General features: G+C 54.9%; 115 protein-coding genes and 1 pseudogene (2 of these 116 only partly in view). 65 read left to right on the forward strand and 51 right to left on the reverse strand.

The features are described 5' to 3' along the window. The 6 genes in view from BD01_RS00340 to BD01_RS00365 are tightly spaced (at most 45 nt apart) and all read right to left on the reverse strand, a layout consistent with a single transcriptional unit that may run on beyond the window. A protein-coding gene (locus BD01_RS00340; RefSeq protein ID WP_014122534.1) for an antitoxin family protein crosses the window boundary here: on the reverse strand, positions 1-50 show its start. Its footprint begins 154 nt before the window's first position; only the first 50 of its 204 coding nucleotides appear in the window; it begins with the start codon at positions 48-50; its stop codon lies off the left edge, out of view. 45 nt (positions 51-95) lie between these two features. Continuing rightward, the gene (gene glpK, locus BD01_RS00345; RefSeq protein ID WP_042688765.1) at positions 96-1577 is read right to left on the reverse strand and encodes a glycerol kinase GlpK; all 1482 of its coding nucleotides are present in this window, start codon (positions 1575-1577) and stop codon (positions 96-98) included. Positions 1578-1612: 35 nt separating this feature from the next. Continuing rightward, the gene (locus BD01_RS00350) at positions 1613-2953 is read right to left on the reverse strand and encodes a hypothetical protein (protein WP_042688767.1); all 1341 of its coding nucleotides are present in this window, start codon (positions 2951-2953) and stop codon (positions 1613-1615) included. Further along, the gene (locus BD01_RS00355; RefSeq protein WP_042688769.1) at positions 2940-4193 is read right to left on the reverse strand and encodes a hypothetical protein; all 1254 of its coding nucleotides are present in this window, start codon (positions 4191-4193) and stop codon (positions 2940-2942) included. Before BD01_RS00355 ends, BD01_RS00350 begins: the two co-directional genes overlap by 14 nt. 41 nt (positions 4194-4234) lie before the next feature. Then, complete coding sequence (locus tag BD01_RS00360; protein ID WP_042688772.1) at positions 4235-4981, reverse strand: glycerophosphodiester phosphodiesterase family protein; 747 nt, start codon at positions 4979-4981, stop codon at positions 4235-4237. A gap of 1 nt (position 4982) precedes the next feature. Beyond that, a complete protein-coding gene (locus tag BD01_RS00365; protein ID WP_042688774.1) occupies positions 4983-5723 on the reverse strand; it encodes a glycerophosphodiester phosphodiesterase family protein in 741 nt (246 codons plus the stop codon). A 93-nt stretch (positions 5724-5816) separates the two neighbouring features. On the opposite strand from BD01_RS00365, the gene BD01_RS00370 reads away from it, so the two are divergent. From BD01_RS00370 to BD01_RS00400, 7 genes are all read left to right on the forward strand, one after another. Next, entirely contained in the window at positions 5817-7178 is a 1362-nt protein-coding gene (locus tag BD01_RS00370; protein ID WP_042688777.1) for an SLC45 family MFS transporter, read from the forward strand. Between the two features lie 14 nt (positions 7179-7192). Further along, entirely contained in the window at positions 7193-8491 is a 1299-nt protein-coding gene (locus tag BD01_RS00375; protein WP_042688779.1) for an MFS transporter, read from the forward strand. Positions 8492-8527: 36 nt separating this feature from the next. Then, a complete protein-coding gene (locus BD01_RS00380) occupies positions 8528-8821 on the forward strand; it encodes a nucleotidyltransferase family protein (RefSeq protein ID WP_042688781.1) in 294 nt (97 codons plus the stop codon). Then, positions 8818-9165 carry a HepT-like ribonuclease domain-containing protein gene (locus BD01_RS00385; RefSeq protein ID WP_042688784.1) on the forward strand — a complete coding sequence of 116 codons (348 nt, stop codon included), beginning with the start codon at positions 8818-8820 and terminating at the stop codon, positions 9163-9165. The genes BD01_RS00380 and BD01_RS00385 overlap by 4 nt, the downstream gene beginning before the upstream one ends. Then, positions 9162-10022, forward strand: a complete 861-nt coding sequence (locus BD01_RS00390) for an alpha/beta hydrolase (RefSeq protein WP_042688786.1) — start codon at positions 9162-9164, stop codon at positions 10020-10022. Before BD01_RS00385 ends, BD01_RS00390 begins: the two co-directional genes overlap by 4 nt. Before the next feature lie 34 nt (positions 10023-10056). Then, positions 10057-10782 carry a DUF2334 domain-containing protein gene (locus tag BD01_RS00395; protein ID WP_042688788.1) on the forward strand — a complete coding sequence of 242 codons (726 nt, stop codon included), beginning with the start codon at positions 10057-10059 and terminating at the stop codon, positions 10780-10782. A gap of 206 nt (positions 10783-10988) precedes the next feature. Further along, positions 10989-11312: a hypothetical protein gene (locus BD01_RS00400; protein WP_042688791.1), complete on the forward strand. Its 324-nt coding sequence runs from the start codon at positions 10989-10991 to the stop codon at positions 11310-11312. Here the strand turns inward: BD01_RS00400 and upp are convergent. The 10 genes from upp to BD01_RS00450 form a co-directional block, all read right to left on the reverse strand. Continuing rightward, positions 11306-11974, reverse strand: coding sequence for a uracil phosphoribosyltransferase (gene upp / locus BD01_RS00405; protein WP_042688793.1), 669 nt, complete (start codon positions 11972-11974; stop codon positions 11306-11308). The two genes, BD01_RS00400 and upp, sit on opposite strands and share 7 nt — an antisense overlap. A gap of 34 nt (positions 11975-12008) precedes the next feature. Beyond that, on the reverse strand, positions 12009-13469 hold the full coding sequence (locus BD01_RS00410) for an MATE family efflux transporter (protein ID WP_051482136.1): 1461 nt from the start codon (positions 13467-13469) through the stop codon (positions 12009-12011). A gap of 38 nt (positions 13470-13507) precedes the next feature. Next, on the reverse strand, positions 13508-14911 hold the full coding sequence (locus tag BD01_RS00415; RefSeq protein ID WP_245599250.1) for an MATE family efflux transporter: 1404 nt from the start codon (positions 14909-14911) through the stop codon (positions 13508-13510). 267 nt (positions 14912-15178) lie between these two features. Beyond that, the gene (locus tag BD01_RS00420) at positions 15179-16585 is read right to left on the reverse strand and encodes a restriction endonuclease subunit S (RefSeq protein ID WP_042688797.1); all 1407 of its coding nucleotides are present in this window, start codon (positions 16583-16585) and stop codon (positions 15179-15181) included. Continuing rightward, complete coding sequence (locus BD01_RS00425) at positions 16582-18519, reverse strand: N-6 DNA methylase (protein ID WP_051482137.1); 1938 nt, start codon at positions 18517-18519, stop codon at positions 16582-16584. The genes BD01_RS00420 and BD01_RS00425 overlap by 4 nt, the downstream gene beginning before the upstream one ends. Positions 18520-18604: 85 nt before the next feature. Next, on the reverse strand, positions 18605-20980 hold the full coding sequence (gene ppsA / locus BD01_RS00430; RefSeq protein ID WP_042688800.1) for a phosphoenolpyruvate synthase: 2376 nt from the start codon (positions 20978-20980) through the stop codon (positions 18605-18607). Between the two features lie 132 nt (positions 20981-21112). Continuing rightward, complete coding sequence (locus BD01_RS00435) at positions 21113-22540, reverse strand: ArnT family glycosyltransferase (protein WP_051482138.1); 1428 nt, start codon at positions 22538-22540, stop codon at positions 21113-21115. Next, on the reverse strand, positions 22533-23585 hold the full coding sequence (locus BD01_RS11035) for a hypothetical protein (RefSeq protein WP_051482139.1): 1053 nt from the start codon (positions 23583-23585) through the stop codon (positions 22533-22535). Before BD01_RS11035 ends, BD01_RS00435 begins: the two co-directional genes overlap by 8 nt. Next, positions 23572-24564 (reverse strand): hypothetical protein, encoded by a 993-nt coding sequence (locus BD01_RS00445; protein WP_042688801.1) that lies wholly within the window; start codon positions 24562-24564, stop codon positions 23572-23574. The genes BD01_RS11035 and BD01_RS00445 overlap by 14 nt, the downstream gene beginning before the upstream one ends. Beyond that, the gene (locus BD01_RS00450) at positions 24561-25235 is read right to left on the reverse strand and encodes a phospholipase D-like domain-containing protein (protein WP_042688803.1); all 675 of its coding nucleotides are present in this window, start codon (positions 25233-25235) and stop codon (positions 24561-24563) included. Before BD01_RS00450 ends, BD01_RS00445 begins: the two co-directional genes overlap by 4 nt. Before the next feature lie 212 nt (positions 25236-25447). On the opposite strand from BD01_RS00450, the gene BD01_RS11425 reads away from it, so the two are divergent. The 4 genes and pseudogenes from BD01_RS11425 (at position 25448) to cdr (ending at position 32854) form a co-directional block, all read left to right on the forward strand. Continuing rightward, positions 25448-29935 (forward strand): S8 family serine peptidase, encoded by a 4488-nt coding sequence (locus BD01_RS11425; RefSeq protein ID WP_042688806.1) that lies wholly within the window; start codon positions 25448-25450, stop codon positions 29933-29935. A gap of 41 nt (positions 29936-29976) precedes the next feature. Continuing rightward, positions 29977-30277: pseudogene (locus BD01_RS00460) on the forward strand (DUF424 domain-containing protein). Between the two features lie 42 nt (positions 30278-30319). Further along, a complete protein-coding gene (locus BD01_RS00465; RefSeq protein ID WP_042688808.1) occupies positions 30320-31477 on the forward strand; it encodes a 60S ribosomal export protein NMD3 in 1158 nt (385 codons plus the stop codon). A gap of 48 nt (positions 31478-31525) precedes the next feature. Beyond that, on the forward strand, positions 31526-32854 hold the full coding sequence (gene cdr, locus BD01_RS00470) for a CoA-disulfide reductase (protein WP_042688810.1): 1329 nt from the start codon (positions 31526-31528) through the stop codon (positions 32852-32854). A 2-nt stretch (positions 32855-32856) separates the two neighbouring features. Here the strand turns inward: cdr and BD01_RS00475 are convergent, their stop codons facing one another. Then, the gene (locus tag BD01_RS00475; RefSeq protein WP_042688812.1) at positions 32857-34101 is read right to left on the reverse strand and encodes an MFS transporter; all 1245 of its coding nucleotides are present in this window, start codon (positions 34099-34101) and stop codon (positions 32857-32859) included. Between the two features lie 130 nt (positions 34102-34231). On the opposite strand from BD01_RS00475, the gene BD01_RS00480 reads away from it, so the two are divergent. Genes BD01_RS00480 through BD01_RS00510 form a run of 7 tightly spaced genes read left to right on the forward strand, consistent with a single transcriptional unit; the run spans position 34232 to position 40480 of the window. Then, the gene (locus tag BD01_RS00480) at positions 34232-35023 is read left to right on the forward strand and encodes a hypothetical protein (protein WP_042688816.1); all 792 of its coding nucleotides are present in this window, start codon (positions 34232-34234) and stop codon (positions 35021-35023) included. Positions 35024-35026: 3 nt separating this feature from the next. Continuing rightward, positions 35027-35269, forward strand: a complete 243-nt coding sequence (locus tag BD01_RS00485) for a DUF4405 domain-containing protein (protein ID WP_042688818.1) — start codon at positions 35027-35029, stop codon at positions 35267-35269. Between the two features lie 39 nt (positions 35270-35308). Then, complete coding sequence (locus BD01_RS00490; RefSeq protein WP_042688820.1) at positions 35309-36253, forward strand: radical SAM protein; 945 nt, start codon at positions 35309-35311, stop codon at positions 36251-36253. Between the two features lie 24 nt (positions 36254-36277). Continuing rightward, complete coding sequence (locus BD01_RS00495) at positions 36278-37714, forward strand: potassium channel family protein (RefSeq protein ID WP_042688821.1); 1437 nt, start codon at positions 36278-36280, stop codon at positions 37712-37714. A 4-nt stretch (positions 37715-37718) separates the two neighbouring features. Next, positions 37719-38846 (forward strand): ATP-NAD kinase family protein, encoded by a 1128-nt coding sequence (locus BD01_RS00500; RefSeq protein WP_042688824.1) that lies wholly within the window; start codon positions 37719-37721, stop codon positions 38844-38846. A gap of 56 nt (positions 38847-38902) precedes the next feature. Then, a complete protein-coding gene (locus BD01_RS00505) occupies positions 38903-39808 on the forward strand; it encodes a hypothetical protein (protein ID WP_042688825.1) in 906 nt (301 codons plus the stop codon). Between the two features lie 60 nt (positions 39809-39868). Next, on the forward strand, positions 39869-40480 hold the full coding sequence (locus BD01_RS00510) for a hypothetical protein (RefSeq protein ID WP_042688828.1): 612 nt from the start codon (positions 39869-39871) through the stop codon (positions 40478-40480). On the opposite strand, the gene BD01_RS00515 is transcribed toward BD01_RS00510, so the two are convergent. Together BD01_RS00515 and BD01_RS00520 are read right to left on the reverse strand one after the other, a co-directional pair. Further along, complete coding sequence (locus BD01_RS00515; protein ID WP_042688830.1) at positions 40477-41676, reverse strand: cysteine desulfurase; 1200 nt, start codon at positions 41674-41676, stop codon at positions 40477-40479. The genes BD01_RS00510 and BD01_RS00515 overlap by 4 nt on opposite strands. Then, complete coding sequence (locus BD01_RS00520) at positions 41673-41966, reverse strand: hypothetical protein (RefSeq protein ID WP_042688831.1); 294 nt, start codon at positions 41964-41966, stop codon at positions 41673-41675. The genes BD01_RS00515 and BD01_RS00520 overlap by 4 nt, the downstream gene beginning before the upstream one ends. 123 nt (positions 41967-42089) lie before the next feature. Here BD01_RS00520 and BD01_RS00525 point away from each other — a divergent pair, with 123 nt between their 5' ends. Continuing rightward, positions 42090-42818 carry an ATP-binding protein gene (locus BD01_RS00525; RefSeq protein WP_042688833.1) on the forward strand — a complete coding sequence of 243 codons (729 nt, stop codon included), beginning with the start codon at positions 42090-42092 and terminating at the stop codon, positions 42816-42818. Between the two features lie 275 nt (positions 42819-43093). Beyond that, the gene (acs, locus tag BD01_RS00530) at positions 43094-45034 is read left to right on the forward strand and encodes an acetate--CoA ligase (protein WP_042688834.1); all 1941 of its coding nucleotides are present in this window, start codon (positions 43094-43096) and stop codon (positions 45032-45034) included. On the opposite strand, the gene hypE is transcribed toward acs, so the two are convergent. The 7 genes from hypE to BD01_RS00565 all read right to left on the reverse strand — a co-directional run bounded on the left by hypE (position 45031) and on the right by BD01_RS00565 (position 50699). Next, a complete protein-coding gene (hypE, locus tag BD01_RS00535; RefSeq protein WP_042688835.1) occupies positions 45031-46047 on the reverse strand; it encodes a hydrogenase expression/formation protein HypE in 1017 nt (338 codons plus the stop codon). The genes acs and hypE overlap by 4 nt on opposite strands. A 2-nt stretch (positions 46048-46049) precedes the next feature. Continuing rightward, the gene (locus BD01_RS00540) at positions 46050-46250 is read right to left on the reverse strand and encodes a hypothetical protein (protein ID WP_042688838.1); all 201 of its coding nucleotides are present in this window, start codon (positions 46248-46250) and stop codon (positions 46050-46052) included. Continuing rightward, complete coding sequence (locus BD01_RS00545) at positions 46247-46573, reverse strand: nucleotidyltransferase family protein (protein ID WP_042693068.1); 327 nt, start codon at positions 46571-46573, stop codon at positions 46247-46249. The genes BD01_RS00540 and BD01_RS00545 overlap by 4 nt, the downstream gene beginning before the upstream one ends. Positions 46574-46617: 44 nt before the next feature. Further along, on the reverse strand, positions 46618-48936 hold the full coding sequence (hypF, locus tag BD01_RS00550) for a carbamoyltransferase HypF (RefSeq protein ID WP_042688841.1): 2319 nt from the start codon (positions 48934-48936) through the stop codon (positions 46618-46620). Positions 48937-49028: 92 nt separating this feature from the next. Next, a complete protein-coding gene (hypD, locus tag BD01_RS00555; protein WP_042688843.1) occupies positions 49029-50138 on the reverse strand; it encodes a hydrogenase formation protein HypD in 1110 nt (369 codons plus the stop codon). A 1-nt stretch (position 50139) separates the two neighbouring features. Next, positions 50140-50400, reverse strand: coding sequence for a HypC/HybG/HupF family hydrogenase formation chaperone (locus BD01_RS00560; RefSeq protein ID WP_014122950.1), 261 nt, complete (start codon positions 50398-50400; stop codon positions 50140-50142). 44 nt (positions 50401-50444) lie between these two features. Beyond that, positions 50445-50699 (reverse strand): HypC/HybG/HupF family hydrogenase formation chaperone, encoded by a 255-nt coding sequence (locus tag BD01_RS00565; RefSeq protein WP_042688846.1) that lies wholly within the window; start codon positions 50697-50699, stop codon positions 50445-50447. A 69-nt stretch (positions 50700-50768) separates the two neighbouring features. Here BD01_RS00565 and BD01_RS00570 point away from each other — a divergent pair, with 69 nt between their 5' ends. The 14 genes from BD01_RS00570 (at position 50769) to BD01_RS11205 (ending at position 63831) form a co-directional block, all read left to right on the forward strand. After that, positions 50769-51146, forward strand: coding sequence for a DUF302 domain-containing protein (locus BD01_RS00570; RefSeq protein ID WP_042688848.1), 378 nt, complete (start codon positions 50769-50771; stop codon positions 51144-51146). Positions 51147-51250: 104 nt separating this feature from the next. Beyond that, on the forward strand, positions 51251-51844 hold the full coding sequence (locus BD01_RS00575; protein ID WP_042688849.1) for a TetR/AcrR family transcriptional regulator: 594 nt from the start codon (positions 51251-51253) through the stop codon (positions 51842-51844). 128 nt (positions 51845-51972) lie between these two features. Then, complete coding sequence (gene fdhF, locus BD01_RS00580; RefSeq protein WP_042688851.1) at positions 51973-54030, forward strand: formate dehydrogenase subunit alpha; 2058 nt, start codon at positions 51973-51975, stop codon at positions 54028-54030. Between the two features lie 10 nt (positions 54031-54040). Continuing rightward, positions 54041-54538 carry a 4Fe-4S dicluster domain-containing protein gene (locus tag BD01_RS00585; protein ID WP_042688855.1) on the forward strand — a complete coding sequence of 166 codons (498 nt, stop codon included), beginning with the start codon at positions 54041-54043 and terminating at the stop codon, positions 54536-54538. 50 nt (positions 54539-54588) lie between these two features. Continuing rightward, entirely contained in the window at positions 54589-55968 is a 1380-nt protein-coding gene (locus tag BD01_RS00590; protein WP_042688858.1) for a proton-conducting transporter transmembrane domain-containing protein, read from the forward strand. 6 nt (positions 55969-55974) lie between these two features. Continuing rightward, positions 55975-57966 carry a proton-conducting transporter transmembrane domain-containing protein gene (locus BD01_RS00595; RefSeq protein WP_042688860.1) on the forward strand — a complete coding sequence of 664 codons (1992 nt, stop codon included), beginning with the start codon at positions 55975-55977 and terminating at the stop codon, positions 57964-57966. A 4-nt stretch (positions 57967-57970) separates the two neighbouring features. Further along, on the forward strand, positions 57971-58894 hold the full coding sequence (locus BD01_RS00600; protein ID WP_245599252.1) for a respiratory chain complex I subunit 1 family protein: 924 nt from the start codon (positions 57971-57973) through the stop codon (positions 58892-58894). Positions 58895-58896: 2 nt separating this feature from the next. After that, the gene (locus BD01_RS00605) at positions 58897-60696 is read left to right on the forward strand and encodes a hydrogenase large subunit (protein WP_042688865.1); all 1800 of its coding nucleotides are present in this window, start codon (positions 58897-58899) and stop codon (positions 60694-60696) included. Beyond that, positions 60696-61301, forward strand: a complete 606-nt coding sequence (locus BD01_RS00610; protein WP_042688867.1) for a 4Fe-4S dicluster domain-containing protein — start codon at positions 60696-60698, stop codon at positions 61299-61301. The genes BD01_RS00605 and BD01_RS00610 overlap by 1 nt, the downstream gene beginning before the upstream one ends. Next, the gene (locus BD01_RS00615; protein ID WP_042688869.1) at positions 61301-62131 is read left to right on the forward strand and encodes an NADH-quinone oxidoreductase subunit B family protein; all 831 of its coding nucleotides are present in this window, start codon (positions 61301-61303) and stop codon (positions 62129-62131) included. Before BD01_RS00610 ends, BD01_RS00615 begins: the two co-directional genes overlap by 1 nt. Position 62132: 1 nt before the next feature. Continuing rightward, positions 62133-62450, forward strand: coding sequence for a hypothetical protein (locus BD01_RS00620; protein ID WP_245599254.1), 318 nt, complete (start codon positions 62133-62135; stop codon positions 62448-62450). Between the two features lie 39 nt (positions 62451-62489). Beyond that, entirely contained in the window at positions 62490-62936 is a 447-nt protein-coding gene (locus BD01_RS00625; protein WP_042688873.1) for a hypothetical protein, read from the forward strand. Continuing rightward, on the forward strand, positions 62933-63508 hold the full coding sequence (gene mobA, locus BD01_RS00630) for a molybdenum cofactor guanylyltransferase MobA (RefSeq protein WP_042688875.1): 576 nt from the start codon (positions 62933-62935) through the stop codon (positions 63506-63508). The genes BD01_RS00625 and mobA overlap by 4 nt, the downstream gene beginning before the upstream one ends. Positions 63509-63609: 101 nt before the next feature. Then, on the forward strand, positions 63610-63831 hold the full coding sequence (locus tag BD01_RS11205; protein ID WP_042688878.1) for a hypothetical protein: 222 nt from the start codon (positions 63610-63612) through the stop codon (positions 63829-63831). Between the two features lie 60 nt (positions 63832-63891). On the opposite strand, the gene BD01_RS00640 is transcribed toward BD01_RS11205, so the two are convergent. The 5 genes from BD01_RS00640 to hypA all read right to left on the reverse strand — a co-directional run bounded on the left by BD01_RS00640 (position 63892) and on the right by hypA (position 66434). Continuing rightward, a complete protein-coding gene (locus BD01_RS00640) occupies positions 63892-64380 on the reverse strand; it encodes a hydrogenase 3 maturation endopeptidase HyCI (RefSeq protein ID WP_042688880.1) in 489 nt (162 codons plus the stop codon). Beyond that, positions 64377-64910 (reverse strand): putative toxin-antitoxin system toxin component, PIN family, encoded by a 534-nt coding sequence (locus BD01_RS00645; RefSeq protein ID WP_084606306.1) that lies wholly within the window; start codon positions 64908-64910, stop codon positions 64377-64379. The genes BD01_RS00640 and BD01_RS00645 overlap by 4 nt, the downstream gene beginning before the upstream one ends. Continuing rightward, on the reverse strand, positions 64862-65191 hold the full coding sequence (locus BD01_RS00650; protein ID WP_042688884.1) for a hypothetical protein: 330 nt from the start codon (positions 65189-65191) through the stop codon (positions 64862-64864). Before BD01_RS00650 ends, BD01_RS00645 begins: the two co-directional genes overlap by 49 nt. A gap of 101 nt (positions 65192-65292) precedes the next feature. Further along, positions 65293-66018 (reverse strand): Mrp/NBP35 family ATP-binding protein, encoded by a 726-nt coding sequence (locus BD01_RS00655; protein ID WP_042688888.1) that lies wholly within the window; start codon positions 66016-66018, stop codon positions 65293-65295. Beyond that, a complete protein-coding gene (gene hypA, locus BD01_RS00660) occupies positions 66015-66434 on the reverse strand; it encodes a hydrogenase nickel incorporation protein HypA (protein ID WP_042688889.1) in 420 nt (139 codons plus the stop codon). The genes BD01_RS00655 and hypA overlap by 4 nt, the downstream gene beginning before the upstream one ends. Before the next feature lie 109 nt (positions 66435-66543). On the opposite strand from hypA, the gene BD01_RS00665 reads away from it, so the two are divergent. Then, positions 66544-67425 carry a cation diffusion facilitator family transporter gene (locus tag BD01_RS00665; RefSeq protein WP_042688892.1) on the forward strand — a complete coding sequence of 294 codons (882 nt, stop codon included), beginning with the start codon at positions 66544-66546 and terminating at the stop codon, positions 67423-67425. Here the strand turns inward: BD01_RS00665 and BD01_RS00670 are convergent. Beyond that, complete coding sequence (locus BD01_RS00670; RefSeq protein ID WP_042688896.1) at positions 67385-68287, reverse strand: hypothetical protein; 903 nt, start codon at positions 68285-68287, stop codon at positions 67385-67387. The genes BD01_RS00665 and BD01_RS00670 overlap by 41 nt on opposite strands. Before the next feature lie 136 nt (positions 68288-68423). On the opposite strand from BD01_RS00670, the gene BD01_RS00675 reads away from it, so the two are divergent. Further along, positions 68424-69140 carry a sulfite exporter TauE/SafE family protein gene (locus BD01_RS00675; RefSeq protein WP_042688898.1) on the forward strand — a complete coding sequence of 239 codons (717 nt, stop codon included), beginning with the start codon at positions 68424-68426 and terminating at the stop codon, positions 69138-69140. On the opposite strand, the gene tdt is transcribed toward BD01_RS00675, so the two are convergent. Together tdt and BD01_RS00685 are read right to left on the reverse strand one after the other, a co-directional pair. Further along, a complete protein-coding gene (tdt, locus tag BD01_RS00680) occupies positions 69109-70131 on the reverse strand; it encodes a TDT family transporter (protein WP_042688900.1) in 1023 nt (340 codons plus the stop codon). The two genes, BD01_RS00675 and tdt, sit on opposite strands and share 32 nt — an antisense overlap. A 43-nt stretch (positions 70132-70174) precedes the next feature. Then, positions 70175-70555, reverse strand: a complete 381-nt coding sequence (locus BD01_RS00685; protein ID WP_342665195.1) for a NifB/NifX family molybdenum-iron cluster-binding protein — start codon at positions 70553-70555, stop codon at positions 70175-70177. A 120-nt stretch (positions 70556-70675) separates the two neighbouring features. Here BD01_RS00685 and BD01_RS00690 point away from each other — a divergent pair, with 120 nt between their 5' ends. The 3 genes from BD01_RS00690 to BD01_RS00700 are packed head-to-tail and all read left to right on the forward strand — an operon-like array spanning position 70676 to position 73620. Next, complete coding sequence (locus BD01_RS00690) at positions 70676-71842, forward strand: iron ABC transporter substrate-binding protein (RefSeq protein WP_042688904.1); 1167 nt, start codon at positions 70676-70678, stop codon at positions 71840-71842. A gap of 6 nt (positions 71843-71848) precedes the next feature. Then, complete coding sequence (locus tag BD01_RS00695) at positions 71849-72883, forward strand: FecCD family ABC transporter permease (RefSeq protein WP_042688906.1); 1035 nt, start codon at positions 71849-71851, stop codon at positions 72881-72883. Further along, on the forward strand, positions 72880-73620 hold the full coding sequence (locus BD01_RS00700; protein ID WP_042688908.1) for an ABC transporter ATP-binding protein: 741 nt from the start codon (positions 72880-72882) through the stop codon (positions 73618-73620). The genes BD01_RS00695 and BD01_RS00700 overlap by 4 nt, the downstream gene beginning before the upstream one ends. On the opposite strand, the gene BD01_RS00705 is transcribed toward BD01_RS00700, so the two are convergent. Beyond that, on the reverse strand, positions 73617-74576 hold the full coding sequence (locus BD01_RS00705) for a tetratricopeptide repeat protein (RefSeq protein WP_042688909.1): 960 nt from the start codon (positions 74574-74576) through the stop codon (positions 73617-73619). The genes BD01_RS00700 and BD01_RS00705 overlap by 4 nt on opposite strands. A gap of 80 nt (positions 74577-74656) precedes the next feature. On the opposite strand from BD01_RS00705, the gene BD01_RS00710 reads away from it, so the two are divergent. From BD01_RS00710 to BD01_RS00795, 18 genes are all read left to right on the forward strand, one after another. After that, positions 74657-75601: a ribonuclease Z gene (locus tag BD01_RS00710; protein ID WP_042693071.1), complete on the forward strand. Its 945-nt coding sequence runs from the start codon at positions 74657-74659 to the stop codon at positions 75599-75601. Next, positions 75598-76272, forward strand: coding sequence for a TraB domain-containing protein (locus BD01_RS00715; protein WP_042688910.1), 675 nt, complete (start codon positions 75598-75600; stop codon positions 76270-76272). Before BD01_RS00710 ends, BD01_RS00715 begins: the two co-directional genes overlap by 4 nt. Before the next feature lie 22 nt (positions 76273-76294). Beyond that, positions 76295-76477, forward strand: coding sequence for a KH domain-containing protein (locus BD01_RS00720; protein WP_042688913.1), 183 nt, complete (start codon positions 76295-76297; stop codon positions 76475-76477). A 69-nt stretch (positions 76478-76546) separates the two neighbouring features. After that, the gene (gene pgiA, locus BD01_RS00725; RefSeq protein ID WP_042688915.1) at positions 76547-77110 is read left to right on the forward strand and encodes a glucose-6-phosphate isomerase; all 564 of its coding nucleotides are present in this window, start codon (positions 76547-76549) and stop codon (positions 77108-77110) included. Between the two features lie 49 nt (positions 77111-77159). Next, positions 77160-78515 carry an ADP-specific glucokinase gene (locus tag BD01_RS00730; protein WP_042688918.1) on the forward strand — a complete coding sequence of 452 codons (1356 nt, stop codon included), beginning with the start codon at positions 77160-77162 and terminating at the stop codon, positions 78513-78515. Between the two features lie 63 nt (positions 78516-78578). Continuing rightward, complete coding sequence (gene mpgS, locus BD01_RS00735) at positions 78579-79754, forward strand: mannosyl-3-phosphoglycerate synthase (protein ID WP_042688920.1); 1176 nt, start codon at positions 78579-78581, stop codon at positions 79752-79754. A 3-nt stretch (positions 79755-79757) separates the two neighbouring features. After that, entirely contained in the window at positions 79758-80501 is a 744-nt protein-coding gene (gene mpgP, locus BD01_RS00740; protein ID WP_042688922.1) for a mannosyl-3-phosphoglycerate phosphatase, read from the forward strand. Further along, complete coding sequence (locus BD01_RS00745; protein ID WP_042688924.1) at positions 80498-81895, forward strand: mannose-1-phosphate guanylyltransferase/mannose-6-phosphate isomerase; 1398 nt, start codon at positions 80498-80500, stop codon at positions 81893-81895. Before mpgP ends, BD01_RS00745 begins: the two co-directional genes overlap by 4 nt. Position 81896: 1 nt before the next feature. Continuing rightward, positions 81897-83261 (forward strand): phosphoglucosamine mutase, encoded by a 1365-nt coding sequence (gene glmM, locus BD01_RS00750; protein ID WP_042688925.1) that lies wholly within the window; start codon positions 81897-81899, stop codon positions 83259-83261. A gap of 214 nt (positions 83262-83475) precedes the next feature. After that, positions 83476-84483, forward strand: coding sequence for a hypothetical protein (locus tag BD01_RS00755; RefSeq protein WP_042688928.1), 1008 nt, complete (start codon positions 83476-83478; stop codon positions 84481-84483). Position 84484: 1 nt separating this feature from the next. Further along, positions 84485-85255, forward strand: coding sequence for a hypothetical protein (locus BD01_RS00760; protein ID WP_042688932.1), 771 nt, complete (start codon positions 84485-84487; stop codon positions 85253-85255). Then, complete coding sequence (locus tag BD01_RS00765; protein WP_042688934.1) at positions 85252-85695, forward strand: hypothetical protein; 444 nt, start codon at positions 85252-85254, stop codon at positions 85693-85695. Before BD01_RS00760 ends, BD01_RS00765 begins: the two co-directional genes overlap by 4 nt. A gap of 214 nt (positions 85696-85909) precedes the next feature. Beyond that, positions 85910-86929, forward strand: a complete 1020-nt coding sequence (locus tag BD01_RS00770) for a hypothetical protein (RefSeq protein WP_042688935.1) — start codon at positions 85910-85912, stop codon at positions 86927-86929. 4 nt (positions 86930-86933) lie between these two features. Continuing rightward, on the forward strand, positions 86934-87707 hold the full coding sequence (locus BD01_RS00775; RefSeq protein WP_042688937.1) for an ABC transporter permease: 774 nt from the start codon (positions 86934-86936) through the stop codon (positions 87705-87707). A gap of 170 nt (positions 87708-87877) precedes the next feature. Further along, positions 87878-88147: a hypothetical protein gene (locus BD01_RS00780; protein WP_042688939.1), complete on the forward strand. Its 270-nt coding sequence runs from the start codon at positions 87878-87880 to the stop codon at positions 88145-88147. Further along, a complete protein-coding gene (locus tag BD01_RS00785; RefSeq protein WP_042688940.1) occupies positions 88144-88821 on the forward strand; it encodes an ABC transporter ATP-binding protein in 678 nt (225 codons plus the stop codon). Before BD01_RS00780 ends, BD01_RS00785 begins: the two co-directional genes overlap by 4 nt. A 49-nt stretch (positions 88822-88870) precedes the next feature. Further along, positions 88871-89353 (forward strand): permease, encoded by a 483-nt coding sequence (locus tag BD01_RS00790; protein ID WP_042688941.1) that lies wholly within the window; start codon positions 88871-88873, stop codon positions 89351-89353. A 32-nt stretch (positions 89354-89385) separates the two neighbouring features. Continuing rightward, positions 89386-89949: a permease gene (locus tag BD01_RS00795; protein WP_051482217.1), complete on the forward strand. Its 564-nt coding sequence runs from the start codon at positions 89386-89388 to the stop codon at positions 89947-89949. On the opposite strand, the gene BD01_RS00800 is transcribed toward BD01_RS00795, so the two are convergent. The 9 genes from BD01_RS00800 to BD01_RS00840 form a co-directional block, all read right to left on the reverse strand. After that, the gene (locus BD01_RS00800) at positions 89908-90741 is read right to left on the reverse strand and encodes an energy-coupling factor ABC transporter ATP-binding protein (RefSeq protein WP_042688943.1); all 834 of its coding nucleotides are present in this window, start codon (positions 90739-90741) and stop codon (positions 89908-89910) included. The two genes, BD01_RS00795 and BD01_RS00800, sit on opposite strands and share 42 nt — an antisense overlap. Next, positions 90738-91406, reverse strand: a complete 669-nt coding sequence (locus BD01_RS00805; protein ID WP_342665196.1) for an energy-coupling factor transporter transmembrane component T family protein — start codon at positions 91404-91406, stop codon at positions 90738-90740. The genes BD01_RS00800 and BD01_RS00805 overlap by 4 nt, the downstream gene beginning before the upstream one ends. Next, entirely contained in the window at positions 91399-91647 is a 249-nt protein-coding gene (locus BD01_RS00810; protein ID WP_042688947.1) for a PDGLE domain-containing protein, read from the reverse strand. Before BD01_RS00810 ends, BD01_RS00805 begins: the two co-directional genes overlap by 8 nt. After that, positions 91644-92258: an energy-coupling factor ABC transporter permease gene (locus BD01_RS00815; RefSeq protein ID WP_042688949.1), complete on the reverse strand. Its 615-nt coding sequence runs from the start codon at positions 92256-92258 to the stop codon at positions 91644-91646. The genes BD01_RS00810 and BD01_RS00815 overlap by 4 nt, the downstream gene beginning before the upstream one ends. A 173-nt stretch (positions 92259-92431) precedes the next feature. After that, positions 92432-93232 carry a proteasome assembly chaperone family protein gene (locus BD01_RS00820; protein ID WP_042688952.1) on the reverse strand — a complete coding sequence of 267 codons (801 nt, stop codon included), beginning with the start codon at positions 93230-93232 and terminating at the stop codon, positions 92432-92434. After that, positions 93229-93408, reverse strand: a complete 180-nt coding sequence (locus BD01_RS00825) for an RNA-protein complex protein Nop10 (protein WP_042688954.1) — start codon at positions 93406-93408, stop codon at positions 93229-93231. Before BD01_RS00825 ends, BD01_RS00820 begins: the two co-directional genes overlap by 4 nt. A gap of 2 nt (positions 93409-93410) precedes the next feature. Further along, positions 93411-94232, reverse strand: a complete 822-nt coding sequence (locus BD01_RS00830; RefSeq protein ID WP_042688955.1) for a translation initiation factor IF-2 subunit alpha — start codon at positions 94230-94232, stop codon at positions 93411-93413. Between the two features lie 84 nt (positions 94233-94316). Continuing rightward, positions 94317-94514 (reverse strand): 30S ribosomal protein S27e, encoded by a 198-nt coding sequence (locus BD01_RS00835; protein WP_015859102.1) that lies wholly within the window; start codon positions 94512-94514, stop codon positions 94317-94319. A gap of 2 nt (positions 94515-94516) precedes the next feature. Then, positions 94517-94801 (reverse strand): 50S ribosomal protein L44e, encoded by a 285-nt coding sequence (locus tag BD01_RS00840; protein ID WP_042688957.1) that lies wholly within the window; start codon positions 94799-94801, stop codon positions 94517-94519. 166 nt (positions 94802-94967) lie between these two features. Here BD01_RS00840 and BD01_RS00845 point away from each other — a divergent pair, with 166 nt between their 5' ends. Further along, entirely contained in the window at positions 94968-95531 is a 564-nt protein-coding gene (locus tag BD01_RS00845) for a hypothetical protein (protein WP_042688959.1), read from the forward strand. Here BD01_RS00845 and BD01_RS00850 read toward each other — a convergent pair. Beyond that, the gene (locus BD01_RS00850; protein WP_042688960.1) at positions 95521-96102 is read right to left on the reverse strand and encodes a lysine exporter LysO family protein; all 582 of its coding nucleotides are present in this window, start codon (positions 96100-96102) and stop codon (positions 95521-95523) included. The two genes, BD01_RS00845 and BD01_RS00850, sit on opposite strands and share 11 nt — an antisense overlap. Next, on the reverse strand, positions 96099-96335 hold the full coding sequence (locus tag BD01_RS00855) for a hypothetical protein (protein WP_042688964.1): 237 nt from the start codon (positions 96333-96335) through the stop codon (positions 96099-96101). The genes BD01_RS00850 and BD01_RS00855 overlap by 4 nt, the downstream gene beginning before the upstream one ends. Before the next feature lie 221 nt (positions 96336-96556). On the opposite strand from BD01_RS00855, the gene BD01_RS00860 reads away from it, so the two are divergent. Further along, on the forward strand, positions 96557-97753 hold the full coding sequence (locus tag BD01_RS00860; RefSeq protein WP_042688965.1) for a pyridoxal phosphate-dependent aminotransferase: 1197 nt from the start codon (positions 96557-96559) through the stop codon (positions 97751-97753). 11 nt (positions 97754-97764) lie between these two features. On the opposite strand, the gene BD01_RS00865 is transcribed toward BD01_RS00860, so the two are convergent. Next, positions 97765-97968, reverse strand: a complete 204-nt coding sequence (locus tag BD01_RS00865) for a MoaD/ThiS family protein (protein ID WP_042688968.1) — start codon at positions 97966-97968, stop codon at positions 97765-97767. Positions 97969-97978: 10 nt separating this feature from the next. Then, entirely contained in the window at positions 97979-98890 is a 912-nt protein-coding gene (locus BD01_RS00870; protein ID WP_042688970.1) for a hypothetical protein, read from the reverse strand. Positions 98891-98975: 85 nt separating this feature from the next. Between BD01_RS00870 and topA the strand changes: the two genes are divergently transcribed. Together topA and BD01_RS00880 are read left to right on the forward strand one after the other, a co-directional pair. Further along, positions 98976-101135 carry a DNA topoisomerase I gene (gene topA, locus BD01_RS00875; RefSeq protein WP_042688973.1) on the forward strand — a complete coding sequence of 720 codons (2160 nt, stop codon included), beginning with the start codon at positions 98976-98978 and terminating at the stop codon, positions 101133-101135. A 30-nt stretch (positions 101136-101165) separates the two neighbouring features. Further along, the gene (locus tag BD01_RS00880; RefSeq protein WP_042688975.1) at positions 101166-101966 is read left to right on the forward strand and encodes a hypothetical protein; all 801 of its coding nucleotides are present in this window, start codon (positions 101166-101168) and stop codon (positions 101964-101966) included. Here the strand turns inward: BD01_RS00880 and BD01_RS00885 are convergent. From BD01_RS00885 to surR, 3 genes are read right to left on the reverse strand one after another with little or no spacing between them, the layout of a single operon-like run. Continuing rightward, a complete protein-coding gene (locus BD01_RS00885) occupies positions 101950-103137 on the reverse strand; it encodes a geranylgeranyl reductase family protein (protein WP_042688977.1) in 1188 nt (395 codons plus the stop codon). The two genes, BD01_RS00880 and BD01_RS00885, sit on opposite strands and share 17 nt — an antisense overlap. After that, the gene (locus BD01_RS00890; protein WP_042688979.1) at positions 103134-103337 is read right to left on the reverse strand and encodes a DUF362 domain-containing protein; all 204 of its coding nucleotides are present in this window, start codon (positions 103335-103337) and stop codon (positions 103134-103136) included. The genes BD01_RS00885 and BD01_RS00890 overlap by 4 nt, the downstream gene beginning before the upstream one ends. Beyond that, positions 103321-104016 (reverse strand): sulfur metabolism transcriptional regulator SurR, encoded by a 696-nt coding sequence (gene surR, locus BD01_RS00895; RefSeq protein WP_042688980.1) that lies wholly within the window; start codon positions 104014-104016, stop codon positions 103321-103323. The genes BD01_RS00890 and surR overlap by 17 nt, the downstream gene beginning before the upstream one ends. 133 nt (positions 104017-104149) lie before the next feature. Here surR and pdo point away from each other — a divergent pair, with 133 nt between their 5' ends. From pdo to BD01_RS00915, 4 genes are all read left to right on the forward strand, one after another. Further along, positions 104150-104830 (forward strand): protein disulfide oxidoreductase, encoded by a 681-nt coding sequence (gene pdo, locus BD01_RS00900; RefSeq protein WP_042688982.1) that lies wholly within the window; start codon positions 104150-104152, stop codon positions 104828-104830. A gap of 243 nt (positions 104831-105073) precedes the next feature. Further along, positions 105074-105322, forward strand: a complete 249-nt coding sequence (locus BD01_RS00905; protein WP_042688985.1) for a DNA-directed RNA polymerase subunit H — start codon at positions 105074-105076, stop codon at positions 105320-105322. Positions 105323-105340: 18 nt separating this feature from the next. Continuing rightward, positions 105341-108712 carry a DNA-directed RNA polymerase subunit B gene (locus BD01_RS00910; protein WP_042688986.1) on the forward strand — a complete coding sequence of 1124 codons (3372 nt, stop codon included), beginning with the start codon at positions 105341-105343 and terminating at the stop codon, positions 108710-108712. Between the two features lie 5 nt (positions 108713-108717). After that, positions 108718-110688 carry the 5' portion of a DNA-directed RNA polymerase subunit A' gene (locus BD01_RS00915; RefSeq protein WP_042693076.1) on the forward strand. 750 nt of this gene lie beyond the right edge of the window, so only the first 1971 of its 2721 coding nucleotides appear in the window; the start codon lies at positions 108718-108720; its stop codon lies beyond the right edge, outside the window.

The raw sequence follows: 110688 nt of genomic DNA on the forward strand, positions 1-110688 counted from the left end.
TTTAGGGGTTTTAGAACACCGTTCTCGTAGACGGCCTCGACTGTCTCCATGTTCCCACCTGAAAATAATTGGAGGAAACAGTAATAACCCTTTCGTCAGACCCCAACGACCTTCGCCCAGCCCATAGCCCTCTTTACCGCCTCCTTCCAGCCGTGGTAGAGCTTTCTCCTTGTTTCCTCGTCCATCCCAGGCTCGAACACCTTCTCCGCCTTCCAGAGGCTCTCTATCTCCTCGAGGCTCTCCCAGTAATCGACGGCCAGTCCAGCCAGATACGCCGCGCCGAGCGCGGTGGTTTCCTTGACTACGGGCCTGACGACGCGCCTGTTCAGTATGTCCGCCTGGAACTGCATCAGGAAGTCGTTCGCCGTTGCCCCGCCGTCAACGCGGAGCTCCTTTATCCCGACAAGCTTCTCCATCTCCTCTATGACGTCGCGCGTCAGGTAGGCTATCGCCTCCAGAGTTGCCCTCGCGAGGTGCTCTCTGCCGGTTCCGCGCGTTATGCCGATTATCAGCCCCCTCGCAAACTGGTCCCAGTACGGGGCACCAAGGCCGACGAAAGCCGGGACGAAATACACCCCTTCGTTGCTCTCGAGCTTCCTTGCAAGTTCTTCCGTTTCAGAGGCGTGCTTGATAATCTTTATTCCGTCGCGGAGCCACTGGACGGCGGCACCGGTTATGAAGACGCTCCCCTCGAGGGCGTAGCTGACTTTTCCGTTGAGTCCCCATGCTATTGTCGTGAGCAGGTTGTTTGAGTAGCGGACAGTCTTTCCCGTGTTGGCGAGGATAAAGCTTCCCGTTCCGTAGGTGGCCTTCACCATTCCGGTCTCAAAGCCGGCCTGCCCGAACAGAGCCGCCTGCTGGTCACCGGCGTCGCCGCTCACCGGAATCTCTGCCCCAAGGAGTTCCCTCTTGGTATAGCCGTAGACCTCGCTCGACTCCCGCACCTCGGGCAGGACCTCCTCCGGAATCCCGAAGATTTCGAGCAGCTCGTCGTCCCAGTCGAGCCTCTTTATGTTGAAGAGCATCGTCCTTGAGGCGTTGGAGTAATCGGTTACGTGCTCGCCAGTGAGGCGGTAGATTAGGAACGTGTCAACGGTTCCGAAGAGGACTTCGCCCTTCTCCGCCCTCTCCCTTAGACCTGGAACGTTGTCGAGGAGCCACTTGAGCTTGCTCGCGGAGAAGTAAGCATCGGGGACGAGGCCGGTCTTCTCCTTTATCACGTCCCCGTATTCGCGCTTTATCTCCTCGACCATCTCGGCCGTTCTCCTGCACTGCCAGACTATCGCGTTGTAGAGCGGTTTTCCGTCGCGGTCAAAGACTATCGTAGTTTCTCTCTGATTTGTAACACCGATTGCCGCTATCTGGCCCGGCTCCACCTTCGCCCTCTCAAGAGCGGTTTTGATGGCCCTGAACTGCGCGTCCCAGATTTCCTCCGGATTGTGCTCTACCCAGCCGGGCTTGGGATAGTGCTGGGGGAACTCGTACTGTCCGATTCCTATTACGTTGCTCTCCCTGTCGAAGATTATCGCCCTGGCTGAGGTAGTTCCCTCATCCAGTGATAGGACGTAGCGCTCCATACGACCACCGAGGTTGAACCTCTGCACTGGAGGTATTAACGGTTTCGTTTATCTTCCGATGCAACAAGGTATGAAACCCCCACGAGAGCACCGAGCGACGAGAGTACTTTGGAAATATGATGGTAATCACTCGGGCTTGGGGAGTGGGAGGAGTCCACCAGTATTTGAATGAACACAAGATTCTTTCCTGCCCTTAGCATTTGGACGGCCTTTCTGTTCTCTTCAATAATTTCGGACAGTACCTCTCTGCTTTCCGGGGATATATCCGCTAAATGGGCCATGATTATCCGGTTAATCCTTTCGAGCTTCCGTATTTGCTCGTCATAATTCTCCGTGTCATTGAGCCAGGTTCCAACGTAGAATCCTACAGTACGGGTAGTTTCCTTAAACGCTTCAAGGTCATTTAGGGGGAGCGTTCCCTCCGCGAGTATAGATTCTCCGACAATCTCAACCCGAACGCTTAAGTTGAACCTCTTTACAAGGGTTTCAAATTTCTTCGCATCGCTTTCCCATTCAAGAGCTCCATAAACGGCTAGGAAATACGGGGAAGGACTTATCGTTGCGTTGGTTTTGTTCAGTGCCGTTAGTTCTTTGATTCCCCTTTCTTCGCTCCTTTCCTTGAAGGTGTAGTGGGTGTATACTCCTAAAAAGAACAGGGAGAGGGTTAAGAAAACCACGAACGGTATGTAATCAACCCTTCTCAGCCGTCCTCTTCTCACTAAGACGATGCCGATGAGTCCTGCGAGACCCGCACCCATCCAGAGGGCGACCATCAATGGTACGTTGCTCTTCTTGGGAGGATACAGGATGTTTACGTCCACGGAGGTAATATTGCACACGTTCTCTCTTCCCCTTATGCCGAGTGCGTATTCGAGCTCAATTATTCTTTCTTGAACAATCGCCTTTTCTGCCGGATTCTTTATAACAGTCTCCAGCTCCCCAAGCGCCCGGAGCTTCTCCATTAGCTTTTTCCTTTCGGTTTGGCTTACCGTTATTGCCGTGGCCTTTTGGTTAATAGGCTTGCATGTTTTTGGAAGTTTTTCTTTGAACCCTTTTTCCTCCGTCAGAATGACGTTAAATGAACCCCCTTCTCCCGCATATAGAACGATGCTGTCGTGGGGGAGGCTCTTGAAGAATGATAACGTCCCGTTGAGCTCACCCTCGGTATAAACCCTGCACTCGACGACCATTGACGCCTTGGGGGTGCAGTTCCAGAGGCTTGTAGCGTTGAGTGAGTGAAGGATTTTGTTGAACTTCCCATTGGTGGGAATGAAACGGTCGCCCGGGCCGGAGTACCTCTCCGGTGGAATGGCTGTCGCGAGCACCATAAACAGAAGGGCAACGATGCAAATGAAGATGGTCTTATTGTGTTTCATCGCCCCGGCGCCTCCCCAGCGCGAGCCCCACAAACACGGCAACGAGGGCAAATTTGGCCAGGAAATCGGAGTGGCCCCCGTAGTCTGGGATTATCGCCTCGGGGTTAGTGGCAAAAACTGCTATGCATAAGTTCTTCTGGTCTCTATCTTGGTGAAGTGTCTCGTTTAGGTTGGCCATATAATCCTCGACGGCTTTCCTCTCGTCAGGGGTTAGATACGGCAGATATTTTTCAAGCGTCGTTAATGTCTCGTTTATCTCCCGTGTCCCGTGTCTCTCTTCAAGGAGGGCATTGAGGTATTCGGAGTCAATCACCGAGGTCTCCCAGCCCCTCTCTTTAAACGCCTCAATGATTCTCTTGTAGTTGTTCATATTCACCTTAACGTGGATTCTCAGAACCGTGTCCTCCCATCTGACCGAACTTACAGTTGCGTTGTTCTTCTCTACTGTTTTGAGAAACCAGTTGACATCATCGCGGGAGCTGAAATCCCCCTGAGCACCTCCTATCTCGGTGCACCATCCGCTGGTGGAGTTCAGGGTCAGTAGCTCGTTAAACGCCTCCGCCGTTCCGGAGATTTTTCTTTCCATTTGAATGTACTCCTCGAAGAAGATGGCGCTCAGAATAACCGTGATAAGGAAGACCGCGAGAAGGGATTTGCTCCGCCTATAGCTCACGAGGGCTCCTGCGATACCAACAATTAGAATCCCCAGCCAGGTTATCACGAACGGTAGCTTCACTGGCTTCATCGGGCCTGTGGAAAAGACTGTAATCTTAACCCCCGTCACGTTGACGGGCGTTTCCGGAGAACTCGCAAAGCCAAAGAACGGTTTGAGCTTTTCGTAGTCTGGCGTGCCGGCGGTTAGGTTCTTGAGCCTCTCCGACGCCCTATAAAGCTTGTCATCGTAATTGAGCGAGTTCCGTCCGAGGACGTGGCACCCCGAGGGCATCTCCTCAAAAAATCTGCTCCAGTTCCTCACAAGAATCGTTGTTCTGAACACCCCGGGTTCGGAGACGCCGTAGTCGTGCGGATATCTTAGCGTCCAGTTCACTACGTAGCTGTAGTAGGAACTCGTGTCCGCGGTGCACTCAACGTAGCCGACCCATCTTGGTGGTTTCTCATAGGTATTGATGGTGCTCCCGAAGAAGCCCGCGTAAGGTGGGGAGTACGTGTGGGATGGGACTGTAAGGGAAACCGAGAGAAGTGCAACGATTATGATGAGCAGGTAAACGGCCCTCTCCACTTACCCCACCGGGGAAAGTAAAATGAAAAACCTTAAAAAGTTTACCTGAGTCCAGCGTTCTTGAGGTAGGAGAGCATCCTCTCGACGTCGTTCGCTATCACGACCTCGAAGAGCCCCTTGAGCTTCAGCAGGTTGTCGTCCTTGTAGAACAGCTCGTCGTTTTCGGTCCAGAGGACGACCTTGAGCCCGAGGGAGCGGGCCCAGCCAAGGGCTTGAACCGTCTTTTCAAAACCGAGAACCGGTATTGCCTCGATGGGGACGTTAACCGACCAGAGGTTGAGCTCTTCCTTGAGCTTTGGAACCATTGGCAGGACGTCCTCACTCTCAATCAAAAGTCCCATTCTGGTTTCTTTGTCGAACCTGCGGTATCCTCTAAGGGCTTCAACGTCGAAGGACGAAATCAAAACTCTCTCCGGGTTGTTTTCTTTCACAATCCTGGCGACCTCTTCAACTGCGTCCCTGTCCTTGAGCTCAACGTTGATGAGGGCATCATCGGGAAGGGCTTCAAAAACCTCCTCCAGCGTTGGAATCCTCTCGCCAAGCCCTATGTCGGCCTTCTTGAGCTCCTCAAGCGTCATGTCCTTCTGCCTTCCGCTCATGTCGCTCGTCCTGTCTATGGTCTCGTCGTGCATGACCACTACCTTTCCATCCTTGGTCAGCCAAACGTCGAGCTCAACGCCGTCTGCTCCGGCTTCAACGGCCTTCTTAAAGGCCAGCAGGCTGTTCTCGGGCAGTTTCCCCATGCAGCCCCTATGGCCGAGAACGATAACCCTGTCGCTTTCCCACATTTTAACCGCCTCCGGTGTTGCCCCGGTTGAACTTTAACGATAAAAACCTTTTCAGCCTCGCGGGGTCATCGGAGATGACCGCGTTGACGATGTGGGATAGCGTTGGGATGAGGGAGAGCTCGTTCATCCTGTAGTTCCAGAGCCAAACCTGGAGGCCTTTTCTGCGGTATAATCTGAGAAGTGTCAGCAGACCGCGCATTCCCACGTACCGGGCGAGGTCAAGGGGGACATGGATTGAATAAATGCCCCTAAGTTGTCTTAGACTTAGCCCCAGGTTTAGGGCGCAGGTTATTGAAAATCCCACTCTGCAATCGGGACACTCCTTAATGGCGCTCATCGCGATACTCAGGTCGTCCGTTGATATGACAGTCCTCTCCAGAAAGTTTTTCCGTTCAAGCTCTCCAATCAGAAGCGAGAGCGCGTTCGGGTCCTTAACGTCTGCGTTCATGACTTTTGGTGAGAGCTCCAGAACCCGGTTGAGGGTTGGAACGAGTTTTCCGAGCGGGTGAAGGCGTAGGAGTTCCCTGTATGTTACCGTTTCCACCCTGTAGTTTCTCCCGTCTGCACTGAACTCCCCGTCGTGAAGCACCACGAGCCTTCCGTCTCCCGTCAGCCTGACGTCGAACTCTATTCCATCGGCGTATCTTAACGCCCTTTTGAAAGCCGGTAGTGTGTTTTCTAGGTGTCCCCTGAATCCTCTGTGCCCGAGGATGAATTGGAGCTCATTGTTCGAAGGTGTCATCTTTACTACCGCTCAAAAATGAACTCACAAGCCTTAAAAGCCTCTTCCATAACACTATAGTCTATATAGATGCACGACTGGAGGGTGGATGGCATGGAGTTTAAATACAGCAGGATATTCATCCTTGGCTTCGGTTTCTTTGGTATCAGCATAATCTGGGCCCTTTACAACGCTTACATACCGATTTTCCTCCAGGACACGTTTCACATGAGCAAAACGGTTACGGGCTTCATCATGACCATAGACAACCTCTTCGCGGTTCTACTGCTCCCGTTCCTCGGCGCGCTCAGCGACATGACCCGGACGAAGCTCGGCAGGCGCAAGCCCTACATTCTCCTCGGCGCCCCTTCGGCGGCGTTGATGTTCGCGCTGATTCCAATAGCTAGAGAGCACGGCAACCTCGCGCTCTTCATGGGCACGATAATCCTCATGAACTTCTTCATGGCCCTCTTCCGCTCGCCGGTCGTTGCTTTCATGCCCGATATAACTCCGAGCGAGAAGAGAAGCCAGGCCAACGGAATAATCAACTTCATGGGCGGTCTTGGAGCGCTTCTGGCGTACTTCGGCGGCAAGGTTCTCTACGACATGAACTACGCCTACCCCTTCTACTTCGGTGCTGCAATAATGCTCTTGGCGAACCTCCTCGTTGTTCTTGCCGTCCCTGAGCCGGAAGAGTTCCGCGTTTCCGGCGAGAAGATTAGTCTAAGGAAGTTGCTGGCAGAAACGTCCCACAAGAGCTTCGGTGAGCTCAAGGAGAATCTCAAGGACGTCTTTGCCAGCCACGAGAGGAGCCTTCTGGCCATTCTCCTCGCGGTGTTCTTCTGGTTCGTGGCCTTCAACTCCCTTGAGACGTTCTTCACGAGCTACGTCAAATACCATCTCTATGGAATCCCAGTGGGTGCGCCGGAAACCGAGCTGACAAGGAAAATTGAGAGCACCGGAGCGTTTATGCTCGGCGTCTTCAGTTTAAGCTTTATGCTCTTTGCAATTCCAGCTGGCTTTATCGGGGCAAGGCTCGGGAGGAGGAGAACAATAACGCTCGGCCTCCTCATGGTTGTTGCAATAATGCTGGGGGCTTTCTTCGTGGGACAGACGTCAAGACCCTCAAGCCCGAGCCTCTCTGACCCTGTTATAATGACCTTCATGGGGCTGTTCTTCCTCGGGGGAATCGGCTGGGCGATGGTCAACGTCAACTCGTTGCCGATGGTAGTTGACATGACGACCGAGGAGAAGCTTGGAGGTTACACGGGTCTCTACTACTTCTTCAGCCAGGCCGCTAATCTCCTCGCACCTCCTCTTGCCGGAGCGTTCCTCGATGTTATAGGTTATGAGACGCTCCTTCCCTTCGCCATGGTGTTCTTCATCTTGGCGCTGGTGACAGTGCAGTTCGTTAAACGCGGTGATGTAGTCCGCACGCGGGGAGATGCACTGGACTACGTTCCGGATATGGATTGACGGAGGTGGTCTCTGTGGAGAAGAAGTTCAGCTGGAGTGTTGTGCTCGGTTTGGCCCTGCTCGGCTTCAGCAGGAGCGTGGGCTGGTCCCTCAACAAGGGGCTCTCTTTCCCGTTGCTTTCAAGTTACACCGAGTCGGCATTCATCAAGGGTACTATCCTGGCCGTTGAGGGCTTCATCGGCCTCTTCATCCCGGTTCTGCTCGGTTATTACAGCGATACCCTGCGCTCAAGGCACGGGCGGAGAAGGCCGTTTATCATGGTCGGTGGAATCCTCTCTGGAATCGCCGTGCTCATGATTTACACCGCCTACTCGATGGGCGTTCCGCTGTGGGGATTCGCCATGACCCTCGGCTTCTTCTACCTCTCGATGCACATCTACACTGCCCAGTACCGCGCCCTCATGCCTGACACAGTCGAGAGCGGCCACAGGGGAACCGCGAGCGGCGTCATAACGCTTCTGGAGTGGGCAGGCAACCTATTCCTCTTCGGCCTGGCCGGCTACCTCATCGCCAAGGCCGTCTCAATGACTGGAGAAAACGAGGGAATAAAGGCCCTCGCCCAGACGCCCTACCTCAAGATACCATTCCTCATCACCGCCCTTTTCCTAATCGGCGCGGCGCTCTTCGTGTACTTCGTTGTTAGGGAGCCCGAGGCGCCTGAAATCGAGGAGAACGAGAGCCTCGCGGACTACCTGAAGAGCATCGTTGAAAACCGGGACTTCCTCAAGTTCTACGCCGCTCAAACCCTCTGGTGGATGAGCTTCGAGTTCATAGCGATTTTCCTCTATGGAATACTCGCGTTCATCCTCTATGGCTCGGCGACGGAGGAAAACATCAAGGCCGTAACCTCCCTCGGCCTCTACCTCATGGCCCTCTTCAACGTCACCGTCCTCCTCGGTGCCCTCCCGGGAGGAATACTCTACGACAAGCTCGGCAGGAGGCTCAGCATAGTCCTCGGTGGCGTTATCTTCGCACTCCCCCAGCTCTGGGGCTGGTTCATAAGCACGAAGACCGAGATAACGATAGCCCTCGGAATAGCGGGAATCGGCTGGGGAATCCTCATGGCCTCATCGTATCCGGTAATCGGTGACCTTCTGACCAAGTTCGAGAGGGAAGCCTTCACCGGTCGGTACTACGGCTTCTTCGAGGCCACGCGCTCGCTGCCGGTTCTCCTTGCGGGTATCCTTGGAGGGGCCATTGTCCAGCTCGCCGGCGAGAACTACAGGGTGCTCTTCCCGCTTGGTGCCGTCTTGGTGCTCCTCGCGATGCCCATGATTTGGTTCATGAAGAACCTGGAGGCCGAGAAGGGTTAAATACTTTCTTTTTCAAAACCTTAACTGGTGGGATGTATGATTACCCTTGAAGACGCTAGGCGTGTAATCAGGGAGCACTTTGATGAGCTTCGAAAACTTTACGGCGTTAAAGACATCGAAATATTCGGGTCGTACGCTCGAAATGAACAGAGAACTGACAGTGACCTTGACCTTCTTGTGGAGTTTGAACAGCCCGTTGGTCTGCTGACGATATCGATGCTCCAGGTTCATCTCTCAGAGCTTCTTGGAGTTGAGGTCGATGTAGTTCCAAAAAACTCCCTTAGAAAAGAACTCTGGGACGAAGTTTCACGGGAGGCCGTGAAGGTATGAGACGATATGATTTGTACATTAAAGACATCATCGAACACATTGAAAAGGCCCAGCGTTTCATAGAAGGTCTCGATTTCCAGGACTTCGTTAGGGACGAAAAAACGGTGTATGCAGTCATCAGATGCATTGAAATCATAGGAGAGGCCTCAAAGGCAGTTCCCAGAGAAGTTCGCGAGAAGCATCCCGAGATTCCCTGGAAGGCCATGGCAGGTATGAGAGACAGGCTTATCCATGGTTACTTTGGTGTTAATCCTGAAATTGTGTGGATAACCGTCGTTAAGGACTTGCCTCCTTTGAAAGAGAAGCTCGAAAAACTCTTAGATGAGTTGGGTGATGGCGTATGATACTGGCAATCATCACGCTTCTCATCGTGGCGTTCCTGGCATTTTCGGCGTTTGTTGCTTACAAGATGGTAAAACCCCCGCGCTTCATCGGAGACTGGACACCAAAGGACCTCGGCTACGATTACGAGGACGTGACAATCGAGACGCAGGACGGGCTGAAGCTCAGTGCCTGGTGGATTCCCAACGAGGGCCCCGTCGTAATGCCCCTTCACGGCTACACGAGGAGCAGGTGGGACGAGGTTTACATGAAGCAGACTATCGAATTCCTGCTCAAAGAGGGCTACAGCGTCCTTGTCTTTGACTTCCGCGCCCACGGAAAGAGCGAGGGGAAGTTCACCACTGTCGGCGACAGGGAGCTGATTGACGTCCTCTCCGCCGTGGACTGGCTGAAGAAGAACCACCCTAAGAAGGCCGAGAAGATAGGCCTCATCGGCTTCTCAATGGGTGCGGTCGTTACCATAAGGGCCCTCGCCGAGGACGAGGGAATCACCTGCGGTGTCGCGGACTCGCCCCCGATTTACCTCGACAAGACCGGCGCGAGGGGCCTGAAGTACTTCGCAAACCTCCCGGAGTGGCTCTACACCTTCGTCAAGCCGTTTACCGTTCTCTTCAGCGGGGCCAAAGAGCTCAATATGCTCGAGTACGCGGATAAAGTTAGAAAGCCGCTCCTTCTCATCGCCGGCGAAAACGACCCCCTCGTAAGGCCCGAGGAAGTGAGGGAGTTCTACGAACGGAACAAAAATGTAAACCAGGACGTCGAGCTGTGGGTCACGGATGCGCCGCACGTCAGGACGCTGAAGTTCCACCCGGAGGAGTGGAAGGCCAGGGTGAGGGACTTCCTCTCAAAGCACCTTTAGAAAGGTTTTTACGCATTCTTCCCCCCTTTCTTTGATGAAGTCATTAAGGAACGCCATAACGCTCATCGTTGTCGCTCTGGTTCTGCTATCCTCGAGCTCACTTTCCCGACCCGCATACGTTCCCGTATTCGGGCGCTTTGCAATACTCGTTCACGACGTCAGCCCCGGTTACCTTCCACAGCTACGGCAGATAACGGCCGTTATCGATGAGTACGGTCTCCAGAACGAGACTTACCTCTTCGTGATTCCGGACCACGGGGGCGAGATGCCCATCTGGAAGTATAGGGAGTTCATGGAGTTCCTTGAGGAGCTCAGGCGCAAAGGTTACCACATCGAGCTCCACGGCTACACCCACATCGGCGACGAATTCAGTTGCAACGTGAGTACGGCCGAGAGAAAGCTTGAGCTCGGGCTCAAGGCCCTGTCGTATCTCAACGTCACACCGAAATACTTCATCGCCCCGCGCTACTCGCTCTCCAGGGATGCCCTATCTGTTCTGCTCTGGCACAATGTAACGGTCATCGGCGAGGACTTCATCTACTTCCCGAACGGTACCGTTGAACCGATTTACAACAGGGAGTACACTTGGTACATGCCCTCGTTCCTTCTCCCCTACGAGCTAACCAGCGCCGAGAGCGCCTACGCTAACATAAACGGGACGTTCTTCCTATCACTCCATCCAGAGGCGGTGAATAACAAAGCTGGAATGAAGTTTCTGAAGGAGTTTCTGAGGTTTGTATCGAGAAGTGGCCTCGGCTAACCCTCTTCTCATCACCGTCAGCGTGGCTAACGCTCGTCATCGGCCGAGGCTTGTTCTCCACAGGGTTTAAAAAGGCACTGGAGGATAGAGCAGGGGGATGACGAGCGTTTACCGGTCGGATTGCTACCGGATGAAGAGACTGGCACTGGCTGACCCAACCGAAAGACGTAAAAACGGTTCTCCTCAAAATTTAATTGGTGGGGAAGATGGACTTCGCCCTATTCATGGAGCGATATGGGTACAAGGTTCTGCTCGTCGTTCTCGTTGGGGGTGTTTTCGCCTTTATCCTGGGGGCCCTTGGTTACAGTCTCCACATGCTCGGCAGGTACAGCTGGGACGAAGCGGGCTTCTTCGTTGGCCTTCTCGTCGTCGCTTCACTAATCGGGGCCTACGCTGGGAGATTCATGAACACCGCGACGACTCTCTTCGGACGGATAGGTTACCACTACTGGGCCAAGCTCTTTGAGGATAAGAAGAAGCTCGAAAAGGAGAAAGAGAAGCTGAGGGAAGAGGGCGGGAAGCTTTACTGAAGCTTGACCGGGGCTCCAAAGGCCCTGTCGCCAGCGTCGCCGAGGCCGGGAAGAATGTAGCCCTTGTCGTTCAGTTCCCTGTCGACCTTGGCAACGAACACCTCAACCTCGGGGTGCCTACTTTTTATCCTCTCTATTCCTTCAGGAGCCGCCAGCACTCCAACGACAACCAGGCGCTTCGGCTTCCCGTAGCGCTTGACCTCGTCGAGGACCTTAATCAGCGTCGAGCCGGTCGCTATCATCGGGTCGGCAACTATGACAGTATCCTCGGGCCTTATCTCGGGAATCTTGACGTAGTTCATCTCAATCTCGAACTTTGGGGCCTTTCCGCGCGATGCCGAGACGATGCCAACGCGCGCGTGGTCGAGCACCTTGATGAGGCCCTCCATCAGAGGAATCGCCGCGCGGAGAACGGTTATTATGACCACGTTGCGCCTGTCCCTGACGATTACGCCCTCGGTTTCCTCCAGCGGGGTCTTGACCGGAACCTTCTCGGTTTCCATCGTCTTCGTCAGCTCGTAGGCCATGTAGCGGCCGAGCTTGACGAGGCCCTTCCTGAAGGCTATTGGCCCTGTTCTCTCGTCCCTCAGTTCCGTCAGAATCTCCATCAAAAATGGACTGTCCTCAAAGGAGTAAACGCCCTCCCACCTTTCGGCCTTCATGCTCTCACCGTCCGCCACTCGGGACGAGCCTTTATTAGCCTTCTGCTTGATAACCTTTGGTCATCTTGGATTCTCCCTTTGCCTCTTTTTCGATTATTGCCTTCATCCAGCTACCGCGGAGGAACCAGACGAGGGCTATCAACGCCCCGATGAAGTTGCTCAGCCCCATGCCGAAGAAAACTCCCCTGCTTGTAAAGTCGAAGAGCTTCGCCAGCGGAATCGTAAGTCCGAGGAGCGTTATCGCACCGACGTAGCCGAAAGCGTAGCTCAGCGGAATCCTGAGGCCCCAGAGGCGGATTATGCCGAGGAGCATGCTCTTTTTCGTGTGACCCGCGGAGCTGAAGGTTCTGTTGACGACGATGAAGATTCCGTTGAAGAACGGCACCGAGATTAGGAAGTACTCCAGGACGATTTTGCTCTCGGCTATAACCTTCGGGTCGTCGAGGAAGACCTTGAATATTGGAACGCGGAAGATTCCGATGATTAGAACCGCTAAACTCGCTATCGTGAAGTTGACGAGCATCGTTCTTTCCGCTATCCTCTTTGCCCTCTCGAACTTTCCAGCGCCGACGTTCTGGGCTATCATCGTTCCCATGGCCATGCTTATACCGCGTGAGATGCTCGTCAGGAAGTTGACGAGGCGGGTGGTTATGACGTAGGCCGCGTACGTGACGTCGCCGAAGCCCATTATAATCCTCGTGAGAACGACGAAGCCGAAGCTGTTCGCCGACTGGCCGACGCTAGACGGGAGACCGACGCGGAAGAGCTTTCCGTAGAACTCAAAGTCGGGACGGAGATTGGAAAGGCTGAGCTTCAGCGCAACCTTCCCCGAGAACATGAGGTAAAATCCGATTATTGCGCCGGTGGCGTTGGCTATGACCGTTGCCAGTGCTGCCCCGGCAACCCCGAGCCTGGGAAAGGGCCCCCAGCCGAAGATGAAGAAGGGGTCGAGGACTATGTTGAGGAAAACCGTGAGGAGCGTTATTTTCATGGGTGTTTTTGTATCTCCAGAAGCCCTCATCAGGGCGGAAAAGGCCATGTACGTGAACGCGAAGGGAACGCCGAGGAAGACTATCGTCGCGTAGGTCTTGGCGTAGGGGTAGAGCGTTGGCGTTACCTTCATGAAGCGGAGCGCGTAGGGCAGGATTAGGACGCTCACTATGGCCGTTGTAACCGAGAAGAAGAGCATGAGTGAGTAAAGCGCTCCTGCCGAACGGCCGGCTTTTTTGAACTCCCCCGCGCCTATGTACTGACCAACGAAGGCAAAGCCAGCGGTTGCGAACCCCATTCCGAGGGCCATGAGCGTTCCTATAATCGGCCACGTGACGCCCGGCGCGGAGAGGGCTTCCCTGCCGAGCTTTCCGAGCCAGAAGGTGTCGGTTATGTTGTAAACGACCTGGACGAGGTTGTTTACTATGAGGGGCCCGGCTAACTTGAGGAGCGTTCTTTCTATCGGCCCGTTGATTATCTCCTCGCGCATTTCTTGGAGCTTCATGGCCTATCAGACCGCCATCGAAGGGCTACTATTTAAAGCTACTCCTCGATTATAGCCCTCATCCAGCTGCCGTGGAGGAACCACGCGAGCGCTACCAGCGCGCCGAGGACGTTGCTCAGCCCCATTCCGAGCCACAGCCCGGTGGTGTCTCTTGTCAGGACACCGAGGCCGTAGCTGAGGGGAAGCCTCAGCCCCCAGAGGCGGAACATGCTGAGGAGCATGCTCTTCTTCGTGTGACCCGAGCTCTGGAAGACGTTGTTAACGGCGGAGAATATTCCAAAGAACGGGAGCGAGGCGGAGAAGTACTTCACGACCTTGGCGCTCTCCGCTATTATAGCCGGGTCGTTGATGAAGAAGCTGAAAATCTGGACGCGGAAGAGGGCAAAGAGGAGCGTTCCAACACCGAGGATTGTGAAGTTGATTGCCATCGCCTTCTCCGCTATCTCTTTGGCCCTCTCGTAGAGCTTCGCCCCGATGGCCTGTCCCACCATTGTTCCCATGGCCATGCTTACCCCGTCGGAGAACGCAAACATGAAGTTGGTCAGCCTGTTGGTTATTGAATATGTCGCGAAGGCCACATCCTGAAAGTTCTCTATTCCGTGAGCCTGCCCGTAGAGCTCTCCGATTGTGAAGATGATTCTCGTAAGGATTACAAAGCCCAGAGCAGTCGTTGAAGTTCCAACGCTCGAGGGAAGGCCGACGCGGAAGATGCGGGAGTAGAAGTAGGGGTCTGGCTTGAGGTTCTTAAGGGTTAGGTGAACGCCCACCTTTCCGGTGAAGAGCAGATAGCCGCCGACGATGGAGCCGAGGCTGTTGGAGAGCATGGTCGCGACGGCCGCTCCGACGACGCCAAGCCTGGGAAACGGCCCCCAGCCGAAGATGAAGAAGGGGTCGAGGACGAGGTTGAGCAGTACCGTCGCTATGTTTATCTTAACCGGCGTTCTGGTGTCGCCTATCGCCCTCAGGAGGAAGTTGAAGGCGAAGAGGGTAAAAGAGAAGGGGATTCCCGCGAAGATGACGCGCGTGTAAGAGAGGGCGTAGGGGTAAATTGTGTCACTTACCCCCATGAACCTCAGGAGGTATGGGGCAGAGACCACGCCGAATATCCCAACGCCGATGGCGAAGAGCATCATAAGGGAGTAGAGCGCCCCGGCGGAACGGTTGGCCTTCTCGTAGTTTCCAGCGCCGACGTACTGACTCACGAAGGCGAAACCTGCTGTAGCGAACCCCATTCCCATCGCCATGAAGAACCAGACGAGGGGCCAGGCCGTTCCCGGCGCGGCCAGCTCCTCCCTGCCGAGCTTTCCGAGCCAGAAGGTATCGGTCAGGTTGTAAAGGACCTGCACGAGCTGGTTTATGATTAGAGGGTAGGCTAACAGGATAAGCGTTTTTACAACGGGGCCCCTGAGTATCTGCTCGCGCATTGCCTCGACTCGCTTCATTGAGATACTTGTCGAAACGTTAGTATAAAAACTTTGAGGTGGATAAATGGGCCAAATTCAGGACGTAAGGCATACTCACAAAATTCAATAATCAGTTTCTTTTCAATATCTTCACTCCTAATCTCGACATCAAGGATATCGAAAGAATTTGGAAAGATTTGGCTTTTTCTTACGGGACCACGAGGGATAATGGTTTTTGTTATCCAATTAGCACACCTCTAGCTTATCATTTTCGTTGAACAACTTTAAAAAAGGTAAACTCTAGCCTCAAAGTGAAACGCCACTGAGCTCTTCCAAGTGTCTTTCAAGCATTGAGATAGCTTCCTGTTCCAATAGGTTGGCCTTATCTTTGAGCTCGTAGGCTTCAATGACGAGGTTTCCGATTTTGTCTTGGGTTGATTTGTCTGGGAGGGGAAGTTTGATTTTTGTAATGTGGAATTCCTCTAGGTGCTTGATTACTCCCCCATACGTTTCTCTTATTATTTGGGCTTGTCCATAGACGCTCTGTAAAAAGATAACAAGATATCCGGGGTTTATGTCTTCTCTGGGTATTGTGTAGATGAAATCATCGCTAGCAGCCCAAGAGCTTATGTGTTCGGTTACTAACATGACTCTTCCTAGTGTGCCGCTTCTCGTAATAAGCAACATTCCCGGAGTTAACTGGTATTCTGGTTTTTCTGCTAACGGTTTCCACAAATATTTGATGTCGAAATATTTCACTAAAACGGAGTGAATAGGTAATAAAAATGGGACTCCCATCTCGGGTTTTACATAGATTCTTTTGAACCTTGGGGGGACATATGCCCTAGCGAGTATAGATTGCATCGGGACTATAGTTAAGTTAGATTTTGAAAGCTCATCGAGAACCTTTCGGACTAGAGGGATATGATACGATGCATCAAGCCTCAAATCAAGCTCACTCGCCTTAACTGTGAAGGCTTTGACTTTCCTTCCTAAGTCTCCTCCAAAGTATTCTACTGAATTTTCGTCAATTTCAGGAAGGCTGAGTTCAGTATAAAACAATTTCTCGGCCTCAAGAAGCTTGAGCTGTGCTTCCTCGCGCATTTTGTGAGCTTCAAGAATCCTGCTGTTCACTTTCTTCATGATGTCCTCATCTACGATTGGGATTGGGATATTGGCAACGTGGTGTGGTTCAATGTGTTTTATAGGGCCACCATAGTTTGTTTTAGTCAAAAACGCTTGTCCAATCCACGTGTTGAGGTAAGCATAGATGTATCCTAGGGAGCTTTTGTCCTTGGGTATGACTCTAATTAAATCGTGAGACATAACATAGGTTGAGAGTACTCTGTCGCTTATCCTAATTCTCCCAACACTTCCAGAGCACGTTATTAGTATCCAGTCTGGTTCAATCTTTAGGCCCTCGGGATAGTCTTTAATGAACTTTCTTGCTTTTAGGGGAAACAGAAATATCTCATTTGGCATTAGGTAGGGGTCGCCTTCATTTTTTGACACATAATTACGCCTAAACCTTGGTCTGTGGAATATTTTTTCACTAAAATCCTCAATTAAACCAATTGAAATCCCAGATTTTTTAAGTTCATCAATCAATATATGGGCCTTTAAACGCTCTCTACTGTAAAATTCTGCATCTAGCCTAAGCTCGCCAGAAAAAATGAATGCACTTGGGACACTAACCCACTTAACGTCGCTCATGGAGTGAGCCCCCTTGCCTTGGCCCACTTTTTAAAGAGTTCTGCGACTATTGGGAGGTCATCATCCTTTATTGGGTTCCCTCTTTCATCGAGGAGTATCTTTCCATCTGGTGTTGTTTTGTAAATATCATTGCCCCTCCTGTCGTGACCAACTTTTTCAGGAATCGCCATGAATATCTCGTACTCTTCATCTCTTCCAACCTCGTGAGGATACTTCTTTTGAAGTATCAAAACACTGGTCTGAGTTCCGGTGTGAGGTTCAAACGTTTCTGTTGGCAGGTCTATACTTGCGATAATCCTTGCTTTTTGGAGTATCCACTTGCGGAGCCATGTAAGACCTGGGTTGCTTAGTATACTATCTGGAAGGACTATTCCTAAAATTCCGCCGGGTTTGAGGAACTGAAGTGTTCTCTCTATAAACAACTGTTCTGGTGGGAGTGAACTCCTGGGGCTGGTAGCTTCGAAGGTTGTTATCTCGTATTGAGACAAAATTTCTGGGTTGTCTATTGGGAGTTTGGAGCCAAATGGGGGGTTTGTTATCACAATGTCGAAACGGGAGATAGCACTTTCAATTTCTTCTGGCTTTTCAAGTGTTGCCAGGTATTTTCTGAACTTTTCTATGCTTCCGAACTTTTTGACATCCTCGGGAAATAGTGTTCTAAGAACTTCATCGCTCCACTTTGATGGGTGCTCCAGTGAATTAGCATGAACTATATTCGATGAGCCATCCCCATGCATAACCATGTTCATCTGAGCGGCTTTAACTAGGAGGGGATTGAAGTCTATGCCGAATAGGTTTGCTCTGGCGATTTCCGCAAGTGTGTCCCTTAGCAAGTCATAGCGGTAGCCTTTCGATTCAAGTAACTTTTTGAGATGGTGTATTATTGCTATTAGGAATCCTCCAGTGCCAACGGCTGGGTCGAGGATTCTCACCCCTCCGGGATTCATTATGTCCTCCTCTCTAAAGAGTGTCAGAATCATTTCTGCCGTCATTCTGCATACTGTGCGGGGAGTGAAGAATTCCCCTCTATCTCCTCTGAGATTTGAACCAACGATTTCTTCATATGCTTCCCCTTTGACATCAATGTCGGTATTAACGAGGCTGAAACGCTGGAGTTCGGATACAACATAGATGAGCACTCGGTCATTTAGTTTAAGTGATTCGTTTTCATCGAAGATATACTGGTATTTCCGTTTTACCTTTTCAAAAATCTCTTCAAGTCTATCCCTCACGTCTTTGGGGTCCTCATTTGGAAGAACGTAAAACTTAAGTGAAGGATTGAAGTGCTCATCGTACACTTTGATAAAGATGAGTTTCAGCAATTCTTCAAATGCTTGGTCTTTAGGGAGGCCTTGATTTGCATGTATGTAATTGTGAATCCTCCTAAATACGCTCTTGAGATTAGTTGCAGGCCTTAGGGTTCCGTGGGTTGGTTTCGGGATAGTAGTCTCTCCTTTCTTTGGAATGTCTGGAATTTGGACAAGCTTTCTAATGCCCTTCTTTTTGATTACCTGATAAACTATCCTTTCACTTCCAACCCAAATACCAAATTTAGCATTCATACAAGCAGAAAGATAACTTTCAAGCTGGGCGATGCCTTCTTTCTTATCAGAGGGTTTGATATCTTCTCTCTTTGCTTCGACTATAATGTAAATGTTCTCCTGTTTATGAGGCTTCCCTTCATAAAACACCACTAGGTCAGCTCTTTTCTTCGCTCGTCCCATCTTGATTGGAAACTCTACATCCATGTCTTGGGGTGAATATCCATAAACTTCAATAAGCTCTCTAGCTATCTCCTGCCTAACTCTCTCCTCAGGAGTGTCTTTTCGGAGCTTTCCAGTAACTACACATTTTATCTTTCCGGGGGGTATGCTCATCTCCTCCGTTTTAAGTGTAGTACCAAGAAGTGTCAGCTGTTTCTCCCTGCGTCCCACTAATAACCACCGTGCCCATATACCACTAAAGCAAATAAAAATCTAATGGTTGGCTAGAGCAAAATTTTAAGAAAAATGAGGGAAATCAGAAGTCAAGCTCGTCCTCATCCTCGAAGAGCCTCTTGCGAGCGGCCTCGAGGATGAGCTTCTGCTCCTCCTGGGCGACGGTCTTCCTGATGAGCTCGACCGCATCGGGGTTGGCGCTGATGCTGTCGATGCCGAGCCTGACGAGAATCCTGGCCATCTTCGGGTCACTGCCGGCCTGTCCGCAGATGCTGGTCTCGACGCCGTACTTCTTGGCGACCTTTATGACGTTCTCGATGAGCTTGAGAACGGCCGGGTGCTTCTCGTCGTAGAGGTAGGCAATCCTGTCGTTGTCCCTGTCGATGGCGAGGGTGTACTGGGTGAGGTCGTTGGTACCGAAGCTGACGAAGTCAAGGCCCTCCTTGATGAGGTCCTCGATGATGAGCGCGGCCGCGGGAACCTCGACCATGATTCCCCACTCGACGTCCTTGTGTGGCTCGAGGCCAACTGAGCGGGCTATCTCCTTGGCCTTCCTTATCTGCTCGGGGTTGGCGACGAGCGGAAGCATGACGCCGATGTTGTCGTAGCCCTCCTCGACAACCTTCTTGATGGCCTTGAACTCGGCCTTGAGGAGCTCGACCTGGTCAAGGCTCCTCCTGATTCCGCGCCAGCCGAGCATCGGGTTCCTCTCGTCCGGCTCGTCCTCTCCGCCGGGCATCTCCTTGAACTCGTTGGTCGGGGCGTCAAGGGTCCTGTACCAGACCGGCCTCGGGTAGAATGCAGCTGCAACGGTCCTTATTCCGTCGGCGAGCTTCTCGACGAGCTCCTCCTCCTTGCCCTCCTTGATGAACTTGACCGGGTGCTGGCCGATGCTGAGTATCATGTGCTCAGCGCGGAGGAGTCCAACACCGTCGGCGCCGGTGGCGGCGGCCCTCTCGGCAACCTCGGGCATGGAGACGTTGACCTTGACCTTGGTGGCGGTGACGAGCGGGGCACCGGCAACGACGACCTGTCCGCCGGCGGCCTTCTCTTCCTCCTTCTTCTCGACGAGGCTCTTGACTATGCCCTTGTAGACTACACCGCGGGTACCGTCGACGGTGACGTAGTCGCCGGTCTTGAGCTTCTTGGTGGCCTCCTTGGTACCGACGACGGCCGGAATGCCGAGCTCACGGCTGACGATGGCCGCGTGGCTGGTCCTTCCACCCTCGTCGGTGATGATGGCGGAGGCCCTCTTCATGGCCGGAACCATGTCCGGGTTGGTCATGGTGGTGACGAGAACGTCGCCCTCCTTGACCTTGTCAATCTCGCTGGCGTCGAAGATGACGACGACCCTACCGGCGCCGATGCCCGGTGAGGCACCGAGACCCTTGAGTATGACCTCGGCCTCCTCGGTAACCTCGGCGCCCTCCTCGCTCTTGGCCTCCTTGAGGGTGGTAATCGGCCTGCTCTGGACGATGTAGAGCTTGCCGTCGTCCTTGTCGTAGGCCCACTCGATGTCCTGCGGCCAGCCGTAGTGCTCCTCAATCTTGGCACCGAGCTTGGCGACCTCGACAATCTGCTCGTCGGTGAGAACCTGCTTCTCAACCCACTCGGGGCCGAGGTACTCGGCGACCTTGACGTAGACGGTGCCCTTACCGGTCTCGGGGTTCCTGACGACCATAACTTCTTTCTTGGCGATGAACTTCTCCTTTATCTTCCAGGTGCCTTTCTCGACGATGTACTCGTCTGGAGTAACGCTTCCGCTGACGACGGCCTCACCGAGGCCCCAGCTGGCGTTAATCATTATCTCGTTCCTGTCGTTGGTGACCGGGTTGGCGGTGAACATGACACCGCTCTTCTCGCTGTTGACCATCTTCTGGACGACGGCGCTGAGGTAAACCTTACTGTGGTCGAAGCCCTGCTTGGCCCTGTAGAAGGTAGCCCTGGCGGTCCAGAGTGAGGCCCAGCACTTCTTGACCTTGTCTATAACGTCATCAACGCCGTAGACGTCGAGGTAGGTCTCCTGCTGGCCGGCGAAGGAAGCCTCCGGAAGGTCCTCAGCGGTAGCAGAAGAGCGAACGGCGACGTAAACGGCGTCCTTGCCGAAGCGCTGGCTGAGCTTCTTGTAGGCGTCCTCAATCTCCTTGGCAATCTCCTCGGGCATGGGCATCTGAATTATCTTCTCCCTAATCTTGGCGGTGTTCTCCTGGAGCTGCTTGGAGTCGTCAACGTTGGTCTTGCTTATGATGTCCATAATCCACTCCTGAAGGGTCCTACCGTCCTCAACCTTAACGTTCTCGACGAAGTACTTGTAGGCCTCAGCGGTGACACAGAATCCGGGCGGGACAGGGATTCCCGCGTTGGTAAGCTCACCGAGGTTGGCACCCTTGCCTCCGACAAGGGGGACATCCTTCTTGCTGAGCTCCTCGAACCACCTTATAAACCTGTATTCGCTCATGGCGTTTCCCTCCGTTTAATTACTGCGGGTGATATATCGAAAGGTCGCTTTTAAAATTAACTATCCAGGCCTGTTCCTCAGTGTATAAGGTTGAAAAAGAGAGGGGATGTGTTCATTTGGAAATAGGGCGCCCTAATTCGCCCCGAGGTTCTTCCTTATAAAGATTTTGAACTTTCCGTTGTAGAACTCCTTGACGAGTTCGTAGTTTCCGCTCTTGAGGATGTTGAGGTACGTGTTCGGGTCCTTGTGGATAATCACATCGTAGTAGCCTTCGCTTATTTTCTTCTCGACGTCCTTGCGATAAAGTATCATCTCAACCTTGGCGCCGGGATAGTAGAAGCCGGCCATAGTGTAGAGATACGGCGACACCAAGAGCCTCTCACCGGGATAATGCTCGCTCGCGTACCTGAGCACATGGGAGTCGTACTTGCCGGTTATGTTCCACCTCTCCTTTAGAACGAACGCGTTTCCGCCCACTGGGATGAGGAGGAGCAGGGCGAGACCTATTGTGATGGCCTTCTTCCACGGTTTTATCGGCCTTCCAGCGAGTTCAAGGGCTTTTTCAATCCCATCCACGATTAGGGAAACCCCCTCAACGGCGAGTATCCCCATCACCGGGGCAAGGAACGTTATGAAGCGCGTCTCCTTGTGGGTGACCGTCATTATCATGGCAAACCCGATGAGGGCCCAGCTTATCAGGAGCCATCCCTTTTCGTCCTGCTTCTGTCTTACAAGCCCCAAAACCACCAGAGCCGGAAGGACGTGGCCTATGTCCTTGAAGAGCCACTTCAGGAAGGTTGACACCGAGACTGGCCTGTCGGCGGTAACGACCCTGCTCGCTACCTCAAACGGCTTCAGCGCCCCCCCGTAGTGAAGGTGGCCCAGGTAGAGCCAGGGACTCAGGGTGAGGAGGAGCAGGGCGAAGCCAATGAGGTACTCCCTTTTTTTGACCCAGTTCCAGTACTCGGTGAGCCAGAGGTAAGTGATGAAAACCGCTATTATTGAGAGCCCAGTGTAGCGCGTCAGTATCGCGAGGCCGGCCGAAACGAAGGCGAGATAAATCCTCGTGGGGTTTCCACTTTTTCTTCCGGTGTAGAGGAGGTAGATGGCCAGGGTGTAGAAGAACGTGAACTCGCTGTGGACGAGCTCTCTGGTTCCCATTGTGAAGGCGAGGGCGTTGAAGATGAAGAAGGCCGAGGCGAAGATTCCCTTAACGAACCTTTCAAAGAGCTCCAGGGTTAGCAGGTAAACCAGGACCGCCGTCAGGGCAAAGAAGACGGCCGATACGAGCCTTGCAACCCTTAGCTGGCTCAGGGGTTCGTGGACGAAGTGGTAGAACAACGAAAGGGTGTACGGGTAGAGCGGGGGACGGTACATCATGTAGGCTCCCTGGTAGGTGAAGCTCGTTGGATTGACCGCGAGGTTCCTCGCGATGTCAATGTAAAGCGCTCCGTCGTAGCTCAGGGTGTCCCAGGGTGGAAACGTGATGAGCTCTATGCCCAGGGCAAACAGGAAAACGATTCCCGGCAGGACCTTCCGGGTTAGGGTTCTCTTATCCATCTTCCTTCACCCCTGCAAGGTACGCCATCAGGAGGATTGCAACGAGGAACTGTCCCTCAATCCCAATGTCGAGGGCAAGAATTGCAACGGTGAGCGCGAAGGTTCCCGTGAATGGATTCTTCGAAGCCCTTCCCAGGGCGAGCCCGAGGATTAGGGCCTCAAGGAGTCCGAGAATCCCGAAGTCGTAAGCCGGCTGTCCAAAGAGCGTGTACGTGTATCCGACTTCCTTTCCAAAGAGCTCCCCCACGTAGCCGGTGGGGTCCGGGTTGAAGAGGAGCTCCCGGTTTCCGAGGGGCATTCCCAGGTGGAAGAGCCTCTCGTAGACTGTGTAGGAAGAGGCCGGTCTGTAGAGAAGGCTCCCGAGGAAGCCGAGCCTCCAGGTGGAGTACTCCCTCACCGTTACGTAGTGTCTCGCCAGGAACACCGCCAGGAGAAGGACGATACCAAGCAAAACCGCTTTCCTGTGTCTTTTAAGTTCTTCGATGGTCAATTTGTTGTCGTAGGCCATTCTAAGGGCGTATGCAGCCGCCACTCCTAACCCGACTGTTCTCGACGCGCTGATGAGCGCAATCGCCTCGCCAAGTACCAGAAGGCGAACGTCTGGAAAAACTGCTATTGTCCCAATGATTATGTCTCCTGCAACGAGAAACGGAACGCTCGCGCTCGTGTATCTCAGTTCCGGCTTTAACACTGGGATTCCCCATTTGATACACGCAAAGACCGTCAGGGAAACCGCTAAGAGCACCGCCGGAAGGACGGCTTTCCTCAGAAGGTTCCTCTTCAACGCAAAAAACAGAATCGCAAAGCTGACGAGTCCGCCGATAAAGTAGATGGGACCGAGAGGAACGAGGAGGATTAATGCTGGAAGAAAGGCCTCTCCCCTCAGCCTTGGTCCCAGGTTTTCTCCGATGAGGAGGAGGGAGAGAAAAAGGATGGCGTAGAGGGCCGGACCCACGTCTATCCCCTTGAAGTAAAGGACCTTTCCCAGCCACGCCATGCCGAGGTAAGTCCATGCGGTTAAAGCAAAGACCTCAGTGGGCTTCACGTTTTCTCATCACCTTCCATCCCTTGTAGACCGCGTAGGCACCGAGGAGGAAGAGGACGTAAACGGGGAGGTCAAGGATTCCGGTTTCAACCCCGACTATCCCATAGGCGAGCGTTGAATAGTAGAGGGCTCTGGTGGTTGGATGGGTGGCCTTCGAAACGGCCCCGTAGTAGAGCCCGAGGAGGAAGCCTTCTATTACGGCGAAGATTCCAAAGTCCAGGTACATTCCCCCCAGGAGCGTGGCCGTTATCGTTGCCCCAGTGTGAACGTAGAGGAACTTCGCTATGAGTCCCCTCGGAGAATAGCCTCCCCATATGTAGGAAGCCACTCCGGCCCACTGCAACTGTCCCCCATAAGTTCCGCTCCAGTCCCCGCGCCAGATTATTACGTCGAGGGCAGAGACCGTGCTCTGAAAGCGGACCCAGAGGCTCGATAGAGTGTTCCCCCTGAGGAACGTTATGAGCAGGAACAGCCCAGCGCCCCCGGCGAGAATTCCGGCGAGTTTTTTGACGTCGAGTTTTCCTTCCCCCTTGGCGCTCTCGTAATAGGCGGAGCCTATGGCTATTATTGAGACGAGGACTGGAGTTCTGTAGGCGTAGAGGGAAACCGCAACGGGGTAGAGGAGGGCGTACCTCTTTCCCCTGATGAAGAGGTAGACGCTGGCCGGGACACCGAGGAAGTAAGTCAATGCCGTCAGCCTCGGGTTGAGATGCGTCCTTATTGCCGGGTGCAGAAGGGGGATGTTTCCGAGCCTTATGACCTGATAGAGGATTATTCCTATCGCTATCCAGAACGCGTAATTCACGTACCTCTCGTCGATTTCAAAGCCCAGGTCCCTCCATTCAACTCTATCTCCCCGGCGTATTCCGAAGAGTATCGCCAGCGCAAAGACGAGGCTCACCGCGAGCGTCTTGGGCTCGGCGAGGCCTACTGCCACGTAGGTCATAAAGAGAACCGGCACGAGAGCCGGGAGTTTCATGGACCTCTCACCTCAACGAGCTTCAGGGGAAGGTTTCTTTCGTCGGAGTTAACGTAGAGAAGACCGTAGGTGTACACCGTATAGTTGCCGAGGTACTTGATTAGGTACTGAACCGGAACCATATTGGCGGTTATTATCGCGCCATTGGGGCCGAGGTGGTTTATCGTTATTGAGCCGTAGGTTTTGTAGTCCGCCATGTACTTCAGCTTGCCTATCTCTATTGGGGTTATCCCATCCCCGATGTAAATTTTCCCGGAGTAGCGGACGGAGTAGTACTGGTCGGGGAGTAGTTTTGAGAAAACCTCGGACCCCTTGCCCTCCATCGGGTCAACCCCGTAGAGGTACACTTTACCGTGGTAGACTATTCTGATGAGTTTTGCCTTTATGTCCTCTCGCGTTGCCTCGGGTCCGCCGACGGTATAAGTGGTTCCGTTCACGACTATGGAGATGGTAGAACCCCTCACGCTCAGGAGGTTGCCCTCGATGGTCTTCCCGTCAACGGTTTTAACGATTATTGTCACGTTGAAGCCCCTCACGAGAAGGCCGTATGCGTGGTTCGCGGACTCGTATATCTCTCCTCCCTGGTAGTGTTGAACTTGGGAATTCAGGATGAACCCCACAAGGGCGAGTCCAATCAGGATTACAGCAATGTGGTTTGCTTTTATTTTCATCGTGACTCACCGGCTTTCATTATAGTGCATTAGTTTGCTTTTTGATTCACCGTTAGGTTAAAAATCTTTTCCGTAGTTGGAACAAGGTGTCAAGAGAATACTTCGATACTCAACGTTGTCCTTTCCGGCGTTTTCGAGCGCACCCCAGTCGAAATATTTATATCGGGGCGCCAAGTAGAGGATGTTGAAGTACCCCCATAGGAGGTGTTGGAATGAATAGAAAGGCGTTGAGTCTTTTAATCGTGGTAGTAATGACGCTCGCGATAGTACCAGCAGCGTTCGCTCAGGCGTATGTGCCATTAAATACAACGCTGAGTGAACCAATGGTGCACGACACAAAGGAGGTTACTACTGCGCTCTCAAAGTTCTATGACAACAATGACCGACCGTATATCCCAAAGTCAGTAATTTCTGCGTTTGTTCAAGCAAAAGCCATGGGATTTGATATGGTTCCTTTGATAGTTCACCTGAGGGAGGGCCACAACGTTTCTGAACTTGTTCAGGAGGGCTTTATGGTCTTTAATGTCTTCAAGCCTGTGAACCTTGTTTCGATAGGAGTTAAAGTTGATGACCTCAAAAAGCTTGCAAAGAGCAAAGCTATAGACCGAGTTTGGGTTGACCAGATTTACCAGCTTACTGACCCCGAACCTCGCTTTCAGATTGGAGACCCAAACAAGCCTAATTACTTCATTGGAAATGTTACTCTCACTGCAGATGAAGCCCAGGGACTTGCAAACGTTAGTGTTGAGTCCACGTTTGCCAAACAGATGTGGGAAATGGGGTTTGATGGCAGGAACGTTACGGTTGCCGTTATAGACACTGGTGTTGACCCAGGACACCCTGACCTTCAGTGGACTACCGACGGAAAGCCCAAGATTGTGGACTACGTTGACTTAACTCCAACGTATATTCTCAGCAAGTACTTTGGGATTCCAGCTAAACCTGCCTCGGGATGGTTTAATACTTCGACTGAGGTTAGGGCAATAAACGGTACCGTTGTCTATATGAACAGGACTTTCAAGTTGCCTACCAACGCTGTTTCGAAGAGCGGAATATACCATATAGGCCATGTTGAGGAGTGGGGCGTTGAACTCGATGGTGATTTCGTGAACAATACTAACTACTGCCCATACACTAACGACGATCTTGATCCTGTATGTTACGCGAATCACCACGACTCGTGGGCAGGTGCAATACTCCTCGTTGACAACGACACCCCTGGTGTATACAATCTTGTCTATGTTGACACCGACGATGATGGTAGCTTTGCCGATGAGAAGCCTCTCACAGTCTACAGGACTCATCCCGGCCCAGACAATGTTGGTGCGTGGATATGGAGTGAAAAGTTTGGGATAAAGAAGAGCTTCGTTGTCTCCGATATGGACCCCAATGGAAACTGGGTTATACTGGGCTACGACATGGGTGACCACGGCACCCACGTTGCTGGAACAATTGCCGCCAACGGCTGGATTAAGGGCATGGCTCCTGGAGCTCAGTTGATGGTTATTAAAGTCGGAGCAGACTATGGGGGATATATCCTTACTAGCTACCTTATAAACGCCTTCCTCTACGCTGCCCTAGGTCCCGATGGAAAGCCCAACACCGGAGACGAAGCCGACGCGGTTAGTATGAGCATTGGAGGCCTCCCGCTCTTCCAGCTTGGTGATGACAATGATGACTTGGTTCTTGACTGGGTTGCCGACCAGTTTGATATACCGTTCTCAATTTCGGCAGGAAACGAGGGTCCGGGAATAAACTCGGTTGGTTCTCCAAGCACGGCTTTCAATGCAATATCCGTTGGAGCGGCTATGGAGAAACTCAGAATGGAGTGGCTCAATGAGCACATGATAAACACCAGTGAATACCAGTACGTTTGCTCACTGTGCAACCTCAGTGAAGTTCCGCTGTTCCCGGTTGACGAACTCAATGACTACGCAGTTGTTACCACATTCAGCTCTCGCGGTCCTAATGAAGTTGGTCAGATGAAACCAACGCTCGTTGCCCCTGGTGCTGACATAATGTCTACAATGCCCCTTGAGATGCTCTATCCTCTCAGCAGAAACAAGGTCCCCTACCAGTACATGAGTGGTACCTCCATGGCTGCTCCTCACGTTGGTGGAGCATTGGCCCTGCTCATTGGGGCTTACAAGGAAACCTACGGTGTTAAGCCGACCCCAGACATGCTTGAAGATGCCCTCGTTCGCGGTGCGATACCCCTTAATCAGAGCATCGTTGACGCGGGACTTGGATTCCTTAACGTTACCGGTGCATGGGATGTCCTCAAGACTATGACGCACGTTGAGGAGTCTCCGCTTGTTTACTCCGGTTACTATGCAAGGGACAGTGAGAAAAGGGAGCAGTTCCAGGACGCTCTAAAGGGTATCTTGGGCATCGGTTACCCATTCCTCCCGTATCCAGTTGAGTGGTCAGTGAACTTGTCTGACCCGTTAAACCCCGATGCACTCTATGACCTTGCAATGACTCCGAGATACAACTCCCCCTTTGGACTCATAACCGTCCACAATTCCGGAAACGAGTCAGTTAACCTTACCATTTATGCCACCGGAGAACTTGCACCATACATGTACCTTAACGATAACTTCACCCAGCTTAGAAATGGAGTAGGTTACAGGATACTCAATGTTACTATTGCCCCTAAGGACACTGTGCCAGTGTTTTTCACGACCCCATATGCCTTTGGAGTCAATCTCACGCCAGGTGTCCACGAAGCCTTGATTATTGGGGATGACCCAAGCACTGCCATAATTGATATGAAGGCTCCTGTTACGATAGTGGTCCCCTATGAGTTTGCACCAGAGAACAACTATACGATAAAGCAGACCCTTAACATAAAGGCCAACGAGGAAGGCAACTACAACCTCAACAGACTGCTCTTTAAGGTTCCCGCCGATGCTCAGCTCGTGGATATCAGCGTCTACCAGGAGACTGGCGCTGATGTAGTTAGCGTTGTCACAGATCCTGATGGAATGCAAATTATGGGGATTGGAACCGTCGGCCCCGAAATGCCAAATTCATCGGCTTGTAAAGTATATCGTGACATGGGTGGCCCGAGGGACCGGAGAGCGATTACTGACCCGGAGGGAGGAATCTGGGAGATATTTGCATCCAACAACTACTTCAATGCATGGGCATGGGATGTTTACGCACCACCACTGAAAGCCAAGATTGACTACAACGTATCAATCTACGGCGTAAAGCCCGCTGACTACATACCAGAGGTTCCCTACGACTCTGGCATGGTCATCTTCAACTACACTGTTCAGAATCTCTACGCTCCAATAGACGCCTTTGTGGCAGTATCAGGTGTCGGTCCCTACAACGCGAGCATTGAAACTGTCGGCCAGGACGAGTGGTATGTAGAGCAGTTCACTGTGCCAAAGAACACTTCGCTCGTTCACTTCTCTATAAGCAACCCCGGAGACCCCGAGGCAGACCTTGACCTATACGTCATTGGACCCGATGGAACTACCTACGACCAGCAAGTTGGTCCGACCTCTGACGAGACCTTTGAGCTTGAGAACCCGCAGCCTGGGATTTACACAATACTTGTTTACGGTTACGATGTTCCCAGTAACGAGACTACGTTCCTCCTCACGAAGTACGCACTCAGAGATGGCTACCTCTATGCATACCAAGAGAACATGAGCCTCGGTGCCGGTGAGACTGCCAATGTCACCCTTGCACTCAATGCCACTGCGGATGTCTATCCAGGTCTCAATGTGGGTGAACTCTACCTCCTGCTCAAGGATCCGTACATCAATGATGGTGTTAAGGAAGTCGTCAGCACAAAGGTCTTCGTTAAGGTCGGGGGCTCATCATTTGCAGTAGGTCTTGAGAAGAACGAACTTAAACTTGGTGAGGAGAGCCCAGTCATAATTGTCAAGGATGCCCTTACCGGAGTTCCGGTGCCCGGTGCTGAGGTGTACATAAATGGAGAGTACTACGGACTTACCGATGAAAATGGAAAACTCCAGCTTGACATTGAGCCAGAGATGCTCAAGCTTGGTGAGCACACACTGAACGTCACGATAGCCAGAAGCGGTTATGCCACTTACAAAGGCACCCTTAAGTACACTGTCATTGACCCGCTTGCTTCACCATTGCTCTCACCAAAGGAGGCAGAGCCAATAGTCGTTGGTAACGCCGAAGTTACAGAGGTTACCGTGAGTGGCTCGGATGTTAAAGTTACTGTCAACGGACCAAGTGGCGAGACTGCCTACGTTATTGTCCCACTTCCAAGTGACACCATCGATGTCCAGGTTTACGGAGACCATGTCGTAGACTGGTACGTCGAGAAGGGCGAGAATGGAGTCTACCTTGTCGTTGAGGTCAAGTTTGCATCTCCAGTAACTTTCGAGGTTAGATACAGAACACTTAGAATGACATTCAGAGGGCTTACGTACCTCTACTACCACAACTTCGGAAAGTACAACTCAACCTTCGCAGAGCTTTACCAGAAAGCCGTTGATGCAAATGTTGACCAGTCAATCCTTCAGCAAGCTATGGAGCACTATCACAAGGCTATGGAAGAGTACAACAAGGCCCTTGAAATCGCTCCTGGGCCAATCGTCAGGAGCCTCGGCGACTTCAGGCTCTTCATCCACCTCAGGAAAGCATACGCGGAAATCAGAAAAGCCGTCATGATACTCCAGGAAGCCCTGGAAGCCCAGGGTAGCTAAACCCTTTTAACCTCTTTTCTCCCTTTTCTCCCGGTGGTGAAATGATATACGTCAAGGTTTACCGCGTTCAGGGAGAGGTTCTCCTCGCGGCGTGCGACGAGGAACTAATTGGAAAGACCTTCCGCGAGGGTGAGCTCAAGCTCGAGGTCAAGGAGCGCTTTTACAAGGGCGAACTCGTTGAGGAGGAGAGGCTCAAGGAGCTCCTTGACGAGGCAACGATAGCTAACTTAACCGGGGAGCGCTGTGTCGCCAAGGCAATCGAGCTCGGCTACGTCGACCCGGAGAGGGTTCTCAGGATTCAGGGCGTCCCCCCACGCGCAGATGGCGAAGCTCCTCTTCTGAGACTTTTTAAACCCTCAACCCAACTTGAAACGGGTGAGAGGGATGAGGTTCTGCTACCGCTGTGGGATAAGCGAGGAGGAAGGCGGTCCGCTCATCGAGGGCCTCTGTCAGGTCTGCTATCGCAAGGAGAATCCGGTCCTGCTCATAGGGGAAGAGGTAAACACCGAGCTCTGCCAGAACTGCGGGAGCTACAAGAAGAGGGGGGTGTGGGTTGACCCAAAGAGCTACGAGCTTGAGGAGCTCATCTTTGAGGTCGCCGAGAACGCTCTTCTCGAGGAGCTCGAGGATTCCTTCAGCGAGAAAATCAGGGAGTACGAGGTTGTTTCACCAGAGGAGCTGGAGGAGATTGAGGATTTGCCCGTCGGCATGGCAGTGGTTTCCTTCGAGCCCCTGGATTTCCACATCGAGCACTTTCCGGCGATAATCGTCTACGAGGTTCGCGTTAAGGCCAGGACCCACGAACTCCAGCGTGAGTTACACGATGAGCGGAAGCGCGTTACCGTCTACGTCCGCCAGACAGTCTGCCCCCGCTGTCAGAAGTTCCTCGGCGGTTACTTCGAGGCGATTCTGCAGGTCCGCGCCGAGGGGAGACCTCTGAGCGAGGAGGAACGGAAGGCCATAGGGAAGCTCGTCGAGGAGAAGGTTGATGAGATAATGCGGAAGGACAGGATGGGCTTCATCCAGGATACCATAGAGAAGGAAGAGGGTCTCGACTTCTACATGGGCTCCACCAGTTCGGCGAGGAAGATAGCTCAGGCAATCCGCGAGCGCTTTGGTGGGACGATAAGCGAGGCCTATGAACTGGTGGGACTCGACAGGCAGACGAGCAGGGAAGTTTACAGGACGAGCGTGAGCGTGAGGATTCCGAAGTTCAGGAAGGGGGACATCGTGGCCGACAGGAGGGGCAACGTCTACGAGGTCGAGCGCGTTGACGGCAAGGGCTTAACGCTCAAAAACCTCGAGAACTGGGAGAGCGAGCACCTTGACTGGAAGACTGCCAAGAGGGAGAAAGTTGACACCGTCGAGCACGAGGAGAGCGAGGCGATGGTGACGAGCGTTACTCCCGGTGAGGTTCAGCTGATGGACATGGAGAGCTACGAAACTTATGAGCTCAACAGGCCGCCCTTCGAGGTTCGGGAGGGGGAGGTTTACAGGATGGTCCACGTTGGAAGGAGGAAGTACTTCAGGGGCAAGAAGTGATTTTCTCCACCAACCTTTTTAACCGAAGGTTTTGAACCCTTCTCGGTGATGTGGATGAAGAGGGTCGTTATCATCGGTGGCGGAGCGGCCGGAATGAGCACCGCCTCGCGCGTCAAGAGGCTCAAGCCCGAGTGGGACGTCAAGGTCTTTGAAGCGACTGAGTGGGTCAGCCACGCCCCCTGTGGGATTCCGTACGTTGTCGAGGGAATCTCGCCGACTGAAAAGCTCATGCATTATCCGCCCGAGGTCTTCATCAAGAAGCGTGGCATAGACCTCCACCTCAAGGCAGAGGTCATCGAGGTCGGCCAGGGCTACGTCAGGGTCAGGGAAGAGGACGGTGAGCACACCTACGAGTGGGACTATTTGGTTTTCGCCAACGGCGCCTCGCCCAGGGTTCCCGCCGTTGAGGGGATAGACCTCCCGGGCGTCTTCAAGGCCGACCTCCCGCCCGATGCCGTCGCCATCAGGGAGTACATGGAGAAGAACCGCGTGGAGGACGTTGTAATCATTGGAGGTGGCTACATAGGCGTTGAGATGGCCGAGGCCTTCTCAGCCCAGGGCAAGAACGTCACCCTCATCGAGCGCGGGGAGAGGGTTATGAAGAAGGCCTTCGACAAGGAAATCACCGACGTCCTTGAGGAGGAGATGAGGAAGCGGATAAACCTCCGCACAGAGGAAATCCTCATGCGCATTGAAGGTAAGGAGAAAGTTGAGAAGGTAATCACCGACGCCGGCGAGTACAAGGCCGACATCGTGATTCTCGCAACTGGAATAAAACCCAACGTCGAGCTGGCCAAGGAGATAGGCGTCAGGATAGGAGAGACGGGGGCGATATGGACAAACGAGAGGATGCAGACGAGCGTTGAGAACGTCTATGCAGCGGGAGACGTCGCCGAGACGAAGCACCTCATAACCGGAAGGCGCGTCTGGATTCCGCTCGCTCCGGCAGGAAACAAGATGGGCTACGTCGCGGGAAGCAACATCGCCGGTAAAGAGCTCCACTTCCCCGGCGTGCTGGGAACGAGCGTCACCAAGTTCTTCGATGTTGAAATAGGCAAGACCGGCCTGACCGAGGCTGAGGCGATAAAAGAAGGCTACGACGTCAGGACGGCCTTCATAAAGGCGAGCACGAGGCCCCACTACTATCCGGGGGCGAGGCCGATATGGCTGAAGGGCGTTGTTGACAACGAGACCAACAGGCTCCTCGGCGTTCAGGCTGTAGGTGCTGAAATCCTCCCGAGGATTGACACGGCAGCGGCGATGCTTACGGCGGGCTTCACGACGAAGGACGCCTTCTTCACGGATTTGGCCTACGCACCGCCCTTCGCGCCGGTCTGGGACCCGCTGATAGTCCTTGCAAGGGTTCTCAAGTTCTGACCTTAGCTCATTCTTTTTATCACCGCGAGGCTACCGCCGACGAGCAGGACTGCCAGTCCAAGCGTCGGCCCGAAACCCACCGCAGAGACCAGGGAACCGCCGAGGGCGCTTCCTGCAACGTAGCCCGCGGAGCTCAGGACGTTGTAGGTTCCCATCGCGCTTCCCTTCTCGCGCTCTCCGGCTTTTTCTCCCACTATTCCCGTTGACGAGAGGCTTATGAAGGCCCACGAGTAGCCGGTGAGGACGTAGGAGGCCATGACGAGGGGCAACGCCCCGCCAGCCCATACCGCGAGCAGGGCAACGGAGAACGCCCCCATTCTGATGAGCAGGCCCTTCGTAAGCGTTGCCCTCTTGTCCCTCATGCCCTGACCGACCCGGGTGTAGTTGAGGGCCGAGATGACCGAGTTGACGATGAGGGCCAGGTAGACGACCTCGGTTCCGTAGCCGGAGTCCCTTATCAGCACGGGCATCTGGGGGAAGTAGAGACCGATGGCGACCCAGAGGAGGACGAGAGAGATATAGAGTTCCCGCAGGCTTGCGGGGAGGCTCAGGTTGGTGTGCAGGACGAAGCTCGGGAAGTAGCGGGTCTTCTCGACGACGTAGTTCCCGAAGGCCCTTATTGCCCTCCTGTTGATATAAACTGGCGCCTCCCTTATGGTTCTGTGGGCCAGAGGGAGCGCGGGAAGGCCGAGGAGCGCGAAGGTGGCGAAGAGCTCTGGTACGCTCAGGTAGCGTGAAAGGCCGAAGCCGATTAGCAGGCCGAACGCCCAGTCCCACCCGCTTATCTCGTTGAACTTGCCTATCCCGTAGTCCCAGCGGTGCTTCCTAACGCTCCTCAGGACGAGTGCTATTGGAACGGGGAGCGTTGAGGCGAGGAAGAAGGAGTAGAGCGTGTTGACGGCAATCAGCTGGAGCGGTGTCCTTGAGAGCGCCATCAGGGGCAGGAACAGGGGGACGCTCGCGAAGCCGAGCAGTATGAAGGGCTTTCTCCTCAGGGTTCTGTCGCTCAGCCTGCCCCAGAACAGTGCACCGAGCATCGAAGCCAGACTCGCCAGCGCGAAGGCTATTCCAACGGTTGATGCACTTCCGCCGAGTTCGAGGATGTACAGGCTGACCAGTGCGGAACTTCCACCCGTGGCTATCTTGAAGGGCACGAAAGAGTAAAACCACCTCGGCACGTCCGGAATCCTGCTGTACCTGCCCGACACCGATGCGTTTCTGACCGCAACCGCTACCCTCTGGCTCATCGAACCACCTTGAGGGTGCGCCGGGGGCGTTTTGATTTAAAAAGGTTCCTGACGCAACAGTGCCTGTGCTGTCTGAATGTGTGCATTGGGGCAGAAAGGTTTAAAAAATGTTACATATGCAATGCCTATCATGGAGAGGAAACTTGTAATCTCGTTCATACTTTGCCTTCTCTTCACGGCACTCCCGTTTGCGGTGAACTATGCCAACGAGAGAATCGGCACGGGCTCCACACCGCTTCCGTCACCTCCCTCCGGGCCAGTCAACGGCGTTTACTACATCGGTTCCCTTACCTCCCACCAGGGAGACGACATACTCTGCGTTATCCCCGCGGAGGCATACGTCGAGAAACCCGGAACGCTCGTAACGCTCAACGTCACGGTCAGGTTCAAGCACGCCCAGCCGTGCCCCTATTCGGACTGGAAGATAACGACCGAGAACCCTGTTAACGTCGAGGTCGTGAACGAGACCAAGACCGAGCTGAAGGACGCCTACACTGCCTTCAAGCAGTACACTGTGAAAGTCCTCGGCAACGGGAGCATAGACGTGGTCTTCCACTACGGCACCGGCTGTCCCTACGGAACTGAGGAGAGGGTCACGGTGGAGTTCTACATAGGGGCCCCCAACGGCACCGAGCTCAACCAGAGCGCCCCCTCGCTGGAGGAGGTTCTGAACACGACTTCCGTGAACGTTACCGGCGTGATAAAGGCCGTTGATACCGCCCTTAGGGCCGTCGTCGTGGAGAACTACACGATTGAGATTAGGGGCCGCTGGACAGGACCGGACAACGAGAGCCTCACCTGGCGTGACATGCTCGCACTACTGAAGCCCGGCGAGAGGGTGACGATACTCGCCAGCGAGGAGGACGGGTCGCTCAAGGCCGACGTTATAGTCATAGACGGAAAAACCTACAGGAAGGGGTGAGCCATGAAGTGCAACCTTAGAATGTGCGTCTCGCTGTTGCTCTTCGCCCTCTGGCTAATCACGGGAATAACGGGCACGATACTCCTCATCGGCCCGCTGACAGCGAAACTCGGCCACCCGTTGCCGGTCTCGACCGCCGACACACTGCACATTTACCTTGGCTTCGCCTTCTTCGGCCTCTCGATAGTCCACATAGCCCTCAACTGGAGCGCCCTGAAGGCCTACTTCAGGAACCTCACCCGCTAAGCTTATACGCTCTTAGGTCAACCTAATTCCGGTGGTGCTATGCTCGCCTTCGGTCCCGTCCCATCGAGGAGGCTCGGCAGGAGCCTTGGGGTCAACAACATACCGGACAAGGTCTGCTCCTACGCGTGCGTCTACTGCCAGATAGGCAGAACCCTGAGGATGGAAATCGAGCGGAAGCCCTTCTACGAGCCGGAGTTCCTCTTTGAGGAGGTCTCGAAGAAGGTCGAGGAAGCGAGAAGGAAGGGCGAGAGGATTGACTACATCACCTTCGTCCCGGACGGCGAGCCAACGCTCGATATAAACCTCGGCATCGAGGTCGAGCTTCTGAGGGAACTCGAAGTCCCGCTCGCGATACTTACCAACTCGTCCCTCATCTGGCGCGAGGACGTAAGGGCGGACCTTTCGGCCTTCGACTTCGTCTCGCTCAAGCTCGATGCAGTAAGCGAGCCCCTCTGGAGGAAGATAGACAGGCCCCACAAGAGCCTCTCGCTCGGGAGAATCCTTGACGGTATGTTAACCTTTAGAGACGACTTCGATGGAACGCTTGTAACCGAGACGATGCTCATTAACATTGACTACGGCGACGAGCTCGAAAGGATAGCCGACTTCCTCGCGGAGCTTAAACCGGATAAGGCCTACATAGCCGTCCCCACGAGGCCACCGGCGGAGAAGTGGGTTGAGCCAGCGAGTGAGGAAACGATAAACCTCGCCTACCAGCTCTTCAGCGAGCGCCTCGGCGGAAAAGTTGAATACCTCATCGGCTACGAGGGCAACGCCTTCGCGAGCACGGGAAACGTCGTCGAGGACATTCTGTCCATAACTGCAGTTCACCCGATGCGCGAGGAAGCATTGAGGGAGCTCTTGGAGAAGAACAACGCCGGCTGGGACGTGGTTGAGAGGCTTTTGGAGGAGGGGAAGCTGATAAGGCTGAACTACCGGGGCGAGACCTTCTACATGCGGGCCTTGAAGAGCAGAAAACCTTAATAGCACTCTCCTGAACTCGGAACGATGTGCGAGTACACCTTTGAAAACGGAAAAAAGTGCCGCCTGAAGCCAGTTGAGGGGTCGAAGTACTGCCCCCTCCACATTCCCTACGACGAGGGCGAGTTCCTACTGGGTGAAAGCATAAAGGAGCTGAAGGCTGAAACCTTCCAGAGGAGGCTCAAGGTCGGTCAGAGCTACTTCGAGGGCGTTTACCTCTACGACGTTACGATTAAGGACTACCGGAGCGAGAGGATTCTCGTCTTCAAGAACTCCCAAATCAAGAGCCTTATAATAGAGGATTCGAACTTCAAGGGGCTCGTTCTGCTGAACTCGACCGTGGACAGGGTTATTCTCTTCCAGTCAAAGGTTGAGGTCATCCTCGTCAAGGGCTCAACAGTCTTCGGCCTCAACGTGCTCCGCGTGGACTTCTCCAGCAACATCTCAATCAGGGATTCAAGCGTCAAGTACCTCATGCTGAACTCGACCCAGTACGTTGGCGAAGGCGAGGAGGAAACCTACGGTGGAAGGAGCGCCAAGGGCCTAATCGAGCTCTCGAACCTGAGGGACGTTAGGAGAATAGGGGTAAACACAAGATACCCCCTGCTCAGAAAAATCCTGGAGGAGCACGGGGTCAACGTTTCTGAGGCCGGCAGGAGGACGGTAAAGGTCCGCTCGCTCGTCATCCGCGACGTTTCCTTCGACACCGCGCCGAGGTTTAAGAGACAGGTCAGGCTTTCAATCGCGGGGTTCTCCGGAAACCTCGTTCTGGAGAATCTTGACGTCTTCGGCCACGTTGAGGTCAAGTGGAGCCACCTGAAGAGCCCCGAGTTCGTTCACGTCTTCGTCCACAGCAACCTGATAATCCGGAAGAGCCAGGTCAACGTGGATTCAACGTGGATTATGACAGTCCTTCCGAGCCTGCCCCTTGAACTCACCGTTGAGGGCTTCATGATAATCGAGGACTGCCGCTTCAACAACCCCTACGCGGAGGAGGTCTTCTACCGCCTCGCGAGGACGAGCTGGGAGCGTAGCGGGGACTTCGAGAGGGCAGACCAGTACTACTACCTTGAGATGGTCGCCAGGAGGAAGGCGCGCCTGAGGGCGAGGCGGAAGGGCATTAAAAAGCTCGTGGACCGCTTTGAGGTTGCCTTCGAGTGGCTCTTCGCGGACTTGACCTGCAAGTACGGAACCGACTGGAAGAGGCCGATAATGATATGGCTCTTCGCCGTCAACGTCCTGTTTCCCGTCCTGTTCTTCGTCACGGGGAGCGTTCAGGGGCTTTCCAACAGTCTGAGCTTCCTCGACTACGAGTACTTCAGCATTGTAACGGCAACTACCCTCGGCTACGGTGACTACCACCCGATAGGCGTCGGCAGGGTCATAGCGTCGGTCGAGGCGCTCTTCGGAATGTTCATGTGGGCTGTCTTCCTCACGGTGTTCGCGAGGAAGTACATGAGGTGAGAGCGTGATAGGGCTCATCGTGAACCCGATAGCGGGAATGGGCGGTAAGGTGGCCCTCAAGGGCACCGATGGAGTTGTTGAGGAGGCCATCAGACGGGGAGCCAGGCCGGTTTCCCCGGACCTCGTTCGGCTCTTCCTGCGTGAGCTTTCCCACTACCCCGAGGCCCGCTCGATAACCTTCCTCACCGGCCCCGGCCTGCTCGGCGAGGACTACCTTAGGGAGTCCGGCTTCCGCTTTGAGGTCATCCCCATCGAGTTCCGCTACCGCGAGGTCAACGGCGTTAGAATCCCCGACACCAGTTCGGAGCACACCAAAAGGCTCGCCCGCAAGATGCTCGGGAAAGTTAAGCTCATAGTCTTCGCCGGCGGTGATGGGACCGCGAGGGACGTTGTTAGCGCGGTCGGTAGGAAGGTTCCAATCCTGGGGATTCCGACGGGGGTCAAGATGTACTCCGGCGTCTTCGCGGTTTCGCCTGAGAAGGCCGCTGAAGTCCTCGTTAGGTTCCTGCGTGGAGAAACTAAACTTGAGGAGAGGGAAGTGAGGGACATCGACGAGGAGGCTTTCAGGAGGGACGAGGTCAGGGCGAAGACCTACGGAAAGGCCCTCGTTCCGGTCGTCGAGAACCTTGTGCAGGGGAGCAAGGAGGCTGTGAAGGCCGACGAGGCCGGGGAGCTTGAAGCCCTGGCCGAGGCCGTCGCGGAGGAAATCCTTGAAAGCGAGGGGATTTATTTCCTCGGCTCGGGCTCGACGGTAAAGAGGATAAAGGACCGGCTTGGTATCGACGGGACACTTCTCGGCGTTGACGTCGTTGAGGTAAGGGACGGAGAGGCCAAACTCCTCGTCAAGGACGCCACTGAGAAGGACCTGCTCCGGTTTGCTGATAGGAATCCAAGGGTCGTCGTCACGGTAATCGGCGGGGCAAACTTCCTCTTCGGCAGGGGCAACCAGCAGTTCTCGGCCGAAGTCCTCAGGAGAATCCCGAAGGAGAACGTAATCGTCGTTGCAACGCCGGACAAGCTGACCGGCCCGATTCGCGTTTATACCGGCGACCGGGAAGTTGACGGGAAGTTCAGGGGTTACATTAGGGTGCGCGTGAGTCCCTGGATGGAGAAGCTTGTCAAAGTCGTTTAGGCGTTTAAACCGGAAGCCGTTTATAGAATCACCTCCTATTTTCTCCGGTGGTTCTCATGAGACACAGCAGGATAGCGGTTAAGGTTCTCGATGGTGAGGAACCCGTCTTCTACGACCCCGTGTACCACGGCAGGACGCTGAAGGTCTTCGGGATGGACGATTATCCCGTCAGGTTCCTCTCATACGTTATCGGTGAGTACCGGAAGCTCGGCTACTCGGCGGTCGTCTTCGACACCACCGGGGAGGTTGAGGGGGACTTTGATGAAGTAATCGAGGTTCGCGATGGTGCCAGCCTCGGCCTCGACCCGATAAAGCTCTACAAGGCCGGCTACTTCGACCCGTACACCGCGGTCACCATCGTCCAAACACTGTACGGCCTCGACAGGGCTTTAACGGACAGGCTCTACGTTGACGTGCTCCTCGGCAAGGTTTCGAGCGTTCCCGAGGCGGTCAAGAGGAACGAGAAGTACTCGGAGGTTATCCTTGAGAGCTACACTCCCCTCGACGAGGCGCTGTACAGCGGCGAGCCACCGAAGCTTGAGGGAAGCGTTAGGGTGAACCTCGGCGAGACCAGGAGCATAACCCTCGTCGGCATAGCGTTCCTCACCCTCGCGGCAGCCTTTGAGAAGAGGCGCGAGACGGTTGTTGGCCTCGTTGACGGCGCCGTTCTCGGCTACACAACGGCTGGAAGCGCGGCAATGCCTTTGCTCACGAGGCCGTTGAAGCGCAGGGTTACCGTTGTCGCGAGCCAGTACGTCCTTGACTCGCTTCTGAACATAGCCGGCCCGACACTCCTCCTCTACCACGACCCCGACGTTCAGTCCCTCGTTTACGAGACGAGCGGTGTTCCGCCGGGCCCGACGAGGAAGTTTGTTGGCAAAAAGGCCGGAACGCTGATAACGAGGAGCCCTGAGAGCGTTGATGTCCTTCACGGTGGGTTGCCCGAAGGTGTTCTTCGGTGAACATCTTCGCCCTTCAATAACTTTTTTAAAGGTCCCGCGTACTTTTACTGGTGAGTAAATATGGTGTATTACGAACACGCCACAAATCCAATTGTATTCGGAACGCTCCTTTCGGTTTACTACTTTGCTGTAATCGTTGCGCTTATCGCGTGGTTCTGGAGTTCCTACCAGTACATCCGAAAGGGGAAGTACCGGCTGAAGAGACTGGCGGGGTTCCTTTTGATAGCGATTTTTCTCACGTCGCTTTCAGGTGCCAGGTTGCTCGACAAGTACCTGTACCTTCACTCGCCGGTTAACAGCGATTTCTGCATGACGTCATCGTGTGTTCTGTCCTCTACGGGCATTAAAACGTATAACCTAAACACCACAGAACTTGAAAAGCTCGGCGTCCCCAGTGTTGGTCCCATGTGGGTCTATGCCCTTTACGACGTTGGCCCGAGCTACAGACTTGGAGTCCAAAAGCTCTTAAGAGCCCTTGTTGTCGTTCGCCCTCTGCTCGTGGTTCCTGCCGTTGAGGTTTACGTTTACACCTTCCAGAACGGCCATTTCATTGAGAAGCAAAAATTCTACGTCTTCTGGCCAAAATCTCCTGGAACCGTCCTCACCGAGAAGCTCGATTTTGAATTTACAGTGTTGATAGTTCGTGGTGGGGGTGGGGGAGGGGGCGCTTAGCCCCTCAGCCCCTTAACCAGCTCCTCAAGAACGCCGAGGAACGTCTCAACCTCCTCAAGGCTGTTGTAGACGTGGAACGAAGCCCTCACCGTTCCGTTTATTCCTAACTTCTTCATCACCGGCAGGGCGCAGTGGTGACCGGAGCGAACCATTATGTTGTTTTCATCTAGTATCGCCGCGACGTCGTGCGGGTGGAGCGGCGGGACGTTGAAGCTAACGACTCCAGCGTGCTTGTCGATGTTCCTCGGCCCGTACCAGGGAATCTCAAGCTCGTCAAGGCCTTCCGTAGTGCGCTTAACGAGCTTCCTCTCCTGCCTCTCGATTCTGTCGAGACCAATCCTCTCGATGTACCTTATTCCTGCAGCCAATCCTATCGCACCGCCTATGTTCGGCGTTCCGGCCTCGAACCGCTCTGGCGGCTCGGTCAGCTTGTAACCGTCAAGGGAAACGTCCTCAATCGTTCCACCGCCGATTAGCGGCGGCTCGAAGACGTCAAAGAACTCCTCGTTGATGTAGAGGACGCCTATTCCCGTCGGCCCCATCGGCCCCTTGTGGCCGGAAAAGGCCAGGAAGTCCGCGTGTAGTTTCCTAACGTCAACCTCCATGTGGCCAGCGCTCTGGGCGGCATCAACAACGAATATCGCTCCTTCCTCCTTCGCCATCTTTCCGAGCTCCTCGACCTCGTGGATGACACCGAGCGCATTTGAAACGTGCTGAACCGCGACGAGCTTCGCTCCCTTAATCTTCTTTTCCGCATCGCTTAAATTGAGGTTGCCCTCGTCGTCCCCGTCAATGAACTCGAGCCTAAGGTTGAGCTTTTTAGCCAATCTCTGCCAGGGAAGTAAATCCGAGTGGTGCTCGTACGGGGTCGTGACTATCTTGTCCCCGGGCTTGAAGATGCCCTCAAGGCCGAGGGCAACAAGGTTGAGGCTCTCGCTCGTGTTCTTGGTGAACGCTATCTCCTCAAACTTCGCGTTGATGAAGTCCGCAACCACTTTCCTGCTCTCCTCGTACTTGTGCGTCGCCATCTGCGACAGCCTGTGCACACCGCGGTGGACGTTGGCCCTGTACTTAAGGTAGTACTCGTCCATGGCATCTACAACCGGCTTCGGCGTGAGCGAAGTAGCCGTGTTGTCGAAGTAGATAACCTCGCTCGTCAGCGGTATGTCCTTCCTAACATCTTCCGGAATCCTCACGCTACCACCTCCAGAACCCCGGCGCAGTCGTAAACAATCCTCGCGATTTCCTCTCCTTTCTTTGCATCCTCTAAGAGTTTGACGATTATCTTCCCGCTCGGGTAAACGCTAACCTCGTAGCCCTCCATCTCCAGGATTAGCATCATTCCGGGCAGGAGCTTTTTTACCGTGTAACCCCTCTCCTTCAAACACTGGGCCGTTTTCGTCAGGTCGAGCTTTATTCTCTTCTCCCACGAGTAGGCCCCTATAACGACGCCCTTCATCGTGACGCAGGGTTTCGAGATAATCACCCTTCACCACCGCTCTTATCTTTGCGGGAGCCTTTATACCACTTTCCTGAACCTGAAGTTGGAAACAAGAATGAACCAAAGCCCTTATAAATCGTGCTACTTTTTTGCCCGATGGTGATACGAATGAAGGTTCTCGTGAGCGGTAAGGGCGGTTGCGGAAAAAGCACGATAAGCGCGATGCTCGGCAAGTATCTGGCCGGAAAAGGCTACCGCGTGCTAATAATAGACGCCGACGAGTCAAACCCGGGCCTCTACAGGATGCTCGGCCTCCCGAAGGTGAAAACCCTCGCCGAGCACCTCGGCGGGAAGAAGAGGGCCAAAATCCTCATGGCGGCCGAGGGACAGGGTGAGCTCGACGAGGAGCTCTTCAACTGGACGCTCGACGAGATTCCTAAGGAGATTCTGGCCAGAAAGGGCAACCTCGCCGTTCTCACGATAGGGAAGATTGAAGAGGCTGAAGAGGGCTGTGCCTGCCCCTACGGATTCCTTGCCAGAAAGCTCCTCGAGGGCATAAAGCTGAAGGAGGACGAGGTCATCATCGTCGACACCGAGGCGGGCATAGAGCACTTCGGAAGGGGCGTTGACAAGTACGTTGACGTCGTCATCGACGTCGCAGAGCCATCCGCCGAGTCCATAGAGCTCTCGAAGAAAATAAAAGCGCTGAGCGAGAGCCTCGGCCTGAAGCACGTTCTCGTTCTCAACAAAGCCCTGCCCGGCGTCGAGGAGGAACTGCCGGTTAAGCCCGACGTGGTCATTCCCTTCGACCAGAACTTCATACTCGACAGCCTGAAGGGCAAGGAAGTCGAACTGATAGAGCAGATAGAAGAGCTGTGGAGGATAATCAACGGATGAACACATTTGAAAAACCTTTGACAGTCTGACGTTGCTTTCTCGCATTTTTACACATTTCTGTAAACATTTGCGGGATTTTTTCGGAATCTTTCGACGGTTCTTTGTTAATTGGCACTCCCCACACCTTTGTTTCGACGAACGGCTATTCTGCTTTCGGCGTTCGGCTAATTAGCTTTCCCTAACTCTTTTTCGACTTTTGTCGTCCATCACTTTGACAATCAACGAAAGAATTTTAAGGTTTCCTAATTTCCATTTCTGAGAAGCGAGGTGGTAGCATGCAGATAGGCGAAGGATTCCTCAAGGAGAGGTACCTGCCACTAGAGGCCTTCAGGGAGGAGCACAGGAAGTCCATAGAGAACATCGAGGAGTTCTGGGCAGAGCAGGCGAAGGTTCTCGACTGGTTCAAGACCTGGGAGAAGGTCCTCGACGACTCAAAGGCGCCCTTCTTCCGCTGGTTCGTCGGAGGTCAGCTCAACGCGAGCTACAATGCCCTCGACAGGCACGTTAAGGCAGGAAAGAGAAACCGGGCCGCGATAATCTGGGAGAGCGAACGCGGTGAGACGAGAACGCTCACTTACTACGAGCTCTACCGCGAGGTGAACCGCTTTGCTTCAGCACTGAAAAACCTCGGAGTCGAGAAGGGCGACAGAGTCGTCATCTACATGCCCCTCGTTCCAGAAGTGGTCGTAGCAATGCTCGCCAGCGCGAGGATTGGAGCGATTCACAGCGTTGTATTCTCGGGCTTCTCGGCGGAAGCATTAGCAACGAGAATCAACGACGCAAGGGCGAAGGTCGTCATTACCGCCGACTACCTCTACAGGCGCGGTAAGAAGCTCAACCTCAAGGAGATAGTTGACAAGGCCCTCCTCGAAACGCCGAGCGTTGAAAGCGTCGTCGTCCTGGGGAGGGAAGAAAACGGCGTCAACATGGTCGAGGGCAGAGACTACGACTGGAACGAACTCCTCGACGGGGCCGAGCGCTACGTTGAGCCCGTTCCGGTCGAGAGCAACCACCCGCTGTTCATCCTCTACACGAGCGGAACCACCGGAAAGCCCAAGGGAATCGTCCACTCCACCGGTGGCTACCTCGTCTACGTGGCCAAGACGATGGAGTGGGCGTGGGGAATAACCGAGAGCGACCTCTTCTGGAACACCGCAGATGTTGGCTGGATAACGGGCCACAGCTACCTCGTCTACGGGCCCTTAACGCTTGGTCTTACGGTGATGATGTACGAAGGAGCGCTCAACTATCCAAAGCCCGACAGGCCCTGGGAGCTGATAGAGAAGCACGGGGTAACGATATTCTACACCGCCCCAACGGCAATCAGAATGCTCATGCGCTACGGGGACGAGTGGGTGAAGAAGCACGACCTCTCAAGTTTAAGGCTCCTCGGTTCGGTCGGCGAGCCGATAAATCCAAGGGCCTGGAAGTGGTACTATGAAGTCGTTGGCGGTGGAAGGTGCCCGATAATCGACACATGGTGGCAGACCGAGACCGGTGGCTACATGATTTATCCCTCGGCCGGAATACAGTTGCCCCCGCTTAAGCCCGGCTCGGCTACTTTTCCGGGTCTCGGCGTCGATGCAGACGTTCTTAAAGCTGATGGAAGCCCGGCGGAGCCGAACGAACGCGGCTACCTCGTGATAAATAAGCCCTGGCCAGGAATGCTCCTCGGAATCTGGGGCGACGACGAGCGCTACATCAGGACCTACTGGAAGCGCTTCAGCAGGCCCGACGAGGGAATCTGGATTTACTATCCCGCTGACTACGCTATGAAGGACGACGAGGGCTACTTCTGGATATTCGGCAGGGCCGACGAGGTGCTGAACGTTTCGGGCCACAGGATTGGAACGGCGGAAATAGAGCACGCTCTGGTTCTCCACCCGGCAGTTGCCGAGGCCGCTGTGATAGGAAGGCCCGACGAGATTAAGGGCGAAGTGCCAGTTGCCTTTGTAATCCTCAAGGAGAACTGCGTTCCGAGGGAGAGCCTGAAGAAAGAGCTGATAGACTACGTCAGGGAAACCCTCGGACCGATAGCGGCTCCGGCGGAGGTGTTCTTCGTGAACAAACTGCCGAAGACGAGGAGCGGGAAGATAATGCGTCGCGTCCTAAAGGCCCTCGCCAGCGGAAAGGGCCTCGGCGACCTCTCAACGCTCGAGGACGAGGCGAGCGTAGAAGAAGTGAAAAAAGCTTTAGAAGGCTTCGAGATGCGTTAGCATATCCTCGGCACGGGGTCTCCGGCCGGAGGCTCCATGAAGCGCTTTCCGCCGATTCCGGTTTCGAGGAGGACCTTCCCTCTGTATTCTTCTATTACCTCGCCGATTATCGCCGCGTCTTTTCCTCTCTTCGTCTTTCTCATTGCCTCAAGGGCTTCCTCCGCGTACTCCCTGGCGACGACCATAACCACTTTCCCCTCGTTGGCAACATCGTAGGGACTGATTCCCAACATCTCGCTCGCGGCCCTCACCTCGGGCTTCACGGGTATTGCATCCTCCCTGACGAGGATTCCGACGTTGCTCTTCCTCGCTATCTCGTTGAGGGCGTTGCTAAGCCCGGCCCTCGTGGGGTCCTTCATCGCGTGTATATTTTCCCAGCCGATGGCGTTTGCAACTGCTTCAACGACCTCCCATATCGGTGCGACGTCGCTCTTCAGCTCGGTTTCGAAGGCTATACCCTCCCTGTGGCTCATCAGCGCTATCCCGTGGTCGCCTATCGTCCCGCTGACGAGGACTATATCCCCAACCTTCGCACCGGCGTCGCTTACCGGCTTTTCCGCGATTCCAACTCCCGCGGTAATCACGAACATCTCTATCGGCTCTTCAACGACCTTCGTGTCGCCGGTGACGATTGGAACGGGGACTTCCTTAGACGTCTCGTCCATCGAGCGGAGAACCCTCTCAAGGACTTCCATGTCAAGGCCTTCCCCGATAATCATCGAGTTTGCTAAGGCTAAAGGCTTCGCACCCATCACCGCCAAATCGTTGACCGTTCCGCTTATCGCGAGCCTGCCTATGTCACCGCCGGGGAAGAAGAGAGGCTTGACGGTGTGTCCATCGATGGTGAAGACTATGTGCTTGTCTCCGAACGGTATCGTCGCTCCGTCGTCGAGCTGGTCGAGTCCTATTCCCCCGGCGCTCTTGAGGGTCAGGGTCTTCAGTATGACGTCCCTCAGGAGCTCCTCCATTATTTCTCCGCCCGCACCGTGTTCGAGCTTTATCTTTTCACCCATTTTCAACCCTCCAGAAAGCCTTTCGAAGTTAGATAGCGCCTTGTAAATTCGAGGAATTCTTCAGCGCGCCGTATGTTTTCGCGCGCCTCTTCCTCGGTTATATCAACCACAAAGGAGTAATCTGCGGTCTGCCCGAGATTAAACGCGGTTCGAAGTTCCAAACTCTTTTCGGCCTTTTTCAGTATTTCATCGTATCCCGTCATACCTTGACCCCCTCGACATTCACGTTCCATATCAGCGGGTCGTCCTCCATTCTTGGATTAACTGGGTAAACGATGAGCGAGACAACTAACCCTTTCTCCAGAACGTATTCCTCTGTGATTTCACTGAGTCGGTCGTGCTCTTCGAGCGTTAGCCGTCTCTTGACCATGACAATCACGTCAACGTCGCTGTCTTCTTTAGCTTCGCCCCTCGCGTACGAGCCGAAGAGGATAACCTCGACTAAGTCGTCGCCGAGGATTTTGATGAGCTTTTCCTTCACCTCGCGCAGGATTTCGAGGAGCTCTTCCCTCGGGATTACGGGCATCGTCTTTTCCCTCAGAGTAAATTTCCATTTTTCCACTTAAACCTTCACAGCATCAAATCCTCCTTCGTCAGGTAGCCCTCCAGGTACAGCCCGCCGAGGAAGGCCTGGCCGACGTTTATCCCGTTGTCCCCGCGCGGGACCTCCGTTGTAACGTGGAACTTAAGGCCCGACGCCTCAACGGCTTTCCTTACTGTCTTGACTATCAGCTCGTTGTAAGCGACACCACCGCTCATCACGACGTCCTTCACGCCGAACTCTTTAGCTTTCTCGATGGCAACCCCTGCAAAGGCCCTCGCGAGGGCCAGGTGAACCGAGTAAGCTATGTCCGCCGGGGAGGCCTTTTCAAGGACGTCCAGCGCCTGCACGAACAGCTCCTCGACCTTGAGGAGTTCTCCCTCGACCGGCACCTCGAACTTGAGGTCGTTCTTGCCCTTCATCGCGAAGCTCTCGAGCTTCATCGCCGGCTCGCCCTCATAGTGCCTCCTGTAGGCCACGTTGAGCAGAACCGACAGGGCGTCGAGGACCCTTCCGGTTGACGAAGCGTAGGCGAGGTTTATCCCCTTGGCGAGCTGGTTCAGAGCAACTGAAAACTCCACCTCGCCGTACTTCAGGCTCTCCACGGCTTTTGGACAGCACTTCCTTATGACCCCTTCGAGCTCCTCGACGCTGTAAACCTTGCTCAGGATTCCCATCAGAGCCCTTAGCGGGTAGTAACTCGCCAGGTCTCCGCCGGGAAGCGGGTAGTAGTCTATATGAGCTAACCTCTCCACGTCCTCGTAGCCGAGGTAGAGCACCTCGCCACCCCACGTGTTGCCATCGGTTCCGTAACCCACTCCATCAACGGCTATTCCTACAGCGGATTCGAGGTTCTTCTCGGCTAAGACACTCGCTATGTGGGCGTAGTGGTGCTGAACTTGGAGTAGCTCCACGTTTAACTCGTTCGCAAGCTCCATTGCAAGCTTCGTCGTGTTGTAGGTCGGGTGGAGGTCGGCAACGATTAAATCGAACTCTTTAACCCGGAGAATCCTCTTGAAGTGCTCTATCGCTTCCCTCATGAACTCAAGAACCTCGACCTTTCCGGTGTTGCCGATGTACTGGCTCGGGTAGACCTTTCCGTTTTTAGCAACTCCAAAGGCGTTCATAAGCTCGGCTCCAACGGCCAGACCGCGGTAGCTGAAGGGAATCTCTATCGGGAGGGGCACAAAACCGCGGGAGCGCCTTATCACAGCCCTCTTCCCGTCAACGAAGCGAATCACGCTGTCGTCCGCGCGGTTGAGTATCCTCCTGTTGTGGAGCAGGAAGTAGTCAGCTATATCCTTCAGCTCCTCGAACGCCTTGTCGTTGTCCTTGACCATTGGCATTCCCGGGTAGTTCGCTGAGGTCATCACGTAAACCTTAGTCTTGCTCCAGTGGAAGAGGATGTAGTGCGTTCCAGCGTAGGGAAGCATGACGCCGATTGTGTGAAGCCCCGGCGCGAGGTTCTCGGGCAGGGGGAAGGGTTCCCTCTTGCGGAGCGTCACGATGGGTCTTCTATAGCTGGTCAGCTCCTCCTCTTCTTCGTTGCTCACGTAGGCGAAGCTTTTGACCGTCTCAAGCGAGTCAGCCATTATGGCGAAGGGCTTCTGGGGCCTGAAGGTTCTCCTCCTCAGCTCGGCAACGACGTCTTCCCTTGTCGCGTCGCACGCCAGATGGATTCCGCCGATTCCCTTGATGGCCACTATGTAGCCCTTATCAATCAGCTCCGCCGCCTTCCTCAGCGGGTCGCCCGTGATTTCCTCCCCGTCGCTCGTATAGAGACGGTAGCTCGGCCCGCAGACGGGACAGCAGACGGGTTCAGCATGGTAGCGCCTGTTCAGGGGGTCTTTGTACTCGCTCTCGCAGAAGTCGCACATCGGAAATTCCTTCATCGTCGTGTTCTCGCGGTCGTAGGGTAAATCCTCGATAATTGTGAACCTCGGCCCGCAGTTGGTGCAGACGATGAAGGGGTACATGTAGCGCTTGTTCGTCGGGTCGAAAAGTTCTCTCAGGCAGTCCTCGCAGATGGCTATGTCGGGCGGAATTATCGAGTCCCCACCGCTTCCGCCCTTCGAGCTCTTCTCGATGTAGAAGCGGTCGAACCCCTGGGGCGGGATTTCCTTCTTTTCGAGCCTGTCAACCCTTGCGAGGGGAGGTTTTTTCCGGTAGATGTCCTCTATGAATGCCTCTATATCCTCTTCACGGCCCTCTACGACTATCTCGACTCCGGCATCGCCGAGGTTCTTGACGTAGCCCCTCAGGTTGTGCTCGTGCGCTATTCTGTAAATGAACGGCCTGAATCCAACGGCCTGAACGATGCCCTGAACGTGAATACGGTAAGCCTTCATGCCCACCCACCGGTTTTTCTCGGTATTTGGAGCCTTTATAGGTTTTCAAAACCAAAAGTTGAAAACGAGAGTGGAGTTTTGAACCTTTGGTGTTAGAACAACGCCCCGTACTTGTAGAATATCGAGCACGTTCCCTCGTAGGACACCATGCACGGCCCTATTGGGTGCCTCGGCGTGCAGGTCTTTCCGAAGTGCGGGCACTGCGGTGGCAGGGCCAGTCCCCTGAGGATTGCCCCGCAGAGACAGCCCTTCTCGAGGTCGGGGAGCTTCGGGACTTCGGGGTCGTAGTAAGTCCTTATCTCAAGCTCCTTCCACTCCTTCCTCAGCTCGAGACCGCTCTTGGGCATGACTCCGAGAGCGCGCCACCTCGCGTCCTTGACCTCGAAGAACTTGTCTATGAGCTTCTGGGCAACGACGTTGCCCTCGTATTTAACGGAGCGAGTGTACTCGTTGATTATCTTCGCCTCGCCGGCCTTCACCATTCTGACGAGGTAGAGTACCGCGAGGAGCATGTCAACCGGCTCGAAACCGGCTATAACCTGGGGAACGCCGTACTTCTCGGTTATCGGCTCCCAGCCCTTGACGCCTATTATAACCGAGACGTGGCCGGGGTCAATGAGCCCGTGGAAGCGCGTTCCCTGCTTTATAAGGACCTCAACCGCCGGTGGCGTGAGCCTGTGAACCGAGTAAATCTTGAAGTTCTCCAGCTCCTCCTGGGCAACAACGTTGAGCATTCCTGCGGCCGGGGCTGTGGTCGTCTCGAAGCCCGGTGAGAAGTGAACCACCGTCCTGTCGGGGTTCTCCTTGGCTATGCGGTAGGTGTCGTAGATTGAGTAAACGACCCTGATGTCGTAGCCCTCACTCTTCAAATCGGCGAAGCTTCCCCTCGGCGTCGGAATCTTGTACATGTCGCCGAAGGTCGTCATGATTATTCTGTCGCCCTCCTCGTAGGCCTGGCGCATTATCTCCATCATCTTGACGATGTCCTCGACCGGGGTTATACAGACCGGACAGCCCGGCCCGCTGAGTATCTTGACGTTCTCCGGGAGAAGAGAGCGGATTCCGGTTCTCGTCACGGTGTCCTCGTGGGTTCCGCAGACGTGCATGAAGCGGACCTCGTCGAGTCCTTTCGCCTCCTCGTGGATTTTCTTCACTATCTTCTGAGCGAGCTCCCTGTCCCTGAACTTGTCCAGCGTCCCCATTTCAATCACCCGGGTAGTAGTAGCCACCTATCGCGTCCTTTTCGAGCTTGAAGACCTCATCCCAGGCCGAGAGGATTTCCTTCGCGGTCTCTTCATCAACGCGCTCGATTATGAAGCCGGTGTGAATCAGCACGTACTCGCCGGGCTTGACGTCGGGCATCAAATCAATCCTGGCCTCTCTCTTGACGCCTCCGAAGTCCACCCACGCGGTTCCCTTCTCCCTGTCAACCTCCAAAACCTTCGCAACGGTCGCCAGACACATGAGCTTCACCCACCCTGGATTCTCAAACGGGCTATTTAGCCTTTCTAAAACCTCCGGTTTGAAACCGTGAAGGTCAGCTCGAGCTTCCTTGAGCGGTGGTATGAGCACCTCGCGAGGGTCTCTTCCGCCTCGCTCCTGCTGACCTTTTCAAGAACTATGCCGTAGTAAATCTTCACGTAGTCCCCGGGTTTTACATCTTTTACAAAGTCCAGCCTTGCCTCCCTGAGCTGGCCCTCAACGTCAACTATCGCCCTTCCATCCCTGACTTCGATGACCTTTCCCGCGAGCATCAGGGCCATGGTTATCAACCAAAGGTGATAGAAAACGATTTATAGACCTTTTCCTGACTAGTCAGTCAGGTGGTTCGAATGGACATGGGCCAGATGATTAACGCCGGAAAGAGCAAGTACTCCTACGAGGAGACCATAGGAAAGATTAAGGCCAAGGTCGAGGAGATTGGATGGAGCGTTGTTGCCGAGCACGACATGGAGAAGAAAGTCGGCATTAGGGTTTACATCATTGAGCTCTGCAACAAGGAGTTCGCAAAGAAGGCCCTCGAAAAGCCCGAGAACCGCTGGGTTTCTGCTTTTATGCCATGTCGGATTGCAGTTGCTGAAAACCCGGATGGAGTTTATGTTTACGGTATGAACATGGGTGCCTTTGCCGGAATGGCTCCTGGGGAGCTCGGGGAGCTGTTTAAGAAGGTTTCTGAGGTTGATGAGGTCATCCTCAATTCCGTTCTCTAAGTTTAGCCTTTTTCGTTTTCTGCCGTCCCGGCGGAAAGTTTAAATTACCCTTCTGCACATAATTGTCCATGAAGTAAATGACTGAGTGGTCAGAAGTGGTGGGCATGGCTACAAAGTCCCCTGGTAAAACCCGCGAGAAACTCGTGTCCTCTGCAATGGAGCTCTTTGCGAAGAAGGGTTTCGATAAGACCACGGTAGACGAGATAGTCGCCAGGGCGGGAGTTGCCAAGGGTACATTCTACCTCTACTTCAAGAGCAAAGACGACCTCATAAAGGAGCTTGCCTTTGAGGTCATGCCCATAATGGCCATGCCCTCGCTAAACGACCCCTACATAACGGTCTCGTTCCCAACCTTGGAGAGCTACCTCCTCCAGCTTGGGAAAGAGTTCCTTGAGTTCTATTCGGAGAGCTATCGGGCGGAAATCTTCTTCCACATGCTCTCAGTCCGGGAAAGAATGAAGAGCATAGATGAAATCTACCGTCAGTCCTGCTCGGAGCTTTTGAGAGAGGGTGCGAGGAGGATTACTGCCTACGTCAAGGTTGGTTTTGAAGATGCCCTCATAGCGTTTCAGGTCTTCATAGCGTCCCTCATGCACTACCTCCATGCGAAGGAATGTATCGGCCTCCCGGGTGACCATTACTTAAAGCGGGCCGTTAACGTTGTTCTCAATCACCTTCGCCTCTCTGCGAGCGTGTAACTGGGTGTATAGTTCTGTTTAACTAGCCCTATTGTGTAAAATCCATTTGTTTCGACGACTGCAGAAAACTATTTAAGGTTTTGGCGACGAGCCTAAATGACTGGTCAGTCATTAGAAGGGTGATAGCCATGGCCGAGAAACTCGTGCCCGTAGTGTGCCCCTGGTGTTCAGTCGGCTGTCGCTTTTACGCGGTCAGCGTGAACGGCTACATCAGGAAGATTGAATTCGACTACGACCACCCCACCGTCAACCGCGGAAAGCTCTGCCCGAAGGGCGTTGCCTCCTACCAGTTCATCAACAGCCCCAAGAGACTTAAGAAGCCCCTCAAGCGCGTTGGTGAGAAGGGAGAAGGAAAGTTCGAGGAGATAAGCTGGAGCGAAGCTTACAGGATAATCGCCGAGAAGATTAAGGAAATCAAGGAGACCTACGGTCCCGAGGCAATAGCCTTCCTTGGAAGCGAGAAGATAACCTTCGAGGAGAACTACCTCGTCCACAAGCTGTCAAAGGCGATAGGAACCAACCACCTCGACTTCCCGGGAAGGTACTGCCAGTACTCCAACAGCCCCGCGAGAACGGCTGTCTTCGGTAGCGCCGCGGCGACTAATCCATTCGAGGATGTTGCCAAGGCCGAGTTCATTCTGATTTGGGGTCACAACCCCGCTGAGACTGCACCTGTCTTCTTCGGTCAGTACATTGAGAAGGCCGTCCTCGACAACGGCGCCGAGATGGTCGTCATAGACCCGCGCGCGACGAGGGGCCACAAGTACGCGAGCATGCACCTCAAGCCCTACCCGGGAACCGACCTCGCGATAGCCCTGGCTATGCTCAACGTCGTCATAAGCGAGGAACTCTACGACAAGGAGTTCGTCAACGAGAGGACGACCGGCTTCGAGGAGCTCAAGGAGGCCGTTAAGGAGTACACACCGGAGTGGGCCGAGAAGATAAGCGGCGTTCCCGCCGAGGACATAAGGAAAGTTGCGAGGCTCTTCGCCACCAAGAGAACTGCCCTCTTCGTCAACGAGGGCCTCAACCAGCACGTCAACGGTTTCGAGTTCGCCCTCGCCCTCGCGAACCTCATCGCGATTACCGGCAACATCGGCAAGGAAGGCGTCTGGAGCGGTGTCTTCCCGGGCGCCCAGTGTGGATTCTGTGCCGCCATGACCGGCATCGCCCCGAACAAGCTCCCGACCGGCAAGCTCGTCACCGACGAGGCCGCGAGGGCCGAGCTTGAGAGGCTCTGGGGCTTCAAGATACCAGACTGGGTCGGCTTTGACCTGACAACTATGATACGCGAGATGGGCAACAAGATTAGGATGATGTACATCGTCGGCGGCAACATTGCCCGCTCTGCCCCGAACAGCAGGTGGGTCAGGGAACAGCTCAAGAAGCTCGACTTCCTCGTCGTGCAGGACATATTCCTCACCGAGACTGCTAAATACGCCGACATAGTTCTCCCGGCCGCGGCCTGGTTTGAGAAGACCGGAACGGCAATAAGCGCCGAGAGAAGGGTCCAGAGGAGCTACAAGGCCGCGAATCCACCTGGAGAAGCCAAGCCCGACTGGCTCATCCTGGTTGAGCTCGCCAAGGAGCTCGGCCTCGGCGAGTACTTCAAGTACGAGCACCCGGACGAGATTCTCAGGGAGATAAACAGCGTTATTCCAATATTCAAGGGCGCAACGCCAGAATACCTCGCGGAGCACCCTGAGGGATGCTTCTTCCCGTGCACCGAGCCCGGCGAGGGAACGAAGGTCCTCTTCAAGAACGGCTTCAAGACGAGCGATGGAAAGGCCCACCTCCAGCCTGTTAAGTGGCGCGAGCCGCCGGAGATGCCCGATGAGGAGTACCCGCTCTGGCTCACCAACTTCAGGCTCGTCGGCCACTGGCACACGGGAACCATGTCCTTCGAGAGCCCGAGCCTTGAGAAGCGCTGGCCAGAGGAGTACGTCATGATTAACCCGAAGGACGCCGAGAAGTACGGCATAAGGAGCGGGGACCTCGTCAAGGTCGAGACCAGGCGCGGAAGCGTTCTCGTCAGGGCAGAGGTTACTGACCACGTCAGGGAGGGCGTTATCGCGATGCCGAACCACTGGAACATCAACGTTCTGACCCTTGAGACCATCCACGAGAAGACCAAGATGGCCGAGCTCAAGGCCGTCGCGGCCAGGATTAGGAAGGTGGAGGAGTGAGGTGGTTGGAATGAGCAAGAAGATTTTCCTCGACTATAAGCGCTGTATCGGCTGTAAGGCCTGTGAAGTGGCCTGTGAAATGACTCATGGCGAGGCAAGGATAAGGGTCTTCGAGTTCCCCGACCTCTTCACCGTTCCCTTCAACTGCCGCCACTGTGAAAAGGCTCCATGCGAAAACGTCTGTCCGACTGGGGCGCTCTTCAGGGACGAGGACGGCGCGGTTGCCTTTGACCCGCTCAAGTGTATCGGCTGTCTCATGTGTGCCGTTGCCTGTCCATTTGGAATTCCAAAGCTCGACGAGGAGAACAAGATTATGGATAAGTGCGACCTCTGTTCCGACAGAAGAGCGGAAGGAAAGCTTCCAGCGTGTGTCTCGGCCTGTCCAACGGAGGCCCTGCTCTACGGTGACATGAACGAGGTGCTTTGGAACAGGGAAGGAAAGATAGTGGCCAACTTGAAGAGCTCCGCCGAGAAGGGGGAGGGAGAAAAGGCCTACATCGTCCTCTGACCTTATTTTTTGCAACGAAAACCTAGGGTTAAAAACAAGGGGTGATGGTGATGATTGAACTGGTGCTAATCTCAGCGCTCATCCCCTTCGTGCTCCTGATACTCTGGAAGCTCGAGGGGAAGACAGCCGACCTAATAGCGGGCGCGATTCTCGGCGTTTCCCTGCTCCTCAACGGTATGGCCCTCTATGACTTCTTCTCAAAGGGCTCTGACAAGGTTTATCACACCGCCTACGTTACCACCGGCAACCTTGGGGAGGTCTTTGGAATAACCGCCGATACCGCCTCAATGCTCATGGGGCTCGTCTCGATACTAATCGCGTTTCTCATGGCAGTCTACGCGAGCAAGTTCCTTGACTCGGGGAAGGGGAAGTTCTACGCGCTCTTCGGCCTGCTCACCGGCGCGAGCATGGTTTTCATCTACTCGACCAACCTTGTCCAGTTCGCCGTTGCGCTTGAGCTCATGGCGATAGCGATGCTTTGCCTCGTGGAGCTCGGTAATGCCAAGACTGACGCCCTCAAGGCCTTCCTCGTCCTCAACGTTGGAGTGCTCCTCATCCTCGGAGCGGTTGCCGTTCTCGGCACGGGACAGGACCTTACCAAGGCCACTTATGACGGCACGGCGTTCCTCCTGCTAATCTTCGCGGCCTTCATGATGAGCTCACAGTTCCCGTTCTACTCCTGGCTTCCGGACTCAACAGCCTCTCCTATTCCCGCGAGTGCCTATGTGCACTCCGCCTCGATTGTCCCGCTCGGCGCCTACATGCTCTTCAGGGTTATCCAGTACATGAAGCCGAACGACGACTACTTCTGGCTCCTTGGAGGTCTGACCGTTGCCCTCATAATCCTGATGATGATTTACTACCCGCTCCAGCGCGATGCAAAGAGGCTCATAGCCTACTCCACCATAGCCCAGACCGGCGTTGCATACATAACCCTCGCCTACGCCCTGCTCGGCCACGTCGCGGGAATCCAGATAGCCCTCTATCAGGTCGTCAACCACGCGGTCGTCAAGGCCCTCGCCTTCGCCTCCGTCGGAGGACTCGCCTTAGCATACGGCACCACCGACCTCAAGCTCATCAAGGGCATGAGGAGAACCGTCCCCTGGACGAGCATAGCATGGTTCATGAGCTTCCTCGGACTGGCCGGTGTCCTTCCGCTCGGCCTGTTCTTCAGCAAGGCCTTCACAATCATGAGCACCAGACACGCCAAGGGAATCGCCTCGTGGCTCTTCCCGGCAGTGGTTCTCATAGACGCGGCAATATTCCTCATCGTGGTCCTCCTCTGGTTCAGGGAGATATTCTTCGGCGAGGGTGAGGCAAAGAAAGAGCCAAAGGTCATCGTTGCAGTGCTCATCGTCCTCATAATCGTCGGCATAATAATGCCCTGGGTCAGCCTCGACGTTGTGATGAAGATAGGCTTTGCGGGGTGATGTGAGATGATACTCGAATACGCGATTGGGGCGTTCATCCTCGGTGGTCTCGTCGGCCTGATTAGGGACTACAAGGCCACGGTTAAGGCGTCAAGCTTCATGGCGTTCCTCGGTTCACTCGCCCTCCTCTGGCAGGTTTATGCCGTCTACACCAACGGCCCCGTTTCGGGAAGCCTCTTTGGAATCCCCGTCAAGGTGGACGACCTCTCAATAATCTTCCTCCTCATAATCGGCCTCGTTGGAGCGGCCGCTTCCCTCTTCGCGATAAACTACATGGAGCTCTTTGAGAAGGTCGGCAAGGGCTGGGTCTACGCGATAGCCTACAACACCTTCCTCGCGAGTATGGCCCTCGTCGTTACCGCGGACAGCATGGAGTACTTTGTCATGGGCTGGGAGCTCATGACCCTCAGCTCGTTCATACTGGTCTTCTTCAGCGAGAGGCCGAGGGACACCGACGCGAGCGTCAAGTACTACATCACCATGCACTTCCTCGACACGATTCCGCTCTTCCTCGCCCTGGGAACCGCCTACTCCCTCGTCGGCGGCTTCGACGAGCTCACCTTTGAGAACATAGCGAGCGCTATGGCAACCGCATCCACGAGCACCAAGCTGGTCTTCACGGCGCTCCTCATGATAGCCTTCATGACCAAGTCGGGAATGATACCCTTCCAGTTCTGGGTTGCCGAGACCTACCGCGCGGCGCCGACCAGCGTTTCAGCCGTCATGGCCGGTGCGATGGAGAAGGTTGCCCTCTACGGTCTCATCGCCCTCATCTGGAGAACCGTCGGAACGAGCTACGGCCTCGGCCTCTTCGTTGCCGTGATAGGTGCCATAACCCTCACCGTTGGAACCCTCTACGCACTCAGAGAGACGAACGCCAAGAGACTCCTCGCCTACCACTCGATAGGCCAGATGGGCTACATATGGCTCGGCCTTGGAATAGGAATGGCACTCATCCCGAAGGGTGGCTTCCTCGGCGCCGTTGGAGCCCTCGGTGCCTTCGCGGGACTCTTCCACGCCCTCAACCACGCGATATTCAAGGCCTCGCTCTTCCTCTCTGCCGGAGCCGTTGAGTACAGAACCGGAACCGTTGACCTCAACGAGCTCGGCGGTCTCGGCAAGACCATGAAGGTAACCGCCTTGGCGGCGCTCTTCGCCTCGCTCGCCATAAGCGGTGTTCCGCCCTTCAACGGCTTCATCAGCAAGTGGCTCATCTACGTTTCCGGTTATTACTCGAACAGCTACGTTTTGGCCCTCGGCGCAGTACTGGCTGCCTTCATCAGCGCCGCTACGCTTGCATCGTTCATCAAGTTCTACGGAACCCAGTTCGGCGGTGAGATGAAGCGCTACGAGAACGTTCAGGAGGTCCCGGCCGGAATGCTCGTTGGCCAGTGGATTCTCGCTGGTCTAACGCTCCTCATCGGCGTCTTCCCGGGAACCGTCACCGGAATCCTCAACGTCTTCAACGCCCCGATAAGCGATGGCGTTTACAAGATAGGCTTCCAGTCCGTGGTGTTCTCGCCGGTGCTCTTCGTGATAGTCCTCGGAATACTGACCTTCGGACTCTACCTCGTCTTCAAGCCCGAGTACAAGGAGGCCAAGCCCTGGGACTGCGGTTCAACAGAGATAGACGAGGACGAGTACAGGATAAACGCGGAGGGCTACTACATCAAGTACGAGGAGAAGATAGGCTCGTTCTACCACCTCGGCGACTGGTTCTACCGCGTTGGAGCCGGAATAATCCGCTACATCGTCAGGGCCTACCTCTGGATGGCGAGCTACTTCACCAAGATAGTCGACACCCCGTACACCAGGATAGAGACCCTCGACGACCTCCGCGAGAGGGAAATCATGCACATAGACGAGGAGGTCTTCAAGCCACTCATCAGGTTCCTCAACATAGCCAGGGACGTCATCCCGGGAATAAGGCTCGGCACCTTCATCGTCATAGCCCTCGTTGTCGTTGGGGCTATCGTGGGACTGCTAATAGTCATGTGAGGTGATGAAAATGGAGACGACGGCCAAGCTCGCCTTCAGCTTTATCGGTGTGCTCCTGACCTTCCTCCTGCCCCCTTACCTCGACGGAATAGCGAGAAGGGTTAAGGCAAGGCTCCAGTACAGGCGCGGGCCACCGCTCATGCAGACCTGGTACGACCTCAACAAGCTCTTCAGCCTTCCGTCGGTTAAGCCGACCAAGAGCGCGCTCTTCACCTGGGCACCTTTCCTTGCCCTCGCCTCGGCCGTAATCGGCGCTCTCCTCCTTCCCTACGGAAACGTGGTGCCCATTGACATAGGCTTCAACTTAGTGGTGTTCTTCTACGTGATACTGATGGTCAGCGTGTTCCTCATGCTCGCTGGTCTGAGCGTCCAGAACGCCTTCAGCCACCTCGGTTCGGCCAGGGAGATGCAGATAATCCTCACCGTCGAGCCCCTCATAGCCGTCCTCTACGGAGTCCTCGCTTACAACGCGGGCTCGCTCAACATAGCTGACATCATCTCGAACCTTCACCTAACGCCCTCGCTCGTCATGACCTACGTCCTGCTCGCCTACGCGCTCTACGTCGAGAGTGGCTTCATGCCCTTCGACATAGCGGAGGCGGAGCAGGAGGTTATAGGCGGTCCGCTCAGCGAGTACAGCGGAAGGCTCCTCGGAGTCTTCTACTACGCCATCTACATCAAGCGCTTCGCCCTGCTGTGGTTCTTCGTCAGCCTGCTCGTCCTCCCGTGGGTCGGGCCGATAGACACGACTCTCAAGGCGGCAGAGGTGCTCGCGGTTCAGTTCCTCCTGACGGTGGCTTTATATCCGGTCATAGCCTCACTCGAAGCAACGAACGCGAGGCTCAGGATTGACCACGTTGTTAAGATGAACACGAGGGCTTTCTTTGCGGGAATAATTATCCTCGCCATAGCGTTCATGGGGTGGTGAATATGGTAACGACGAGGGATTTGGAGGCTCACTTCGAGTTTGAGTGCAGGGCCTGTGAAAAGGGCCAGTGCAGAAAGGCGGACGTTAACACAATCCTTGCCGAGAGAAAGGGCCTCAAGGAGTTTTACGAGGCCTTCAAGGAGCACATAAGGGAATGCAAGAGGATGAGCTACGGTCAGTACCAGTTCGTGATTGACAGGGAAGTCCTTCCGGAGGCGGTGCTCTGGTGGCACAACCACCCTGAGTTCAAGGAGACCCACCTCTCAACCGCCGTTGGAACCGACGAGAGGCCCCTCAACGGCCACTTCGTCTACATGCCCTTCCTCAACGTCCAGGTTGAGCCTGAGAACATGGACGAGAACTACTACGTCTTCCTCAGGGCGTACCTCCCGGCCGACGACCCGAGCTTCCCGAGCGTCGCGGCAAAGCTTCCGGCCGCGCTCTGGATAGAGAGAGAAGTTAAAGACCTGCTCGGTTTCAACCCCGTTGGCCACCCGGACCCGAGGAGGCTCATATTGCCTGAGGACTGGCCGGAGGGAGTTTACCCGCTCAGGAAGGACATGGACTACAGGCACTCACCGATGGCCGAGACCAAGACCGAGTTCAGGGAGAAGCCTGAGGGAACGACGCTCGTCCCGATGGGCCCGGTTCATATGGGTATCGAGGAGCCGGCCCACTTCAGGCTCTTCGTCAAGGGCGAGGAGATAGTTGACGTGGACTATCGCGGTTTCTACTCCCACAGGGGAATCGAGAAGACCGGTGAGGGCAGGCTTACCTACAACCAGGTTCTCTTCCTCGCCGAGAGAATCTGTGGAATCTGTGGTTACCAGCACTCGGTAAGCTACGCGATGGCCGTTGAGCGCCTGGCCGACGTCGAAATCCCTGACAGGGCACGCTACATAAGAACGCTGATGCTCGAACTGGAGAGGATTCACAACCACCTGCTCTGGGTCGGCATTGCCGCTCACCTCGTCGGCTACGACACCGGCTTCATGCACGCGTGGAGAATCCGTGAGCCCGTCATGTGGCTCGTCGAGCGCTTAACCGGAAACAGGAAGCAGTACGGAATGAACATCGTCGGTGGAGTTAGGAGGGACATCCTTGACTACCGCAAGGAAGAGATACTCAAGGTGGTCAAGCAGATACGCGAGGAAACCAAGAAGTTCCTCGACATAGCTCTGAACACCAACACCTTCATCAAGCGCGCTGAGGGAGTCGGAATACTGCCCTACAAGGTTGCCAAGGCCTACTCCGTCCTCGGACCGACTGCAAGGGCCAGCGGAAGGAGGATTGACACGAGGCTTGACCAGGCAACGAAGACTGCCATGGCCTACAACGAGGTTGACTTCAAGGTTCCGGTCTACAAGGAGGGCGACGTCCTCGCGAGGGTTCTCGTCAGGATGGACGAGCTCTTCGAGAGCCTCTGGATAGTGGAACAGCTCATTGACCAGATGCCTGGCGGAGACATTATGGTTCCAATCGGCGACCTGCCCGAGTACGAGGAGGCCCTTGGATTCACCGAGGCCCACCGCGGTGAAGTGGTTCACTACGTCATGACCGGCGAGAAGAACAAGGTCTACCGCTGGAAGGTGAGGGCGCCGACCTACAACAACCTGCCGGCTGTGCCGGAGATGCTCAAGGGCTACCACGTAGCCGATGCACCGCTCATCATAGCGAGCATCGACCCGTGCTACTCCTGTACCGAGAGGGTTCAGTTCGTTGACGTCCAGACCGGCAAGGTGAAGGTTCTCACCGAGGCCGAGTTCAACGAGCTCTCAATCAAGTACAGGGGGGTGTTCTGATGGCCGAGAGCCTCTCCTACACCGAGAAGCTCAAGAAGTGGAACCGCTTCGAGGTCGAGAAGTTCAGCAAGAAGGCCCCTGTCACCACTCCCTATCCTTTTATTGACATCGAGAAGCCACCCGAGTACCGCGGAATCCCGCACATCAACCCCGAGAAGTGCATAGGCTGTGGTGCCTGTGTCAACGCCTGCCCGCCCGATGCCCTAATCCTCGAGTGGGACAAGGAGCACGGTGTTAAGAGGCTCACCTTCAACGCGGCGCGCTGTATAAGGTGCCACCGCTGTGTGGAGGTTTGCCCGACCGGCGCGATGGAACCGACGAACATCTTCGAGATAGCGACCGACAACAAGGAAGATTTGGTAGAGGTCGTCGAGCACAAGCTCGCTTACTGCGAGGAGTGTGGCGAATACCTTGACTTCACCGAGAGGCAGATTGAGTACGTTAGGAACATCCTGCCGAAGGAAATCTTTGAGATGTACGCCCTTGAAGACAGAATCGGCCTGACCCAGGAGGCAAAGATGCGCAAGACCGTCGAGAAGCTCAGGGAGACCGAGGGAATTCCAGTCTCGGCCTTCATGCTCGTGAAGAAGGGGGGTGAGGAGTGATGGGAAGAAGGCTCAAGTCCGTCTGGGTCTATCACGTTGATGCTGGTTCATGTAACGGCTGTGACATCGAGGTGCTCGACGTCCTCAGCCCGTACTACGACCTTGAGAGGCTCGGTATCAAGGTCATCCCCAACCCGAGGCACGCCGATGCCCTCTTCATCACCGGCCCGCTCACGAGGCAGACGAGGGTAATGCTCAAGAAGGCCTACGAGGCCATGCCACCGAAGCCGAGGATAGTGGTCGCTATAGGAACCTGCGCCTCAAGCGGTGGAATCTTCTACAACAGCTACGCCCTATACAACACCTCCCCCCAGCGCGGAAGGGACAGACTCAGGAGCGGTGGACCGGAGATGATAGTGCCGATAGACATGTACATCCCCGGCTGTCCGCCGAGCCCGGAGGAGATACTCTACGGCGTCGCCCAACTGCTCGGTATCAAGGAGAAGAAGATGAAGGGCGAATACTGGGTCGCACTCCCGCCGAAGGAGACGCCCAAGGCCGAGAACGAGGTCGAGTTCAGAATCCCCGACAGGCCGATACCGCTCCGCTACTGGCTTACCCTTCGCGAGGAGCTCAGGCGCGTCGTTGGCTACTATGACAGGGAGGCCGTCCTTGAGGACTTCATGGCCCTCGTCGAGAAGGCCTTCGAGAGCGACAACCCGAGGGAGAAGCTCCACGACCTCGTCACCGGCTACTTCCTCAAGGAGAAGGACTCCAGGATAAAGGTCGCCATGCGCTTCCTCGAAAACGAGTTCTGGAAGCTGTACGACGAGTACCACTCCCTCGGAGAGGCAATTAAGAGGAAGTACCCCGTGACGGCGGGTGTCTGAGGTGCCCTGGAAGCTCTACCGCTTTAAGTACGAGGACTACCCTGAGTACTCTGCGAGGATTACCGGCCACTACGCCGGCGACCTGCTAATCATCGAGGAGGAGGGCGAGCTGAGCGAGGAGGCAGTGAGGCTCATAAAGGGGGCCCTTGGAATAGACGAGAACGCGAGGGCCTTTGACATCGAGGTCAGAGACGTGCTGAGGCTCCCGATTAAGGAGTTGCCGGAGAAGGACAGAAAGGTCCTGCTGGAGGCTTCCGAGAAGCTCGACTCCGAGAGCAAGCTTCACATAGAGTACCGCTACCAGCCGAGCTTCGATTAAACTTTTATTTTCCCACAACTTTTCTCGGGAGGTGGTGAGATGAACGAGGAGACGCTGAAGAAGGCCAAGGAGGAGCTGATTCAAAGGGTAAAAGACTTCTACGGCGACAACCTTCTCTCTATAATCTTCTACGGAAGGCATCTCCGCGACCCGAGCTTTCCGGAGATAGACGTGGTCGTAATCATCGACAAACCCTACGACCCGGTGAAGATGAACCGCATGGCGGACTTCGTGGAGAACATCCGCGACCCGATAGAGGAGAAGTACGGCTACCACGTCTCCTTCGAGCTCTACACGCGCGAGGAAGCGGAGAACTTCCACTCCGGCTACCTTGACGTCGTGGTTAACTACGAGGTCGCCTACGATAAGGATAACTACTTCCAGAACCTCATGAACGACATGCTGAACCCCAAGAAGGCGATGGACTACGTGAAGTACATCAGCACCATCGAGTACATCCAGCTGGACGAGGAGAGGGAGGAATGATTGGGGCAGTTCTGGCCGGCGGAAGGGGCAGGCGCTTCGGGGGCGACAAGCTACTCTACAAAATCAACGGCAGGCCTTTGATTCTTTACACCATCGAGAGGCTTGAAACCGCCAGAAGAATCGACGAGATAATCTTAGTTGCCTCGAAGGACAACGCGGAAAAACTTGAGAGGCTCGGCTACCGCGTGGTCGTTGATGAGCTCCTTATAGGCCCGATGGGGGGCGTTTACACCGCCTTGAACCTCGGCGATGCCTTTGTCGTTGCCGGCGACATGCCCCTACTCATCCCCGAGTTCATTGATTACATAATTGAAGAATTCAAGAATAGCGGAAAAATAGCCTGCGTGCCGAGGTGGGAGAACGGCTACCTCGAACCCCTTCACGCCGCTTATTCCAGGGCTTTCCGCGAAATCCTTGAGGAGAAGATAAAAAGTGGAAACTACGCCCTCAACAGGGCAATCCGCGAGGCTAATCCCTGCTACCTCCCGATAGAGTCTCTCCCCGGGGAGTGGCGCGAGAGCTTCTTCAACGTGAACACGAGGGAGGATTTGGGGAGGATACAAAAGGGATAAATAGCATGCCCCTCAAAGTTTAATGGGAGAACCATGGGCATTGGAAGATGCCTTTTTCCTCTACGAGCTGTTCAACGAGAAAATTGACCGGAGGGCGCTCAATGACTACGCGAGAAAACTTGGCATTGAAGTTCCGTTCTAAGCGTGATTTGGAAGAGAGGCTCGCCTTCATTCGGCTTTACGTGAAGAGGCTGAAGGAGAACCCGGATGAGGTATTCAAACAGCAGGTGAGGCTTGTGAATTCGTTCCTTGCCTCCGCCAAGAGCTTTCCGCTGAGCAGGGAAGAGTACCTGCGGATGAAGGGAGAACTGCGGAGACGATAACTCGACTCTTAGGAGACTCCCCCAGTTGATATCCAAAAAGGAAGATAGACCAATTCCCAATTACATTGTTGAGGGCTTATCCCTTTTTAGAATCCCCGCCAGTAGTTCCGCCAGCCTCTCGGCGCGCTCCTTTATAAGCTCGCTCGGCTCCTGAAAGAGGCCCGTCGACCCGGGCTGACAGCCTATGAGCACGAACTCCGCCTTGACCAGCGTCTTCATGAACTGTGTAACGAACTTCAGCGGAAGGCCGTGCGTCGATATCGCCTCTCCGAGCGTCCCCTCCGGGTCGGCTATGATGTACTCGCCGACTTCACCGCCGAAATCAACGGCATCGACGAGGACGACGAGGTCAGGTTTAAAGCTTGCTATCTTGCCAGTGTAGTTCTCAGGAACTTCCCCGCAGTTCAGCACGAGGACGTCGGGGTTGTCCAGCAACTCCTTCAGCCTCTCCGCGACCAGAACGCCGAAGGCGTCATCTCCCCTGATGTCGTTTCCAATTCCGCAGATAACGACCCTTTTCGCGTTCTGGAAGAGTTCTTCAAGGTTCATTGACTATCCTCCCCTACGAGCTTCTTTTTTCTCAACAGCTCGATAAGCTCAAGGCCCGTTACGACGTAAATTTTCGTGTTTTCAACTTCAATTTTCATGCTTTCGTTTCTCATATCGAGAAGGTCTCGGTCGTAGGTAACTATGGCAAACGCATCGCCCTCAACTGCGACTTCAATCCACTTGTCATCGCTCTCATCTCTGCACAGTTTGACCTGCTTTTTTGGCGTGACGAACTGGCTGTGCTCTTCAATAAACCTTAGAACCCTCGCGGGGTTCTGAAGGGGAACTCTGGAGCTTTCGGGAACTCTTGAGTACAGTGCCATTATCTTCGGGTGCGCGAGCTTGTATCTCATCTCCGCTACGGTTTCGGAAGAAGCATAGTTTATGAGGATTCCCCGGCGGATTAGCTCTAAAATGAATGCAACAGCGTTCCTTTTCGGGTTTTTGCTGAGGAGAAACGATATCAGGGCCGATGTCTCAATCACAACTCCAAGCCCATGGCCCTTAGCTTTCTCTCGATTTCCAGCCATTTTCTGACGTCCTCCTTGACCTCGATGAGGAGTTCGCTGAGGTCCTCTGGGGCGTCTTCCGTCGGCTCTTCGACCTCAAGGCCTTCCACGGCCTTTTCCTTTTCGGCTTTCTCAAGCTTCTCAAGGTTCTCCTTCCATTCGAGGTACTTGAGGAGTTCCTCAACAGTAACGCCGAGGGAACTGGCGAGCTTTAAAACTATCTCGGAGATTAAAACCCTCTTTTCCCGGTCTTCGAGGAGTCTTTCAACGGTGTAAACTTCAGGGTTAATGACCTCGCTCATGGTCTCACAGGGGTCTTTTGACACGGGCGTATTTTAAGGTTGCGATTGGAACGTCTTGGGACCTAAAGTATGGCCCTCTGAAATGAATGGAAAAAGAAAACTCACAGCTTCCCCGCAAGCTCCTTAACCTTCTCCGCGAACTCGGTCTTCATGAGCTCCTCGACGTTTCCAATCTTCGCGTCGAGGTCCGGATAGAAGGGTATGCCGATGAGGTACGGGACGTTGTAGCGCTCGGCGAGCTTCCTGACGTCTTCCTCGTTGTCCAATTTCATGTTCTCGACGACGCCGAGGACCTGGTGCTTCTCCTCGAGGAGCAACTGTATGAGCTTCTCGACGACGTTGAGGGCGAGCTTCGACGGGGTTGCAACGACGAGGAACTCACCCCTCTTGAGGAAGCGGAGGACATCCAACAGCTGGTCGCCGAGTCCAGGTGGCATGTCGATGACGAGGTAGTCAAGCTCGTCCCAGCGCGTTATCGTGAGGAGCTCGATGAGGGCGTCGCTTATCTCCTTACCGCGGAGCGGTGTGGGCCTGTTCTCGGTGTAGTAGGCTATGGTCATGAACTTTATCCCGTGAACGGTAGGCGGGACAACGCCTTTGTCCTCCTCAGGGAACTCCTTCGGCTCGAAGCCGAGAATCACGTGGTCACTTGCCCCGTGGAAGTCAAGGTCAAGCAGGCCGACCTTATAGCCCTTCTCGGCCAGAGCTAAAGCGAGGGTCGTCGAGATGAGCGATTTTCCTACTCCCCCCTTCCCGCTGACGACGGGGATTATCCTCTTGACATTCTCAAGCCTCGCGCTTATGGCTATCTCGCGCGGGTCAATCATGCCTCTCCCTCCTTCTCAATCATTATCCCGGCAACGTAAACGCCCCTACCCTGGACGACCTCAAAGTCGTGGCTCCCGCACTTCGGGCATGCCAGAAACGCGTGAACGACCTCGGGAATGAAGTGGATGTCCTCCTTTATGCGCTCGTCGAACTGGTCCTTGACCTCCTTGAGCTTCCAGGTGTGCCCGCAGTTGCGGCACTTGAAGACCGCCTCTTCCTCCTCGAAGATTATCTCGGCCCCCTCTGCAATCGTTCCCGCGAACATCTGCTCCATCGCGAACTTCACTATGTCCTCCGCGACGTCCTGTAGTTCGCCGAGAACGACCTTGACGGCCTTTACCCTCTTTGCCCCCTCCCTCTGGGCGTAGTCGAGGACGGTTCTAACTATGGCATCCGCCAGCGCCCACTCGTGCATGGTATCACCGACGGAAATTGGCGTGTCACCTTAAAAATGGTTGGGTTTGAAACCGGTGGTGTGCAGACAAATTTATTAACGGTTCGATGGAACTCTCCCCGGTGGTGGGATGGGGCACGAGCACGGGCACGGGCTTAAGAGGAACCTGGCAATCTCAATCGTCCTGAACCTCACGATAACCATCGCAGAGGTAATCGGCGGTCTCATCTCGGGCAGTTTGGCGCTCCTGAGCGATTCGCTTCACAACTTCAGCGACAGCATGAGCCTGCTCGCGAGCTACTTCGCCCTAAAAATCGCCGAGCGAAGGCCCAACGAGAAGTACACCTTCGGATACAAGAGGGCCGAAATCCTCGTGGCCTTCATCAACTCCGCCGTCTTAATCGGCGTTTCACTCTTCCTCGTCGTCGAGGCTTACAGGCGCTTTAGAAACCCCCAGCCGATTGACACAGCCATAATGCTCCCAGTAGCCCTCGTCGGCCTAATCGCGAACCTCCTCTCGGTTTTCCTCCTCCACGAGCACGCTCACGGCCTTAACGTCCGCTCCGCTTACCTTCACCTTCTGAGCGACACCCTCTCGTCGGTGGCCGTCGTGATTGGTGGTTTGTTGATTCGCTTCTATGGCGTCGAATGGGTTGACCCGCTCGTTACAGTTGTGATAGCGCTCTACATCCTCCGCGAGGCCTACGAGGTACTGAGGGAGAGCGTTGACGTCCTGATGGAGGCGTCGCCGGAGCTCGACCTTGAGGCGATAAAGGCCGAGCTGGAATCGATTCCCGGCGTTAAGAACGCCCATCACTTCCACGCCTGGCGGGTCGGTGAGGGTGGGATTCACTTCGAGTGCCACCTATCTGTTGAGGACATGCCCCTGAGCGAGGCACAGCGGATTATCGACGAGGCCGAGGGGAGGCTGAGGAAGTTCGGGATAACCCACGTTACAGTTCAGCTTGAGGTTAACCGGTGCGAGCCCGGTCTTTTGTGCCCAGACGCCTGAAGAGGAGCGCGTAGCTCAGCGGGCCGAGTATGGCCTCGCCTATGACGCCGGTGAGCTCGAGCAGGACGTCGTAGACTACCAGCCAGAACGCCAGAAAGCCGAGCACGGCCCTTCCCTCGTTTCCATTGAGAGAAGCAAAGAAGAGGACGAGCGCGAGCGTTCCAACTGCATCGGTGGCGAGCGGTGGAAGGACCTTGGGAAGGAAGGCGAGGGCTGTGAAAATCGTCGCCCCCGAGATAAAGCCGGCCGTGAAGGGACGCGATGGCGTGAAGGGAACGTCCCTGCTCCTGAACTTCCTGGCGAGGAGGAAGAGCGCGAGGGCCGATAGAATGGCGACCGAGTACTGACCCGGGGACGGGGCGTAGCCGGTGAGGTGCGCGAAGGCAAAGGCAGAGGTGCAGAAGGCGATTGTGGCCAGAAGGGCACCCCGTTTCCCGATGAGGGACTTTCCGCGCAGTTCTGGGTAGAGAAGCTCCACTATCAGAATCGGGAGGGCTATGCTCATCGTGGCGTGGTAGGCCGTCAGGAGAACGGCCCAGCTCGTGTTCACGCCGAAGACCCTGCCATAGTCCCTAAGCGCCCCGAGGTCGGGCCAGTTCGGGTCGAACCACGAGCGGATTACGAGCCCCTCCTCAACGACGCCGTAGAGGGCGCCGAGGAGCATGAGGCCGACCTTTCCCCGGCCGAGCCGTATCCACGCCTCGCGAATCAACAAAACGCCAGAGCCGTAGAAGAGCCAGAGGAGGGGAAAGGAGAGGGGTTGGACAACAAGCTGGAGCGGGTGCGTTGAGCCACCGAGGACCTCGGCCAGGAAAGGCGAGAGGAAAGTGAGGAGTAACACCGCTCTGGTCTCTTGTCTCATATTCACTGTTCATTTTGGGAATCTAAAAACCTTCACGTTTTTAGGATTTTTGAGCTGATGCATGAAAAGCTTTTTAAATGAGGCTTTTCTCATTTTCTTCGGGTGACCTAAAACGAACTACCCGGAGTTAGCGCTCATAGCCTTCATCCTGAGCGTCGTCTTTTCGATAGGTGGCGTCGGTTCGGCCATAGCCATAGTTCCGGTTATGGGCTGGCTGGGAGTGCCCCTGATGAGTGCCAAGCCGACGGGGCTGTTCATAAACGTCCTCTCGATGCTTTCAGCGACTGTCAAGAACCTGCGGGCGAAAAAGCTCGACGTCCGCTTCGGCCTGCCGATTCTCGTCACCGCGACTCTGGCTTCACCCCTTGGGGCTTACTCCGGGAGGTTCATACCGCACCGCGTCGTTTTAGCTGTCTTCGTGGCTTTCCTCCTCTACTCCGGGACGATGATGCTCTTCTTCAGGCCGAAGGGGAGGGAAAGGAAAGGCAACCACATCGTTGAGGGCTCGCTCATCGGGGGAATCGCGGGCTTCCTCGGCGGTCTCCTCGGCGTCGGCGGAGGCGGGATAATCAGCCCGGCCCTAATCCTCCTCGGCTACGAGCCGAAGAAAGTCGCCAGCACTACTGCTTTAATAGTGTTCTTCTCCTCGCTGAGCGGTTTTCTGACCTACTGGAAGCTCGGAGCCCTTGACTGGGAGTTGCTACTCTGGGTCTCGGTTCCGGCAATACTCGGTGGCTGGCTCGGAACTCACCTGATGCACTTCAAGATGAGCTCGGGGCAGGTAAAAAAGGTGATAGGGGCCATAATGTACGTCATAGCCCTCAAGACGCTCCTCGTCGCGCTGGGCTTCTGAAAACGAAGTTCTTCAGCGTTAAGGCTCCGGTAACCAGCCACATCGCCAGCAGGAGCCAGTAGAGGGCGAAGCCGAAGTCGGTTATCGCGTTTATTCCGAAGGTCGTCCCGACCTTGAAGGTCGCGCTGACGTAGGCGCCGAAGGGGAAGATGAAGGCCCACCACGCGAGGCTGTAGGGCAGGTTGAGCTTCCTGATGTAGTGGAGCGTCAGTATTACCGCCATGACGAACCACCAGACGCCGAAGCCCCAGAAGATTAACCCGAAGGCCAGGAAAGGCTCCTTCACCTTTAGGAAGTCGCTGGCCTTCATGAGGGCGTAGAGCGTGGATGTTCCCGCTCCGATGGGTCCGAGGTTAATCCAGATTGACGGGGCGATTCCACAGGGCATCGGCTCGTGCTTTATGAAGCGGTAGAGGACTATCGCGAAGAGGGCCAAGTAGAGGAAGAAGCCCGCGCCCCAGGCGAAGTAGTTGATGAAGGCCATGAGTTCCTTCACGGTTCCCGAGGAGAGCGCCATGAGTTTCGCCCCGCTGATGGGGATTACTATGAGTCCAACCGGAGGAATGAACCAGGCCGGCGTTATGTTCTTCGTGTCTATTCCCTCTCCTGTGAAGACGATGTAGGGAATCAGGAAGGCGAAGAGCAGGACGAAAGGAACGCCAAAGAGCCAGAAGGTCCAGGCGAGCCTTTCATTCCCAAAGATGAACAGCCAGTCTGCCGAGAGGACGAGCGAGGCGACGCCGATAGTCCCGTAGAAGTTGCCGAGGACCGGGTGGTAGAGGTCTTTCATGACTTCCTCGCGGTACTTTACCCACCTCAGAGTCCAGGGAACGAGGAGAACGAAGAACAGGAGCGTGTTGAGGTAGACTAGGAACTCAGCGAAACCGTTCAACGCCGAAAGCCTTGATGAGTAGGCTTTGCTGACTAAAGCCAGCGCTCCGGTTCCCATTACGCTCGCAAACCAGCTCGGGGCGAAGTCTTTAACTCCCATGCGACCACCAAAGAAATGAAGAAAAATTCATTTAAAAATCTTATCATGTTTTGTGCTCCCGGCCTTCACTTATCCGCTCCTTCCACAGGGGGTCGCTTTCGGCAGTCCCGCGGAGAAATGCCTCGACGGCTTTCCTTGCTTTCCCGCCTATCCCCGGAATCACCTGAACGCCGAGGGCCTCGAAGTGGGCAATCGCCTTTCTCCCTATCCCGTAGGCGAGGACAACCTCTACCCCCTGCTCCCTCAGGAAGTTCGGGATGTCGCCCGGCCCGTGCTCCTCGAAGGGGAACTCAACTATTCTGACATCCCTGATTTCTCCGTTCTCGGCGTCCACTATCGCAAAGCGCCTTGTCCTTCCAAAGTGCTCCGAAACCTCTGATTCGAAATCGTCTCCTGCAAGCGGAACCGCGATTCTCAAGGCCATCACCAAAATTAATGAAATCCTGTTCACCTAAAAACCTGCCGGTTTGAAACGAAGGGTTGGTAACATCAATGAACCAAAACCGTTAAAAGCGTGCTACCTTTTTTGGAGTTGGTGATACAGATGAGGAAGGCCCTCGCGCTCCTCGTAATCCTGCTGGTTGTTTCGGTCGCTGGATGCATAGGAACGTCAACGTCGAGCTCAACCAAGCCAACCAGCTCCTCTCCAGCGGTAACGAGCTCAACCGCGAGCCCGGGCTACATCACCGTCACCGACATGCTCGGGAGGACGGTAAAGGTCCCGACAAACGTTAGCAGGGTCGTTGCCGTTGGGCCGGGAGCGTTGAGAATCCTCGTCTATCTCAACGCGACCGATAAGGTGGTTGGAATCGAGGAGTTCGAGAAGCGCTTCCCCTACGGGAGGCCCTATATCCTGGCCCACCCTGAGCTTCTCAAGCTCCCCCTCATCGGCCCAGGCGGCCCCGGAAAGCTCCCGGACATGGAGGCCCTGATTAAGGTCCACCCTCAGGTCATCTTCATGGTATTCGTGAGCAGGCAGACCGCCGACGAGGTTCAGGAGAAGACCGGAATCCCCGTCGTCGTCCTCAGCTACGGGACGCTGGAGAACTTCACAGACCCGGTCTTCTTCAAGTCGCTCCTCCTGGCCGGAAAAATCCTCGGAAAGGAGAAGAGAGCCGAGGAGGCCATAAAGTTCATCGAGGAACAGCAGAGCTACCTTGAGAACCTCACGAAGGGCCTTAAGAGTCCGAGGGTTTACGTCGGCGGAATAGGCTTCAAGGGCGCCCACGGGATAACGAGCACATTCACCGACTACGCGCCCTTCACGGTTCTCCACCTCGACAACGTTGCCTCGAACCTGAGCAGTAAAAACGGCTGGGTGCAGGTGGACAAGGAGTTTCTGCTGAAGGAGAACCCGGACTACATCTTCATCGACGAAGGTGGCTTAAAGATAATCCTCGACGACTACAAGAGCAACCCCGACTTCTACAACTCGCTCAAGGCCGTCAAAGAGGGCCACGTCTACGGAGTCCTGCCCTACAACTTCTACAACACCAACATCGGAATAGCCATAGCTGACGCCTACTACATCGGAAAGGTTATCTACCCGGAGCGCTTCAAGGGGATAGACTCCGTTGAGAAAGCCAACGAGATATTCACCTTCCTCGTTGGAAAGCCCGTTTACAGCGAGCTCGCCAAGGAATTCGGCGGGTTCGGAAAGATAGACCTCGCCAGCGGGAACGTCACCTACGGCCTGCCGACCAACCCGTGATGCCCTATGGACTACAAGGCGTACCTGAGGCGAAAGCTCCTCATAGGCCTCGCCCTTTTCCTTTCCCTGTTAGCGGTCTCTCTGTTCTCCCTCTCAAGCGGACCCTATCACGTTCCGGTTAAAGAAGTCCTCTCGGTTCTCTTCGGCGGTGGAACTAAGGACGACCGTCTCGTAATCCTTGGCATAAGACTGCCAAGAATCGTCGCTGGAATCCTCGTCGGGGCCTCGATGGGCGTCGCCGGCGCGGTTCTTCAGGGCTACCTGAGAAATCCCCTTGCCACTCCATTCACTATGGGCGTCTCGAACGGGGCAATGTTTGGTGCCTCTTTGGCCATAATCCTCGGCGCCGGCTACTCGCTCAACTCGGGGCAGGTCTTCCTCAACAACCCCTACGCCGTTGTTCTCTTCGCGTTCCTTGGGGCGATAAGCGCTACCCTCGTTATTCTCGCCCTTGCGAGGCTCCGCGGTCTGAGTCCAGAGGCGATAGTTTTGGCCGGAGTCGCTATGAGCTCCCTCTACGTGGCTTTGACCACCTTAGTTCAGTACTTCGCCAACGAACTCCAGCTCTCGGCGATGGTCTACTGGAGCTTCGGAAACCTCGCGAGGGCAACGTGGCGGGAAAACGCCATAATGGCCGTCGCGTTCGCCTTCGTTTTCGCCTACTTTCTCGTCAAGCGGTGGGATTTGAACGCCTCAACGCTGGGCGATGAAATAGCCAAGAGCGTTGGGGTCAACATCGAGAGGGAGAGACTAATCGGAACCCTGCTCTCGGCCTTCATCACCTCCGTAACGGTGGCCTTCGTGGGGGTAATCGGCTTCATCGGTCTAATCGCCCCCCACTCGATGCGTCTAATTGCCGGAGGCGACTACCGCTCGCTGATTCCCCTCTCGGCGTTAGCGGGGGCACTGCTCCTCGTTTCGGCTGACACAGTCGCGAGGCTTATAGTTTCGCCCATGAACCTTCCCGTCGGCGTTATAACATCGTTCCTCGGCGCGCCGACGTTCATATACCTCCTCGTGAAGATGGAGGGCCGGCGATGATTGAGGCAAAAGACATAAGCTTCTCCTACGGCGAGCGGGAGGTCCTGAGGGGGATAAGCCTGGAAGTCGGCGAGGGTGAGTTCGTGGCAATCCTCGGCCCGAACGGAGCTGGAAAGAGCACCTTTCTCAGATGTCTCGCCGGAATCCTGAAGTGCGATGGTGTGTTCGTCAAGGGCAGACCGATTAACGACTACCCGCCGAGGGAGCTCTCGAAGGTTCTCGCCTACGTCCCGCAGAGGGTCGAGCCGGGGTTTTTGACGGTCTTCGACACCGTTCTCCTCGGCAGGAGGCCCTACATGGGGCTGACGCCGTCTGAGAGGGATTTGAAGGTCGTCGAAGAGGCATTAAAGAGGCTCGGCATTGAGGAGTTAGCCCTCAAGAGGACGAACGAGATAAGCGGGGGAGAACTTCAAAAGGTCAGCATAGCAAGGGCCCTGGCTCAGGAACCGGAAGTCCTGCTGATGGACGAGCCGACCAACAACCTCGACCTCAAGAGTCAGCTTGAGGTAATGAGGCTCGCGAGGGAATTGGCGAGGGAAGGGAAGGCGGTCGTAACGGTCATGCACGACGTGAACCTTGCCCTGCGCTTCGCGAAGAGGTTCGTCTTCATGAAGGACGGGAGAAAAATAGCGGACGGAGGCCTTGAGGTCCTGAGCGAGAAGCTTTTTGAGGAAGTCTACGGCGTTAAGGTGGAGATAGGGGAGGTAAGAGGGGTCCCCGTGGTGGTTCCCCTCTAAAGCTCCGCCTCTCCGAGGAACTCGAGCATCTCGAGCAACCTCGGGTCCTTGACCTTCTCGATGGCCTTCTTGGCCTCTTCCTCGTCAATCTTGCCGTCCTTGAAGAGTGCGAGAGCTTTCACAGCCTCAAAGAAGTCCTTCATGTCAGGGAAGGCGTTGATGAACATATCTATGTTGAGGTAAACCGTCTCGAAGTCGTCGTCAAGGAAGAGTTGCCAGAGGACGTCCATCAGCGAGCCGAAGGCTATGTCCTCGTAGTCCGTTCCCCTCGCCCTTATGAGGGCGTAGAGGCACTCCTGTAGGGCCGCATCGTAGTTCTCTTCCTCCTCAAAGATTTCCTCAAAGCTGAGGTGGGCCTCGACGAGAAGCTCGTTGTCGTTGAGAACCTTCGGCAGGACGCCGGCTATTATGGCCTTGCCCTTGTAGGTGTCGCCGGCCTCGAAGGTTATGTAGCCCCTGTGAATCTCAATCCTGAGGAGTTCCCTCTCGTCGCCGAGCTCCCTGTAGAGCTCCTCCGCCTTCTCGATTAGCTCGAGGGCCTTCTCGTACTCTTGGAGCTCCTCGTGAATCATGGCCATGCTGTAGTATATCCTCGCGGCGTGCTCGATGTTGCCTTTGGCGACCTCCTCTTCAAGGAGCGCCCTGAACAGCTCAAGGCTCTTTTCAAGTTCTCCGATGAGGTAGTAGAGGTCAGCCAGGTGGAACTTCAGCTCGAAGTCGTCGCTCTCCTTCGCGAGCTTCTCGAACTCCGAAATCTTGTCCTCGTTGAGTATCTCGTGGTAGTAGTAGAGCACGAGCTTGTAGAGCTCCCAGTCCTTGCACTCCTTCGCAAGTTTTTCGGCCTTCTCGAGGACCTCCTTAAGCTCCTCGTCGCTCAGGTCGTCCACCTTGTAGTAGAGAACCCTCCTGAGCTTTTCGCAGTTCTTCTCCTCGATGGCCTTCATAATCTCCTCCATGCTTTCACCCAGGTTTTCTAACGCGCCGATGTATTTAATTCTTTGGCTACCTTTTTAACCCCTCCGCGAGAGCTATGGACATGCTTCAGGTGATTTTTCTCGGCACCGGCGGGATAATGCCGACGCGTGAGAGGAACGTTCCAGCGGTGGCGCTCCGCTACAAGGGCGAGGTTATACTCTTCGACGTCGGCGAGGGCACGATAAGGCAGATGAACACCGCGAAGCTCAGTCCGATGAAGGTCGAGAAGATTTTCATCACCCACTTCCACGGCGACCACTACCTCGGGCTCGGCGGGTTGATTCAGACGATGAACCTCTGGAACCGGGAAAAGCCCCTCCACATCTACGGGCCGAAGTACACCTTCGAGTTCGTGCAGAACTTCATTAACAGCGGTTTCTTCAGGCCGGTTTTTGATATACACGTCCACGAGCTCGGTGAAACGAGGCTTAAGTTCGGGGACTACGAAATCTGGAGCTTCAAGGTCGAGCACGGGATTCCTGCTCTGGGATACGTCTTCAAGGAGAAGGACAAGCGAGGAAAGTTCCTGCCCGAGAAGCTTAAGCAGTACGGCCTCAAGCCCGGGCCGATGCTCGGAAAGCTTGAGAGGGAAGGCCAAATTGAGTGGAACGGCCGGATAATCCGCCTCGAAGACGTTACCGGACCGAGGAGGCGGGGGGTTAAGATAGTCTACACCGGCGACACCGAGCCAGCCGAGAGAGTGAGGCTCTTCTCAGAGAGGGCCGATTTGCTGATTCACGACGCCACTTACCTCAGCGATGAGGATAGGGGAGATAGCTACCACTCCACAGTTAAGGAGGCCTGTGAGACCGCGAAGAGCTCGAAGGTCAAGCTACTCGCCCTATTCCACAGGGCTTTCCGCTACACCTACGACGAATACCTGAGAGAGGCATCGAAGATATGCCGGGAATTCGGCGTGAACTTCGTCGTTCCGAGGGACTTCGACGTTTTAACGTACAAATCTGGCGAGTGGCAACTCCAGAGCCTTCTGGAGGGAGGAAGATGAACTACCTTCGCTACGTTAAGCTAATAGGCACGATGCACGTCTCGCCGAGGAGCAGGGAGGAGGTCATCAGGACGATACTAGAGGAGAGGCCACACGCAGTCGCGATAGAGCTCGACAGGGCACGCTTCCTGGGAATGGAGCGGAACGTCGAGCTGACGCTTGAAGATTCACTCAGAATGGGCAGGGCTGGATTGATAAACTACGCTTTGGCCAAGGTCGAAGAAAAGCTCGGCGAGACCTTCGGAATGGCACCCGGCGAGGAGATGAAGGCCGCGATAGAGTCGGCGAAGCTGTTGGGAATCCCGCTATACCTGATTGACGAGGACATCAGCGTAATCCTCTCCAAGATTTCCTCGGCACCCTTCAGGGAGAAGCTCCTCATGGCGCTCGAGGGTTTAAGCGTTTTCCTGCCCCTCGGAAAGGCCGAGATAGGCGACCCGATGGAGGAGTACAGGACGATGATGGTCGAGTTCAGGCGTCGCTACCCCTACCTCTACCGCGTCCTCGTCGAGGAGCGCAACGAGGTGATGGCGAGAAACCTGATGGCGATAGTGGACTCACTCCTCGCGCGGGGGATTAAACGGCCTAAAGTTATAGCCGTCGTCGGCCTCGGGCACAAGCCCGGCATCGAGAGGATTCTGAACGGACGTTACTTTTATATGGAGAAGTGAGGAAAATTTTCGGGGATTGGCCATGAGGGACAGGCTTGAGAAGATGCTGAACGTGGAAATACTCGACATTGAGGAGACCGACGATAAGATTATCGTCTACGTTCCCGCTGATAAGGTTAGAATCGCGGTCGGGAGCGGTGGTGCGGCCGTCAAAGCTGCCGAGCTCGTAATCGGCAAGAAGATTGAAGTCCGCGCCAAGGAATGAACCACCACCTCAGGTGATACCTTGGGGAAAGGTTAAATAAGTTAAAGCGGAGTTTCTTCGGTGGTGCTTATGGAGTACAAGAGACCCTTCGGCGTCAGGATTGATGAGAACGGAGTCATCCCCGGGGCGAAGAAGCTCGTTAGAAGGCTCAGCGACATGAGGGGCTACTTCTACGACGAGAAGGCCTACGAGGAGCTTCTCAAAGAGGACCCCGTTGTTTACGAGGTCTACGCGGTTGAGCAGGAGGAGAAGGACGGCGACCTCAACTTCGCGACGACAATACTCTATCCGGGCAAAGTTGGTAAGGAGTTCTTCTTCACTAAGGGCCACTTCCACGCGAAAGCGGACAGGGCCGAAATCTACTACGCCCTCAAGGGGAAGGGCGGAATGCTCCTCCAGACGCCGGAAGGGGAAGTTGAGTGGGTTCCAATGGAGCCGGGAACTGTCGTTTATGTTCCTCCATACTGGGCGCACAGGACGGTGAACACCGGCGACGAGCCTTTCATCTTCCTCGCGATATACCCGGCAGACGCGGGCCACGACTACGGCTCGATAAAGGAGAAGGGCTTCGCCAAGCTCGTCGTCGAGGAGAACGGCGAGGTCAAGCTGATAGACAACCCGCGCTGGAAGTGAGCGAAACCCTTATTAGGTTTCTCCTCTTTTTCACTCTCGGTGATACATAATGTGGGACGGGCTTTACGCTTCTGCCTTCGAGAGGGTTAGGGCTAAGGTAGGCAACGTTAAGGGCGTTCTCCTGGCCTACAACACCAACATCGACGCCATCAAATACCTCAAAAAGAGCGACCTCGAGGCGAGGGTTGAAAAGGCTGGAAAGGAAGAAGTCCTCCGCTACTCCGAGGAACTGCCCGAGAAGATAACGAGCGTTCCCCAGTTGCTCGGCTCAATCCTCTGGAGCGTCAGGAGGGGCAAGGCGGCTGAGCTGTTCGTCGAGAGCTGTCCCGTCCGCTTCTACATGAGGCGCTGGGGCTGGGACGAGCTCAGGATGGGCGGTCAGGTCGGCATAATGGCCAACCTCCTCGGGGGAGTTTACGGGATTCCTGTTGTGGCGCACGTTCCCCAGCTCTCGAAGCTCCAGGCGGGCCTCTTCAAGGACGGGCCGATTTACGTGCCCAAGGTCGAAAACGGTGAGCTCAGGCTCGTCCACCCGAGGGACTTCGATGGCGACGAGGAGAGCTGCATACATTTCATCTACGAGTTTCCCAGGGGCTTCAGGGTTCTTGACTTCGAGGCCCCGCGCGAAAACCGCTTCATAGGTGCCGCCGACGACTACAACACCACCCTCTTCATCCGCGACGAGTTCAGGGAGCACTTTGACGAGATTGCATCCGGCGTCAGCCTCGCGGTAATCAGCGGGCTTCAGGCCCTGACCAAGGACAACTACCGTGAGCCCTTTGAGACGATAAGGGAGCACCTGAAGGTTCTCAACGAGAAGAACATTCCCGCCCACCTCGAGTTCGCCTTTACTCCGGACGAAACCGTTCGGAAGGCCATCCTCGACCTGCTTCCCGCTTTCTGGAGCGTCGGCCTGAACGAGGTCGAGCTGGCCTCGATAATGGAAGTGATGGGCGAGAAGAATTTGGCGGAAAAGCTCCTCGCAAACGACCCCGTTGACCCGATTGCGGTCACCGAAGCGATGCTCAAGCTGGCTGAGCTCGGCGTTAAGAGGATTCACTTCCACACCTACGGCTACTACCTCGCGCTGACCGCTTACAGGGGCGAGTTCATTCGCGATGCGCTGCTCTTCGCGGCTTTAGCGGCGGCGGCGAAGGCCAAGCTCGGCGACGTTCCCTCGATAGACGAGATAGTCAGGGCCATGGACGTGCCCGTGAACGAGAGGGCAAAACCTGTCGAGAAAGCCCTTGCCAGTGAGTACGGGATGAGAAACGGCATAGCTGAGGTCAACGGTTATCAGCTCGCCTTCGTTCCGACCAAGATAGTGGCCAAACCGAAGTCAACCGTCGGCATAGGCGACACCATATCGAGCTCGGCCTTCGTCGGGGAGTTCGCCCTCCGCTGAGGACAAGTTTTTAATCTTTTTCCCTTAAATATTTCCTGAATTCAAACTTTTGGAGGTGATGCTTTGCTACTTGAGGCGCCGGTTTATAAGGAGCTCTTCGGGGCGGTTGAAATATACGAGGTTCAGAAGGTCATAAAGCTGGACAGCGAGACGAGGGACGTTGGAACCTTCACCGTCAGGAACGTTCCCAGGGAGGACATCTACCGAATCCTCGAGGATATAGCGATAGTAGTCCCGATGAAGGACGAGAAGCTTCAGCTCGTCGACGGCGTGCTCAAGGCCATTCCGCACCAGTGCCCGATAATAATCGTCTCGAACAGCAAGCGGGAGGGGCCGAACCTCTTCAAGCAGGAGGTGGATTTGGTAAAACACTTCTACAACCTCACGCGCTCGCGGATAATAATGGTCCACCAGAAGGACCCGGGCCTGGCCAAGGCCTTCAAAAAGACGGGCTACACAGGGATACTCGACGGCGACTCGGTGAGGAGCGGTAAGGGGGAGGGCATGCTAATCGGCCTGCTCCTCGCGAAAGCCATTGGCGCGAAATACGTTGGCTTCGTCGATGCCGACAACTACATTCCAGGCTCCGTGAACGAGTACGTCAAGGACTACGCCGCTGGTTTTCTCATGAGCGAGAGCGACTACACGATGGTCAGGCTGAGCTGGCGCCACAAGCCCAAGGTGACGACGAAGGGGCTCTACTTCAAGAAGTGGGGGCGCGTAAGCGAGATAACCAACCGCTACATGAACGAGCTCTTTGGGGTCGCCACCAACTTCGAGACCAACATCATAGCGACGGGAAACGCCGGCGAGCACGCGATGAGCATAAAGCTCGCGGAGATAATGCCCTTTGCAACGGGCTACGCCATAGAGCCCTACGAGCTGGTCTACCTCTTCGAGACCTTCGGAAGGTGGGGTAAAGGTAAGGAAGAGGTCTACGACCAGGGCGTTGAGGTCTTCCAGATTGAGACCCTTAATCCCCACCTCCACGAAGACAAGGGGCAGGAGCACGTGAAGGACATGATTCTAAGCTCCCTCGGGACGATATACCACTCTGAACTCGCCACCGAGAGCCTAAAGAGGAGAATCCTTGAAGAGCTCCGCATTCACGGCCTCCTCGGCGAGAACGAGGAACCCCCGAAGCCCAAAGTTATGCCCCCCGTTGAGGGAGTGGACGTGAGCGAGTGGATGAAAACCCTCGAGGACGAGGCTGAGACGCTCCTCGAGTTCGAGGTGTGAGCGTTGATTCGGGTCATCTTCCTCGACCTCGACGGAACCCTCCTGGGAAGCGATTACTCGCCCGAAGGGGCCCGTCCCGTCATTGGGGAGCTCCTGAGGCGGGGCTACGAGGTCGTTGTGAACACCTCAAAGACCCGCTTTGAAGTCGAGTACTACCTGAGAGCCTGGAACCTTGAGAAGCCCTTCGTGGTTGAAAACGGGAGCGCGGTCTACGTTCCGGTCAACTACCTCCCTCCCAAGGTCGTCGGTGAGTTCGGGGTGAAACGCGGAAAGTACCGCGTGATTGAGCTCGGGAGGCCCTATTCAGAGATAAAGCGCGCGCTCGACGAACTGTCCCCTGAGTACGGGCTCAAGTACTACGGCAACTCAACCCTCGACGAGGTTAAGGCCTTCACGGGCCTGCCAGAGGAGCTCGCAGAGCTCGCGATGAAGCGCGAATACAGCGAGACGGTATTCAGGTGGGCAAAAAATGGGTTCGAGGCGGAGCTTGAAAAGATTGGATTTAGAGTAAGCATGGGGACGAGGTTCCTGAACGTCACCGGCAACACAGACAAGGGTAAGGGGGCCAGTGCTCTCCTCGAACTCTACTCTCTCCTCGGCGGGGTTGAGAGCTACGCGCTTGGGGACGGCGAGAACGACTTTCCCCTGTTTGAGGTCGTTGATAACGCTTTCATAGTTGGGAACCTCTCCCACCCAAAGGCTAAGCATATAAGCTCGATTGAAGAACTCCTGGGGGTGATACCGTGAAAACCGTAATCCTTGCGGGAGGAAAGGGAACGAGGCTGTGGCCCCTGAGCAGGGAGCTGATGCCAAAGCAGTTCGTCCGCTTCCTCGACGATAGGAGCCTCTTCCAGAAGACCGTTGAGAGGGCACTTCTCTTCTCAAAGCCGAGCGAGATATTCATTGTAACAAACAGAAACTACCGCTTCCGCGTTCTGGACGACTTAAGGGAGCTGGGCGTTGAAATCCCCGAGGACAACATCCTCCTTGAACCGAGCGCCAGGAACACCCTGCCGGCCATCCTCTGGGCGACGCTCAGGATAGAGGAGGAGTTTGGGAACTCGGTCGTTGCGGTTTTACCAAGCGACCACCTCATAGAGGTCAACGAGGCCTACGAGAGGGCCTTTGAGAACGCTGAGAGGCTGGCTAAAAACCACCTCGTCACCTTCGGAATCAAGCCGACCAGACCACACACGGGCTACGGCTACATAAAGCCGGGCGAGAAGATTGAAGAGAACGGAAGGATAATCGGATACACGGTTTCAGAGTTCAAGGAGAAGCCCGACCTCGAGACGGCAAAGCGCTACGTCGAAAGCGGTTACTACTGGAACAGCGGGATGTTCGCGTTCTCAAGCTCGCTTTTCATTGAGGAGGTTCAGAAGCACGCCTCCGACGTCTGGGAGGCCTTTGAGGAGAGCGGTGACATAGAGGAGGCCTACAACCGCGTCCCGGAGATAAGCATAGACTACGGCGTCATGGAGAAGACAGACAAAGCGGCAGTCGTTCCCCTCAACACGAAGTGGAGCGACCTTGGAAGCTTCGACGCCATCTACGAGGTCCTTGAGAAGGACTCCGACGGGAACGCGGTCAGGGTTCGCGGAAAGAAGGGCTACCACGTCGGCGTCAATTCAAGGAACAATCTCATAATGACCGAGAGGCTCACCGCGACTGTTGGCGTTGAGGACTTGATAATCATAGACACTGGTGATGCATTGCTCGTGGCGAAAAAGGGCGAGAGCCAGCGCGTCAAGGAGGTCTACAAGGCACTTAAGGAGCTCGGCGACGAGCGCGTCATCGTCCACAGAACAGCTTACCGGCCCTGGGGAAGCTACACAGTGCTTGAAGAAGGCGACCGCTACAAGATAAAGCGCCTGACCGTTCTGCCGGGCAAGAAGCTCTCCCTCCAGATGCATTACCACCGCTCCGAGCACTGGGTCGTGGTCAGGGGAACCGCCAAGGTCATCGTCGGGGATAGGGAGATACTCCTCCGGCCCGGGGAGAGCACGTTCATTCCCGCTGGCGTTAAGCACCGCCTTGAGAACCCGGGAAAGGTCGTTCTGGAGGTCATAGAGACCCAGATTGGTGAGTACCTCGGCGAGGACGACATAGTTCGCTTTGACGACGAGTTCGGGAGGGTCTGAGATGGGAAAGCTGTTCGGAACCTTCGGCGTCCGCGGGATAGCCAACGAGAAGATAACGCCCGAGTTCGCGCTCAAGATGGGCATGGCCTTCGGGACGATGCTCAAGCGCGAGGGAAGGAAGAAACCGCTGGTCGTCGTCGGCAGGGACACGAGGGTGAGCGGTGAGATGCTGAAGAACGCGCTCATCAGCGGACTCCTCAGTGTCGGCTGTGACGTCATCGACGTGGGAATAGCACCCACTCCTGCAATACAGTGGGCCACCAACCACTTCAAGGCCGACGGCGGGGCGGTTATTACGGCCAGCCACAATCCACCGGAGTACAACGGCATAAAGCTCCTCGAGCCAAATGGAATGGGCCTCAAGAAGGAGCGCGAAGCGGTCGTTGAGGAAATATTCTTTGCCGAGGACTTCGACAGGGCGAAGTGGGACGAGATTGGTGAGGTTCGCGAGGAGGACATCATCAAGCCCTACATCGAGGCGATAAAGAGCAGGGTGGACGTTGAGGCAATCAGGAAGAGAAGGCCCTTCGTTGTCGTTGACACCTCCAACGGCGCCGGTTCTCTAACACTCCCGTATCTCCTGCGGGAGCTCGGCTGTAAAGTTGTGAGCGTCAACGCCCACCCGGACGGCCACTTCCCGGCCAGAAACCCGGAGCCGAACGAGGAGAACCTCAAGGACTTCATGAAGATTGTTAAGGCCCTCGGTGCCGACTTCGGCGTTGCCCAGGACGGCGACGCGGACAGGGCGGTGTTCATAGACGAGAACGGGCGCTTCATCCAGGGTGACAAGACCTTCGCCCTCGTTGCCGATGCGGTTCTCAGGGAAAACGGCGGCGGTCTGCTCGTGACAACGATAGCGACCTCGAACCTGCTCGATGACATTGCGAAGAAGAACAACGCGAAGGTTATGCGCACGAAGGTTGGAGACCTCATCGTCGCGAGGGCTTTGCTTGAGCACAACGGAACCATCGGCGGCGAGGAGAACGGTGGCGTCATCTTCCCTGACTTCGTCCTCGGAAGGGACGGGGCGATGACGACTGCAAAGATAGTCGAGATTTTCGCGAAGAGCGGAAAGAAGTTCAGCGAGCTGATTGATGAGCTGCCGAAGTACTACCAGTTCAAGACGAAAAGGAAAGTTGAAGGCGACAGGAAGGCGATAGTTGCCAAGGTTGCCGAGCTCGCTAGGGCGAGGGGTTACGAGATAGACACCACCGACGGGACGAAGATACTCTTCCCCGACGGTTGGGTTCTGGTTAGGGCCAGCGGAACCGAGCCGATAATAAGGATTTTCAGCGAAGCGAAGAGCGAGGAGAAGGCCAGGGAGTACCTTGAGCTCGGGTTGAAGTTGCTGGAGGAAGCCCTCTAAGGTATTTTCTTTTTATTAACAGTTTTCTGCAGGAGTTGTTCTTAGCTCTTATATCTAACAGTTGGGATTATTTAGATGTTTGAACCAAAACCCTTTAATTATAATTCTCTGTAAGAATTCATGTCTAATGCTTAATAAGATAGCAACTAATCTGTTGTGATTGGTCAGGGACGTTGGCAATCGGCCCCAATACGTTGCACGTGGAGGTGTTTGAATGAAGAAATCAAGCGGAAGGCGTTTTCTCCTGTTTATATTTGTGTCCATTTTAGCCTTGATTTTTGTACCGAGCACTGCTTCCCTTTCCGAAACATCGGCCCCTTACTGGTTTCATCAGGGCTCGTTCGTTGAGTATAAAGCCGTTAGCTATCATCGCAACGGTGGAGGATTTGTTTTCAATGCAAGCGGAGTCCCTGTGTCCGTAACCGGTCCAAATATAACCGTGATTTTCAAGGTACTTAACGTAACCGGAGATATTGCGAGGGTGAAGGTTATTCTATCCGTGAGTACAGGCAATGTAACATTTGCGCCCGTTACGGTGTTTTATCCGGCCAATGGGACTTTCAAACCCTTCTGGAATGCGAGCGATGTCATCAATGTGACGAGAATGTCCAACAATTTAACAAGAGTCGTACTCAAGTCCCTTACCGTGGGTGGGGAATACGAGATAAAACTCAGCGCTGGATGGGTGTATGACCTCCACGGAAACCCTTACGGCCATACGGTTCTATGGGATGGATTCACTAAAAACGAAACGTTTGCGTTATACTATGGTAAGAGAGTGGTTATAACCGAGGTTAAAATAATTAATGCGACCCTAAATACTTACTATTCGAGCTTTCCAAAGCCCAACCTCTTGGTTCACAGCACTCGTGTTGTGGCACCCGATGGACAGATTTCGTTTTTTGATGCCTTTTATAGCCCTGGCTACAGAATATGTCTGTCTTTCATAATGGACCCGATACCAGATTTTCATGCCGTCGGTATCTACGGCTTTATGTGGACGGACGATAGAGCGCTGGCTATAGATAAGAAACTGAACTTGAACTATAAAATAGTCAACGGAGTCTGGCCACAGGGGGTTATACTGGCCAATGTCACTCTGGGGGAATCCACGACTCCAGTGGTGTCACCTCCCGAACCATCAAAAGCCAGGTATCTCCTGCCCATCGCTGTCGGAATAGCGGTGGTTGCTGGGGTTGTAACATACCGTAGGGGGCGGTAAAATGGGTAGAAGGATAACCCTACTTTCTTGGGAGTTGAACGACCCTATACGGGTTCTGATAACCACTTTGGGGATTCTCGTGACTGGCTATATCTTCCAGCATAGCCTTCTTACCAGCACCGGGGAGATTGGAACTGTCTCGACTTCTGTAAATGGGCTTAACTCAATGAGCGGTTTTGTGATAGCCCGCGCCATAACCTCGGAAGATTTCTGGATTATCGCCACATTCTTCATCGCGATGCTGGTGACGTTGACGTTTCGTGCGGGTATAGAGGGTAGGTATGAATTAACAACATACTCGCTCCCGTATTCCAAGTCAGAGATTTTTGCCGTGAAACTGCTGGTCTCCTTTTTACTGTCCCTCCTGGTCGTGTTTGTCCCGTTCTTTGTTCTGGTCTCCATTAACTTTGCAGAAACACCCAAGTTCGTTCTCTCCCTCTTTACGGGGGAGCGCTTTATGGCCCTGTTGATTGTGGTTTTTATGGCAATTTTCTACATCCTTTCACTAACGCTGTTTTTGTCGGTGACTTTGAGAAACATGTTTGCGGTGCTCGTTTTTGCGTTCCCGCTCCTCGTTATCCCTTACTTCGTGACCGCGAATCTTCCACCGGGGAACCTCCTCCGGGAAACGGCCGTAAGCATATCGACTGGTGAATACTTCACACTCTCACAATTTCTCCTTCAACCGCGCTTTGTGGTAGGGGGCCTTGTCGTGCCCCTTATGCTTACGTTGGTGTCCTTCGTGATAATCCTATGGAGGGACGTTAGATGAGGCATCGCATGATAGTTTCTCTGGTGTTTGTCCTTGGGATTCTCTTCCTCCTCCCGGTAATTGAGTTTTCGCAGATTCACAAAACGGTATGGCCGGGGGGCGTTTACCCTGTTTCTGGTAGCGGGGGAGCGCAGTTTAACTCCCCCGGATGGGCAATGCTTAACCTGACCTGTAACGGTAAGAGTGGACGTGTGGTAGTGGAGGACGATGTAACCGGCCGTGTCCTGTTGAACTCCACTGTCCTGGGTCACGCTCAGTTCGAGATAGTCCTTCCCCACGCCGGTGATTACAGTATCTACGGTTCAAACAACAATGAGTCTCTTGTCTGCACTGACCAGGTCTGGAAGCCCTACGCAACCACGACTGTCCAAGACGTTTCATATCTGGGTTCCTCGGTGATGTTTTTACTTTTTGCAATATTGTTAGTAATGTCGCGTTAATATCGATAGATAGTTGAACCAAAATCGCTAAATATAATTACGACAACAGTGCATAATGCAACTTCAATATGGGTGGAGTCTCAGCCCATGCAGGAAAATGGACGTTGGTATGTTGGAATAGACCTTATTCCAATATGTTGGGTACAGCAATGAAGTAACAGTTGCTTCCGTCGGTATTTCACCGGAGGGCGTATAACTACAGGAGGAATGCTTAATGAAGAAGGGCGTATTCCCTCTCCTGATTTTGCTTTTCTTCCTTTTCCCGGCGTCCTTCGCAACTGCGACTCCATACTGGGTTAAACCGGGTTCTCAACTGGTGTACTTTGCTAACGGAACAACATCCAATGCCTATGGTGGTGGGGCATATTATCAAAGGGATGGCTGTGTTGCTAACGTTGGTTTCCAGAGTGCGTATGTTGTTTTTAAAGTCGTTAACCTATCCAATAATTGGGTGACTGTTAATGTTACCGTCGTATTCTACGGGGACAAGTCCCTTAAATGGCCGTTCTCGGAGGTTTATGCGTATTACCCCGCAACATGTGCCCCTCCATTTCCTAATCCTCTTAATACTACCCCCTATTCCCGCAATAATGTTTCGCTTAAATGGTCTGACTACGGGACTAAGCTGGTTCTCCACGGGACTTACAGGGTATACCTTCCCACTGGCATAGTGTATTCAACTGATGGCCGTGCCTATGGGCACACGATACTATTTGACTTGTATCCCGTTTCTAATAACAGCTACGTGTTTCTCGATAGAAAGCGTCTCTCCTTTAGCGAAGTCCGTATTCTGAACTCGACGACGTATGTGACGTATTACCGTAACTTTACTGGGCCAAACGTCCTCCTCATGAGTGAACCAACTAACTTTACCGACCCAAGTGGGGCAATTGCATTTCTGAGAACACTTGCCGTATTTAATCCCGGCAACGACATAACACTGGGCTTCATGGGTGTCGTTCCAGACCTTGAGGCGTCTCTCGGAATCAGTGTTGTTACAGTGCTGGATAACATGGCCAAGCGTCAAAAACCCAAGTTCTCCGGAGAGGAACTACAGAGGGCCGTTGCTCCCGGACTCATCCTGTATAATGTTAGCATTCCCAAAAGTCCGAATTCAGAAACTCCGCCTTCCGTTCAACTCGCAGTGGCTCCCGCTCTTTCCAAGGTATGGGCTGTTAGTGCGGTTGTTGCTATCGTATTCCTCATCGGTGTTTTCGCATTAAAGAGGGGGTGAGCCTATGAATAAGTTTCGGACATTACTCGCCTGGGAACTTAGCGACTCTTTGAGATTGATAATTTTCCTTCTTGGAATTCCCTCTCTAACTTATCTTCTGGCCGTTGGTTACCTTAAATCCCAATGGGAACTTGGTTCCGTTGTTTCTTCACGTCCCCCCGTTTACAAGGGATTATCTCCCCTGGGAAGCATCACTGCTGTTCACCTCTTTGATTATCTTTCCCTCTCATCAGGTTTCTGGGTTCTCCTGGCACTTCTTGTCTCCATCTTGTCAGTCTTAACCTTCCGCTACGATAGGGAGCATGGTTATGCGTTTTCGGTTTATTCCCTTCCTTTCAGCAAGGGAGAAATATTCACCGCAAAGTTTTTCTCTGCACTTCTTCTCTCCCTTGTTTCCCTGTACATCCCCATTTTAATTGTAGACGTGTTCCCAAATGCGGATATACTTGGGGTTATACGAAAAATACTTTTCACAACTCAGTATTGCCATCTGCTTGTTTTTGCCACGTATTTTGTACTCTTCTCTCTGTCAGTCTCTTTGCTGTTTTCAGTTCTGTTAAGGGACATGCTCCTGGCTTTTATTGCATCCTTTTTCCTTCTTGTTCTTCCCTTTTTTGCGGGTCTTAACTGGCCACCATTTTCATTTGTTTCAATGCTTCCAAGGTCTCTGTCCGGTGCGTCACCGTTTGATTTCACCTGGTTTCTTAGGGGTCTCATAGTACCAATAGCACTCGTGCTTGTATCTGGACTGATTTTCACAAGGAGGGATGTCCTGTGAAAGGAAAGTTCCTATTCGTACTTTTGTTATCCATCATGTTGGCTCTTCTGGGTGTTTGGGGAGCGTACATTACAGTGAAACGAAATCCCGGTTTCATTGGACCGGTGGTTATGTCGAACTCACGAGGGGCACTTAGTTACGTATCAATTCATTCCCCTGGGTGGATAGTTATGAACTCCAGCTTTAATGGGAAAGGGAGGCTTATTATTTTGGACCAGTTTTCTAACAGGACCATTTTCACATACAACGTCAGCGAGCACCTTGCCTATCCAATAGTCCTTCCAAGAGAGGGTAGTTATGCAGTCTACGTCTTGAACGGCTCCCTGACGTTTTCGGCTTATTACCCTGGAGTTTATCCCACTCTTAAAGTCCAGAAAGCCCTGTACATGTCAATAACAATTCTGGCTTTTGTATTGGCTCTGTGGAGGTGGAGGGCATGATTGAAGCAAAGAATCTGACCAAGCGTTTTGGGCGCATAGTGGCGCTCGATGGTGTTACAGTTGAGATTCCCGAGGGCTTCAACCTAATCCTCGGCCCAAACGGGGGAGGGAAGAGCACCTTCTTCAAGCTGGCAACTGGTGTCTACCGGCCAACTTCCGGGAGGATAGCCCTCTTTGGGAAGAACCCCTGGACGGATGCGGGGGTTAAACGGAAGATTGGAGTCTCCTACGACCCCGTTTCGTTCCCCCCACTAATCTCGGGTTGGGAGTGGCTTGAGTTCATAGCGCGTTCCAAAGGCTTCGATGAGAGTGAGGTCGAGCGCGTTGGGAAGCTCTTTCAGCTCGACTTTCTTGACGAGAGAACGTCCAACTATTCCTCTGGAATGCTCAAGAAGCTCGCGGTGGCCCAGGCCTTCGTAGGCGCTCCCAAGTTGATTATGATAGACGAGCCCCTGGCTAACATCGACTTTGAAACAATGGGACGGTTCGTAAAGCTTTTCAGGAAGATGAAAGGTGAAACAAGCTTTCTTGTCATAAGCCACATATGGGAGCCATTAAAGCCCGTCGTGGACAGGCTGTACGTCATCTCCAACGGAAGGCTTATTCTCCAGGGTGAAGCCAGGGAACTCTGGGACGAAGTGGAGAGGCTGTTCCGCTTTCCCGTTTCCGAATAGTTCACGAACTTTATAAGCCGTCCCCTTCACAATTTTTTTGGGGAAGACCATGAACGGAACGACGCTCTTCATAAACGCCCTCGCCCTTGCTTGCCTCGCCCTCGGCTTCATGAAGGACCGGGCAAAGACAAGGCAGGCTCTGAAGGTCTCCGTGAAGTTTTTCGTGCGGATTCTTCCGACGATGCTCGTGATAATCCTGATAATCGGCCTTATGTCCGGCTTCGTGCCTCCGAAGACCATTTCCCGCGTCGTCGGCCAGGAAGCGGGGTTCATCGGCGTTTTAACGGTAGCGGTTCTTGGGGCGATACTCCAGATACCGTCCTTGATAGCCTTTCCCCTCGCGGCTTCCCTGCTGGAGAATGGCGCCTCCGTGACCTCTGTTGCCGTCTTCATAACGACGCTGACGATGATTGGCTTCGTAACGTTGCCACTTGAGACGAGAATCCTCGGGAAGCGCTTCGCCCTGCTCAGGAACGCACTGAGCTTCATAATCGCGATTCTAATCGGCCTCATAATGGGGGTGATACTTTGAGGCCGGACGGAATGCCTCCCAGGCGTCAGGGGATGGGAAAGGGGGCAATGAAGAACCTGAGGAAAGCGTTCCTGCGCGACCTCCTGTTCCTCGGTGCCGTCGTCTTGATAACTGCCGTGCTCCTCTCGATGTTTCCTGAAAAGAAAGACCCCGTCTTCTTGGCCTCAAAGAACTTCCTCGTGGAGATGCTCCTCATAATGCCGGCCGTGATGGTGCTGATGGGCCTGTTCGCGGTCTTCGTTCCCGATGAGCTAATTGTTAGGTACCTTGGAAAAAGCTCCGGGCTCAGGGGCATGCTGATAGCGATACTCATCGGCGCCTTCCCAACCGGACCGCTCTACGTGGCCTTCCCGATAGCGGCTTCGCTGCTCAAGAAAGGCGCCCGCGTCGCGAGCGTCGTTGCCTTCCTCTCGGCCTGGGCCTGCATAAAGATTCCGCAGGAGCTGGTTGAGCTGCAGTTCCTCGGGCTGAGGTTCATGGCGGCGAGGCTGGCCCTCACGATAGTCTTCGTGCTGGCGATGGGCCTGCTCATGGAGCGCATCCTCGGCAGGGAGCTAAGGGATGTCCCGGGCGTTCCCGAACCTGGAAGGCCCTGAGTTTTTAAGGGCTTCCATAATTTTTCTTCTGGCATCTTCTGGGTCCTTTGGAATCGGCAGGCCAAGGCTTAGAAACAGCTCCACAAGAGGGGGCACGTCTAAATTGTGCTTCCTCAGCAGTTCGGGATTTCCAAGTATCTCCTCCGGCGTTCCAACGGTTACAACCCTTCCCCCGTCAATCAGCGCTATCCTGTCGCAGAGCGATAGGTAATCCGCCTCATGCGATGCCAAAATCACGGTCTTTCCCTCGTTCTTTAGTTCCGTTATGAGTTTTCTCATGAGGCTTTTGCCCCTGAAGTCGAGGTTTGCAAAGGGCTCGTCGAAGACCACTACCTCCGGCTTCATAGCCAAGACCGTCGCTATCGCTATCCTTTTCTTCTCACCGAAGCTCAGCTCCTTCGTTTCCCTATCCGCGTAGTTCCGCATCCCCACCTTTTTCAGGGCCCACAGAACGCGCTCCCTCAGCTCTTCACCGCGAAGACCTAGGTTGTAAGGGCCGAAGGCCACGTCCTCGAACACGGTCGGCGAAAAGAGCTGGTCGTTGGGGTCTTGGAAGACGATTCCAACTTTTTTCCTGACTTCTCTGGGGTTCTTCGCAGGCTCAATTCCGTCAACGAGAACTTTGCCCCTCTTTGGCCTGAGGATTCCATTGAGGTGGAGTAGCAATGTGCTCTTTCCGGCTCCGTTCGGCCCGAGGAGACCGAAGAGCTCGCCCCTTTCGACGGTCAGGGTTATTCCTTTGAGAACTTCCCTTCCGGGATAGGAGAAGTGAACGTTTCTCATCTCTATCATATCAGCAACCCTCCCAGGGCCAGGACGGCGAGCACTGCCGTTTGGAGGTTTGGTCTCGGCTCGTCCATGCTGGGGAACTCTCCGAAGCCCCTGGAGAGCATTGCCCTGTACACCCTCCCGCTCCGGAGGTATGCCCTCAGGAGCACTTCCCCCATTAGGGAGCCCAGCATTCTGTAGTACTCTCCCTTTCCAACGCCGAAGGCCCTTGAATCGAGTGCCCTCTTCATCCTTCTCGTCTCATCCACCAAGAGGTCCATGTAGCGGTACGTGAAGGCCAGGGTCAGGACGAGCACCCTGGGAAATCTCAGCGCCTTCATCTCCGCCAGAAGCCTGGAAAATCCAACGGAGTCCGTTATCACAACCACCGTTCCAGCCGAGAGGAATGCCTTGCAGAGGAGCATGAAAAACGAACTTACTCCTTCCACCGTCACCGGGCCGAAGGGTGTTTGGAAAAGGGGATGCCCTTGATTAAAGAGCGCTGTGATAAAGAGAAGACCCTCAAAACCGAGCAGAAAGCAGAGCTTCCCCAGGACGCGTCGTTTGGGTCTCATTATGAGAGCGACTCCCAGGAAAAGCAATCCAAAATAAGCCAGCTCTTCGGGCGATTTTCTCGTCACGACGCCAAACGCGTAAATAAAAATGAAGAGCAGGTACACCTCAGCCACCCTTGGCCAGCTTTGCGAGCCCGTAGCAGGTTGCAAAGGCCAGGGTTATTCCGAGCAGTCCCATTGCCACACTCTGACCCCAGGTCTCCCCGTAGTCGAGAGGGGCATGGTAGACGGGTTTTTCTTCGAGGCCAACCTTTTCCATAGTCGCCTCCAGTCCGTCCGGGTTGCTTGATGCCAGCGGGAGGACGAGGGCCAGGATTACCGCTATAACCAGGAGTCCCTTTATCACGGCCTTCATGCAGGCACCCCCTCCAGGGAAGGAAGCTTGGCCCGCAGGGCGTTGACGATGAGCACGGTGAGTACGGCCTCGCCGATTCCGATTATCGAGTGGTAGCCCACCATGAGAGCCAGAACCTTCGTGAAGGGCAGGCTGTGGCTGAGTCCTATCTCAATCGAGGCGAGTGTCGCTCCCAGCACAACGGAGAGCCAGGAGGCGAATCCCATCGCGAGGGTTTCGTTGATGTTCCTGAGCTTGAGGTAAACCCCGTACCCTATGAAAGCTCCAACGAGCCCCATGTTCAGAATGTTGGCTCCGATGGCTGTGATTCCACCGTCGCCGAAGAGGAGGGTCTGGATGAGGAGAACAGCGGTCATGACTATAACCGATGCGTACGGCCCGAGGAGGATTGCAACGAGGGTCGCTCCGAGCAGGTGTCCGCTGACGCCGCCGATTATCGGAAAGTTGACCATCTGGGCCGCGAAGATTCCTGCCGCGAAGAGGCCGAGGAGCGGTATCTTTTCCTCCGGAAGATTCCTGAGTTTTCTCGCGGAATACGCGACTCCAAGTATTGTTATGGCGTATGTCACGATTATAATCGGGGTACTCAGCAATCCGTCGGGTATGTGCATGTTTCACCCCTCCGGTGTGTTATCAAGTAACTGAAGAGTAGCACGAAATAAAAGCGTTTTTAAAACCTGGTATTACTAACCAAAGGTTGAGAACAAAGCGATGCTCCTAGGTGTCCATAGCCCTTCTTCCAAGGACACAAAAAGAAGGCAAAATGAGGAAGTGGCGTCGGAGCTCAGAGGTAGCCCCTGTCCTCTTCCTCCGGGGCAGGGGGCATCGTCTGCTCGAGCATCGCCCTCTGCATCTCCTGAACCTTCTGGAGTATCTCCTCGGTCTCCTTGGCGCGCTCCTCGAGGGCTGTCATGTCGAGCTCTATTCCGAGTATCTTCGTGACCGCCGTCAGGACGGCCTTGGCGGCCTTGGCGTCGACGATGTAGCCGAGGCTCTCTCCGAGTATGCTTATACCGTACATCGAGCGGAGCTTGCCCATGCCGAGGAGAAGGCCGGCCGCTCCTACTATGGCTCCACCCTCGTCCTCCCTCCAGACCACCTCGACGGAGCAGTCCTTGAGCTTCTCCTTGTAGTAATCAACGAGCTCCTCGTGGGTTACCGCCGCTAAGACCCTTGGCTCGCCCTGGAGTTCCGGCACCTGGTAGCCGCCCATCGTTATTATCTCCCTGACGCCGAGTTCCTGAACGAGGTCGAGCATCTTGCCGACCACCTCGTAGTGGCCGGGGCTGTCAGTCGGCGGAACCTGCTGGTCGCCGGTGATGATGATTAGGTCCCTTCCGTTCTCGTCGGGGTTAACCCAGTAGTAGAACTCGTTCTTCATGAGCTCGACGATTGAGCCCTTCTTTATGATGACCTGGTGCATGAAGTGCGGTGAGTAGAGCTCGGCGAACTTCACCGCGTTGAGCTCCTGGATGAGGTGCTCCGCGGCGAGCTTTCCAACGAGGCCTATGCCCGGGAGCCCCTCTATGAACACCGGGTCCCTGAGCTGGGGCCTCTCAAGGAGGTAGATGGTGGTTTCCTTCATTTTCTCACCTCTATCCCAAGGACTTCCCTTCTCCACCTGCGCCTGTACTCACCGTAGGGGTCCTCCGGCGAGAAGCGCGGTGGGTGGGCTACCTTGGTTTTGGCCCCGCAGACTGGGCAGGTCTCCTTCAGGGTGTACCTGCCGCAGTTCGGGCACTTTCTTATGCGGAACTTCATGGTTACCTCCTCTTAATCTTCCTTATGCGCTTCTCCTTCCTAATGAGGGTCGCCTCTCCGCCCGCTTCCTTTATGACGCGGAGAATTTCTTCGGCTATGCTCTCGAGAACCTCTTCTGCCTTGTAGTAGTCCGGAGCTGTTATGTCAATCCTGTACCTCGGAGCGCCCTGGTAGGTGAACTTGACGTCTATGTCCTTCTCCTCGTTGGCCCTGTCTCTGGCCCTAATCAGGGCCTCCTTGATTATCTCGATTCCGTTGGGCTTCGGAACGGTTATCTCGAATTCCGCATCGATGGTAACGGTCGGAATCTCGACGTAGGCTTCGATAATCGGCTTGAGCGCGTCAAGCCACTCATCTGGAATGAGGCCCTTCAGAACCTCAATTCCGTTCTGGGCGGCATCTTCAAAGGCGGCGTAAACCTCGCCGTACTCCTCCTCGAGCGGAACCCAGACCTCGCGCCAGGCCGTCTCGAAGTCCTTGCCTATCTTTTCGGCGGCCATCTTGAGGAGGTTCTCGGCCTTCTGGGCGCGCTTGTACTCCTGGAGCTTGGCCTTCCTCTGCTGCTGGTTCACCCTCTTGAGGCTCAGGTCTATGTGCCCCTTCTCCGGGTCAACGCGGATGACCTTGACGACTACCTTCTGGCCCTCCTTCACGTAGTCCCTGATGTTCTTGACCCAGGTTGGAGCAACCTCGCTTATGTGCATGAAGCCCTCCTTTCCGGGATACTCGTCAAGGGTGAGGAACGCTCCGTACGGGTGAATGTTCTTGACGGTAGCGACGACGAATTCTCCCTCCTCGGGAAACTCCTTGGCTTTCCTCGGCATTCTAACCACCTCTAAATTTTTCTCTCCGGAAGGTTTACGAGAAGAGGTTTTTAAAAGTTTGGCGGGGAGTAAAAAGGAAGGAAATCACTCGAGAACCTCGAGTATCTTGGCCTTGATGACGCCCTTACCACCGGTCGGCTCGACGAGGGTTGCACCGCAGACGAGACAGCGAACCTTCGTAGCCGGGTGGCTGAAGACTATCTGCTCGTTGCCGCAGTCAATGCACTTGACGCGGAGGAACCTGCTCCTCGGCATCGGGATGAGGTTCTTCGGGAGCGCCATGTTCACACCTCCACGAGCTCGAACTTCTTAACGCGGAAGCCCTTTCCTCTGGTGTGGGCCTTACCGCAGACGGTGCACCTAAAGCGGAGGTCGAGCTTCTTGACCGGCTTCTCCCTTCCGGCAGGGTTCGGCCTCGGGAAACCGCGGTAACCCTTGAGGATTCTGCGGAAGCGCCTCTGACCCTGGCTGAGCTCGCTCCTCGGCCTCTTCTTGACCTTCTCTACCTTGTGGATGGTGTGCTTCTTACAGTACGGACAGTAGGTCCTTATCTGCTTCGGGTACTTCATCTCACTCACCTCCACCGGGAGCCCGGCGGGTTCCTTAACGGATACCCCCGAGCCATGAGCCGATGATTAGCTCGGGTTCCCGGTTTGAGACGATGTTTAAAAAGCTTTTTCCCGGTTCCGAAACTTTTAAATACTAAAGGTTACTAAAATGTCCCGGTGATGGGAAATGAGGAGGATGATTGACCTCGTCAGGGAGGCAAAGAAGGTTGAAGAGAGGGCTGAGAGGGACTACCGGAAGCTCCTCAAAGAGCTCGATAAGCCGGAGTACGCCGATTTGAGGGGGCTCGTTCTCAGGCTCGCAATAGACACGGCCTTCCACAAGCGCCTCATGGGAGCCCTTGAGAAGGCCTACAACGACGCCATCAAGCTGGTGGAGGAGTACGCCGTCGAGAAGCCCAACGAGGACTTCGCCCTCATCCCGGGCGTTCCAACGATGGTCATGCCACTCGGCTTCGGCCCGATTGGCGCCAGGATTCCACCGGAAGAGATAATCGAGGAGTACCTCAAGGACTTCCCAACCGAGGTCGTTCTGCCGGACGGTGGGGAGAGGCTCATAGAGGTTCTAAAGAGGTACGCCGAGGAAGAGGGGCGGATGAAGGAGCTCTACGAGGAGCTCTCGAAGAGGGCATTCCATCCCGTTGTGAGGGAGCTCGTTAGGGAAATCAAGAGGAACGAGGAACAGCACGAGAGCCTCGTCAAGGGCCTCGTCGAGAAGTACTCTAAAGACTGAGTATCAGCGGAACCAGGAAGGGAACGACAGCAGTTAGAATGAACCCGTGGACGAAGGCAACTAGTGCCACCTCCCTTCCTCCAAATTTCGTTATTATCGGCAGGGTCGTGTCCATCGTCGTTGCGCCTCCCATCACCACCGCCTTCTCGGGCCCGATTTTTTGAGTTACGAGGGGGTAGAAAGTAATCGTGAGAATCTCCCTGAGCAGGTTCCCGAGAAAGCCGACCGCGCCGTAAACCGCGGAGTACTGCGCTATAAGCGGGCCCGTCAGCGAGTACCACCCACAGCCGGCCCCTATGGCGAGGCCCCACCTCGGCTCTATCCCGAGAATCAGTGCCGCCAGCAGTCCGCCGAGGATTGAGCCCGTCAGCGTCAAAAACGGCAGGGTGAGGGCCTTTCGACCGACCCTTCTGAGCTCCTCAGCGTTGAAGTTCAGCCCAAGGTCTGCCCCAATCACGAATATGAGGATGTAAAGCATGATTTCATAGGCGTTCCCGAAGTCGGGGGAGAAGAAACGTCCGACGAGTATTCCGACCGTAAGCGATGCGAGAACAAGGTGGAGAAACCTCATCCAACCACCTCCGCGATGAGAAGGCTTCCTGCTATCGTCAGAACCGCGAAGATGGCTGAAACGCCGAGGAGCCAGAGGCCGTTCACCTGAACCTCCCCGGTCTTGACCCCAAGGAAGAAAATCATCGCGAGTAGCGCGATGCTCGTGGGCGTTTCCAGGTTCGGTCTTTTTCCGGCCCTCTTTAGAAGATACCCCAGCAGAAGGCCGAGGATGAGCGGGATGAACACGTTCATGCTTGAGATTTTGCTCTGAAGGTTAATAAAAGTATCGAATGGGCTCGGAGGGTGTTCACGTCATCATCTGTGAGCCCTCAGTTTGCTTGCTATTCTTCATCGCCCATCGGGATTTGAGGGCGGAGTTTTAAAGGTTGTCCCGAAAAATCCTCGTAAAACCTCCCCTTCCTTTGAGCCAAAGTTTTTATGATGAAAGTCTCAACAGTTCAGCGGTGGTCGTTATGATTCGCGCATCCCAGAGGGCAATGGGAATAGTTTACGCGATAAGGGACGTCGTTCTGCCGGCGAGAGAGCTTGAAAAGAAGGGAATAAAGGTCATAAGGCTCAACATAGGCGACCCCGGGAAGTACGACTTCCAGCCGCCGGAGCACATGCAGGAGGCTTACTGTCGCGCCATAAAGGAGGGTCACAACTACTACGGGCCGAGCGAGGGCCTTCCGGAGCTGAGGGAGGCTATTGTTGAGAGGGAGAAGAGGAAGAACGGCGTTGATATCACGCCGGACGATGTTAGGGTTACCACCGCTGTAACCGAGGCTCTCCAGTTCGTCTTCGGCGGCCTCCTCGACCCCGGGGACAACATACTCGTCCCGAGCCCGAGCTATCCTCCCTACGTCGGCCTCGTCAAGTTCTACGGCGCCGAGCCGAGGGAGTACATGACGGTCGAGGAGAACGGATGGCAGCCAGACATAGACGACATGAGGAAGCTGATTGACGAGAGGACAAAAGCGATAGCTGTCATCAACCCCAACAACCCGACGGGGGCTCTCTATGAGAAGAAGACCGTCAAGGCGATACTCGATTTGGCAGGCGAGTACGACCTGCCGGTTATAAGCGACGAGATTTATGATTTGATGACCTACGAGGGGAAGCACGTTTCTCCCGGCTCGCTCACGAAGGACGTTCCGGTCATAGTCATGAACGGCCTCTCGAAGGTCTACTTCGCCACCGGCTGGCGCCTCGGCTACCTCTACTACGTTGACCCCGAGGGCAAGCTCGAAGAAGTGAGAGAGGCGATAGACAAGCTCGCGCGCATAAGGGTCTGTCCCAACACCCCGGCCCAGCTCGCGGCAATAGCCGGCATGCGCGGCCCGATGGACTACCTTGAGGAGTACATGAAGAAGCTCCGCGAGAGGAGGGACTACGTTTACAAGAGGATACAGGAGATTCCAGGCGTCAGCGCGGTCAAGCCGCAGGGGGCGTTCTACATCTTCCCGAAGATTGAGGAGAGAAAGTGGAAGAGCGACTTCGACTTCGTCATGGACGTCCTCCACGAGGCCCACGTGCTCTTCGTCCACGGCTCCGGCTTCGGAAAGGCCGGCGACTGGCACTTCAGAATCGTCTTCCTCCCGCCGGTCGATGTGCTTGAAGAGGCCATGGACAGGTTTGAGGAGTTCATGAGAAAGAGGCTCGGGGCGTGAGGCCCCTCTTTTTACCCCCCAGAAACGACCGGAATTACCTCCACGGCAACGCCGTCCTCGACTTTTTCATCCTCGAGGACAACCCTTCCGTCAATCCTCGCTATCGCGCTCTCTGTGTTGAACCCGACCTCCCTGAGGATGTCCGCTACCGTTATGCCCTTCCTCCACTCGACTTCCTTCTCGATTCCCCTTCCGAGGACCCTGACCTTAATCATCGCCACCACCTCACGTGAAGAGAACCGTCCTCTTAAAAACGTCCCTGTGGTTCCCGAAGGCCTCGAACATCTTCCCCGAATAGTTCTCAACGGCGGAGTCGAGCAGTTTGTTGAGGTTGTAGTTTATCTCCTCGCCCATCGGCATGTAGAGCGGTGCGGGTTCGTAGTAGTCCATCCCCTTGAGGAGCGACGTCGAGAAGTACCAGAGGGTCTTCTTAATCTTCCGCCCCCTGACCGGCGAGAAGCTGGCCTCGCCCCCACCAAAGGCCGCGTGGAGGACTACAATCTTCTCGACCTCGACGCCCTTCTTGAGAAGCCTTCTCCGCTCTGTGCTCTCCAGGTCAACTATTCTGTAACCGCTCCTCGTGGTTTCATCGTAGTCTATCGAGACGCCGTAGACGTCCTCAATCCTCGGGTCGTAGACGAGAACCTCGGTTCCTCCGATGACGTAGAGCTTCCCCTCGCGGACGTCAACGACCGTGTTTTCGGTGCTGAGAACGTCTAATCCCTCAGAGACGGCTATGGCTGACATAGTGCTCTTGCCCGTGTGGGGGTAGCCGACGAAGAGAACCGCCCTCCCCTCTGGGTTGACGACGCTCACCGAGTCTGTTATGAAAATCCTGCCCTTCCGCGCGCCGGCCCTTGCCGTCGCCTGGAGGAGGAAGAAAACCGGTGCCTCGTTCTTGTAGGCGGAAGGAACGGCGGACTCAAGCTTGTAACGGTCCTTTCCGTTGACGTCGTACATCGAGCTGAAGACCCTGAAGGACTCGCCCTTGAAGCGCTCTATCAGAATGTCGGGCTTTATCTCTGCCCTTAGAACGTCCGGCAGGTAGCGCCGAGCGAAAAGCGTTCTAAAGCCGTCAACGAAGCCGTCGTTGAGCTCCCCGCTGAAGAGAACACCGACACCTCCGACGCTCAGCATCGTCATCAACGACCCTTCTGTTAGCGGGTTATAAACCCTTCGTCGGAGGTTTTTTATAGAGGGTCGCCAATCGAAGACGAGGCCTATGGTCACGCTCATCATAGCCGAGAAGCCCAACGTCGCGAGAAAGATAGCCTACGCCTTGGCCGAGGGAAAGCCCGTCCGGAAGACGATAGGGAAGGTGAGCTACTACGAGTTCACCCGCGACGGCAAGAAGGTGATAGTCGCTCCAGCTGTTGGCCATCTCTTCTCTCTCGCTCCGAAGACCAAAACCTACGGTTACCCCGTCTTTGACATCGAATGGGTACCTGTCTACGTCGCCGAGAAGGGCAAGAACTACGCGAAAGACTACATCAAGGCCCTCGCGACCCTCGCGAAGCAGGCGGATGAGTTCATAGTTGCCTGCGACTACGACACCGAGGGTGAGGTTATCGGTTATACTGCTCTGAAATACGCCTGCGGTGTTGACCCCTCCAAGGCCAAGCGCATGAAGTTCTCGGCGTTGACGAAGAAGGACCTTCTCAAAGCCTGGTACAACCTTGAGCCGACGATAAACTTCGGAATGGCAGATGCGGGAATAGCGCGCCACGTCCTCGACTGGTACTGGGGCGTGAACCTCTCGAGGGCCTTAACCTCGGCCATAAAGCGCGCCAGCGGGAAGTGGCAGGTTTTGAGCACCGGTCGCGTTCAGGGGCCTACGCTCAAGTTTCTGGTGGAGCGGGAAAAGGAAATCCAGAACTTCAAGCCGAAACCGTACTGGGTCATCAAGATGATTCTTGAAAAAGAGGGCAAGCAGTACACGGCGACCTACGAGAAGGACAAGATATGGGACGAGGAGGAGGCGAAGAGAATCGTCCAGGAGGCCAAGAAGGGGCCGGCCTTCGTTGAGAAAGTTGAAGTGAAACAGCAGAAGAGGAACCCACCGGTGCCCTTTGACCTCGGAACTCTCCAGAGGGAAGCTTATTCTGCCTTCGGCTACAGCCCGAAGAAGACCCTGGAGATTGCACAGCGTTTGTATGAGCGGGGGCTCTCGAGCTATCCGAGAACAAGCTCGCAGAAGCTCCCTAAGAACCTCAACTTCCGCTCGATACTCCAGAACCTCGCGAAGTTGCCGGAGTACAAGCCCTTCGCCCACGAGCTTCTGGGCAAAGGCAACCTTAAGCCAGTTGAAGGCAAGAAGGAAGACCCCGCCCACCCGGCAATCTACCCCACCGGCGAGCTTCCAAAGCCCGGCGAGCTGACCAAGGATGAGAAGAACATCTACGACCTCGTCGTGAGGCGCTTCTTAGCTCTCTTCATGGAGCCGGCGGTGAGGGAGAGCGTGAAGGTAATCATAAACTCCAACGGCCACCGCTTCGTCCTGAGCGGTGCGAGAACCCTCAAGGAGGGCTGGCTGAAGGTTTACGGGAAATACGTCAAGTTCGACGAGATTATTTTGCCCCAGTTCAGGGAAGGCGAGCCTGTCAAGGTCGTCCAGATTAAGCGCGAGAAGAAGAAAACCAAGCCTCCAGCGAGGTATTCTCCAGCGGCCGTAATCAAGAAGATGGAGGATTTGGGCATCGGAACGAAGGCGACGCGCGCGCAAATCCTTGAAACGCTTTATAACAGGGGCTACATCGAGGGCAAGAAGAAGATAAAGGTTACACCGCTGGGAATGCGCGTCGTTGAGGCCCTTGAGAAGAACGTCCCAGACATAGTCAGCGTTGAACTCACGAGGGCCTTCGAGGAGAAGATGGAGGAGATAATGGCCGGGAAGGCAAAGAGAGACGAGGTAATAGAGGAGAGCAAAGAACAGCTGATTAAAATCCTGAAAGTCTTCAAGGAGAAGGAGCTCGACATCGGCAGGATGCTCCTTGAGACAACCGGAACGGGCGTTACGACCTCGAAGGATTCAGTCAGAGTGGAGAAATCGAAGTCCCAGTCCGGGGCTTCTGGAGCTTCCGCGAAATCCGGGACGGAAGAGCCGAAGAAGACCAAGTCCCCTGAGAGGCAGAGGCTCGTCCTCGGAAAGTGCCCCAAGTGCGGTGGCGACTTGGTTCTCAAGTACAACAGGAAAACCGGCAAGCGCTTCGTTGGCTGCTCCAACTGGCCGAAGTGCAACGTCACATATCCAATCCTCCAGCGCGGTGAGGTGATTCCCACCGGCAAGACCTGTTGCAACGGCGCTCCAGTGGTGAAGATTCGTGAGAAGGGCAGGGAGTACGAGATTTGCCTCGACATGAACTGCAAGGACTGGAAGCGATAGCCTTATCTTTACTTATGCGGAATCCCCATCATGGACGAGTGGGAGAGAACTGCAAAGGTTCTGCTGGCCAACGCCCGCGAGTTCCTTGAAAGGCTCCGCGACGAGGTCAGGCTGAACGAGGTAACGGTGGCGAGCCTCCTCGACGTCCAGTCAACCTTCGTCCTTGGCCTGGCGGACGCGAGCCTTTACGCCTTCTCTATCGGGCGAGATGAAGTCGTAGAGAGCTCTTACAGGCTATTCCTGGAGGGGTTGGAGGTTCTCAAGGCGGGTCACCTCTTCATAAGCGAACCGGAGCTCGACCTGTGGCTTTCTCCCCTCAGGGAGATGAACCCGGAGAGGGGTTTTTCCCTCGACAGGCGCTTTTCCCTCCTCGGGGAGCCGAAGCCGACGATGGTCTGGGCCAATCGCGTGGTTCAGCTCAGGAACGCCCTCCACGGAAAACCCGTTAGGGACCCTCTCAGGAGCATCGGCTACGGGATAGGCGAGGGCGATAGGCGCTTTCCGGTTCTGTTGAAGGCAGTCAGAAGGCTTTACACGCTTTACCCTGCTCCAATAGATGAGACCGCGAGGCTTTTGGCCCTCGAGCTCGGGTTGGGGCTCGATGAGAAACCGCTGGAATGCTCCAACGGAACCTGCGAAGAGATAACGGAACTGCCGGACGTTTCGGCCTTTAGAAAAACGGTTTCCGGGGATGTTGAGCTCTACTACCTCATCGAGAACTCCAAAGATATTAGCTCGCCATGGGGAAGCCTTAGCGTTGGGAAGGCGAGGGAGATAGTGGTCTTCTCAAGGAAGAAGGGAAAAGGGTTCAGGTTCAGAGGAGCTCCTTGAGGAGCTTTATCCTCCTCGGGCTCAGGAGAACCTTCGGGTGCTTGAGGAGGGCCTTTATGACCTCTCCGTAGTCTCCACCTGCTATCTTCTCCGCGTCGGCGCCGCTGAGAATCTGTATGAAGAGGTCGAGGTCTTCATCAGTGAGCTTCTCGGTAACGCGCCTGACCTTCAGAACTCTTTCGAGCCTCTTTCCGTCGGTCTCCCACCACTCCTTGGTGTAGTTCTGGAGTAGCGAGAGGTTCTCCTCTTCCAGAGCTTTGACAATCCACTTGCTCGCTATCGTTCCGGCTTCCATCGCTTCCGCCATTCCGCCGCCGTGCATCGGGTTGACCTGCCTCGCGGCGTCGCCGACGACGAGGACGTTGTCCTTCACGAGCTCCTTGACGAAGCCTCCAACTGGAACGACACCGACGTTCACCTCGAGGAGCTTCTTAGCTGGGATATTGTTCTCCTTCAGCCACTTGTCGAGATAGTACTTGGCAGTCTTTGGATTGTCCGAGTTGATTCCTATTCCCACGTTGGCTCTGTCCTCGTCCTTCGGGAAGACCCAGACGTAACCTCTCGGGGCTATCTCGTTGCCGAACCAGAGGTGTATGAGGTCGGGGTCGAAGCCCTCGATGAGCATCTCGTACTCGTAGCTCGAATCGAACTCGTGTGGCGGAGCGTAGGTGTTTATACCGGCCTTCCTCGCTATCGTGCTCTCGACGCCATCAGCCGCGACGATAACGTCGGCGTAAATCTCAATCGGCTCGTCCTCGTGCTTGGCCTTGATTCCAACGACCTTTCCGTCCTTCCTTATGACGTCCAAAGCTTCAGTCCTCGCGAGAACGTCTGCTCCAGCTTTAGCGGCGTAGTAGGCGAGCATCTTGTCGAAGACCTTCCTCTCGAGGATAACACCGCTGACGTCCTTATAGCGGAGTTCGAGCTCGTAACCGCTCGGGGAGTAGAGTTTCGCCCCGTAAATCTCGCGGTTGATGAAGCGCTTGTCGTAGGGGATGTCGTACTTCTCGAAGACCTTTATGCTTATGCCCTCGGCGCACTGCTTTGGAGTTCCGATGGCCCACTTCTTGTCAATCATGAGAACGGAGTAGCCGGCCTTTGCGACGTTTCTCGCCACTATGGGCCCTGCTATTCCTGCCCCAACGACGACGACGTCGTACTTCCAGCTCATGCTTTCACCTCCAGGGGCTCGGCGCTCAGAGCTCCAACCGGGCAGGCGTTGATGCATATCTTACAGCTTATGCACTTGTCCTGCAGAAACTCCCAGCCGCTTGAGTGCACCTCTATAGCCAAAGTCGGGCAGACTCCGGCACAGCCACCGCAGAGGTAACAGCGGTCTTCGTTAACGACGATTTTAATCTTCTCCGGCATCGTCTTCACCGCCGAGCTTTGCCTTTAACCTCTCGTCATCTATCGTTATAACGCCGTCTTTTATTCTTAACGGAACGAACCTGTCCAGCTCGCTTGCCTTCTGGAGCACCTCCCTCTCCTTGAGGTTGAGCCTGTCGCTGAGCTCGTCAACGGTGGCCGAGCCGTTGAGGAGAACGTAGTGGAGGATTGCCAGCTGGGTCATGTCGCCGATTTCCTTTAGGTAGGTCTCCTTAATCATCGCCATGAGTCTGTCTCTACGGCCCTCTATCGCCTGAAGCTCCTTGAGGACTTCCTCAAGCTTTCTGGTTAAAGTTCTGAAGGTTAGAATCATCTCATCTAGGTTTTTGGGCTCTTCTGGAAGCTCTATCGAGACCTCCGGCTCCTCGCTCAGGTCAAGACCGCGGTACCAGAAGATGTTGGGGGTTATCGTGACGACGTAGGTTTTGGCGATGTTTATGTCGTAGTACTTCCTCGCGGGGCCGATGAAGGGACCCTCACGCTCGTAGGATTTGAGTATCCCCTCGCGCTCCATTATTTTAAGGTGCTTTGCCACGGCCGTTGAGGAGACGCTAACCTTACTGCTCAGAAAACTGAAGTAGCACTCGGTGCAGGTGAGGTGGCTGAGCAAATCGCGCCTCACCTTGTTCCCGAGGATGTAGAAAATGTCGGGTTCATTCATGGCCCACACCCACCCAAACCTGTGACGTAAAGCTTATATATTGGACATTAAACTTAAGGTTGCAAACCAGGGGATTTTCACCCGGAGAAAATGGTTCGCGAGGATTATAAACCTTTAGATGGAGGTGTGATGAATGGGACTGATTAGCGATGCCGACAAGAAGGTAATAAAGGAGGAGTTCTTCTCCAAGCTCACCGAGCCGGTTAAGCTCATGGTCTTCATCGGAAAGGACCACTGCCAGTACTGCGACCAGCTCAAGCAGCTCGTTCAGGAGCTTGCCGAGCTGAGCGACAAGCTGAGCTACGAGGTCATAGACTTCGACACCGAGGAGGGCAAGAAGAAGGCCGAGGAGTACAGGATTGACCGCGCTCCTGCCGTCAGCATAACCAGAAACGGCCAGGACGTCGGCGTCAGGTTCTTCGGCCTTCCGGCCGGCCACGAGTTCGGCGCCTTCCTCGAGGACATCGTTGACGTCAGCAACATGACCACCGATTTGATGCCCGAGAGCAAGGAAGCCCTTGCGAAGATTGACAGGGACGTCAGGATACTCGTCTTTGTAACGCCAACCTGCCCCTACTGCCCGCTCGCGGTTAGGATGGCCCACAAGTTCGCCATCGAGAACACCAACGCCGGCAAGGGTAAGATACTCGGCGACATGGTCGAGGCTATCGAGTATCCAGAGTGGGCCGACCAGTACAGCGTCATGGCCGTTCCGAAGATAGTCATCCAGGTCGACGGCGAGGACAAGGTCCAGTTCGAGGGTGCCTACCCGGAGAAGATGTTCATGGAGAAGCTCCTCGCGGCTCTGGAGTGAGCCTTTCTCTTTTATCCTTCCGCCTGCGACCATGGTTTAAAAGGGTTTTTCAAACCAGTCTGCGTTAAATGAACAATCCAATACATCAACGAACCGAAACGGGCTGAAAAACGGTTCTTAAACTTTACGCAACCGATATAAAGCCTCTCCACCGAGATACCACTCGAAAAGCTTATATACCGGAACCCGCAGGTGGGGGTAGTGATATCGTTCTAATAAAAAACGTTAAGGGGGCAATTCTCGGTGGCGGCGAAAAAGGAGTTTGATATATTCACTCACGTGCTGGTTCCCGAGCACAGAATCCTCAGCGAGGAGGAGAAGGAGGAGCTCCTCAAGAAGTACAGGATTAGGATTTCCCAGCTTCCGCAGATTAAGGCTTCTGACCCTGCTGTCGTTGCCCTTGGAGCCAAGCCCGGCGATGTCATCGAGATAAAGAGGAAGAGCCCCACGGCGGGTTACTACTACTATTACCGCCTCGTCGTGGAGGACTGATTTTAGGGGTGAGAGTTTATGAGCAGAGGAGTTACGGTTAACGAGCCCACTCTAACTCCGGACGAGCTCTGGCTCGTTATGGAATCCTACTGGAAGGAAAAGGGTCTTGTGAGACAGCACCTCGATTCTTACAACGCCTTCATCGACCACGGCCTTCAGGAGGTTGTAAACGAGTTCGGCGGCGTTAAGCCCGATATTCCCGGCCTTGAGGTCAAGTTCGGAAGGATTAGGCTCGGTGAGCCCGAGTTCCAGGAGGCCCAGGGACAGAGGAGACCACTCTATCCAATGGACGCGAGAATAAGGAACCTCACCTATTCCGCTCCGCTCTACCTTGAGATGATTCCCGTCGTCAACGGCATCGAGCAGGAGCCTGTGGAGGTTCGCATCGGTGAGCTACCGATAATGCTCAAGTCCAAGGCCTGCCGTCTCTACGGTCTCAGCGATGAGGAGCTCATAAAGCTTGGCGAGGACCCGAAGGACCCGGGAGGATACTTCATCATAAACGGTTCCGAGAGGGTTATCGTTTCTATCGAAGACCTCGCCCCGAACAAGACCCTCGTCGAGAGGGACGAGAGGCAGAACCGCGTTATAGCGAAGGTCTTCTCCTACAGGCATGGCTACAGAGCCCTGATAACCGTCGAGAGGAAGAAGGATGGAATCCTTTACGTTTCTATCCCGAACGTTCCCAAGCCTGTCAAGTTCGTCTACGTGATGAGAGCACTCGGTCTCCTCAGCGATAAGGAGATAGTTGAGGCAGTAAGCGACGACCCGAGGATTCAGCAGATTCTCTTCGACAACCTCGAGGATGCAAGCGACATAAGGACCCAGGAGGAAGCTTTGGACCTCATAGGAAGGCTCTCGCTTCCGGGCCAGCCCAAGGAGTACAGGCTCAAGAGGGCCGAGCACATCATAGACAACAACCTCCTCCCGCACATGGGCGTCGAGCCCGAGAGGAGGAGGGCTAAGGCTTACTACCTCGGCATGATGGCCCTCAAGGTTCTCGAGCTCTCCCTCGGCCTGCGCGGTGAGGACGACAAGGACCACTACGCCAACAAGAGGCTCAAGCTCGCTGGAGACCTCCTCAAGGACCTCTTCAGAATCGCTTTCGGCCAGCTCGTCAAGGACATGCAGTACCAGATGACCAAGACCTACCAGAGGAAGGGCGAGCGCTACACCTTCGAGAACGTTCAGAGGTTCGTGAGAAACTCGATAAGGCCCGACGTTCTCAGCGAGAGGATTGAGCACGCCCTCGCTACCGGTGCGTGGCCCGGTGGAAGAACCGGTGTCAGCCAGCTCCTTGACAGAACCAACTACATCTCGACCCTCTCGCACCTCAGGCGCGTGACTTCACCGCTCAGCAGGGACCAGCCCCACTTCGAGGCCCGTGATTTGCACGGAACCCACTGGGGAAGAATCTGTCCGACCGAGACGCCGGAAGGTCCGAACTGTGGTCTCGTCAAGAACTTAGCCTTGATGTCCCAGATAACCACAGGCGTTCCCGAGGAGGAGGTTCGCGAGTACCTCATGAAGCTCGGCATAGTCCCGATTGAGGAGAGAAGGCCCGCTCCGGGTCTTTACCGCGTCTACCTCAACGGTGTTCTCATCGGAACCATCGAGGACGGCCAGGCTCTTGTGGACAGAATTAGGGCCGACAGGAGGAGCGGTAAGATAAGCGACGTCATAAACGTGGCCATCTACGAGGACGAGGAAGTTAAGGAAATCTACGTCAACAGCGATGACGGTCGCGTTAGGAGGCCCCTCATCATAGTCGAGAACGGCAAACCAAAGCTCACCCGCGAGCACATCGAGGCCGTTAAGAACGGCCAGCTCACCTGGAGCGACCTCGTGAAGATGGGCGTCATTGAATACCTCGACGCCGAGGAGGAAGAGAACGCTTACGTTGCAACCTGGCCCTGGGAGGTCACCGAGGAGCACACCCACCTCGAGCTCATGCCGGCCGCGATACTCGGTATCCCCGCTTCGCTCGTTCCGTATCCGGAGCACAACGCGGCCCCGCGTAACACCTACGGCGCGGGTATGGCCAAGCAGAGCCTCGGTCTCGGCTGGGCCAACTTCAGGATTAGAGTTGACACCCGCGGTCACCTCATGCACTACCCGCAGGTTCCGCTCGTCAACTCGCGCATAATGAAGGCGGTCGGTTTCGAGGAGAGGCCAGCCGGCCAGAACTTCGTCGTTGCGGTGCTCAGCTACCACGGCTACAACATGGAGGATGCCGTAATCATCAACAAGGCCTCAATCGAGCGCGGTCTCGCTCGTTCGACCTTCTTCAGAACCTACGAGGCTGAAGAGAAGAGGTATCTGGGCGGTCAGAAGGACACCTTTGAGGTTCCCGACCCGACGATACAGGGCTACCTCGGCGAGAAATACTACCGCCACCTCGACGAGGACGGTCTCATCTTCCCTGAGTCCAAGGTCGAAGGAAAGGACGTCCTTGTCGGAAGGACCTCACCGCCGAGGTTCCTTGAGGAGCAGAGCGGTCTCGGCGGAATGGCCCTTCAGGGAAGGAGAGAGACCAGCGTAACGGTCAGGCCGAGCGAGAGGGGTATCGTTGACAAGGTCATCGTCACCGAGACCGGCGACGGAACCAAGCTCGTCAAGGTCACCGTCAGGGACCTGCGCATTCCAGAGCTCGGTGACAAGTTCGCTTCAAGGCACGGTCAGAAGGGTGTTATAGGTTTAATCGTCCCGCAGGAGGACATGCCTTGGACCGAGAGCGGTATCGTGCCGGACCTCATAGTCAACCCGCACGGTATTCCGAGCCGTATGACCGTCGGACAGCTCATAGAGGCCATCGGCGGAAAGGTCGCCTCGCTCAAGGGAAGGCGTGTTGACGGAACCGCTTTCATCGGTGAGCCCGAGGAGAGGCTCAGGAAGGAGCTTGAAGAGCTCGGCTTCAAGCACAGCGGAAGAGAAGTTATGTACGACGGCATAACCGGCAGGCGCCTTGAAGCAGATATATTCGTCGGCGTCATCTACTACCAGAGGCTCCACCACATGGTAGCGGACAAGATGCACGCGAGGAGCAGGGGTCCGGTTCAGGTTCTCACCAAGCAGCCGACCGAGGGAAGGGCGAGAGAGGGCGGTCTCAGGTTCGGTGAGATGGAGCGTGACGTCCTCATCGGCCACGGCGCGGCGATGTTGCTCATTGAGCGTCTCCTCGAGGAGAGCGACAAGACGGAAGTATGGGTCTGTGAGAACTGTGGACACCTGGCACTTGAGGACAAGCGTCGCGGTAAGGTCTACTGCCCGGTCTGTGGCGAGGAGGAGAAGATAAGCAAGGTTGAGATGAGCTACGCCTTCAAACTGTTGCTTGACGAGTTGAAGGCTATGGTGATTAGGCCTTCCCTCAAGTTGAAGGATAGGGTGTGATGGCCATGCAGTCGATGAAAAAGGTCATCGGGAGTATCGAGTTCGGAATACTCTCACCCCAGGAAATCAGAAAGATGAGTGCGGCGGAGATTACCGTCCCGGACACCTACGACGATGACGGTTACCCCATCGAAGGCGGTCTGATGGACAAGAGGCTCGGTGTCATCGACCCGGGTCTTAGATGTGAGACCTGTGGGGCAAGGGCCGGCGAGTGTCCCGGCCACTTCGGCCACGTCGAGCTCGCGAGACCTGTCATTCACGTTGGATTCGCCAAGACAATTCACCGCGTCCTTGAGAGCACCTGCCGTGAGTGCGGCAGGATAAAGCTCACCGACGAGGAGATAGAGGAGTACATGAAGAAGTTCGAGGTCGTTGGCGACAGGAAGAAGGCCAAGGACAGGCTCATAAAGGAGATTCACAAGAAGGCCAAGGAGAGAATGGTCTGCCCGCACTGTGGAGCACCGCAGTTCCCGATTAAGTTCGAGAGGCCCACCATATACTGGGAGCTCAGGAAGGACGAAGAAGGTAACGAGTACAAGCACAGGATGATGCCGAGCGAGGTTCGCGACAGGCTTGAGAAGATACCCGACAAGGACCTGCCGCTCCTCGGACTCGACCCAGAGAAGTCCCGCCCGGAGTGGATGGTTCTCACCGTCCTCCCGGTTCCGCCCGTTACCATGAGGCCGTCAATCACCCTCGAAAGCGGTATCAGAGCCGAGGACGACCTCACCCACAAGCTCGTTGACATAATCCGTATCAACAACAGGCTCAAGAGCAACATCGAGGCCGGTGCGCCCCAGCTGATTATCGAGGACCTCTGGGACCTCCTCCAGTACCACGTGACAACTTACATCAACAACGAGACCTCGGGCATTCCTCCAGCCAAGCACAAGAGCGGAAGGCCCCTCAAAACCCTCGCCCAGCGTTTGAAGGGTAAAGAAGGCCGCTTCCGTGGAAACCTCAGCGGTAAGCGCGTCAACTTCTCGGCCCGTACCGTCATCAGCCCGGACCCGATGATAAGCATTAACGAGGTCGGCGTTCCGATAGCGGTCGCCATGGAGCTCACCGTTCCGGAGAAGGTCACCGAGTTCAACTTCGAGAAGCTCAGGCAGAGGGTTCTTAACGGTCCCGACAAGTATCCGGGAGCCAACTACGTCATCGACCCCGAGGGAAGGAGAATCCGCCTCATGGAAACCAACCGCGAGAAGATAGCAAACGAGCTCCTCGACATCGGCTGGACTGTTGAGAGGCACCTTGAGGACGGCGACATAGTTCTCTTCAACAGACAGCCCTCGCTCCACAGAATGAGTATAATGGCCCACCGCGTCAGGGTCATGCCCTACAGAACCTTCCGCCTCAACCTTGCCGTCTGTCCGCCCTACAACGCCGATTTCGACGGTGACGAAATGAACCTCCACGTGCCCCAGACGGAGGAGGCCCAGGCGGAAGCGAAGATACTCATGGAGGTCCAGAACCACATAATCTCGCCGAGGTACGGAGGCCCGCTCATCGCTGGAATCCAGGACCACATCTCCGGTGGCTACCTGCTCACGCGCGAAGGGGCTTACTTCACCCGCTCAGAGGTTGAGCAGATGCTCATGTTCGCCGGCGTTGACGTTGAGGAGCTTCCCAAACCTGACAAGGTCGAGAACGGCGTCGAGCTCTGGAGCGGAAAGACGATATTCTCGCTCCTCCTTCCGAACGACCTCACCATCTGGTACCGCAACAAGCTCTGTGACGAGCCCGAGCGCTGTGAGGCCCTTGAGAAGCTCATAGAGGAGAAGCTCGTTCCAGACCCGGAGGAAGTTAGAAAGCTTGCCTACGACGGCTTTGTCTACATCCAGAACGGAAAGCTCCTCAGCGGTGCGATAGACAAAAAGGCCTACGGTAGGGAGGACGGAAAGCTCCTCGACCTCATAGTGAGGGAGTACGGCGTCGAGAGGGCCAGGCAGTTCCTCGACCAGGTCACCAAGCTG

Origin of the sequence: Thermococcus nautili, from assembly GCF_000585495.1 — an archaeon.
GTDB lineage: Archaea > Methanobacteriota_B > Thermococci > Thermococcales > Thermococcaceae > Thermococcus > Thermococcus nautili.

Excerpts from the sequence above, each read along its gene's own strand:
- BD01_RS00765 (WP_042688934.1), top strand. The coding sequence starts at position 85,252 with ATGAGGCATCGCATGATAGTTTCTCTGGTGTTTGTCCTTGGGATTCTC.
- BD01_RS00845 (WP_042688959.1), top strand. The coding sequence starts at position 94,968 with ATGAGGAGGATGATTGACCTCGTCAGGGAGGCAAAGAAGGTTGAAGAG.
- BD01_RS00615 (WP_042688869.1), top strand. The coding sequence starts at position 61,301 with ATGGGAAGAAGGCTCAAGTCCGTCTGGGTCTATCACGTTGATGCTGGT.
- BD01_RS00390 (WP_042688786.1), top strand. The coding sequence starts at position 9,162 with ATGATACTGGCAATCATCACGCTTCTCATCGTGGCGTTCCTGGCATTT.
- BD01_RS00815 (WP_042688949.1), bottom strand. The coding sequence starts at position 92,258 with ATGCACATACCCGACGGATTGCTGAGTACCCCGATTATAATCGTGACA.
- BD01_RS11205 (WP_042688878.1), top strand. The coding sequence starts at position 63,610 with ATGACTACGCGAGAAAACTTGGCATTGAAGTTCCGTTCTAAGCGTGAT.
- BD01_RS00360 (WP_042688772.1), bottom strand. The coding sequence starts at position 4,981 with ATGTGGGAAAGCGACAGGGTTATCGTTCTCGGCCATAGGGGCTGCATG.
- BD01_RS00370 (WP_042688777.1), top strand. The coding sequence starts at position 5,817 with ATGGAGTTTAAATACAGCAGGATATTCATCCTTGGCTTCGGTTTCTTT.
- BD01_RS00495 (WP_042688821.1), top strand. The coding sequence starts at position 36,278 with ATGTGCGAGTACACCTTTGAAAACGGAAAAAAGTGCCGCCTGAAGCCA.
- BD01_RS00865 (WP_042688968.1), bottom strand. The coding sequence starts at position 97,968 with ATGATTAAGGTCAGGGTCCTCGGAAGGGGAATCGAGAAGGAAGTCGAG.
- BD01_RS00770 (WP_042688935.1), top strand. The coding sequence starts at position 85,910 with ATGAAGAAGGGCGTATTCCCTCTCCTGATTTTGCTTTTCTTCCTTTTC.
- BD01_RS00475 (WP_042688812.1), bottom strand. The coding sequence starts at position 34,101 with ATGAGCCAGAGGGTAGCGGTTGCGGTCAGAAACGCATCGGTGTCGGGC.
- BD01_RS00690 (WP_042688904.1), top strand. The coding sequence starts at position 70,676 with ATGAGGAAGGCCCTCGCGCTCCTCGTAATCCTGCTGGTTGTTTCGGTC.
- BD01_RS00465 (WP_042688808.1), top strand. The coding sequence starts at position 30,320 with ATGAGGTTCTGCTACCGCTGTGGGATAAGCGAGGAGGAAGGCGGTCCG.
- BD01_RS00640 (WP_042688880.1), bottom strand. The coding sequence starts at position 64,380 with ATGAACCTTGAAGAACTCTTCCAGAACGCGAAAAGGGTCGTTATCTGC.
- BD01_RS00665 (WP_042688892.1), top strand. The coding sequence starts at position 66,544 with ATGGGGCACGAGCACGGGCACGGGCTTAAGAGGAACCTGGCAATCTCA.
- BD01_RS00600 (WP_245599252.1), top strand. The coding sequence starts at position 57,971 with ATGAAAATGGAGACGACGGCCAAGCTCGCCTTCAGCTTTATCGGTGTG.
- BD01_RS00415 (WP_245599250.1), bottom strand. The coding sequence starts at position 14,911 with ATGAAGCGAGTCGAGGCAATGCGCGAGCAGATACTCAGGGGCCCCGTT.
- BD01_RS00610 (WP_042688867.1), top strand. The coding sequence starts at position 60,696 with ATGGCCGAGAGCCTCTCCTACACCGAGAAGCTCAAGAAGTGGAACCGC.
- hypE (WP_042688835.1), bottom strand. The coding sequence starts at position 46,047 with ATGGGTGAAAAGATAAAGCTCGAACACGGTGCGGGCGGAGAAATAATG.
- BD01_RS00365 (WP_042688774.1), bottom strand. The coding sequence starts at position 5,723 with ATGACACCTTCGAACAATGAGCTCCAATTCATCCTCGGGCACAGAGGA.
- BD01_RS00695 (WP_042688906.1), top strand. The coding sequence starts at position 71,849 with ATGGACTACAAGGCGTACCTGAGGCGAAAGCTCCTCATAGGCCTCGCC.
- BD01_RS00885 (WP_042688977.1), bottom strand. The coding sequence starts at position 103,137 with ATGAGCTGGAAGTACGACGTCGTCGTCGTTGGGGCAGGAATAGCAGGG.
- mobA (WP_042688875.1), top strand. The coding sequence starts at position 62,933 with ATGATTGGGGCAGTTCTGGCCGGCGGAAGGGGCAGGCGCTTCGGGGGC.
- BD01_RS00670 (WP_042688896.1), bottom strand. The coding sequence starts at position 68,287 with ATGAGACAAGAGACCAGAGCGGTGTTACTCCTCACTTTCCTCTCGCCT.
- BD01_RS00585 (WP_042688855.1), top strand. The coding sequence starts at position 54,041 with ATGAGCAAGAAGATTTTCCTCGACTATAAGCGCTGTATCGGCTGTAAG.
- BD01_RS00435 (WP_051482138.1), bottom strand. The coding sequence starts at position 22,540 with ATGGATAAGAGAACCCTAACCCGGAAGGTCCTGCCGGGAATCGTTTTC.
- BD01_RS11425 (WP_042688806.1), top strand. The coding sequence starts at position 25,448 with ATGAATAGAAAGGCGTTGAGTCTTTTAATCGTGGTAGTAATGACGCTC.
- BD01_RS00480 (WP_042688816.1), top strand. The coding sequence starts at position 34,232 with ATGGAGAGGAAACTTGTAATCTCGTTCATACTTTGCCTTCTCTTCACG.
- BD01_RS00565 (WP_042688846.1), bottom strand. The coding sequence starts at position 50,699 with ATGGCCCTGATGCTCGCGGGAAAGGTCATCGAAGTCAGGGATGGAAGG.
- BD01_RS00490 (WP_042688820.1), top strand. The coding sequence starts at position 35,309 with ATGCTCGCCTTCGGTCCCGTCCCATCGAGGAGGCTCGGCAGGAGCCTT.
- BD01_RS00400 (WP_042688791.1), top strand. The coding sequence starts at position 10,989 with ATGGACTTCGCCCTATTCATGGAGCGATATGGGTACAAGGTTCTGCTC.
- upp (WP_042688793.1), bottom strand. The coding sequence starts at position 11,974 with ATGAAGGCCGAAAGGTGGGAGGGCGTTTACTCCTTTGAGGACAGTCCA.
- BD01_RS00890 (WP_042688979.1), bottom strand. The coding sequence starts at position 103,337 with ATGCCGGAGAAGATTAAAATCGTCGTTAACGAAGACCGCTGTTACCTC.
- BD01_RS00785 (WP_042688940.1), top strand. The coding sequence starts at position 88,144 with ATGATTGAAGCAAAGAATCTGACCAAGCGTTTTGGGCGCATAGTGGCG.
- BD01_RS00685 (WP_342665195.1), bottom strand. The coding sequence starts at position 70,555 with ATGGCCTTGAGAATCGCGGTTCCGCTTGCAGGAGACGATTTCGAATCA.
- BD01_RS00650 (WP_042688884.1), bottom strand. The coding sequence starts at position 65,191 with ATGAGCGAGGTCATTAACCCTGAAGTTTACACCGTTGAAAGACTCCTC.
- BD01_RS00410 (WP_051482136.1), bottom strand. The coding sequence starts at position 13,469 with ATGAAGCTCCAAGAAATGCGCGAGGAGATAATCAACGGGCCGATAGAA.
- BD01_RS00910 (WP_042688986.1), top strand. The coding sequence starts at position 105,341 with ATGAGCAGAGGAGTTACGGTTAACGAGCCCACTCTAACTCCGGACGAG.
- BD01_RS00505 (WP_042688825.1), top strand. The coding sequence starts at position 38,903 with ATGAGACACAGCAGGATAGCGGTTAAGGTTCTCGATGGTGAGGAACCC.
- BD01_RS00655 (WP_042688888.1), bottom strand. The coding sequence starts at position 66,018 with ATGATTGACCCGCGCGAGATAGCCATAAGCGCGAGGCTTGAGAATGTC.
- BD01_RS00525 (WP_042688833.1), top strand. The coding sequence starts at position 42,090 with ATGAAGGTTCTCGTGAGCGGTAAGGGCGGTTGCGGAAAAAGCACGATA.
- acs (WP_042688834.1), top strand. The coding sequence starts at position 43,094 with ATGCAGATAGGCGAAGGATTCCTCAAGGAGAGGTACCTGCCACTAGAG.
- BD01_RS00715 (WP_042688910.1), top strand. The coding sequence starts at position 75,598 with ATGAACTACCTTCGCTACGTTAAGCTAATAGGCACGATGCACGTCTCG.
- BD01_RS00710 (WP_042693071.1), top strand. The coding sequence starts at position 74,657 with ATGCTTCAGGTGATTTTTCTCGGCACCGGCGGGATAATGCCGACGCGT.
- BD01_RS00590 (WP_042688858.1), top strand. The coding sequence starts at position 54,589 with ATGATTGAACTGGTGCTAATCTCAGCGCTCATCCCCTTCGTGCTCCTG.
- BD01_RS00605 (WP_042688865.1), top strand. The coding sequence starts at position 58,897 with ATGGTAACGACGAGGGATTTGGAGGCTCACTTCGAGTTTGAGTGCAGG.
- BD01_RS00385 (WP_042688784.1), top strand. The coding sequence starts at position 8,818 with ATGAGACGATATGATTTGTACATTAAAGACATCATCGAACACATTGAA.
- BD01_RS00825 (WP_042688954.1), bottom strand. The coding sequence starts at position 93,408 with ATGAAGTTCCGCATAAGAAAGTGCCCGAACTGCGGCAGGTACACCCTG.
- BD01_RS00720 (WP_042688913.1), top strand. The coding sequence starts at position 76,295 with ATGAGGGACAGGCTTGAGAAGATGCTGAACGTGGAAATACTCGACATT.
- surR (WP_042688980.1), bottom strand. The coding sequence starts at position 104,016 with ATGAATGAACCCGACATTTTCTACATCCTCGGGAACAAGGTGAGGCGC.
- BD01_RS00775 (WP_042688937.1), top strand. The coding sequence starts at position 86,934 with ATGAATAAGTTTCGGACATTACTCGCCTGGGAACTTAGCGACTCTTTG.
- BD01_RS00860 (WP_042688965.1), top strand. The coding sequence starts at position 96,557 with ATGATTCGCGCATCCCAGAGGGCAATGGGAATAGTTTACGCGATAAGG.
- BD01_RS00840 (WP_042688957.1), bottom strand. The coding sequence starts at position 94,801 with ATGAAGTACCCGAAGCAGATAAGGACCTACTGTCCGTACTGTAAGAAG.
- BD01_RS00350 (WP_042688767.1), bottom strand. The coding sequence starts at position 2,953 with ATGAAACACAATAAGACCATCTTCATTTGCATCGTTGCCCTTCTGTTT.
- BD01_RS00395 (WP_042688788.1), top strand. The coding sequence starts at position 10,057 with ATGAAGTCATTAAGGAACGCCATAACGCTCATCGTTGTCGCTCTGGTT.
- cdr (WP_042688810.1), top strand. The coding sequence starts at position 31,526 with ATGTGGATGAAGAGGGTCGTTATCATCGGTGGCGGAGCGGCCGGAATG.
- hypA (WP_042688889.1), bottom strand. The coding sequence starts at position 66,434 with ATGCACGAGTGGGCGCTGGCGGATGCCATAGTTAGAACCGTCCTCGAC.
- BD01_RS00625 (WP_042688873.1), top strand. The coding sequence starts at position 62,490 with ATGAACGAGGAGACGCTGAAGAAGGCCAAGGAGGAGCTGATTCAAAGG.
- BD01_RS00880 (WP_042688975.1), top strand. The coding sequence starts at position 101,166 with ATGGACGAGTGGGAGAGAACTGCAAAGGTTCTGCTGGCCAACGCCCGC.
- pdo (WP_042688982.1), top strand. The coding sequence starts at position 104,150 with ATGGGACTGATTAGCGATGCCGACAAGAAGGTAATAAAGGAGGAGTTC.
- BD01_RS00830 (WP_042688955.1), bottom strand. The coding sequence starts at position 94,232 with ATGCCGAGGAAAGCCAAGGAGTTTCCCGAGGAGGGAGAATTCGTCGTC.
- BD01_RS00820 (WP_042688952.1), bottom strand. The coding sequence starts at position 93,232 with ATGAAGGAAACCACCATCTACCTCCTTGAGAGGCCCCAGCTCAGGGAC.
- hypD (WP_042688843.1), bottom strand. The coding sequence starts at position 50,138 with ATGGGGACGCTGGACAAGTTCAGGGACAGGGAGCTCGCTCAGAAGATA.
- BD01_RS00450 (WP_042688803.1), bottom strand. The coding sequence starts at position 25,235 with ATGAAAATAAAAGCAAACCACATTGCTGTAATCCTGATTGGACTCGCC.
- BD01_RS00485 (WP_042688818.1), top strand. The coding sequence starts at position 35,027 with ATGAAGTGCAACCTTAGAATGTGCGTCTCGCTGTTGCTCTTCGCCCTC.
- BD01_RS00560 (WP_014122950.1), bottom strand. The coding sequence starts at position 50,400 with ATGTGTCTGGCGACCGTTGCGAAGGTTTTGGAGGTTGACAGGGAGAAG.
- BD01_RS00700 (WP_042688908.1), top strand. The coding sequence starts at position 72,880 with ATGATTGAGGCAAAAGACATAAGCTTCTCCTACGGCGAGCGGGAGGTC.
- BD01_RS00800 (WP_042688943.1), bottom strand. The coding sequence starts at position 90,741 with ATGATAGAGATGAGAAACGTTCACTTCTCCTATCCCGGAAGGGAAGTT.
- BD01_RS00705 (WP_042688909.1), bottom strand. The coding sequence starts at position 74,576 with ATGGAGGAGATTATGAAGGCCATCGAGGAGAAGAACTGCGAAAAGCTC.
- BD01_RS00420 (WP_042688797.1), bottom strand. The coding sequence starts at position 16,585 with ATGAGCGACGTTAAGTGGGTTAGTGTCCCAAGTGCATTCATTTTTTCT.
- BD01_RS00755 (WP_042688928.1), top strand. The coding sequence starts at position 83,476 with ATGAAGAAATCAAGCGGAAGGCGTTTTCTCCTGTTTATATTTGTGTCC.
- hypF (WP_042688841.1), bottom strand. The coding sequence starts at position 48,936 with ATGAAGGCTTACCGTATTCACGTTCAGGGCATCGTTCAGGCCGTTGGA.
- pgiA (WP_042688915.1), top strand. The coding sequence starts at position 76,547 with ATGGAGTACAAGAGACCCTTCGGCGTCAGGATTGATGAGAACGGAGTC.
- BD01_RS00445 (WP_042688801.1), bottom strand. The coding sequence starts at position 24,564 with ATGAAACTCCCGGCTCTCGTGCCGGTTCTCTTTATGACCTACGTGGCA.
- glpK (WP_042688765.1), bottom strand. The coding sequence starts at position 1,577 with ATGGAGCGCTACGTCCTATCACTGGATGAGGGAACTACCTCAGCCAGG.
- BD01_RS00575 (WP_042688849.1), top strand. The coding sequence starts at position 51,251 with ATGGCTACAAAGTCCCCTGGTAAAACCCGCGAGAAACTCGTGTCCTCT.
- BD01_RS00595 (WP_042688860.1), top strand. The coding sequence starts at position 55,975 with ATGATACTCGAATACGCGATTGGGGCGTTCATCCTCGGTGGTCTCGTC.
- BD01_RS00780 (WP_042688939.1), top strand. The coding sequence starts at position 87,878 with ATGAACTCCAGCTTTAATGGGAAAGGGAGGCTTATTATTTTGGACCAG.
- tdt (WP_042688900.1), bottom strand. The coding sequence starts at position 70,131 with ATGGGAGTTAAAGACTTCGCCCCGAGCTGGTTTGCGAGCGTAATGGGA.
- BD01_RS00850 (WP_042688960.1), bottom strand. The coding sequence starts at position 96,102 with ATGAGGTTTCTCCACCTTGTTCTCGCATCGCTTACGGTCGGAATACTC.
- BD01_RS00380 (WP_042688781.1), top strand. The coding sequence starts at position 8,528 with ATGATTACCCTTGAAGACGCTAGGCGTGTAATCAGGGAGCACTTTGAT.
- BD01_RS00855 (WP_042688964.1), bottom strand. The coding sequence starts at position 96,335 with ATGAACGTGTTCATCCCGCTCATCCTCGGCCTTCTGCTGGGGTATCTT.
- glmM (WP_042688925.1), top strand. The coding sequence starts at position 81,897 with ATGGGAAAGCTGTTCGGAACCTTCGGCGTCCGCGGGATAGCCAACGAG.
- BD01_RS00835 (WP_015859102.1), bottom strand. The coding sequence starts at position 94,514 with ATGGCGCTCCCGAAGAACCTCATCCCGATGCCGAGGAGCAGGTTCCTC.
- ppsA (WP_042688800.1), bottom strand. The coding sequence starts at position 20,980 with ATGAGCGAATACAGGTTTATAAGGTGGTTCGAGGAGCTCAGCAAGAAG.
- BD01_RS00570 (WP_042688848.1), top strand. The coding sequence starts at position 50,769 with ATGGACATGGGCCAGATGATTAACGCCGGAAAGAGCAAGTACTCCTAC.
- BD01_RS00795 (WP_051482217.1), top strand. The coding sequence starts at position 89,386 with ATGGGAAAGGGGGCAATGAAGAACCTGAGGAAAGCGTTCCTGCGCGAC.
- topA (WP_042688973.1), top strand. The coding sequence starts at position 98,976 with ATGGTCACGCTCATCATAGCCGAGAAGCCCAACGTCGCGAGAAAGATA.
- BD01_RS00540 (WP_042688838.1), bottom strand. The coding sequence starts at position 46,250 with ATGACGGGATACGATGAAATACTGAAAAAGGCCGAAAAGAGTTTGGAA.
- BD01_RS00760 (WP_042688932.1), top strand. The coding sequence starts at position 84,485 with ATGGGTAGAAGGATAACCCTACTTTCTTGGGAGTTGAACGACCCTATA.
- BD01_RS00870 (WP_042688970.1), bottom strand. The coding sequence starts at position 98,890 with ATGCTGAGCGTCGGAGGTGTCGGTGTTCTCTTCAGCGGGGAGCTCAAC.
- BD01_RS00545 (WP_042693068.1), bottom strand. The coding sequence starts at position 46,573 with ATGCCCGTAATCCCGAGGGAAGAGCTCCTCGAAATCCTGCGCGAGGTG.
- BD01_RS00510 (WP_042688828.1), top strand. The coding sequence starts at position 39,869 with ATGGTGTATTACGAACACGCCACAAATCCAATTGTATTCGGAACGCTC.
- BD01_RS00645 (WP_084606306.1), bottom strand. The coding sequence starts at position 64,910 with ATGGCTGGAAATCGAGAGAAAGCTAAGGGCCATGGGCTTGGAGTTGTG.
- BD01_RS00730 (WP_042688918.1), top strand. The coding sequence starts at position 77,160 with ATGTGGGACGGGCTTTACGCTTCTGCCTTCGAGAGGGTTAGGGCTAAG.
- fdhF (WP_042688851.1), top strand. The coding sequence starts at position 51,973 with ATGGCCGAGAAACTCGTGCCCGTAGTGTGCCCCTGGTGTTCAGTCGGC.
- BD01_RS00810 (WP_042688947.1), bottom strand. The coding sequence starts at position 91,647 with ATGAAGGCCGTGATAAAGGGACTCCTGGTTATAGCGGTAATCCTGGCC.
- BD01_RS00790 (WP_042688941.1), top strand. The coding sequence starts at position 88,871 with ATGAACGGAACGACGCTCTTCATAAACGCCCTCGCCCTTGCTTGCCTC.